The organism is Pseudomonas sp. SMN5 (assembly GCF_052041925.1).
Lineage (GTDB): Bacteria > Pseudomonadota > Gammaproteobacteria > Pseudomonadales > Pseudomonadaceae > Aquipseudomonas.
In genome coordinates this window covers 346,030-429,655 of sequence record NZ_JBKGGX010000001.1, presented here as the reverse complement: position 1 = coordinate 429,655, position 83,626 = coordinate 346,030, and the positions used below count along the sequence as shown (strand labels likewise).

Genomic DNA, 83,626 nt, shown 5'->3' with positions numbered 1-83,626 from the left:
CTCAAGATCAAAAGCCAAAGCAAAGCAAAGCAAAACAAAGCGAGGCGGCCTAACGGCCGACCTGACTTTTCCGGCTGTACCTGAATCCTGTGGGAGCGGGCTTGCTCGCGAAGACGGCCTGTCAGCCGAGCAATCCTCCGTGGTTGCAACCCGATCCATTGTGGGAGCGACGGCCTGACTGCCGACCAATCCTTTGCGGTTGTAACCCGATCCATCGTGGGAACGAGCCTGCTCGTGAAACGTTGAGCGTGTGACGCCCGGCACGTATGCAAATGCCCCGATTGGCTGGGTCAGGCCGACCGACGCGCTTGCTTAACTGAAAGCGCTAAAGATCGATGTCTTTATACCTTTAAGCGACGCCGATGGACCTATTCGCCAGAAAATTGATCCCACTACTTGAGGATTGTCCCGAACGGTACCTGGTCGTACCGTCCCGCGGGATTTCAAGAGAGCGTGAATACCATTGCCCCAGTCGGGCAAAAATTGCGCATTATAGGCGCCGTCCGCTCAAGGGAGATTTACATGCGTGCCATTTCATCCGTCATGCGTCTTGCCGTGCTGTCGCTGGGGCTGGTGTTCGCCGCCAATGCCAGCGCCACCGAAGAGACGCAACTGGTCGAGTCCATCAACCTTTACCGCAGCCAATCCCAAAGCTGCGCCGGCCAGGCTTCGCTGGAGCTGCCACCGCTGGCAATGGATACCCGGTTGATTCTCTCGGCCACGGGGATCGGCGACCTGCAACAGGCCTTGGCGCGGGCGGCTTACCCGATGGTCAACGTTCAGGCCATCAGCCTGTCGGGGCCGCGAGACGCGCAGGGGGCGATGAAAGCCATCCAGGAAAGTTTCTGCCAGGTGGTGCTGGACCCGCAGTTCGTCGACATCGGCGTAAGTCGCCTGGACCGCGAATGGCGCATTGTGGTGGCGCGGCCATTGCTGTCGGCTCGCCTGGGTGACTGGCAAGCCGAAGGGCAGAAACTGCTGAAACTCATCAACAGTGCCCGCGCCCAGCCCCGTCGCTGCGGCACTGAAGCCTTCGCGGCCACCACCCCGCTGACCTGGAATGCGACACTGGCACTCGCGGCGGTCAACCACACCCGAGCCATGGCCAACAATAACTTTTTCGACCATAAAGACCGCGACAACCGCATGCCGGGCGACCGTGCCGAACTGGCCGGCTACCTGGGCCAGTTGATCGGTGAAAACATCGCCGCCGGCCAGGACACCGCACTCAAGGTCGTGGACGGCTGGCTCGCCAGCCCAGGCCACTGCGCGAACCTGATGAACCCGCAGTTCCGCGAACTGGGTGCCGGTTACGCGACAGACCCGAAAAGCGATGCGGGGATCTATTGGACGGCGATGTTCGGCACGCAGTGACCCCAAGCTTGCGGCGAGGGGATTGATCCGCTGGGCAGCCTGTCGGCCCTGCACTCATTGCTTCGTGAAAATCAACGATCGATGCACACCCGACGCTGCACGCACCCCGTCACCGACGGCCAACGCCACCGAGCCGAACGGCATGGCCGCATCGCCGCAGGCAAACACCCCGGGCACACTGGTCTCACGGGTCATCGTCTCGGTCTGGATGAACGCTCCGAGTGGCCCGTCTTCAAAGGCACAGCCCAAGGACATCGCCAGTGAACCCGACACCCGGGTGCGCGGTAGGACAAACAGGCCATCAATACCCATCACGCGTCCATCGGCCAGCACTACATCGGCTCGCTCGCCTTCGATGCGCACGACCCGCTCCGGCACCAGCGTCACACCGCGTTGCGCCAGGCTCAGCCGTTGCTCAGCGTCGGGCTCGAACACGCCCTGGGTGAAAAACGTGGTCGGACCCCAATCTGGAAGCATCAGGGCGTGGTGCAGCGACATTTCCGAGGTCGCCAGCACACCAATCGGCCCTTGCGCCAGTTCATAACCGTGGCAGTAAGGACAGTGAAAAACGCTTTTACCCCAACGCTCAGCCAGCCCTTCTACCGCCGGCAAATCATCGATCACGCCGGTTGCCAACAGCAGGCGCCGAGCGCTGTGCCGCTCGCCGCCGGCGACTTCAACGCTGAAACCACCCGCCTCATGGACGGCCTCGAGTGCGCTGTCCGATAGCCAATGGACGGTCGGATAAGCCATGAGCTGGCGGCGAGCATCCTCTGCAATGTCATCAGGCGCACGGCCGTCTTGCCCGAGAAAACCGTGGGAGGTGGCCGCGAAACGGTTGCGCCGCTGGCCCGCATCGATCACCAGCACTTTGCGCCGGGCCCGAGCCAGTTGCAGGGCTGCGGACATGCCGGCATAGCTGCCGCCCGCGATGATAACGTCGTAGTGCATGGTCGAACTCCCTGGGTGGATGAAAGTCTCGACACATCGTAAGTTTCTTGAAAAGTCGGTGTCAACGGTCTCGTAACTTTTGCGATTACAGGCGATACTTTTTCGGTCCTAACCACCGAATCTTGCGCCAATCATGAGAACCGACACCCGCCTGTCTCGCATGCTTCATGTGCTGATCCACATGGATCGCCATCAACAATCCGCGACCTCCGATACCATCGCCCAGATGCTGGGCACCAACCCGGTGGTCGTCCGGCGGACCATGGCATTGCTCAAGGAACACGGTTACGTCACGTCTGAGAAAGGCCATCGAGGCGGCTGGGCCCTGACCAAGCCCCTGTCAGACATGACCTTGCTGGACATTCACCAAGCGTTGGGCAGCACGTCGATCTTCTCCATCGGCCTGTCCACCGACCACCCGCAATGCCTTGTAGAACAAGCGGTGAACGCGGTGCTGACGGAGGCGTTCGATGAAGCCCAAGCGCTGCTGCTCAAGCGGTTGGGCAGCATTACCCTGGCGCAATTGGCGGAGGATTTTGACCAGCGGTTCCGGGAGCTTCCCACGACGGGAACTCACCACTGACTTGGTTGACAAGAAATCAGTGATCCGCAGCCACTGTGGAGCGAGCCTGCTCGCAAAAGCGCTGGCTCAGCTTGCACAGAGGCTCCCATACGGGTCGATTGTTTGCAGGTCTTGGATGCAATCAAAAAAAAAACGCCGCTCAATGAGCGGCGTTCTTGTACCTCGCCAGACAACGTCCGGCTTTTAAAGCGCCATGTCAGCCGCCGGGTTGCCTTCACGGGCCGCTTCCGGCTTGGCCGGTGCCGCGGGGGTACCTGGCTTGCCGATCGCCGGTGGCGGGTCCAGTTGCAGGACCTGGCTGGTGTAAGCCCACTCCTGAGCCACGCGCTCAGGGCTGTCGTTGAGCTTGGTGCCATAGCTCGGCACGATCTGGTGCAGTTTTTCCTGCCAGGCCGGGCTGGCGACTTTGTCCTTGAAGACCTTCTCAAGCACGGTCAGCATGATTGGCGCGGCGGTCGAGGCGCCTGGCGAAGCACCCAGCAGACCAGCAATGCTGCCGTCCTGGGAAGCGACCACTTCGGTGCCGAGTTTCAGCACGCCGCCCTTCTCTTCGTCACGCTTGATGATCTGCACACGCTGGCCGGCCTGCCACAGACGCCAGTCTTCCTGCTTCGCCTCAGGGAAGTATTCCTTCAGGGCGTTGAAGCGGTCTTCGTCCGACAGCATCAGCTGGCCGGCCAGGTATTCCACCAACGGATACTGTTCGATACCGACCTTGGTCATCGGCCACACGTTATGAGTGGTGGTGCTGGTCAGCAGATCGAAGTACGAGCCGTTCTTCAGGAACTTGGTCGAGAAGGTGGCGAACGGGCCGAACAGGATCACACGCTTGCCATCGAGCACGCGGGTGTCCAGGTGCGGAACCGACATCGGCGGTGCGCCAACCGATGCCTTGCCATAGGCCTTGGCCAAGTGCAGCTGGGCAACGGTCGGGTTCTCGGTGACGAGGAACGAGCCGCCAACCGGGAAACCTGCGTATTCCCGGGCTTCCGGAATGTCGGACTTCTGCAGCAGGTGCAAGGCACCGCCGCCGGCGCCGATGAAGACGAACTTGGCGTCGGTCTCGGTTTCGGTACCGTCTTTCAGGTTCTTGTACGAAACGCGCCAGGTGCCGTCTTCGTTGCGGGTGATGTCTTCCACTTCGCTGGACAGTTTCAGCGAGAAGTTCGGCTTGGTTTGCAGGTAAGCGGCAAACTGGCGGGTGATTTCGCCGAAGTTGACGTCGGTACCCAGTGGACTCCAGGTGGCTGCGACCTTCTGGCTCGGATCACGCCCTTGCATCATCAGCGGAACCCACTTGCTGATTTGCGCAGGATCTTCGGAATACTGCATGCCGGCGAACAGCGGGCTGGCCTGGAGGGCTTCGTAGCGCTTCTTCAGGAACGCGATGTTCTCGTCGCCCCACAGAAAACTCATGTGCGGCGTGGAATTGATGAACGAACGTGGATTCTTCAGCACGCCGTTCTTGACCTGCCAGGACCAGAACTGACGGGAGATCTGGAAGGCTTCGTTGATTTCGATGGCCTTGGAGATATCGACCTTGCCGTTCTTGTCTTCCGGCGTGTAGTTCAGCTCGGCCAGCGCAGAGTGACCGGTACCGGCGTTATTCCAGCCGTTGGAGCTTTCTTCGGCAACACCGTCCAGGCGCTCGACCATTTCCATGGTCCAGCCCGGCTCCAGCTCATTGAGCCAGACGCCGAGTGTCGAGCTCATGATGCCCCCACCGATGAGCAGGACGTCGACTTTTTTAGCCTCGGCGGCGTGCGTGGTCGCAAGACCCATCGCCATCGCCAGGCCCAATAGCGCCGTGTGTGTTTTCTTCAACATGTGTGTATCCCTAGGATGGAACGCCATTCCGTCCACCGGTCCTGTTCAATCGTAGACCACGCCCATGGCTGGCAGTGCCCGCATGGTGGGATCGAAAGGATGGGTGGAAGGACCTACAGGACCGAGCAAAAGGTCGGCCTCAGATTTATGTCTCTCCGGCGCTGACTTCTTGTAGGTCTTGGCTTCAGCTGAGTGAGGGACACTGCAAAACGGTTGTGCTCGGGTCTGGTTTGACCGTGCCCGATTGTCGCAGCGGGGGGAGTTTACATAATGAAATAAGCAGACCGAAGCATCTTTTTACATTACGGACGAAAAACGCCGGCCAGATGACGGCGTTTTATTGGCTCTGATCAGAAATACTTGAGCAGCGCGATGTCCCGTCGCCGTTGCTTCAGACCGGCGAACCAGCGGGTCGGGAAGAACAGGGCCACGCCCAACAGCACGCTCCATACCCACACCAGGGGCAAATGGTCGAAACCGAAATACGCCCCCTGGTTGGTGCCCCAGAGAGCAACCGCTACCAGGTACAGGGCCTTGAGCACGTAGAGATGCAACAGGTAGAAAAACATCGGAGCGCCGCCGTAGACCGCCAGCAAGGCGATGGTGCTCCGAGCCTGGGCCTTCTCGAACAGTGCCAACAGGATCAGGCCAACTCCAAGCGTCGGCAGCAGGAACATCAATGATGGCGGGTACTTCGTCGCACTCAGGAAACTCATGGCGGTGCGCAGCGCATCGCCGGTCTGCACCCAGGGCTTGTCGCCATAGACGTTCAGGTAGCGGATGACGACGAACGCCACCAGCAAGCCGATGCCCACCTGCAACAACCGCCGCACTCGCACGGCGGGGTCCACCTGCCGGGCAAACCATGGTCCGATGGCCCAGCCCAGCAGGATCACGCCGATCCAGGGCAGCACCGGGTAAGTGGTGCGGGCGCGGGTGAATTCGGTGAGATCGATGAATGCCCGCTGGTGCAGGATCGACCAGGGCACGAAGAACGGCGAGTCAGGTGCCAGCACGATGCCGTCCAGCAGGTTGTGGCCGGCGACAATCGCAATGCCGATGACGACCAGCCAACTGCGCTTGAGATGCAACAGCATGGCCAGGGCGATCATGCAAATGCCGATGCACCAGATCACCTGCAGCCACAAGGTTTTGGGGGGGAACTCGGCGGTCCAGGCGAAACACACGAACGTGAGTTCCAGCACCACCAGGAACAGCCCGCGCTTGAACAGGAACATCGAAGTTTCAGCAGCGGTGTGCTTCTGGCTGTAGAGCCAAGCCGACAACCCGGTGAGGAAGATGAACACCGGTGCACAGAGCGTGCTGAGCAGCCGGGTGAAGAACAGATCCGGGGTGACACTCAGTGCATCGATCGGGTCGCTGACCTGCCGGTGCAGCAAGAACGTTTCGCGAACATGGTCGACCAGCATCAGCAACATCACGAACCCTCGCAGGGCATCGATGGCCAGCATGCGCACATGGGTTTTGGCGAGGCTCGTGGCAAGGGTGGGCGCGGCGACGCCGGACAGGCTCGTCACAGGGGAAGAGAGGCTCATGGCAATACTCGTCGGGGATCCGTATAAGACAAGGAATGAGAATCCCTATCAAAAGAAAGCGGATAACATAACACAAAACACCACGACGAATAGACCCTTCACGGTGGGCATAGGCCTGCTTGCGAAGACGACGGTTCACTCAGGCTCGTGCCGGCTGACCTTCCGCTTTCGCGAGCCGCTCCCACCGACTCTTCGGCGGGTCTGGATGGTGTGCCCGACGCATATTCATTGTGGGAGCGGGCTTGCCCGCGAAGATGGCTGCACATCCGACATCTCGGCTGACTGACCCTCCGCTTTCGCGAGCAAGCTCGCTCCTACAGGGGAGCCATCGCAGGGAATGAGTACACCGCGCGCTAGCCGAGCAACTGGCTCAACACCGCTCGCAACTTGCCGGGCTTGACCGGCTTGTTGAGCAACGGCGCATTCAGCTTGCGCAAGGCGCGGCGACACTGGTCGCTGCGGTCGGCGGTGATGATCACGGCCGGAATCGGCTGCTGGAAATGCTCGCGCAGATGCCTCACCACTTCACAGCCGACCACACCATGGTCGAGGTGGAAGTCCGCCAGGATCAGCTCCGGCGCCTGGCCTTGCAGCGCATCGAAGGCGCCCGCCTCGTCAGTGGCCGTCAACACCTCGCAGCCCCATTGCCCCAACAGCGCGGCCATGCTTTGCAGAATGCTCAGCTCATTGTCGATCACCAGCAACCGGCGGCCCGGCAACGGGTTGCCGGCCACCGCCTGTACCGGCGTGTGTGAGACCGGCAAGGGGCGTTCGGCGGACAACGGCACCTCGATGCTGAACACCGAGCCGCGTCCGGGCCGGGAACGGACCTGGACCCGGTAGCCGAGGATGTGAGCGATGCGCTCGACAATCGCCAGGCCCAGGCCCACACCTTTGCGATCAGCCGCCCGGCCGACGTCCAATTGGTTGAATTCGAGGAATATCGACTCCAGGCAATCGGCGGCGATACCGCGCCCGGTGTCCCAGACTTCCAGGCTGACCCGCCCTCCCCGGCGCCGTGCGGCCAGCAGGATGCCGCCCTGGTCGGTGTAGCGGCAGGCGTTGCTGAGCAGGTTGCGCAGGATACGGGTCAACAGGCGCAAGTCGGTCGCGACCGCTGCATCGACGAAACGCACCCGCAACTCCAATCCTGCGGCGCCCGCCACCGTTTGAAACTCCGAGACCAACGGCGCGAGCAGTTCATCGAGTCGATACGGGGCCACGTCGGGCCTGACGGCGGCCTGGTCGAGCCGGGAAATGTCCAGCAAATCGGTGAGCAGGTCTTCGGCCCCCTCCAAGGCCTGGTGGGTGCGCTCCACCAGCACGTGCTCGGCGGCAGGGAGTTGGCGCTCGCGCAGCGTGGCAATCAGCAAGCGTGCGGCGTTGAGCGGTTGCAGCAGGTCATGGCTGGCGGCGGCCAGGTACTTGTCCTTGCTGCGATTGGCGGCCTGGGCGGCGTCCCGGGCGTCGCGCAACTGTTGCTCGATCAATTCACGCCGGGCGATCTGTTGTTGCAGGTTGTGGTTGGCCTCCAGCAGCGCATCGGTGCGCTCGGCCACGCGCTGCTCCAACTGGTCGTTGAGCTGCTGCAAGCGTTGCCGGGCCTGTTCCAGTTCCGCCAGGCGCGCCGCCAGCTCCGGGTAATGGCTCTTGCGTGTCGAGTGATTGCCCAGCCCCAGCAAACCGGCCAAGGCTGTTTGCTGTTCGTCAGAGGGCTTCGCCATAGACGACCTCGACATCGCGCTGGCTCGATTCACGAGGGTTGGTGAGGATGCACGGGTCATGCATCGCATGTTGCGACAGGAAGGGAATATCCGAGGTGCTCACCCCATGCAGGCCCAGGGTTTCATGGAAGCCGATGGTGTGTTTGAGAGCAATCAGGTGCTCCACCAGCCGCGTGCGGATCTGCGGATGATTGAGCCCCCGGCAGTCGATGCCCAGCGTCTCGGCAATCACCTTGAAGCGCTCCGGCGCCGAGGTGTAGTTGAACGCCACCACATGCTCCACCAGCACCGCGTTGCACAGGCCATGGGGCAAGTCCAGGAAGCCGCCCAGGCTGTGGGACATCGCATGCACTGCGCCAAGGATCGCATTGGAAAACGCCAGCCCGGCCTGCATGCTGCCGAGCATGATCTTCTCGCGCAGGGCCACATCACCGGGATTGGCGATCATCTGCACCAGGTTATTGTTGATCAGGCGCATCGCCTCCAGTGCATGGGGATCCGTCAACGGGCCGTGCCCGGTGGAGACGAAGGCCTCGATGGCATGCACCAACGCATCGATGCCAGTACAGGCGGACAGGAACGGGTCCATGCTCAAGGTGGTTTCCGGGTCGATCAGCGACACATCCGGCACCGCAGCCTTGCTGACGATGGAAAACTTCATGCGCTCCTGCTGATTGGAAATGATCACGAACTGCGAGACGTCGGCTGAAGTACCGGCCGTGGTGGGAATCAGGATCAGCGGCGGACTGGGCACATGCAGCGTGTCGACGCCTTCGAACTCGAGGATGCTGCGACCATGGGCAACCACGATACCGATGCCTTTGCCGCAATCCATCGGGCTGCCGCCACCGACCGCGACGATCACATCGCAATGATTTTCCCGGTACAGCTCGGCACCGAGCATCACTTCCTCGACCCGAGGGTTGGGCGAGACGGCGCTGTAGATGCAGTAGTCGATGGCCTGGGCCTGGAGACTGGCTTCGACATCGCCCACCCAACCGGCCGCGATGACCCCGGGGTCGGTGACGATCAGCACCTTGCGTGCGCCGAAAGTCTTGGCGTAATTGCCGACGTTGTGCCGGCAACCGGCACCGAACATGATTTCAGGGGAAACGAACTTGCGCAGCGGGCTCATCGGTAAGCCTGTTCTTATTGTGAAATACCCTGAGCCTAAAGCATCCCGCCGTTAATGCAATCAGACCAATGGGTAGCCCGGCCCAGACGCACCGGACCGGGCTGCCGCTCATCGGTTGGCGAAGTACATCGTCACTTCAAAGCCGATACGCAGGTCGGTGTACGCGGGTTTAGTCCACATGGGTCTTTCCTCTTCTTGTACCGGGCGATTCCGGCAGGGTCATTAATGCACGGGGAGCGCAAGGCTCGAATGCTACTTTCGAAGCGGTGGGTGGGGTGCGTTGGTAGGGGGCTACACATGACCCATGTGGGAGCGAGCCTGCTCGCGATTGCGGTGGATCAGATAACTCAATGTTGAATGATCTGGCCTCATCGCGAGCAGGCTCGCTCCCACAGGGTTATGCGGTGGCTTTGGATTAGAAGAACCCCAACGGATTCACGTCATAGCTCACCAGCAGGTTCTTGGTCTGCTGGTAATGGTCGAGCATCATCTTGTGGGTTTCACGACCGACGCCGGACTTCTTGTAGCCACCAAACGCGGCGTGGGCCGGGTACAGGTGGTAGCAGTTGGTCCACACGCGGCCGGCCTTGATCGCCCGGCCCATGCGGTAGGCGCGGTTGATGTCGCGGGTCCACAGACCGGCGCCGAGGCCGAACTCGGTGTCGTTGGCGATCGCCAGGGCTTCGGCTTCGTCCTTGAAGGTGGTAACACCCACCACCGGACCGAAGATTTCTTCCTGGAACACCCGCATCTTGTTATGCCCCTTGAGCAAGGTCGGCTGGATGTAGTAGCCGCTGGACAAGTCCCCTTCCAGGCGCTCGGCCGCGCCGCCGGTCAGCAGTTCGGCGCCTTCCTGGCGGGCAATCTCCAGGTAGGAAAGAATCTTGTCGTATTGCTGCTCGGACGCCTGGGCGCCGACCATGGTGTCGGTGTCCAGCGGGTCGCCACGTTTGATCTGCTCGATCTTCTTCATCACCACTTGCATGAATTCATCATAAATCGATTCCTGCACCAGGGCGCGGGACGGGCAGGTGCAGACTTCGCCCTGGTTGAAGAACGCCAGGACCAGGCCCTCGGCGGCCTTTTCGATGAACGCCGGTTCGGCCTGCATGATGTCTTCGAAGAAGATGTTCGGCGACTTGCCGCCCAGCTCCACGGTGGACGGAATGATGTTCTCCGCCGCGCACTTCATGATATGCGAACCGACTGGGGTGGAACCGGTGAAAGCGATCTTGGCGATGCGCTTGCTGGTGGCCAGTGCCTCACCGGCTTCGCGACCGAAACCGTGGACGATGTTCAGGACCCCGGCCGGCAGCAGGTCGGCGATCAGCTCGGCGAAAATAGTGATCGATAGCGGAGTCTGTTCCGCCGGCTTGAGCACGATGCAGTTACCGGCGGCCAGCGCTGGCGCGAGTTTCCAGGCGGCCATCAGCAGCGGGAAGTTCCATGGGATGATCTGCCCGACCACCCCCAGCGGCTCGTGGAAATGATAGGCGGTGGTCAGCTCGTTAATCTCGGCGGCGCCGCCTTCCTGGGCGCGGATGCAGCCAGCGAAATAGCGGAAATGGTCAGCCGACAGCGGCACGTCCGCATTGAGGGTTTCGCGTACAGCCTTGCCGTTGTCCCAGGTCTCGCTGACGGCCAGCAGTTCGAGGTTCTGTTCGATGCGATCGGCGATTTTCAACAGCACCAGGGCCCGTTCCTGCACCGAGGTCTTGCCCCAGGCATCGGCGGCCGCATGGGCAGCGTCCAGTGCCTTGTCAATGTCGGCGGCGTTGGAGCGTGGGAATTGAGCGATCACCTCGCCGTTGACTGGGGAAGTGTTGGTGAAGTACTCGCCATTGACCGGTGCGACGAACTCGCCGCCGATGAAATTGCCATAGCGCGGTTTGAAGGAAACGACGGCGCCTGGGGTTCCGGGTTGTGCGTAGATCATGATGGGCCTCTGCCTGGTCGATGCCTGTCGCGGGACAGGCGATAGGCCGATGGTAGAGAGCCCCGCTTGCCTGACGAATGCGTCGTTGGCAGGAGGGGCTCTCGTTATTTGGTCGTAGGTTTCGAGTCAGCAATGCCGGCTCGAATAGGTATATTTGTGGCGAGGGAGCTTGCTCCCGCTCGGCTGCGAAGCAGTCACCCGTCCGGCAAACCAGGGTTTACTCAGAACCGAGGCACCGTTTCCGGGAGGGCTTCGCCCTCCAGCGGGAGCAAGCTCCCTCGCCACGGGTAAACGCAGGTTTCAACGTTTGGCGACAAGTTCTTTCGGCAGCTTGAACGTCCACAGCATCCCGCCCTGGTTGAAGTCCTTCACGCGCTTGGCCACCTCGCCACCCCACAGCGGCACCGCGCCGCCCCAGCCGGAGACGACCGACACGTACTGCTCGCCGTCCATTTCCCAGGTGATGGGCGAGCCGAGCACGCCGGAACCGGTCTGGAATTCCCAGACCTTTTCCCCGGTCTTGGCGTTGAAAGCCTGCAGGAAGCCTTCAGGCGTGCCGGTGAACACCAGGTTGCCCTTGGTGGTCAGCACCCCGCCCCACAGCGGCGCGAAGTTCTTGTGGCGCCAGACTTCCTTGCCGGTCTTGGGGTCAATGGCCCGCAGCACGCCGATGTAATCTTCGTTCAGCGGCTTGATGGTGAACCCGGCACCGAGGAACGCCGCGCCTTTCTTGTAGGCGATGCCTTCGTTCCAGATGTCCATGCCCCACTCGTTGGACGGCACATAGAACAACCCGGTGTCCTGGTTGTAGGCCATCGGCATCCAGTTCTTCGCACCGAGGAACGCCGGTGCGACGAACACCGAACTGCCCTTCGCCTCGCCGCCCGGCGCCCCTGGACGGCTCGCCTCGTTGTAGATCGGCCGCCCGTCCTTGTCCAGGCCCGTGGCCCAGGTGATCTTGTCGACAAACGGGAAGCCACGGATGAACTTGCCGTTGGTGCGGTCGAGCACATAGAAGAAGCCGTTACGGTCGGCGGTAGCCGCCGCCTTGATGTCCTTGCCACCGTCCTTGTAGTTGAACGAGATCAGTTCGTTGACGCCGTCATAGTCCCAGCCGTCGTGGGGCGTGCTCTGGAAGTGCCATTTGATGCTGCCGTCGTCCGGGTTCAGGGCCAGGCGTGACGATGAATAGAGGTTGTCGCCAGGGCGCAGGTGGGAGTTCCACGGCGCCGGGTTACCGGTGCCGAACAGCAGCAGGTTGGTTTCCGGGTCGTAGTAGCCGCCCAGCCAAGGCGCGGCACCGCCGGTTTTCCAGAGATCGCCGGGCCAGGTCTTGCCGGCCTCCCCACCGGAAATACCGTTCTCGATCGCCTTACCGTTCTTGTAGACGTAGCCCATGTGCCCTTCGACGGTCGGGCGGGTCCAGAGCAGTTCGCCGTTCTTCGGATCAAAGGCGCTGATCTGCCCGACCACGCCGAACTCGCCACCGGCCACCCCGGTGATCAGCTTGCCGTTAACGATCAGCGGCGCGGCGCTGATGGAATAGCCTTCCTTGTGGTCGGCGACTTTCTTGCTCCACACCACCTTGCCGGTGTCCTTGTTCAAAGCCACCAGCTTGGCGTCGAGGGTGCCGAAGAACACCAGGTCGCCATACAGCGCCACGCCACGGTTGATCACGTCGCAGCAAGGGCGGATGTCATCGGGCAGGCGCGCATCGTACTGCCAGAGTTTCTTGCCGGTGCGCGCATCCACGGCAAACACCCGTGAATAGGACCCGGTGAGGTACATCACCCCGTCCTTGATCATGGGCTGGGCTTGCTGGCCGCGTTGTTTCTCGCCGCCGAAGGAAAATGCCCAGACCGGACGCAGATCCTTGACGTTATCGACGTTGAGCGCGTCGAGCGGGCTGTAGCGCTGGCCCTGGACGCCAAGGCCGTTGGTCACAACCTGTTGCGGGTTCTTGGGGTCCTGGAGGATTTCCTGATCGGTCACGGCGGCCAGGGCCGAACCGGACAGCAGCATGGCACTGAGCAGCAGGCTCACGGCGAAGGGCTGGCGACGTGCGGGATGAGTCATGACGGCTACCTCTGCGATTATTGTTATACCCGGGAAATTTTCCCGGTCTGGCGCAGATTCTTGGCCTCGGGGCCATCGTCAACAATTGCCCGCTGTGTTGAGTTTTCTAGTTCCTTGGTACACATGAAGTTCGCCGCCCCCCTGTGGCGAGGGAGCTTGCTCCCGCTGGGCTGCGAAGCAGCCCCAAGGCCAGGCGCCTCGGTGAATCAGGCAGGGCGCGTTGAGTCTGGATGGGGGCGCTTCGCACCCCAGCGGGAGCAAGCTCCCTCGCCACAGGGGCGTCATACAACCTGGGCTATTGAGGTTGGGCATCCACCCGCCTCATCCCCGCCCGCTCATAGCGCGGATACAAATGGCTGACACTGCGAATCAACTCATACCGGCTCAGGCTGATTCCGGCAAAGCGCTCGGGGATGGGACGGCGGATCATTTCGGCCATGTCGTCGCCCCGGGCAGCGCCGTCGCGCATCAACTGGTCGAGCCAGCCCAGGTAATCACGCATTTGCACAAGGGGCCGGTTGTCGCTCGCCACCGGGCCGTGGCCGGGCACGATCAGCTTCCAGGGCAAGCCTTGCAAGGTATCGAGGTCCTTGAGCCAGATGTCTAGCCCCGGAGTGTTGGGGGTGGTCAGGGCCCGCTCGTAGAACACCAGGTCGCCGGCAAACAGCACGCCGGTGGTTTCGTCAAAAATCGCCAGGTCGGCCCCGGTGTGCCCGGCCAGTTGCAGCAATCGCAGGGAATGCCCGCCTACCTTCAGCGGCCCTGGTTCAAGGACCTGGGTCGGCAACACCACCTCGGTGCCGCGCATCCAGTCACCCACCAGCCGGTACATGTTTTCCGCCAGGGCGTCGCCCTGTTGCCGTAGCAGTTCCGTGGTGCCGCCGAGCGCGCCGATAGGCACGTCACTGAAGGCTTGATTGCCAAACACGTGATCAGGGTGGTGATGAGTCAACAGCACCTGGATCACCGGTTTGTCGGTCGTCGCGGCGATGGCCTGGCGCAGGGCCTCGCCGTAGCGTTTCGACGGCCCGGTGTCGATCACCACCACACCGGCGTCTGTGACGATGAAACCGGTGTTGACGATATTGCCGCCGTTGGCCTTGGCAAAGTTCTCGGTACTGCCTTCCAGCAGCCAGGTGCCTTCGGCGATCTGCCGGGGCTTGAGCGAGTAATCCGCATCCGCCCATGCCGGCAGGCACAGGCAGGCAAAAATCAGCAATAACCCGCGCATGGCGCGCTCCTTGTGATCAGGGGATCGCCGCCTCGAAGGCGTTGCCGCTGTTGTCGCGCAGCAACAGGCGCACCGGCCTGGTGCCTCGAATGTCGAAACCCAGGTTGGGGTTTTCACTGACCGCTGGAAACAGCTCCAGGCGGGCCAGCACTTGATCCTCAGCGTCCAGCAGTCGGGCCTGATTGAGGAAGAATTCGGGGATCCCGCTGACCAGGCCGTTATCCATCGGATGCGCCACCTGCAAACGCAGCCGGCTGGTTTCGCCTCGGGGGTAGCGGCCGCCCAGGACCTCTCCCAGATGCTCTTCCCAACCCGGCTGGGTGCGCACCACGCTGGGGGCGGTGCAGCCGCCGCCGGCCGCGTCGATCAACGCCGAGCCCACATGCCACAGCCCATCGCGGGTCTGCACGGCGGCGCGCAGCGGCGTGGCCTGTTCGATACGGATACGAATCGACAGCCAGGGCAGTACGCCCTCGGTCGGCTGGAAGTCGACGATTTTCGGCAATGGATTGAGTTCGGCCCAGGCCAACACCCGCACCACATCGTCGCCAAAGGACCGGGCATCGATCTCCAGCGGCACCTGGCGCGCGTCTTCAGCAAAGGGTGGCGCCAGGACCCGCACCCGCTCGTCGAACACGAACGCCGCCTCTCCCAGCAATTGCTTGTGATAAAACGCCCACATTACCGAGGGCACCGGGTCCTTTCCGGGCTCCACCGTTGCCGTTGCCACCGCCGGCAAGCTGCACGCCAGCAACCAACACGCGAGCCATTTCATCCCTGCGCTCCTATTGATACATCTCAGGCACTTCATAGCGCAGGCCGTAACGGGCATAGACCGCCTTGAGACTGCCGTCGCGGATCAGGCCTTCGAGCGCTTCCTCCACCGCATAGGCCAATTGCCGGTTGCTCTCATGCACCGCCATGCCGATCTCCCAGCGCTGCTTGCCCATGTTCGGGTAGGCATTGTGCGCCAACGCCAACTGCGGATCGGCCGCCTCATGCAGCTGCCAGTCGATCTCCCCGCGCATCGCCATGACCGCGTCGACGTCCCCGGCCTGCATGGCCTTGAACGCCTGGCTCACGCCAGGGAAATGATGGGTCTTGGCGCGAAGCATGCCGTTGAACACCGAGGTCAGGTAGAACGACGGCACGCTGTCGACTTCGACGCCGATGGGGTGCTGCTGGAACACCGCGACGCTGCCCACCGAATCCAGGCGACGTCGGTCATACGCCACTTGCCAGCTCTCCTGCTGATACGGCCCGAACATCACCACCTGGGCGTTTTCCAGTTCGCCAATGTCATTGCGCTTCTGCACGTAGTCATGATCGTACGGAACCCGCATCATCAGGTCCGCCAGTTGCCGGTCATGCAAGGGGCTGCTGCGCCAGATATAGTCCCGCAGGTCGTCATCGAGCTTTTCGCCCGGTGGTGCCCAGATCAGCCGCAGATGCACACCCAAGGCGTTGGCCAGCGCCTGGGCCAGTTCTACGTCCACGCCCCTGGCCTGGCCCTGGTCTTCGAAACTGTAAGGGGCGAAATCCTTGTAGACCGCCACCTTCAACTCACCGGAGGCAATCATCTGGTCATAGCTGCGTACTTGCGCCTGCACCGCCTGGCCACACAGCAGCACGCCGCACATCACCCACGCGAACAGGCGCATGGCCCTCACTCCTCGACGTGCACGCTGTCGAGATAAGTGCGCACCGCCCACAAGGCTTCCTGGCTCAGGTAGTCAGCCATCTTCGGCATGTAGACCCGGCCGTCGCGCACGGCGCCGTGGCGCACGCGCTCGACGAACCATTCGTCCCCGGCTTCGGCGGCGTCCAGCATGCGCAGGTCCGGGGCGATCCCGCCGGACTTGGCTTCCAGGCCATGGCACGCGGCGCAGTTCTGGTTATAGGCCGAGGCGCCGATCTGCACGGCCTTGTCGCGCTCGGGGGAATTGCGATACGGATTCTGCGAAGCCCAGCCATCGGCATCCAATGGCAGGTTGGTGTCCTTGACCGGAGTCAGGCCTTTGGTTTCCACTGCCTGGGGCACTACGTTGCCATGGGCCCACGCGGAGCCTGCGCCGATCAGCCCCGCCAGCAATGCGGTTGCGATGATGGCGTTACGTTTTGTTGTCATTGTTATGCCCTCTCAGATTGCACGCAAACCTCTTTGCAGAGGCTGTGCCGTCATCTTAGAAAGCGCTCTGGCCCCGCCGAATGCTGCTTTGGTGGCCGGGGTCTAGTTCCTTGGTAGCAGGCCGTCCGACGCAGGTCGCAAAGACAGGCGGTTCGGGAAGTCTTCCCGGCAAAGGCGGGACTTTTTCCGTATCCGCCGGACTGCGGCGCGACCCACCCTAGTCAGGCCAAAACCTCACTGGGAATGCCCACCATGACAATAAAAAATCCATCCGCCCTCTGCGCCCTGAGCGCGGCCTTGCTGCTGGCCGGCGGCCTGTCGCTCAGCTCCCTGGCCAGTGCCGCCGTGACCTGGGACGACATCGCCAACGACCACCTGACCACCCGGGACGTGTTGCAATATGGCATGGGCACCAATGCCCAGCGCTGGAGCCCGCTGGCCCAGGTCAACGACAAGAACGTGTTCAAGCTGACACCCGCCTGGTCCTACTCGTTCGGCGACGAGAAGCAACGCGGCCAGGAATCCCAGGCCATCGTCAGTGACGGCGTGGTCTACGTCACCGGCTCGTACTCGCGGGTCTTCGCCCTCGATGCCAAGACCGGCAAGCGGCTGTGGACCTACAACCACCGGCTGCCGGACAACATTCGTCCGTGCTGCGACGTGGTCAATCGCGGTGCGGCCATCTATGGCGACAAGATTTATTTCGGCACGCTGGACGCCCGGGTGGTCGCCCTGGACAAGAACACCGGCAAAGTGGTCTGGAACAAGAAGTTCGGCGACCACGCCGGCGGCTACACCATGACCGGCGCCCCGGTGCTGATCAAGGACAAGACTACCGGTAAGGTGCTGTTGATCCATGGCAGCTCCGGCGACGAGTTCGGTGTGGTCGGCCAGTTGTTCGCCCGCGACCCGGAGACCGGCGAAGAGGTCTGGATGCGCCCGTTCGTCGAAGGCCACATGGGCCGCCTCAACGGCAAGGACAGCACGCCCACCGGCGACGTCAAGGCACCGTCCTGGCCCGACGACAAGACCACCGAGACCGGCAAGGTCGAGGCGTGGAGCCACGGCGGTGGCGCACCCTGGCAGAGTGCGAGCTTCGACCCCGAGACCAACACCATCATCGTCGGCGCGGGTAACCCCGGCCCGTGGAACACCTGGGCGCGTACCGCCAAGGACGGCAACCCTCACGACTACGACAGCCTCTACACCTCAGGCCAGGTGGGCGTTGACCCAAGCACCGGCGAAGTGAAGTGGTTCTACCAGCACACGCCTAACGATGCCTGGGACTTCTCAGGCAACAACGAGCTGGTGCTGTTCGACTACAAGGACAAGGACGGCAAAGTGACCAAGGCCACCGCCCACGCCGACCGCAACGGTTTCTTCTACGTGGTGGATCGCAACAACGGCAAGCTGCAGAACGCCTTCCCCTTCGTGGACAACATCACCTGGGCCAGCCACATCGACCTCAAGACCGGCCGTCCGGTGGAGAACCCCGGCCAGCGACCAGCCAAGCCGCTGCCCGGTGAAACCAAGGGCAAGCCGGTGGAAGTCTCGCCGCCGTTCCTCGGCGGCAAGAACTGGAACCCCATGGCCTACAGCCAGGACACCGGGCTGTTCTACGTGCCCGGCAACCAATGGAAAGAGGAATACTGGACCGAAGAAGTGAATTACAAGAAAGGCTCGGCGTACCTGGGCATGGGGTTTCGCATCAAGCGCATGTACGACGACCACGTCGGCACCCTGCGAGCAATGAACCCCACCACCGGCAAGGTCGTCTGGGAACACAAGGAGCACTTGCCGCTGTGGGCCGGCGTGCTGGCCACCAAAGGCAACCTGGTGTTCACCGGCACCGGTGACGGCTTCTTCAAGGCCTTCGACGCCAAGACCGGCAAGGAGCTATGGAAATTCCAAACCGGCAGCGGGATCGTCTCCCCGCCCATCACCTGGGAGCAGGATGGCGAGCAGTACATCGGCGTGACCGTCGGCTACGGTGGTGCCGTGCCACTGTGGGGCGGCGACATGGCCGAACTGACCAAGCCCGTGGCCCAGGGCGGGTCGTTCTGGGTGTTCAAGATTCCGAGTTGGGACAAGGCAACTGCGCAGAAATAACTCCTGACCTGAACGCCATCCCTGTGGGAGCGGGCTTGCTCGCGAAAGCGGTGGTTCGGTTGATATGGATTTTGACTGTGCCGACGTCTTCGTCGGATCGCCGCCCGGAGCAAGCCCGCTCCCACACTTACCTGAGTTGATGCCATGAAACTCTTGCCATTGCTGCTTCTGCTCGTCGGCACCGTTGCCCATGCCGACGACTCTGACACCGCTCTGACGATCAACGGCTGCCTCATCGCCGAAGCCAGCCAATGCCCCGGCGCCAACCTGCGGGGCGCCAGGCTGGCAAACCAGGACTTGCGCAAGATGAACCTCAGCGGTGCCGACCTTCGCGATGCCGACCTGCGGCACACGCGTCTGGACCTGGCCAATCTGGAAAAAGCCCAACTACAGGGCGCCAACCTGACCCGCGCCAGCCTGCAACAGAGCAACCTGCGCCTGGCCGACTTCACCGACGCGACGCTCAAGGCCATTCAGGGCTGGGGGCTGTTTGCCCAGGGCGCGCAGTTCCAGCGGGCCGACCTGACGGCGGCCTATCTGCAATTTTCCCGCTTGTCTGGCGCCCGATTCCACGATGCCAACCTGCAAGCCGCCGACCTGGAAATGGCCTGGCTGAGCAAGGCCGACCTCAAGGGCGCCGACCTGCGCGACGCCAACCTGCAGGAAGCCAAGCTCGGCGAAAGCAACCTGGAACAGGCCGACCTCAGTGGCTCGCGCCAGCATTACGGGAATTTCCAGGATGCCAACATGCAAGGCTGCAAGGGCTGCCCGGCATCCTGGGATCAGTGAACCTGTCATGCTCCCTCTGTGGCGAGGGAGCTTGCTCCCGCTGGGTTGCGAAGCAGCCCCAATAGGGACAACTCAATGAACCTGGCACACCGAAGTACCGGGTTTTGGGGGCGCTTCGCACCCCAGCGGGAGCAAGCTCCCTCGACACGATTTCAGATCAGATGTTCACCCCGCCACCCGCACCACCCCCAGGTCAATCCCAAGATGCACCAGCTCGGCATGAGAGCTGACCTGCAGCTTGCTCTTGAGCAGCGTCAGGTGGTTGGACACGGTCTTGGCGCTGATGCACAACTGCTCGGCAATGGTGCGCGCCGGGGTGCCCTTGGCGAGCATGACGAAAATCTCCAGCTCGCGCTGGGTCATGCATTGCAGGCGCGGATCGATCGCTTGCCGGGAGCTGGCACAAGCCAGCTGCGTCGCCAGGGACTGTTCGATATAGGCATGCCCGGCCAGTACCCGGCGCACCGCTTCCACCAGCACCTGGGGCGCCGAGTTCTTGGTCAGATAGCCCGCCGCGCCGGCGTCCAGCGCTTGGCGAACCAACGGCAATTCATCGTGCATGCTGAAGAACAACACCCGCAGTTGCGGCAGACGCTGGCGCAGGCGCCGGGTGGTTTCCAACCCGCTGATACCCGGCAGGCCGAAGTCCATGATCACCAGATGAGGCAGTTGCTCCTGTACCAGGTTCAGCGCCTCCTCCCCGGTGGCCGCCTCTCGCACTTGCAAGTCGGGCATCAGCGCCCGCAGCAGGCTGGCATAACCCTGCCGGACCACTGCATGATCGTCCACCAGCAAAATGTTCATCAGCCCTCCAAAGGCATGTTCAAGGCCAGCGCCCAACCGTCGCCGGGCTGGCTGATAATGCGCAGCTCGCCGCCGAGGCTGCGGGCCCGCTCCATCATCGAATGCAGGCCCACGCCGGCGCGTGGCGGCTGCGGCGCACCGCGGCCGTTGTCACGCACCAGCAGGCGCAGACGCCCGGCCCGGTGTTGCAGGCGGATCCGTACCCGCGTGGCGTCTGCGTGCCGGGCCACGTTGGTCAAGGCTTCCTGCAACAATCGATACAGGTGAGTCTTGTCCGCTCCCGGCAACACCGGCAGCGCGTCATCGATGCGCACCTGACAAGCAATACCCTGATGCTTCTGCCATTGCCCGGCGAGCAAGTCGACCGCTTCGCGCAACGACAAGTGCTGCAACACCACCGGGTACAGGTCATGCACCAACGCTCGGAAACCTTGCTGCAAATGCTCGCAGTGTTCCTCCAACTGATCGACCGTCTGCTCCAGCGCCGCTGGCTGGTCCAGCACCAGGCGCAGCAGGCAGGCCCTGGCACGAATGCCCGCCACATACTGGCCCAGGTCATCGTGCAGGGTCTGGGCCAATCGGGTGCGCTCCTGCTCTTGCACGGCCAACAGCGCCTGGGTAAGCCGTGCATTATCCGCCTGGGCCTGGGCCAAGGCGGCGGCCATCCGGTTGAAATGCCCGGCCAGCTGCTGGGTTTCAGGTACCCCTTCAGCCGTCAGTCGCACGTGCAGGTTCCCAGCGGACACCTGGCGCAGCGCATCGAGCAGTTCATCCAGCAGGTGCATACCCCGACGCACCGCCCAGCGAATCACCAGCAAACTGACCAACAACGCCAGCGCGCACACACCCAGCAATTGCACCAGCGAGTCGAGGATTTCATCGATCTCATCGCGAGGATCGACCGCAATCCAGGCGCGGCGGCCGTCACGCAGATCCACCACCTGGGGCGCGGGCCCGTCCTTCAGCAGCCGCTGGCCGAGCCAGGCCTTGAACCCGGCATCGGCATCGGTTGCAGACCGTTCACCCGGCGCCAGCCAGCGCACGCGTACGTGGCGCAGGCTGCCGGTGAGGCGCGGTTGCAGGCTGGCCGGGTCGCGTTCTGCGGTTTCACGCAGGTAGTGCACCACCGACCCGGCCGATTGCAATTCGCGCTGCACATCGGCGACGGCCTGGTGCAACAACAGTGTGGCGCAGGCCAGGGTGACCAGGGCAAAGAACGCCGTGACCCAGAGATTGATTCGCCAGAGGGCTGACATGGTTAGTGGCCTGTTGTCGGAACTAACGCACAACCTTCATGCACGCCACAGTTCCTTTGTGGGAGCGGGCTTGCTCGCGAAAGCGATGGGTCAGCTTGCATCGGCATCGACAGGACTGCCGCCTTCGCGAGCAAGCCCGCTCCCACAGGGGATTGCGGGTGTTTGAATGTTTTGTGCCTGGCAGAAAACCGATCCATTCCAACCAGGCTCAGGATCAGCAACAGCGGCAAAAGCAGCGCTTTGAACATTCGCACAATCTGTGCGCTCCCTGGTGAATGCCCCATGCCTGCATCCTAAAACCCCCTGCTCGGCGGTGGTTTACTACCTTGGTACTGCCTCGGCGGTACTTTCTGCATATTTCCCGTCGGGTACCGGGTTCCTATGCTGGCGCTACCTGCAATGGAGGTGGTATGCGCCGGCTCGTCTGTTACGCCTTGATTCCCCTGCTGGCCGTCGCCACCGGTTGGCTGCCGGGCGCCTCACAGGCAGGTGAGGACGCCGGATTGCAAGTGCGCATCGGCTACCTGGGCTATCGCCCCGACCCGGGCCCGCTGCTTTCCAACGTCATTGCCGAACCCGTCGATGCCGGCTTGCGCGGTGCTGAACTGGCAATCATCGACAGCAACAGCACCGGGCGTTTTCTCAAGCACGATTACCGCCTGCAAAGCGCCAATGTCGACAGCCCGCAAGCCCTGCTCCAGGCCGCCCATGAACAACATGACCAAGGCCTGCGCCTGTTCGTGGTCAACGCCCCGGCGGCGAGCCTGCGCCAGCTCAGCGCGGCGCTGCCCGACAGCCTGCTGTTCAACGCCGGCAGCGCCGATGACAGCCTGCGCACCACCGATTGCCTGGGCAACGTGCTCCACAGCCTGCCCGACCGGGCCATGCTCGCCGATGCGCTGGTGCAGTTCGCTGTCGTGCGCAAGTGGCAGCGAGCATTGTTGATCGTCGGCCAGACACCCGACGACCAGGCCTACGCCAACGCCCTGCTCAGGGCCATGAAACGCTTCGGCATGAAGACCGTCGCGCAAAAGGCCTGGCAGTTCGACAACGACCAGCGCCGCAGCGCCCAGGCCGACATGCCGTTGTTCACCCAGACTGCCGAGTACGACGTGGTGCTGGTGGCCGACGAGCGCGGCGACTTCGGCGAATACCTGCCCTACCAGACCTGGTTCCCGCGCCCGGTGGCCGGCACCCAGGGCCTGACGCCCACCGGCTGGCACAAGACCGTGGAAACCTACGGCGCGGCACAGTTGCAGAAGCGCTTCGAAACCCTGGCCGGGCGCTGGATGAACGACCGTGATTTCGCCGCTTGGATCGCTGTGCGCAGCATCGCCAGCGCAGTCAGCAAGCTGCGCCAGGCCGACCCGTTCGCCATTCGCCAACTGGCCCTCAGCGACCAGTTGCCACTGGACGGTTTCAAAGGCCGCAAGCTCAGTTATCGGCCCTGGAACGGCCAGTTGCGCCAACCGATCCCGTTGGTCCAGCCCCGCGCGCTGGTCAGCACCTCGCCCCAGGATGGCTTCCTGCACCCCACCAACGAAATGGACAGCCTGGGCTACGACCAGCCTGAAGTGAGCTGCCGTTACCCCTGAACCATTACAACAATAAGGAAAACCGCCATGCGCCGCCTGCTCCAACCGGCCCTGCTCTGCCAAGCCATCGCCCTGGGCGCTACGTTGCTCGCCACGGGCCCCGCGGCGGCCAGCATCGCCTGGGTCTCCAACGAAAAAGACAACAGCCTGAGCCTGATCGACATGCAGAGCCTGGAGGTCGTCGAGACGCTGCCGGTGGGCCAGCGTCCCCGCGGCCTGTTGCTGTCCCATGACAATCGCCTGCTGTACATCTGCGCCAGCGACTCGGACCGGGTCCAGGTGATGGACGTGGCGACCCGCAAGATCATCAAGGAGCTGCCCTCGGGCAAAGACCCGGAGCAATTCGCCCTGCACCCCAACGACCGCTGGCTGTATGTTTCCAACGAAGACGATGCCCTGGTGACGGTGATCGACACCCAGACCTCCGAGGTGCTGGGGCAGATCGGGGTCGGCGTCGAGCCCGAAGGCATGGCCGTCAGCCCGGACGGCAAATGGGCGGTCAATACCAGCGAAACCACCAACATGCTGCACTGGATCGACACCAGCACCCAGACCCTGGCCGATAACACGCTGGTGGACCAGCGGCCACGCTTCGTCGAGTTCAACCGCGACGGCACCCAGCTCTGGGCCTCGGCGGAGATTGGCGGCACCCTGACGATCCTCGATGTCGCCACGCGCAAGATCCTCAAGACCCTGACCTTCCAGATCAAGGGCGTGCATCCGGACAAGGTGCAACCGGTGGGCATCAAGCTCAGCGCCGACGGCCAGTTCGCCTACGTCGCCCTGGGCCCGGCCAACCATGTCGCGGTGATCGACGCCACGACCTTCGAGGTGCTGGACTATCTGCTGGTGGGGCGCAGGGTCTGGCAACTGGCGTTCACCCCGGACCAGCGCCAGTTGCTGGCAACCAACGGCGTCAGCGGCGACGTCTCGGTGATAGACGTGCAAAGCCGTAAGGTTTTGAAATCGGTGAAGGTCGGACGCTACCCCTGGGGCGTGGTGGTGACGCCATGAACGCCCTTGAGGTCAGCGACCTGAGTTTCGCCTATGGCGCCCGCGAAGCCCTCAAGCAAGTCAATTTCAGCCTGCCCGCCGGGCAGTTCGCCGCGCTGTTGGGCCCCAACGGCGCCGGCAAGTCGACCCTGATCGCCCTGCTTACGCGCCTGTACGACGTGCAGCGCGGCGAGATCCGCATCACTGGTCACTCGCTGCGAAAATCCCCCCGCCCGGCCCTGCGCCAGTTGGGCGTGGTGTTCCAACAGAGCACCCTGGACCTGGACCTGAGTATCGAGCAGAACCTGCGTTATCACTTGGCACTGCATGGGATATCCCGACGCCAGGGCGCCGCGCGGATCGACGCCGAGCTGGCCCGCCAGCAGTTGACAGAGCGCCGTCACGAACGGGTGCGCGACCTCAACGGCGGCCATCGGCGCCGGGTGGAAATCGCCCGTGCGCTGCTTCATGCACCGCGCCTGTTGCTGCTGGACGAGCCCAGCGTCGGCCTCGATCCGGCCAGCCGCCTGGCACTCGGGCAGCACGTGCGGCAACTGTGTCGCGAGCAAGGCCTCAGCGTGCTCTGGACCACACACCTGCTGGACGAAGTACACCCGAGCGACGAATTGTTGATCGTGCATCAGGGACGCCTGGTCGCCAGCGGTCGCGCCGATGCGGTGAGCCTGGAGCACGGCGGCAGCCTCGGCTCGGCCTTCAACCGCCTGACAGTGCCGGGAGCCTGCTCATGAACGCCTATTGGCAATGTTTCAGCGGCATCGTGATGCGCGAATGGCTGCGTTTCGTGCTGCAACGCACACGCCTGCTCAGTGCCCTGGTGCGGCCCCTGTTGTGGTTACTGGTATTCGCCGCCGGGTTTCGGGCGGCGCTGGGTATCGCGATCATCGCGCCCTACGACACCTACATTCCCTACGAGGTGTACATCGTCCCCGGGCTGGCCTGCATGATCCTGCTGTTCAACGGCATGCAGGGTTCGTTGTCGATGGTCTACGACCGCGAGATGGGTAGCATGCGCGTGCTGCTCACCAGCCCGCTGCCGCGGGCGTTCTTGCTGGCGAGCAAGCTGCTGGCAACATCGTTGATCTCGTTGTTGCAGGTCTACGCCTTTCTCGCCATCGCCTGGCTCTACGGCATCCAGCCGCCGGCCATGGGCCTGGTGCTGGCGCTGCCGGCATTGTTGCTGGTAGCGCTGATGCTCAGCGCCCTGGGCTTGCTGCTGTCCAATGCCATCCGGCAACTGGAGAACTTCGCCGGAGTGATGAATTTCGTCATCTTCCCGATGTTCTTCCTGTCCTCGGCGCTGTATCCGCTGTGGAAAATGCTCGAAGCCAGCTCCTGGCTGTATTGGCTGTGCGCGGTCAACCCGTTCACCCACGGTGTGGAGCTGGTGCGATTTGCGCTGTATGAGCGGTTCAACCTGTTGGCGATGACGGTGTGCCTGGGATTGACCCTGGTGTTTGCGCTGCTGGCGGTGTGGACGTTCAATCCGCAGCATGCGGCGTTGCGTAAGGCGGGTTGATCCTGCCCTACACAAATCCCCCTGTGGTGGATTCCCTGTGGGACAGGGGCTTGGTGATGGCTTCCGGATCAGTCCCTGAGCCCGAAATTACGACTTTAGTACTGCTTTCCCTGTCTATGGTCGCATTCACAAGGCCTCGACCCTGACATGTAATGGGCGCATAACAAAAAGGATCAATCCTATGCCCCGTTTGCTGGCGATCGTCTTGCTGGGCCTGGCGCTGAATGGTGCGCAGGCCGACACGCTGCTGTTTTCCGCGCAGGGCTATCGCATCACCCAGTACCGCAGCCCGACGCCCGCCAGCGTCGAAGGCGCCCGGACCGTCGATACACAGGCCCTGCAACAGTTGCTCGGGCAAGCATCACCACCGGTGTTGATCGACGTCTATCGGCGGCCCTGGCTCCAGGGACGGTTCATCGACAACGAACCCCACGCCAACCTCCCCGGCAGCCTGTGGCTGGCCAATACCGGCGACGGTGAACTCGACCCGCTCTGGCAGGATTACTTCACTTATCATCTGCGCAAGGCCACCGCCGGGCGGGCGGAGCAACCGCTGGTCTTTTATTGCCGCTCCGATTGCTGGTTGAGCTGGAACGCGGTAAAACGCGCCGCGGCCATGGGCTATAAGCATCTGTATTGGTATCGCGATGGCCTCGATGCCTGGGAGGCGGCCCGGCTGCCCCTGCAAGCGGCTCGGCCCGAACCTTTTCCCTGATCCATCTGTTTGAGCAAAAGCGTGCGTGCAATTGCCCCACCAATACGACAATAACGAGGTGAATGGCCATGTATAAAATCCTGATAGCCGATGATCACCCACTGTTTCGCGAAGCCATCCACAACGTCATCAGCGACGGTTTTCCTGGCAGCGAGGTCATGGAAACCGCCGATCTGGACAGCGCCCTGGCGCTGACCACCGAGCACGACGACCTGGACCTGATCCTGCTGGACCTGAACATGCCCGGCATGCACGGGCTCAATGGCCTGATCAACCTGCGCAACGAGGCGCCGACCATCCCGGTGGTCATCGTTTCCGCCGAGCAGGACAAACAGGTGGTGCTGCAGGCCATCACCTACGGGGCGGTGGGATTCATCACCAAATCCTCGCCACGCTCGCAGATGACCGACGCCATCGAGCAGATCCTCAACGGCAACGTGTACCTGCCGCCAGACATCATCCGCACCCAGAAAAGCCCCACGGGCCGACGCCTGAACGAAACCCCGGCATTTCCGCCCGAGCTGCTCCAGGCCCTGACTCGCAAGCAGTTGCTGGTGCTTGAACGCATGACCAAGGGCGAGTCGAACAAGCAGATCGCCTACACCCTCGACATCGCCGAGACCACGGTCAAGGCCCACGTCTCGGCGATCCTGCGCAAGCTCAACGTGCACAATCGGGTGCAGGCGATTCTCAGTGCGGGGGATATCGATTTCGGGGCGTACCTGCGGCGCTGATCAGCACTGGGATAGGGTGGACACCCCTGTGGCGAGGGAGCTTGCTCCCGCTGGGGTGCGAAGCGCCCCCATGCAAACTGAACGCGCCCTGCCTGATTCACCGAGGCGCCTGGCCTTGGGGCTGCGTCGCAGCCCAGCGGGAGCAAGCTCCCTCGCCACAATAAGCCATTGAGCCCAGCAGTGGCTCAGTGGTGCCCGCCCAACAAATGACTCATCGCAATCTTCAATTTCATCGGCCGCACCGGCTTGTGCATCAGGGTATGGCCGCGTTCGCGGATCTGCTGCTTGAGTTCGTTGCTGTAATTGGCGGTGATCATCATGGCCGGGATCGGCGCGACCCGCCGGGCATTGATCCGGGCCACGGCGTCCACGCCGTTCTGGTCGTGGTCCAGGTGATAGTCGGCGATCAGCAGGTCGGCCTCGGCGCGGTAGTCGTCCACCTGGCGCGCCAGATCCTGTTCCGACAGCGCCGTCACGACCCGGCAGCCCCACCCTTCCAGCAACGTGCGCATGCCGGCGCAGATCGCCGCGTCGTTATCCAGCACCCAGACCCGAGCTCCACGCAGGCGCTCCAGCATCGGCTCGCTCATGTCCAGGCATACCGACGGCTTGGGCGCGGTGGCGCTCAGGGGCACGTCGACGGCGAACATCGAGCCCTTGCCCGGCCAGGAGCGCACCTGGATGCGATGCCCGAGGATTCCGGCGATCTTCTCGACAATCGCCAGCCCCAGGCCCAGCCCGCGATCCTGGTCCGGACGCTGCACATCGCCGCGCTTGAACTCCTGGAAGATTTCCTCCAGGCGTTCTTCGGCGATGCCGATGCCGCTGTCCCAGACCTGGATCGACACCTGCTGGCGATGGCGCCGACAACCCAGTACCACCCGGCCACTGGGGGTGTAGCGAATCGCATTGCTCAGCAGGTTGCGCAGGATCCGCGCCAGCAACTGCATGTCGCTGCGCACCAGCACCGAACAACCGACAAAGCGTAGCTCCAGCCCTTCGCTGCGGGCGACCTGGACATACTCGGCCGCCAGGTTGTCGAGCAGCTCGCTGAGCGCGAATGGCGCGACATCGGCCTTGATCACCCCGGCATCTAGCTTGGAAATGTCCACCAGCGTGCCCAGCAGGTTCTCGACGTCCTGCAGCGAATTGCTGACGTTGCGCACCAGCTGCGCGTTCGCCACCGGCTCGCGGCGTTCCAGCAGCGCACTGGTGAACAAGCGTGCGGCATTGAGCGGTTGCAGCAGGTCATGGCTGACCGCGGCGAGGAACTTGGTTTTCGACAGGTTAGCCCGCTCCGCCTCTCGCTTGGCCTCGCGCAGGCGCAATTCAGCCCGACTGCGCTCATCGATTTCGCGTAGCAACTGATCGTTGAGGGTGGTCAATTCGGCGGTGCGTTCCTGGACGCGCTGTTCCAGGTTCTGATAGGCCTGATGCAGCGCTTCGGCGGTACGGCGGCGCTCGGTAATGTCGCGGATCAACACGAAGATCCCCACCACCTCACCATTGGCCAGGCGGTTAGGCACGTAGGAGCGCAACATGTAGCGCTCCTGGTTGTTGATGTTGGTCTCGGCGAATTCGAACGTCACGCTCTCCCCGGCCAGCGCCCGGGCCACGTAGGCCTCAAGCCGTTGATAGTGCTGCTCGCTGTGGGCCTCGCGCAGGCTCTGGCCGAGCATCACCCCACGCGGCCAGCAATACCATTGCTCATAGACCTTATTGGTGAACTCATACACCAGGTCGGCATTGAGATAGGCGATCAGGGCCGGCACATGGTCGGTGATCAGGCGGATCCAGCGCTCGCTTTCGCTCAAGGCCTCGGCGTGCTGGTAACGCTCGGTGATGTCGGTGAAGGTGTTGACGTAGCCGCCGGTGGGCAGCGGATGCGTACGGATTTCCAGAACCCGGCCATCGGACAGGCGTTGTTCGCATTCGTGGATCAACCGACCGTTGCTGTCCCGACTGGCGGGCGTCAGCAGTTGCAGCTCGCTGTCACCGATCACCTCGTTGAACGGCCGATGGGCAGCCACCGGTGCCAGCCCGCTGAGTTCGAGGAAGCGGCGGTTCCACAACTCCAGCACACCCTGGGCGCTGACCATCGCCACGCCTTGGGAAAGGTTGTCCACCGCCCGTTGCAGCAGGTGTGACTTCTGCGCGATGGCCTGCTCGCGACGCACGGTTTCGCTGAGTTTGACGTCGGTGATGTCGGTGAACAGGATCACCCGGCCACCTTCCTGGGTTGGCCGTTCGCTGACTTGCAGCCAGCGACCGTTCTGCAAGCGATACAGCACATGCTCGTCGGCCTGCCCCCTGGGTTCTTCGTTGAACAGGCCATTGGCGGTCATCAGGCGCTTGACCTCGGAAAGCCGCATCCCGGCGATGATCCGCACTCGGCTGTGGGCCCAGAACGCCTTGAAGCGGCTGTTGAACAGGACGATGCGTTGCTGCGCGTCGAACAGCACGAACGCATCGGAAATGCTCTCGATGGCGTCGATCAAATGCCGGTGGGCGGTTTCGGCCCGCAGCCGCGCCTCGCCCAGCAGATGGTTGCCGGCCTTGAGCTCGGCCATGGCCTGGTTCAGGGCATCGGTGCGCTCACGTACCTGTTCGGCCAACACCACCGAATGCTGGAACGCTGCATACGGATCGTTGCCCCGGGTCACGCCGGATTCCACCCGCTCGATCAACGCCGCATTAATGCGACGCAACTTGCGGTTTTCGTCTTGCAGGCTGGCGATCTGTGCTTGCAGCTCAGCGATGGCCGGGGACGCGATGGCGGGCAATGGCAACTCCGGTGAAGGTCTGGTTGATGTGCATGCCATTGAACTGTTCTCCATAGGTGTTGAACCCCATCACCCGATGTTCACGCAAGACCTGGCCGATCTGCTCCAGGCCGCCACGGCCTTCCAGCTCCAGGCGCCTGAGGAAGCAGTCGCAGCCGATGGTCAGCAGCAGGTCACCGAGGCGGGCTTGCAAGCCGTCGAAGAGAGCCTGCAGGTTCTGCAGCAAGGGGCCGGGGGTCATCGCCGTGAGGACGATGCCGTTCTCCACTGCGCAGTAGAAACTCAGGCTCAGGTCCGGGTGCACCTGCTGGATGGCCCGCACGTAGTACTGGTCATTGATCCGCACGGCCAACGGATGGGCGGCGAACACCCGGTAATCCAGCGCACTCACCGGCACACCGATGTGCCGGGCATATTCTTCGGCGGCGGGCTCGGCGTTGAGTTCATAGACCCGCCGCAAGGCAGCGTCGGCGCCGGTCACCACCAGTTTTTCCTGTCGCGGCAGAATGTGGTGGGCGGTAAACACTTCGAAGGCCAGCCAGGTGTTGATCAGCACCACCACCGCCGCGCCGCTGTGGAACTGCCCTTCGAAGTACACATGGGTGTGGGTCAGACGATTGTCGTCGCCGGCCGATCCGCCAAAATGCGGGATGTCGCCGAGCGCTGCGCTCAGGGCCGCCAGGACCATTTCTTCACGACTGGACAGGCCGTCGAGCAGGGTCAGCGCAAAGCTGTGGCCCTTGATGGGTGCCAGGGCATTGCTGCGACAGCCGCTGGCCAGCCGCTCGACCATTTGCTGGGCGTCGATCAGGCTGAAGTGTTCCATTTCGCCGATCAGCTCGGCGGCGATAGAAAAGTGTCGATGGTCGAAGCCCACCGCCGTCACACAGTTGCGGCCATAACCCTGAGCGGTGATTTCACCGGCACTGGTGCAGCCCACCAGGCGAATCCCGCCGAAGCCCTGGGACAGCGCCAGGCCGAGGGCCGGCAAGTCGTATTCGGCGGAACAGAAAAACAGCACGAAGCCCAGGTACGGGTGCAACAACTGCCGCGCCAGTTCCTGGGCCACCTGCTGGACATCCGTCGCCTGGGACATGGCGCTCACCACACCTTCGCTCTGGGCCTGCTGCATCCTCGCCTCCGGCGTATGCGTGATCGGAGCCTTGAGTGTACGAAGCCGCACCGGGCACACGAATGCTACTTGGGTAGTGGGTGGACGCTTCCATGGGAGGAGAAAGGGGCAGTCAACATTAATGTCGCCCCGGCCGCCCCTGTGGCGAGGGAGCTTGCTCCCGCTGGGACGGTCCGACGTCTCGGGCGCAGCGCCCCCATGCAGACTCAACGCGTTCTATCTGATCCACCGAGGCGCCTGGCCTTGGGGCTGCTGCGCAGCCCAGCGGGAGCAAGCTCCCTCGCCACAGGGGCAATGCGGTTGTGAATCAATGGTTCATCGTCGCCTGCCCCAGCAGCTTCTGGTCGATATCTTCCAAGCGCAGCACGCGACCGCCCGTGTCATTGGCGAGCTTCTGCGCGGCCTGGGCGTCGGCGAACGAGGCCAGGACGACACCCATGGCGCCCTTGAGGCCGGAGCCGACGACGAACCAGGCCGTCCGGGCATCGATCAGGTGAGCATCGTCGGGGGTATTCCAATGGCTGCGGCCCATGTCGTGGACGTACAGCTTGACGTCAGCCCGATGATTCTCCGGTTGCAACCACCAGCCGAGCATTTCCGCTGGCGAGCAAAACTTCTTCACGCCTCCCGCCCCGACCGCCGCGCCCTTGGGTCCGGGAAAGTCGGTGATGACCATGCCGCAGACGTGGCACTCATCACTGGAATGGAATGCCGGCGCCGCCTCGCTGGCCGACGGCGGTTCAGCCTTGCCGCACGCCACCAGCGTCAGGCAGATCAACAGCCGGGCCGCCCAAAACAACCTGCTCATCATCGCTTGCTCCTTATCAAGATCAGAAACTCATGGGCACCGGCGACTGAACAGCCGATAGGCCAACCACAACGGGACGGCCAGCCACACGCCCAGGCATAGCCAGAGCCAACGCCCGGACACCGGCAGGTCGCTGCCCAGTGTCAACACCGCAGCGCCGCTGGAGGCGGAATCGAAACCCGACAGATTGATCAACCGGTACACGTCGGTCGGGTTCAACAGCAGCAGCCAGGGCAACAGGTCAGGCTTGAACCGGCCCTCGCTGAGCACCAGCAGCGCCAGCAGCACCAGGTCGAACACCAGCACGAAGAAAAACCAGACGCCCAATGCCAGCCCGGCCGCGGTGGATTTCTCCGCCGCAAGGCTGCTCAGCACATAGGCCAATCCGAGGAAAACCCAGCCCAGCAGAGTGCTGGACAACATGAAGCGGCCAAAGGCCCAGAGCAGCAGGCTCAGCTCAACATCGTCCACCAGCAAGGCGATGGCGAGCATCGCGCAGCCAAAGCCTATGACCGTCGCCAGGGTCAGGATCAGGCCGTGACCGACAAACTTGCCCAGCAGCAGTTGGCCGCGTCCCAGCGGATAGGTCAGCAACAGCAGCAAGGTGCCGCTCTCGTCCTCGCCGACAATGGCGTCATAGGCCAGGAGCAAGGCAATCAGTGGCATCAGGAAAGTCGCCAGGCTCGACAGACTGGCCACCGTTGCCGGCACCGAGGTAAAGCCCAGCTGACCGGAAGCCGCCGCGCCAAGCCAGGCAATGCCGATGGCCAGGGCCGCGAACAGCAGACTGATCGCCAACAGCCAACGATTGCGCAGGCCATCGCTCAATTCCTTGCGCGCCATGTTCCAGATCGGGCTCATCGCACACCCTCCTCCGCTTCTGCGCGGACCATGTAATGGCGATACAGATCTTCCAGAGACGGCGGCTTGATCTCGACATCCGTCGGGTCGTCCTGGGCCAGCAACTGGCGCAGCAAGGCCAGTTTGCTGCCGTCCGGCGCAGACACCTGCAAACCCGCGCGCCCCCAGCCCTGGATCACATGCCCTTCGCTGCGCCAGTGCTGTTGCAGGTGATCGGCGCGGGACAGCCCCGAAGCGCGAATCAGCGTCGGCAGGCCGGCCTCCTGACGCAAGCGGGCCAGGCTGCCCAGGGCCAATAGGCGCCCGCGGGTCAGGATCGCGGCGCGGTTGATGTGCGCCTCGACGCCCGGCAACACATGGGAGCAGAGAATGATGCTGGTGCCCTGCCAACGCAGGCGATCAAGCAACTGGTACAGATCCTGGGTGGCGGTGGGGTCCAGGCCCACGGTGGGCTCATCCAGCAGCAACAGTCGCGGCTGGCCGAGCAGCGCCTGGGCCAGGCCCAGGCGTTGGCGCATGCCCTTGGAGTAGGTGCGCACGCGGCGCCGGGCCGCGTCCGTCAGCCCCACTTCTTCCAGCAGCCGCTCGACCTGTTCCGGCGCTGCGCCCTTGAGCCGGGCGAAATGACGCAGGGTCTCGAGCCCGCTCAATTGCGGGTAGAACATCACGTTCTCCGGCAGATAGCCGAGCAATTGCCGCACATCCGGGTCGCCGGGATCGCGACCGAAGACCCGCACCTGCCCCGCGCTGGCGCGCAGCAGGCCGAGGATCAGTTTCATGGTAGTGGTCTTGCCGGCCCCGTTGTGCCCGAACAGGCCGAGCACTTCGCCCTGGGCCAGGTTCAGGTTCAGGTCACGCAGCACGGCGACGTCGCCATAGAGCTGGCTGACGCCTTCGATCTCGACGACGTTCAAGACGCGTCCTCCTGGGCAGTGTTGCTTTGCGGGGTACGCAGCGGTGTTTCCATCAGCGGATGGCTGTCCATCACCCCGGGCGACTTGATCACCGGGAACGCCCGCTGCACCCAGCGCAGCAGTTCGATCCCCGGGCTGTTCATCAGCAGCCGCACCTGTGGATAGAGCCAGAGCAGCCGGTCTACGTTGTCATTGGGTTCATAGGCCACGTCGCCGAGCCCGTCGCCGTTGCGATCCCATCCCAGGTAATCGCTCCAGTAATTGCCACGCCCCTCGGCGGACCATTCCTGGAGCCGCGTGGCGACGTATTTGACCTGGCGCTGGTTATGGACGAAGGCATTGCCGGCGATGCGGTTGTCCTCCGAGCCGGCGGTCAGGTGAATGCCCACGGCGCTGCGCTCGAAATGATTGCCTTCGATGCGGTTGAACAGCGAGTTGTAGATGAACAGCGCCTTGCCTTCGGCACCGGTGATCATGGTGTCGCCGGTCGTCCCGTCGCGTACATCGCTGACGAAGTTGCCCTGCAAGGTCGAGTAAGTGATGTAGTTCATCAGGATCCCGTAGTTCTGGTCCTGTTCGGAGCGATTGCCGATCACCGTCAGCTGGCGGCTTTGCATCAACGCGTAGCCGGTGCGGGTGCGCCGGGTGACGTTGTCCAGCAGCCGGTTATCGTTGGCGAACATGTAATGCACGCCGTAGCGCAGGTCCTCCAGGGTGTTGCCCTGAAGCAAGTTGCCGTTGGAAGTGTCGATGTAGATACCGTCGCGGGTGTCGCGTACCTGATTGCCAATGACTCGGGCGCCATGCACCGCATACAAGTGGATGCCGTTGCCGCGGTCCTGGGAGCGCAGGCTCGGGTCGCCCTGGATGCGGTTGTCGACCAGGCTCACGTCTCGCGTACCATCGACCCAGATGCCGAAGCCCTGGCCTTGCATCCGGTTCGAGCGAACTACGGCGCCCTGGGCGCCCGGCTGGATGAACACCGCGGCATTCATGGCCGTCAGGTCATGGCCCCAATCCAGGAAGGTACAGCCCTGGACCTGGACATCCGGTGCACGGATAGTCAGGCCATTACCCTCGCCCTGCCCCCGCAATACCGCGCCCGGTTCACAGGTGAGGGTCATGGTTTGATCGATGCTGAACGCGCCCTGGTACTGACCGGCAGGCAAGCGCCAGTGCCGCTCCCCGTCGGCCTGCAAAGGCAGATCGGTGATCGACTGTGGCGCGCTGAACACGCCGCCCGAGAGCAGCCAGAGCACCAGCGCAATGACCGGTTGCCGAGCGTCGCTTGCAAGTCGTCGCATGTCTCCGGTCATTGCAGTCTCCCAGATCCGCCGGCTCAGGCTTTTTCAACCAGCATGCGCCCGACCATTTCCATGTGAAGGGCGTGGCAGAACCAGCTGCAGTAGTACCAGTGCAGGCCGGGCTTGTCGGCGATGAAGGTGATGGACGAAGTCTGTTGCGGGCTGATTTCCATGCTCACGCCATGGTTGGTCATGACGAAACCGTGAGACACGTCCTCGATCTGGTCGATGTTGGTGATGGTGACCGTCACCTCGTTGCCCTGCTTGACGGTGAACTCGGTCAGGCCATAGGCCGGCGCCATGGAGGTCATGTACACCCGCACCTTGTTACCGTCGCGGATGACCTTGTTGTCGGTCTCAAGATTGATGCCGTCCTTCTTGGCTCGCTCCACGGTTGGGGCGAAGAACGGGTCGTTGCGGTTCCAGATTTTCTGGGTCTTGATCTGGTCCCGTCGGGCGAGGATGCAATCGTGGGGTTCGGCAAACGCCGGGCCGTCGTGCACCAGTTTCATCTCTTCACCGGAGATGTCGATCAGTTGGTCGTTCTCCGGGTGCAGCGGCCCGGTGGGCAGGAAGCGGTCCTTGGAGAATTTGCACAGCACCACCAGCCACTTGCCATCGGCCTCGCTGGTCTCGGTCAAGGACGCATGGTTATGCCCGGGCTGATACTGCACATCGAGCTTCTGCTTGATGTAGTTGACCTTCTCACCTTTGTAGGCGCGGATGGCTTCGTCCATGTTCCACTTCACCACCTGGCTGTCGATGAACAGCGTGGTGTAGGCATTGCCGCGTCCGTCGAAGGTGGTGTGCAGCGGGCCCAGGCCCAGCTCCGGCTCAGCGACGATCACCTCGCGCGGGTCCTTGTAGCGCCCGGCGAACAGGTCATCCAGTCGGTCGATGGCGATCATCGAAACGGTGGGCGACAGCTTGCCATTGGCGATGAAATATTTGCCGTCGGAGGAGGTATTGCACCCGTGGGGGTTCTTCGGCACGGGAATGTAGCGAGTGAATTCAGAGTCCTTGCCATCGGTCTTACGACCATCGACCACCGGCACCTTGGAGCCTTCGAGAGTGATGAACTTGCCGGCCTTGATCGCCGCTTCGATCCGCGGGATGTTGAACACCACGACCCAGTCGCGCTCGTTGCGCATCATGCCGCCCAGGTCGTAGGCTTTCTCCGAGTTGTAGCAGGTGCTCGCAGCGTATTTGCCGGTGTAGTCGGCGTCGGAGTTGTCCAGGTTACCGTCGACAATCACCTGGAACGCCATCTCCATTTTCTCGGCGTCGATGGCGTTGAACATCGTATAGCTGTTCTTGTCTTGCAGGTCGAAGGTACGGCCGTCGTTGGGGTGCGGGATCACGAACTCGGCGTTGGCGAACACATACTTGGTGTACGGCACCTTTTGCAGGCGCAGGCCGTGGATCGCCTGCACGTTAGGCACGGTGAGGATCTTGTCGCACTTCATGATGTCCAGGCGAATGCGCGCGACCCGGGAATTGGCCTTGTCATTGATGAACAGGTACTTGCCGTCGTATTTGCCATCGGTCATGGAAATATGCGGGTGGTGGCAGTCGCCGTTCTGGTATTTGGCGCTGTCCCCCAGAATCAGCTTGCTTTCGTTGGTCAGCCCCCAGCCGGTGGCCGAGTCGACGTTGAACACCGGAATGCGCATCAGCTCGCGCATCGACGGCACCCCCAGCACCCTCACCTCACCCTGATGGCCGCCACTCCAGAAACCGTAGTATTCATCCAGCTCGCCGGGCGCGACATGGATCTTGGACTTGGCTTCCTTGGCCGCCGCGGCCCAGGATTCGCGGGTGAACGTCCCGGCGCCCAGTGCCGTGGCGCCGGCCAGTACCGCGCCAGTCACCGCGCCCGTGCCGAGGAAGCTGCGTCGGCTTACGCCCCTGGGTTCTGGCGCCATGTCGGTGGTGTCGTTGTTCTTGTCGTTCATGCTAATGCTCCATCAAGAATGAATCGGTCAGGGGGACAGGCCTGAGGGCGCCTCAAGGCGTCGGCGGCACCTGCACCACGGGAATCAATGACCCATCGGTCGTACTCGCCTTGCCGCGCTTCTTGCGCTTGTTGATCAGCGGCGGGCATTTGTTCTCGTTGTGCCAGGTCATCTGGCAATCGAGGCAGTAATGGCATTCGTTGGCGTTGATCCGGCCATCAGGATGAATCGCCTGGATCTCGCATTCCTTGGCGCACAACTGGCAGGGGTTGCCGCACTCCTTGCGACGCTTGAGCCAGTCGAACAGGCGCAGGCGCGTCGGCATCGCCAGGGCGGCGCCCAGCGGGCAGACATAGCGGCAATAGACTTTGCGGGTGAACAGATTGATCAGCAGCAGGCCGGCGGCATACGCCACGAACCACCACTGGCGGTCGAACCTCAAGGTGATAGCGGTCTTGAATGGCTCGACTTCGGCCAGCCGCTCGGCGGTGGCCATGGACTCCAGGGACACGCCGAACAACGCCAGCAGGATGATGTACTTGATGGCCCACAAGCGCTCGTGAACCGCAAACGGCAGCTCGTACTGTGGCACCTTGAACTTGCGCGCCAGTTCGTTGATCAGCTCTTGCAGCGCGCCGAACGGACACAGCCAGCCGCAGAACACACCACGCCCCCACAGCAGGATGCTGGCGGCGGTGAATACCCAAAGGATGAATATCAGCGGATCGGTGAGGAACAGTTCCCAGCGAAAACCTTCGAACAACGCGTGGACGAACGTCAAGACGTTAATCACCGACAGCTGGGCCAAACCATAGCCGCCAAGAAATACCACCGTGAACACCAGGTAACCCCGGCGCACCCAGTGCAGGAGCCTGGGCCGGCGGGCCAGCGCGTCCTGGAAAAAAAGGATGCCCGTAAGGACCAACAGGGCCACGCCGAGCACGCTGATCTCGACATTCTTCTGATACCACAGCGTCAACCACAGCGGCCGGCTGGCCTCTTCGGCCGCTGCCCGTTGCGCGGCGCTGGGCAATGGCCGTTCGAGGTAGGCCTCGGGCAGTTGATAGGCCAGTTCGAAACTGCTGAAGGTGCCGCTCACCGGCCCGGTCTGACGCCGCACCAGCAGTTCCAGGCTCCAGGGCGAACCGGGATCGAAACGATGGGAAGCGCGGATGATGAAGATCGCCATTTCATCGAAGGCCGGCATGTCATCGAGGGCCACGTCATCCAGGCGCTGGAAATCCAGGTCGCGGAAGCTGATGGTGTCGCCGAACTGGCGCAACACCACCCGGTCGAAAATCCCACCGCGCACATACCCCGAGCCCTTGAAGGAATAGCGCCCGCTGCCCATCACCGCGATGGCCTGCTCGCCGGGCTTGAGCGCGGCCATCAGCGTGCGATATTGCGCCTCCCCCAACAGGTTGCGGCCAACGGTGGGCGGGTTGAGCTGGGTGAGGTACAGGTCGATGAAGGTATCGTCCCTCTGCCCGGCGCTGGCGACTTCGATCTGCTCGGCCTCGGTGCCTTTGAAGGAATCGTCCACCTGGCCACGCGTCAGATGCAGGCGCCGCACCGAACCATCGCCGACCAGCGTATTCCAGTCGGCAGCCTGATAGACCTCTTCGCGAATCCGGGCCGGCGCCACTGCCACCGCTGAATCACTCTTGACCAGGCCCAGGGACACCGCGACGTCATGGGCCGCGCGCATGATCACTTCGTTGACCACCATCGCCGTCACGGTGGCACCGGCAATCGCATCCACCGTCACCGCATTCGGGTCGCTGGAATGTCCCACGACGACCCTTTGATTGACCTGGATGCCGCTGTAGCGCGCACTGAAGGCGTGGAGTTTCTCTTCGGCGATGCCGATCAGCAGGATCGGCTCATGGTGTTCCAGCACGTAGGCATCGAGAATCACCCCGGCCGGATCGAGAATCACCTGGACGTTGATCGGCTTTCCCGAGTAAGCGGGAATGTCCACCACGTCCAGGCTCTGGAACACATACCCAAGGACTTTGCCCTCCGCCGACAAGGTGCGCACCTTGAAGCGCCCATCGGGCTCGGAAATCGTCTCGGTCCGGTTCAGGACATGATGAATGCGTTGCTGCTGGATGTCGCCGTAGTCCCTGGCCTGGGCGAGGCTGGTGAATGTCAGCAGGAGTGCGAACAGGCCATGGAGCCAGGAGCGGGAGGGATGCAGCATTGCAAAGGAAAGGGTCATGGACGCCAAGGCTTGTAGGCAGGAACTTGGCGCTCATGGTAGGAGCCTGCCCTTCAGCGGCCCTTGATTGAAATCAACTTGCAAAAAACTGAGTTCCCCACATCAGCCCCAGCAACTCAGGCGCCGTGGCGAGGGAGCTTGCTCCCGCTGGGGTGCGAAGCGCTCCCCATGCAGACTCAACGCGTTCTATCCGATTCACCGAGGCGCCTGGCCTTGGGGCTGCTGTGCAGCCCAGCGGGAGCAAGCTCCCTCGCCACAGAGGATTGGGTCAGTCCCGACCTCCAAGCTCGGCGATCGTCAGCGCAACCCATAGGAGTAAAGCCCTCCATCATTGTTGTCGTACCAATTGCCGTTGCCCCAGAACACCCGATCCTGGTCCGGCTGGAACCCGATGATGCCCAGGTAGCCATCAATGTCCAGGCGTGTCCACGATTGGCCCCAGTCCCTGGAGTAGAACACCCCGTCAGCCGAGATGTTCACGTCCGCCCACCAGTAGAGCCAGCGCGGCGGCTGGTGGGCGCTGGTGGTGTTGACCAGCAGGCTGTTCTGCCCGACCCAGAAGTTTGTCCCGCGCACCTGGCTTGCCGATGGCAGGGGCGAAAACACGCTGGGCAGGTCACCCAGGGTGCGCCAGGCCAGCGCAGTGGTATCCAGTTCGGCGACGACGTCGCGGCCCTGGTTGCCCTGGTCGATAAGGCCGATGACCTTCCCGGCATCGTTCTGGATCAGCCTGGAGACGTACAGGTTGTCGTCACGCTGGATCTCGACGACTCGCCATGGCCCCTCCTCGCGTTGCAGTCGGGCGCGAGTGGTCAGGTTGAACGCAAGATGGTTGCCGACGCCGTCAGGGTTGCTGGCCCAAAAACGCTGGGACACCCAGATGAATGCTTGCCGGGCGTCCAGTTGCAGGACATTGGTCTGCACCTCCCCGTGCTCGCCTCGGTCGGTGTGCCATTGAGTGATGTCCGGATGTTTTTCATGCACTGACGCAGCGGGCACCAGTAACGACTCGGATGCCATGATCGCAGTACTGTTCATGCCACGATCGGCTGAGTAAAAGACCCCGGTGGACACGGCGCCTGGAGTCGCTTCGCCGCTGTCATCCTGCGCAGCGTCCGGTCGTCCCCAGGCCCAGACTTCATCCGCGTTGTGGAAATACGGTTTCAGGCTCCAGGCCACATAATCGGCTTCGGCGAACCAGCCCTTGGTCAACCAGGTCCAGTGTTTGCCTTGGTCGTCGCTGCGAAGCACCACGGTCTGGTTGATGCCTTCGGCGCTTGCCGTTTCAGGCCGGTCGAGCCCGGTCAGCAGGAACAGGCTGGCGCCGTCCGGGCTGGCGACCAGGCAAGCCGCGCCGCTGACGTGGGCCACCAATTGGAACTGGCCTTGAGCATCCAGGCGTGAAATGAAGGAGGTTTCCTCCTCCTCGGGTACGAATAAATGGGCGTAAATCCCGGATGATTGCGGCGCCTTCGGCTTGCCATAGACCACGGTATCGAGGTTCACCACCTCGGCCGCGGGGTTCAACTGGCTCGCATCACCATTCAGGCGCCCGACCAGCCAGGTACCTTGCCCGGTCACGACCACGCCCGTGCAATATTGGGTCATTGCCCGCATCCGGGTATCCTGCACCGTGCCCAGTTGTTGCTGGTCGGGACTGGCACCGCCCCACTCCAGCTTGGCGCTGGTCAGGATCCACATGTACCACAGCGCGGCGCCGCCCAGCAGCGCGACAAACAGAGTAGTGAACAGCTTTGATCGAGGCATGGGGAAGTCCGTATCCAGGGAGAAAACCGGGAAAGCTTTTCTCATCTCTTGCCCCTGGAGTAAATTTTTTTTGCACGAGAACGGATGAAGCCGGTCGCATACTTGTCAACGCTGTGACCCAGGTTCCATTTTCAATTGGCGCCATTGCACCGCCGAACTCAACGCGCCAAAGCAGATGCCCACAAGGAACGCGCCATGCCCTCACGCTCAGGCCCCGCTGCCACTCCTCAACAGCCTGAAGGCACCGGCTTCGTCCGGGTGCGCGGCGCCCGCGAACATAACCTCAAGAACGTCGACGTCGATATTCCTCGCGACGCCCTGGTGGTGTTTACCGGCGTGTCAGGGTCCGGAAAGTCGTCGCTGGCGTTTTCTACCCTCTACGCCGAAGCCCAGCGTCGCTACTTCGAATCGGTGGCGCCCTATGCACGGCGCCTGATCGACCAGGTGGGCGTGCCGGACGTGGACAGCATCGAAGGCCTGCCGCCGGCGGTGGCCCTGCAACAACAACGCGGCTCGCCCAGCGCACGTTCTTCGGTGGGCAGCGTCACCACCCTGTCGAGCCTGATCCGCATGCTCTACTCCCGCGCCGGCAGTTACCCGGCCGACCAACCGATGCTCTACGCCGAAGACTTCTCGCCCAACACGCCACAAGGCGCTTGCCCCGAGTGTCATGGATTGGGGCGGGTCTATGCAGTGACCGAAGCGTCCATGGTCCCGGACCCGTCACTGACCATTCGTGAGCGCGCCGTGGCGGCCTGGCCCATGGCGTGGCAAGGACAGAACCTGCGGGACATCCTGGTGACCCTCGGTTATGACGTCGACATTCCCTGGCGCGACCTGCCGAAGGAACAGCGCGACTGGATTCTGTTCACCGAAGAAACGCCCACCGTCCCGGTGTACGCCGGGCTGACCCCGGCGCAGACCCGAGCGGCGCTCAAGCGCAAGCTCGAGCCCAGCTACCAGGGCACGTTCAGCGGTGCCCGGCGCTATCTGCTGCACACGTTCATGCATTCGCAAAGTGCCCAGATGCGCAAGCGCGTGGCGCAATACATGCGCGCCAGTCCATGCCCTGCTTGCGAGGGCAAGCGCCTCAAGCGCCAGGCATTGACCGTGACCTTCGCCGGCCTGGACATCGCTGAACTGTCCCAACTGCCGTTGCTGGACCTGGCCGAGGTGCTCAAGGGGGTGCTGGCGCCGGCCTACCTCGAACAGGCCGAAGAACCGGGCGAAGTCCTTACGCACCAGCAGACCCGCGAGGCCCGTGAGCAACGCGCGGCCCGGGGCGAGAACCCGCATGCGGGCGGACCGGACGCCCGCCACACGCCGAACCTGTCACTGGAAAAACGCCTGGCCGCGCAACGCATCGCCGCCGAGCTGCTGGAACGGATCGTCACCCTGATCGATCTCGGCCTCGGCTACCTGGCCCTGGAGCGCAGCACGCCTACGCTGTCTTCCGGCGAGCTGCAACGCCTACGGCTGGCAACCCAGCTCAACTCCCAGTTGTTCGGCGTGATCTACGTGCTCGACGAGCCCTCCGCGGGCCTGCATCCGGCGGACAGCGAAGCGCTGTTCGAAGCGCTGCAACGCTTGAAAGCGGCGGGCAATTCGGTGTTCGTGGTCGAGCACGACCTGGACACCATGCGCCGCGCCGACTGGCTCATCGACGTCGGCCCTGATGCGGGTGAACAAGGCGGGACAATTCTCTACAGCGGTCCACCAACAGGCCTGGTTGACGTAGCGCAATCACGGACCCGCGCCTTTCTCTTTGCCGAGCAGTCGGCTGCCGGGCGCCGCCCCCGCGAACCCAAGGACTGGCTGCGCCTGGAAGGCATCACCCGCAACAACCTCGACAACCTCAGCGCGGCCTTTCCCCTGGGCTGCTTCACGGCGGTCACCGGCATCTCGGGCTCCGGCAAGTCCAGCCTGGTCAGCCAGGCGCTGCTGGACCTGGTCGGTGCCCATCTGGGCCAGGCCAGCGCCAACGCCGAGCCCGAGGAGCAGAGCCTGGAAGACGAACCCGTGCAAACCAGCGGCGGCGTCGTCACCGCCGGGCTGGACGTCATCAAGCGCTTGGTCCAGGTCGACCAGAAGCCTATCGGACGTACTCCACGCTCCAATCTCGCCACCTACACCGGGCTGTTCGATCACGTGCGCAAGTTGTTCGCCGCAACCGAGCAGGCCCGGGCCCTGGGCTTCGATGCCGGGCGGTTTTCCTTCAACGTCGCCAAGGGCCGCTGCGAGACCTGCGAAGGCGAGGGTTTCGTCAGCGTCGAATTGCTGTTCATGCCCAGCGTGTACGCGCCCTGCCCGACCTGCCACGGTGCGCGCTACAACCCGCAGACCCTGGCGGTGACCTGGCAAGGCCTGGATATTTCCCAAGTGCTGCAACTGACGGTGAACCAGGCGCTGGAAGTGTTCGCCGAGCAGGCTGCGGCCCGGCGCACCTTGCAGGTCTTGCAAGACATTGGCCTGGGCTATCTGCGCCTCGGTCAACCCGCCACCGAACTGTCCGGCGGTGAAGCGCAGCGCATCAAGCTGGCCACGGAGCTACAGCGCAAGGCCCGTGGCGCGACCTTGTATGTGTTGGATGAACCCACCAACGGATTGCATCCCCAGGACGTGGATCGCTTGCTGGTGCAGCTCAATCGCCTGGTGGATGAAGGTCATACGGTGGTTGTGGTGGAGCATGACATGCGGGTGGTGGCGCAGAGCGACTGGGTCATCGACATCGGCCCAGGCGCCGGCGCCCAGGGCGGGAAAGTCGTGGCGTGCGGCGCTCCAGAGGTGGTGGCGAGATCAGCTGAGAGCCGCACGGCCGCTTTTCTGCAACGAGCCCTACAAACCCCAAGCTGAAAATCGGCCCCTGTGGCGAGGGAGCTTGCTCCCGCTGGGCTGCAAAGCAGCCCCACAAGCCAGCCACTGCGGTGCACCGAGTCGAACAGTTCTACCCGGCAGAGGGGGCCGCTGCGCGGCCCAGCGGGAGCAAGCTCCCTCGCCACAAGAGCGGTTTCGCCACAGGTGGGTCATATTATCCATTTCAAACAGTCCGCGAATACTGGACTGTCTGATCCCCCACCAGATAAGCATCGAACGCCATCGCCACACTGCGCATCATCAACTGCCCCTGGGGCCGCAACACCAGCGCATCGGTGTGGATATCCAGCAACCCATCACCCACCTGCTCCTGAAGCCGCTCCAGCGCATCGGCAAAGTATTCGTTGAAACGGATACCGTGTACGGCTTCGATCCGGGCAAAGTCAATTCGCCCATGGCACATCAGCTCGCTGATGACTTCGCGCCTTACACGATCATCGGCGCTTAGACGATAGCCGCGCTGCACCGCCAGCAGGTCCTGGTCCAGGCGGGCGTAATACTGGGAAAGCTCCTTGACGTTCTGGCTGTAGCTGTCGCCTACCTTGCCGATCGACGACACACCCAGGCCAATCAGTTCGCAGTCGGCATGGGTGGAGTACCCCTGGAAGTTTCGTTGCAGGGTGCCCTGGGCCCGGGCGACCACCAGCTCATCCTCCGGCAGGGCGAAATGGTCCATGCCGATGTAGGCATATCCGGCAGCGGTCAACCGGTCGATGGTCAGTTCCAGCAGCTCCAGCTTGCGCTCCGGCGGCGGCATGTCTTCGGGTCGGATCATCCGCTGTGCCCGCACCCGCTGAGGCAGGTGCGCATAGCTGTAGGCCGCGATCCGGTCCGGACGCAGGGCGATGATCTTGCTCAGGGTGACGTCGAAGCTGGCAACGGTTTGCAGCGGCAGGCCGTAGATCAGATCGACGCTGATCGACTTGAAGCGCGCCTCACGGGCCGCCGCGATCAATTCGGCCACTTGTTCGACGCTTTGCAGCCGATTGACCGCAGCCTGTACCTGCGCATCGAAATCCTGGACCCCGAAGCTCAGGCGATTGAAGCCCAACCGCCGCAGGCCACGGACCTGTTCGGCGTCAATGGTGCGTGGATCGACTTCGATGGAAAACTCATGCTCGTCGCTGTCATCCATGTCGAAATGCTGGTGCAGGCAATCCATCAGCTCGGCCAATTGCGCGTGGGTCAGGTAGGTCGGCGTGCCCCCGCCCAGGTGCAGTTGCGTCAGCTTGCGCGAGCGATCGAACAGCGCCGCCTGCAGGACAATCTCGCGCTTGAGATAGCTCAAGTATTCGGCGGCGCGATGAGTCTTGCGGGTGATGATCTTGTTGCACGCGCAGTAATAACAGAGGCTTTGGCAGAACGGGATATGGATGTACACCGCCAGCGGCTTGGGCACTGACGCCTGGTTGCTGCGCTGGGCCGCCTGTCGGTATTCATCCATGGCGAACGCCTGGTGAAACTGCGGAGCTGTCGGATACGAGGTATAGCGCGGACCGGGGCGGTCGTATTTTTCCACCAGGGCTCGGTCGAATGTAGAAACAGCGTTCATGCAGGATTCAACTTTTCAAAAGGGTGTGGAGTGGCGTCCAGCAGATCCGGGTCGAACAGGCTGCAGATCGCATCCACGCTCAAACGCCCCGCCGGCAGGATGCCGATGAAACGGCTCGACATTTCGATCAGTCCCTTGTCATGCAGCGCTTCGAGCACCGGCCAGATGGGCGCGAAGTGCTCGCGCAACACCAGGCCGTATCGCGCCTCGATGGCCGGGATGTCCAGCTCCAGGTCACAGGACAATTGTTCGGTCACGGTGGCCCTGACCTGGTCCTGAGCCTCACAGCGCCAGCCCCGACGCACCGGCAATTGCCCGGCGTCCAGTTGCTGGCAGTACTGGTGCAGGTCGTCGGTGTTCTGCACGTACAAATGCTCGATCTGGGTGATCGCCGACAGGCCCAGACCGACGTGATCGCAGCAACCGTGGCGGGTAAAACCCTGGCAGTTGCGGTGCAGGCGCCCGTGCTCCTGGGCGACCGCCAGGTCATCGTCGGCCCTGACGAACTGCCCCAGGCCGATGTAGTGATAACCGGCGCCGATCAGCTGCTCACAGCAGATGCGGCGCATCGCATCCTTGTCCGCCTGACTGCAGAACGACGCCGCAGCCCCGGCGTCTTTCGAACGATAGCGATACGGTGCGCAGGCATAGTCGAACACCCGCAGCCGATCCGGTTCCAGTTCGATCAAGGTCGAGAGCTTCAGGGCAAAACTGGCGGGCGTCTGCCAGGCATGGCCGTAGCCCAGATCGACATTGATCGAGCGAAAACCAAAGGTGCGCGCTGCATCGATCAATGAATGGATCGGCGCGGGGTTCTGATAGCAGTCGACGGACAGATCGCTGTCCAGGCCAATGTCCGGCACGCCGATGCTGACATGGGTAAAACCCTGGTCGCGGATCAGGCCCATGGTCGACCAGTCGGTGTGATGCAGGTCCACTTCGATGCTGTGATCGCCGCTGTCGTATTCGCAGAAATCGAAACGCTTGCGCAGGTCGCCCATCAACCGCTGCAAGTGCGCAATCACCGGAGTGCCGCCGGTCAGGCAGAATTGTTCGACGCGCCTGCCCGATCCCAGATGACAGCCCACCAGCCCCAGCTCATAAGTCAGGCGTTGCAGATAGCCGTCGATTTCGCCGCAACGGCAATCGCTGGCCAGGGTCGAGCACGACGCCAATCTCAGGCGGGACGGCAGATGGACTGCCAGGGACAGCGGCCGGCGCTTCTGCCGACTGTTGCGCAAGCCTCTGAGCAGGTCCAGCGAGCCGATGCCACTGTGGAATCGACGCGTCCCCACCGGGCAATCGACATCAGCCACCACAGGGGCGCACCCCGAGGGTCGTTCGCCGAGGGTGTGAAAAAGATCGAACATGGCAATCTCCGAATGGCTGCGCGGCGACAGTGTCCGTCGTAACCCGCCCGGGCACCTTGACCTGCATCAAGCGCCATGAAACCAGGGGCCGCCCGCTACCAGGCGATGTAGAACATGCCCTTGGCAAGGAGCACGATCGCCACCATGTGCAGGAACACGCTGGTGTGAATGATGTGCACATGCCGGGCGCTCATCCGTCCGCGCCTGAACAGCCACATGGCCCAGAGAAAATGCCCCAGCACACTGACCGCCAAGCCGATCTTGAGCACCAGCAGCAAACCCAAGGATGACTGCCAAGGCGCCAGCAGTAACGGCCAGTACCGCAGCCAGACCATGCCTACCCCCGCGCCGAACAACACCATCAGCACCCATGGCATCAATTGCCGTGCACGTCGGCTGATGGCCTGCTCCAGCAGCACCATGATCCTGGCAGGCAATTGCTTGCGCAGGCTTTCCAGAAACAGCACTTCGAAAAAGACCGTGCCGATGAATACCAGCGCGGCGAACAGATGCAGGGTCAGGAACAGGGGATAGCTCATGGGGTTCTCGGATGCGCTCGGTGCTTTCGCATCAGCCTAATGCGCTGGCCCTTGATGGCGGTTGATGCCAATCAAGGAAGCCCACTCTTTCACTGGGAGGAAACCCCTACGGCAATGCCACCGCCCGGCCCCTCTGTGATAGCGAGCCTGCCCGCGATGGCGTCCGACTGTCACTACACAATTGTCTGGCCTACCGCAATCGCTAGCAGGCTCGCTCCCACAGGGGGGCGATGGTGAAATTCAAAAAGCGTCAAGAGAACGTTACAGCTTCGCTTTGCAGTTCCCTACCGTTGATCCGGTAATGCGGTTTTTTGACGCTTTGCCGATATGCGGTCACAACTTTTGCGTTCCGTTGGGTCTTAACACGGTGGTCGCCGATGGAATATTGGCATCTACCGAGGTTTTTAGCCTGATACGGAGATAAGCTCATGATTTTCAATGTACAAAATTTTGGCGCCAAAGGAGATGGCGTTACTGACGACACGGCGGCCATTCAGAAAGCAATCGATGCGGCAGCGGCCGCCGGCGGTGGACAGGTGTATATGCCGGCAGGCACCTACATCGTGTCCGGCGGCGAGGAACCTTCAGACGGCTGCGTGATGCTCAAGAGCAATGTCTATCTGTACGGCGATGGCATGGGCCAGACCACGGTCAAGGTGGCCGACGGCTCCGACACCAAGATCACCGGGGTCATTCGCTCGGCCTATGGCGAGGAAACCCACGACTTCGGCATCAGCAACCTCACCATCGACGGCAACCGCGACCACACCACCGGCAAGATCGACGGCTGGTTCAATGGCTATATTCCTGGCGAGGAAGGCTACGATTCCAACGTCACCATCGACAGCGTCGAGATCAAGGACTGCTCCGGGTACGGCTTCGACCCCCACGAACAGACCGTCAACATGGTCATCAAGAACAGCGTGTCCCACGGCAATGGCCTGGATGGCTTCGTGGCCGACTTCCTCAGCGACAGCACCTTCGAAAACAACGTTGCCTACGACAACGACCGGCACGGCTTCAACGTGGTGACCAGTACCCACGACTTCACCCTTACCAATAATGTCGCCTACAACAACGGCGGCAACGGCATCGTGGTCCAGCGCGGCAGCGAGAACATCCCCTCGCCCAGCAACATCACCATCACCGGCGGCGAGGTCTATGGCAACGGCGCCGAGGGCGTGCTGATCAAGATGTCCAGCGAGGTCGACGTCAGCGGCGTGGATATCCATGACAACGCCAGCGCCGGGATCCGCATCTACGGCAGCAACCACGTCGAGATCATCGACAACACGCTCAACAACAACTCCCTGGCCAACCCCGTACCGGAAATCATCATCCAGTCCTACGACGACACGCAGGGCGTCTCCGGCAAATACTTCAACGGCAGCGACAACACCATCCAGGGCAACACCATCAGTGGCAGCACCTTGTCGACCTACGGCGTGGCCGAGCGCAACGAGGACGGCACCGACCGCAACGCGATCATTGCCAATACCATCAGCCACACCAGCAAAGGCGCCACGCTGATCTATGGCGATGGCAGCTACGTCAGCGCCACGGTGCCGATGACCACCGTGCAAGGGACAGCGGGCAACGATACCCTGCTGGGCAGCGTCGCCAGCGAGATTTTCTACGGCGGCGCCGGTAACGACACCATCAATGGTGCCGCCGGCAGCGACATTCTGGTGGGCGGTGCGGGCGTCGATAAACTCACCGGCGGCACCGGCGCCGATACCTTCCGCTTCGTCGCCCAGTCCGACAGTTACCGCAACGCAACCTCCAGTTTCGACGACATCATCACCGACTTCGACGTCACCCAGGACAAGATCGACCTCGCCGGCCTGGGCTTCACCGGCCTGGGCAACGGCCGTGGCGGCACCTTGCAGGTCAGCTACAGCGCCAGCAACAACCGCACCTACATCAAGGATTACGATGCCGACGCCAGCGGCAATCGCTTCGAACTGATCCTCACCGGCAACCTCGCCAGCACCCTGACCGCCAGCAACTTCATCTTCAACCGGGTCATCACCGGCACCAGCGCCAGCGATTCATTGCTGGGCAGTGATTCAGCCGACACCCTGCTGGGCCTGGCGGGTAACGACAGCCTCAGCGGCGGCGGCGGCGACGACAAGCTCGACGGTGGTGCCGGCATGGACACCCTCACCGGCGGTGCCGGGGCCGACACCTTTGTGTTCTCCGACCGCTTGGACAGTTACCGCAACTACAACACCGGCGGCGCCAACCTGGGCGACCTGATCACCGACTTCGATATCAGTGCCGACAAGATCGACCTCTCGGCCCTGGGCTTCACCGGGCTGGGCGATGGCAAGAACAACACCGTTTACCTGGTGCTCAACAGCGCAGGGACCAAGACCTACATCAAGTCCCTGGAGGCCGATGCCAACGGCAACCGCTTCGAAGTGGCGCTGGACGGCAACTTCCTCGACAAGTTGACCAGCGCCAATTTCGTCTTCGCCACCACCTCACCAACCAATCACGCGCCCGTGGTGGCGACGCCGCTGCTGGATCAGACCGCCACCGAGAACACGCCGTTCAGCTACGTCGTGCCGGCCACCAGTTTCAGCGATCCGGATAACGACAGACTTAGCTACAGCGCCAGGTTGGCCGACGGCAGCGCCCTGCCCGACTGGTTGAAGTTCGATGCCGCCACTCGCACGTTCAGTGGCACGCCCAGCGACACGGCGTCCGGCACCTATTCCATCCAGGTCACCGCCACCGACGGCAGCAATGCCACGGTCAGCGACGCATTCACCCTGGCGGTAAAGGACGTGCCTGCCTCGCCGACGGTGATCAACGGCACGCCGAACAACGACACACTGACCGGCACCGCCGCCAACGAGCAACTGTTCGGTGGCGCCGGCAACGACACACTTGACGGCGGCGCCGGCAATGACATCCTGGTCGGCGGCACCGGGGTGGACAAGCTCACCGGCGGCACAGGCGCGGATGTGTTCCGCTACACCTCCAAGCTCGACAGCTACCGAACTGGTTCCACCAGCGTCAGCGACCAGATCCTCGACTTCGACGTGGCGGCCGACAAGATCGACGTCTCGGCCCTCGGCTACATCGGCCTGGGCAACGGGCTCAACGGCACACTGCAGGTGACCTACAGCGCGACAACCAACCGGACCTACCTCAAGGACCTCACCGTCGACGCCAACGGTAATCGCTTCGAGGTGTCCATGGCGGGCAACCTGCTGAACAGCCTGACGGCCAGCCATTTCGTGTTCGCCGACCAGAACACGCCGAGCAACATAGCGCCGGTAGTCGTCATCCCCTTGCTCGACCAGAGTGCCACAGAACGCACGCCGTTCAGCTACACGGTGACCCACGACAGCTTCACCGACGCCAACCAGGATGTCCTGACCTACACCGCCACCCTGGCCGACGGCAGCGCTCTGCCGGCCTGGCTAAGTTTCAACGCGAGCAACCTGACGTTCTCCGGCACGCCGACCAGCACTGCGGCGGGTAACTACAACGTATTGGTCAAGGCCACCGACCCATCCGGAGCGTCGGTCAGCGACAGCTTCGCCCTGACAGTGGCCGATGCGCCCGCCAACACCATCACCGGCACCAACAACGCCGAAACCCTCAACGGCACCACCGGCGCGGACCTGATTCTCGGCCTCGGCGGCAACGACACGATCAAGGCCGGCACCGGAGCCGACACGGTCGACGGTGGCGCCGGGCGCGACTCGCTGTACGGCGGAGACGGTGCCGACACCTTCCGCTACAGCAACTTGCAGGACAGCTTCCGTGACTACGACACCGGCGGCGTCACCGCCACCGACACGATCTATGACTTCACCGTGGGCGTGGACAAGATCGATGTATCGGCCCTGGGCTTCATCGGCCTGGGCGACGGCAACAACGGCACGCTGTACATGACGCTGAACGAGGCCGGCGACAAGACCTACGTCAAGTCCGCCGAAGCCGACGCCGATGGCAATCGCTTTGAAATCGCCCTCAACGGCAACTACCTCAACACCCTCACCGCCAGCGACTTCGTATTCGGCGAGCGCGCCCAGCAGGACATTCTCTACCTGCCCACCCTGGGCCAGTCCAATGCGCGCCTGCTGCGCATGACCGAGGATGACAATCAGTCCGGCACCTCGATGCTGGTCAACGACCTGGACCGCTACACCCCCTATGACGTACGCAGCCAGTTCACCGATGCCGATGGCAATGGCATCGACATTGCGGTCGGCGGCAGTACGGTCAACGGTCTGTCGACCCTGGGCGCCGAGGAACTGAAGTTGTGCTGGTGGCTGAGCGATACCAACCAGCCGGGGCCGGCGCTGTTGCGGGCCGAGGCGCTGCTGCGCGATCAGCTCACTGAGCTCAAGGCCATCGACAATGTCACCATGGGCATCATCTGGGGCCAGGGCGAGGAAGCCGCCCAGGAGATCGCCCGTTCCACCGACAAGGCCGCGGCCGCAGCGGCCTACAAGGCGGCGACTCTGAAGGTGTTCGACTACCTTCACGCCCAGTTCGGCAATTTCAATGTGTACTTGATGGAGACCGGTCACTACGAACAGGATGCGGCCCTGGCCCGAGGTTATTCGCAGGAAAAGATTGCCGCGATTGTGGAAGGTGTCGGTTATGTCCGCGCCGCCCAGGAAGCCATCGCCGCCGAACGCGCCGACGTCAAACTGGCGGTGGATTACACCGATCTGCCCCTGCGGTACGAAGTCGATCCGCTGGTGTATCCGGATGACGTCTGGCACCTGCACGAAGAGTCGGCGGAAATCGTCGGCCAGCGCCTGGCGGATTACATCGCCGATGACCTGGGCTTCCAGGGCAATCCCAACGACAACAACAGCGTGCAGGACATTTTCGACGACGCCCATAACGAAGGCGGGATGATCGTCGGCACCGACCAGGCGGACACCCTGGTGGGCAGTTCGGGCAACGACACCATTAATGGCGACCTGGGTGCCGACACCATGACCGGCGGCGATGGCAACGATATCTATGTGGTCGACAACGCCTTCGATAGCGTGGTGGAAAGCAACACCTCGGCCTCGCAGATCGATACGGTGCAAGCCTCGGTCAGCTGGACCCTGGGCGCCAACCTGGAAAACCTGGTGCTCACCGGTGTGTCGGAAATCGACGGCACCGGTAATGAGCGGCGCAACTTCATCACCGGCAATGCCGCCCACAACGTGCTCGATGGCGCCGCCGGGGCCGACAGCATGAGCGGCGGCGATGGCAACGACACCTACTACGTCGACAACGTCGATGACACGGTGATCGAGACCAACGCCAATGCGCTGCCGGGCGGGATCGACAGCGTCCACAGCAGCCTGGCGGCCTATACCCTGGGCAGCAATGTCGAGAACCTGTATATCGACAGCGCCGATGCGGCCAACGGCACGGGCAACGCGCTGGATAACATCCTGTTCGCCGGTGCCGGCAACAACGTGCTGGACGGGCGCGACGGCAACGATACCGTGTCCTTCGAGCGGGCGCTGTCTGGTGTCACTGCCAATCTGTCGACATCCGCACAACAGAACACCGTGGGTTCCGGGCTCGACACCTTGAAGTTCATCGAGAACCTGACCGGCAGTGCCTATGCCGATACGTTGTTGGGCAACAGCGCGGCGAACATTCTGAACGGTGGCGCGGGCAACGATACGCTGGTAGGCGGTTCGGGGGACGATCGATTGATCGGCGGCGCAGGCACCGACAATCTCACCGGCGGCACGGGCGCAGACACCTATGTGTTCAATTCGTTGTCGGAGATGGGTGTCGGGGCCCTGCGCGACGTGATCAACGGCTTCAAGACCACCGAAGGCGACCACCTGGACCTCACCGGCCTGGATGCCAACCCACTGACCGCCACGATCGAGGCCTTCACCTTCATCGGCAGCAACGCCTTCGACCCCACCAACGCCACCGGCCAACTGCGCTTCGCCGACGGCATCCTCTACGGCAGCACCAACGCCGACGCCACCCCCGAGTTCGAATTCGAACTGGTCGGCGTCAAGGAGCTGCACGCCAGCGACTTCACCGCCTGATATACGGGAACGGGCTTGCCCACGATAGCGCCAGCACATCCAACCACGATGCCCGCTGATCCACCGCTATCGCGAGCAAGCTCGCTCCCACCGGGTTTCTGTGGTGGAAACAAGATTGGTGGCACAACACAGATCCACTGTGGGAGCGAGCCTGCTCGCGATGACGGCGGCACATCCAACCACGATGACCGCTGACCCACCGCTATCGCGAGCAAGCTCGCTCCCACAGGGGTTCGGTGGTGGAAACGAGATCGGTGGAACAACACAGATCCACTGTGGCGAGGGAGCTTGCTCCCGCTCGGCTGCGCAGCAGCCGTGAAGTGATGAACCTGGTCTGTCTGGGGTTTGGGTCCGCTTCGCGGCCCGGCGGGAGCAAGCTCCCTCGCCACGGGGATGGGCGTTATCCAAAGATGATTTGCTGCATCCGCTCTCAAAACAAACGCTGCACCTGCTCCAGCACCGCGCGGTTCATCTGGCCGGTGTGGGTGTGCAGGCTCACATAACTCTGGAGCATGTCGAGCTTGGTGTTGAGCAGGTCTCGACGGGCCTGGAATACCCGCTGTTGGGCATCCAGGATATCCACCGTCGAACGCACGCCACCCTGGAAGCCCTTCTCGGTCGACGTCAGCGCGCGCTGGTTGGACTCCACCGCCCGTTGCATCGCCTTGCTCTTGGCAAACCCGGCGACGACCCCCAGGTAATCGGCTTCGATGTCCTCGGCCAACTGTTGCCGCTGCACGTCGTAGTCAGACTGAGCGCCGGCCAGTTGCGCTTCGGCCTTTGCCACCGAGGCCCGTACCGCACCGCCGCGATACAGCGGGATGTCCAACTGCACGCCGACGTAATAGGTATCCTGACGCGGATCGAGCTCCTGGTACTGACGGGTTTCCCGGCGGGTCAGCTGGGTGGTCAGCGACAGGGTCGGATAATGCCCGGCGCGCTGGCTGTCGGCCTGGGCCTCGGCGACTTTCACCGCTGCCAACCGCGCCGCCAGTTCGGGGCTGGCGTCACGGGCAATCGCTGTCCAGTACGGCAAGTCCTGCTCCGGCGGGATCGGGCTGCCGGCGGCCAGTTCCTCACGCATCGGCAGGATGTCGTCGATCGGTACGCTGGCCCGTCCTGACAACGCTCGCAGCGCCGCCACGCGACGAGCCTGGGCTTCGGCTTCCTGGGCCTCCACCAGATCGAGGCGCGCCTGGGCCTCATCGATATCGGTGATCGCGCCCTGGCCGCCCTGATAGAGTTTCTTACTCTGGATGACCAGCCCATTGATCGCGGCTTTTTGCTGGGCAATGAGCTTGATCTCGTTCTCGGCCCGGGCCACCTCGAAGTAGCCTTTGGCGACCCGGTCGTACAACGTCTGCCCCGCCACGTCGAACACCTGGATGCCCAGTTGTCCCCGTGCCTTGCCCTCCTGATACGCCGCCCAGCGCCCCTTGTCATACAGCGGTTGCTGCGCCGCCAGTGTGACGCTGTTGGCCTGGTAATCATTGCTGTTGACGTAGCTCTGGTCGTCGCCGCCATCGGTACGCCCGCCATAACCGTAGCGGGACGTCAGCGACACCTGAGGATAAAGTCCACCCCGGCCTATGGCCTCTTCCTGCTTCGACGCATCAAACGCATGGGCAGCGGTTTGCACGGTCGGGTCGTTGAGACGCGAGGCGTCGTACGCCTCGGTCAGGCTCAAACCGCCGTCCCCGGCCCACACTGGGCTGATCGCCACCCAACCGGTGTACAAGCCCAGCAGCATTCGCCCACGGTAACGATTACGGTCAGTCATGCTCACTCCTCCTTGAAGGCCGCCAGCAAGCGTTCGCGCAAGGGTTTCATCAGGTAATTCATCAAGGTCCGCTCACCCGTCACCACTGTCACGTCCGCGAGCATGCCTGGACGTACCCACAGCCCGGCGCTCTGCAACGAAGCAACGGTCTCGACAGGAATCTCGACCTTGGCCGAGAAGTACGGCTGGTGGGTCTGCTCGTTGATCAGTTGGTCCGCCGAGACCGTGGTCACGGTTCCTGTGACCGTCGGCGTATCCACCCGTTGCAGGGCGGTGAAATGCACGTGGACCGGCAGTCCCGGGCGCAATTTGTTTGCCATCAACGGCTCGAAACGCGCGGTGATCGCCATTGGTGCATCCAGCGGCACCACCTGCATCAGGGTCTGGCCGGCCTGTACCACACCGCCGACGGTGTGAATGCTGACATCCATGACCTGCCCGGACGCTGGAGCGCGGATGGCGCCATTGTCCACCTCGAACTGCAAGGCGCGAATCTGATCGGCGTAGCCTGCCGCCTCGGCGGAGACTTCGCTGAGTTGGGTCTCGGCATCGCGGCGAAACTCCTGCTGCGCCTGCAACGCCTTGAGCCGACTTTCGTTGATGGCCTGGCGGGTCCGGCCGACATCGCCGACACCCGAAGCGATCTGCCCCGCCAGTTGCGCCGCGTTGCGTTCGGCCTCGAACAGTTTGTTGCGCGGAACATAACCTTCGCGAGCCAGGTCCCGCAGGCCCTCGAGCTCCTGCTGCTGGAAACGCATCTGCGCATCGTAGTTGCGCTTGACGCCTTCATAGCCTTGCAACTGCTGCTGCAACGCTGCGACCTCATGCTCGATGATCTGCAAACGACTGCCCAATTCCGCCCGGCGCGATAGAAACAACTGGCTTTGCAAGGCCATGGCCGCCTTCACCCGCGGCTCGTCGGCACGCTCCAGCAATTCAGCGGGCCATTGAATTTCGTCACTGCCCAGGCGCTCGGCGATCAATCGCGCTTCAATGGCGCGATCATTGAGCAGTTTACCCAGGGTCACATCCAGTTGTGACTGCGCCTGCACGGTATTGAGCTGCACCAGCAACTGGCCCTGGGTGACCCGGTCGCCATCGCTGACCAACAGTTGTTCAACTACCCCGCCGACCAGCGATTGCACCGCCTTGCGCTCACCCGCCACCACCACCGTGCCGCTGCCGACGACGCCCTGGTCGAGCGGCGCAAGGCAGGCCCAAAGCAGGAAGCCGCCCAAGGCGAGCACCAGAAAACCCACGCCATAACGGGCCGCCCCACTGGCGTCGGTACTGGCGCCGGGCAGCATCGTGGTATTGCGTACACTCAACCCTTGCTCGGTGAAGGCCTGGGTTCCGGGCGTCAGATCACGCATCTTTGCCGGCCTCCCTGACCGCCGTCGGTCTTGGCCCCGGCATCAAGGCCTTGAGCACTCGGTCGCGAGGACCAAAGGCTTGCTGCGCTCCGTCCTTGAGCACCAGGATGTGATCGACCACCGCCAGCACACTGGGCCGATGGGTGATCAGCACTACGGTGCTGCCAGCGGCCTTGAGCGCGTTGATCGCCTGGACCAGCGCCAGCTCGCCCGCTTCATCGAGGTTGGAGTTGGGCTCATCGAGCACGACCAGCGACGGGCATCCGTAAAGTGCGCGGGCCAGGCCGAGGCGCTGCTTCTGTCCGCCGGACAGCCCCAGCCCGCCAGGGCCCAGCGGCGTGTCGTAGCCTTTGGGAAAACGCAGGATCATTTCGTGGATGCCGGCCTGGCGCCCGGCGGCGATGATCTTGTCGGCGTCCTGTTCCCCGAATCGGGCGATATTGTCGGCGACGCTACCGTCGAACAGTTCGATGTCCTGCGGTAGGTAGCCCAGGTGCGGCCCCAATGCATCGTGGGACCATTGGCTGATCTCGGCGTCATCCAGACGCACCGACCCGCCCATGGCCGGCCATATACCGACCAGCGCACGGGCTAATGTCGACTTGCCGCTGGCGCTGGGGCCGACCACCGCCAGTACATCGCCTTTGATGAGGCTGAAGTTGATTGCGCGCAGAATCGGTTGTGTGGCGCCGGGCGGGCCGACGTACAGCTGTTCCAGACGCACCGCGCCGGTAGGCGGCGGCAACGGCATGCGCAGCCGGTCACGTGGGTGCTGGGCAAGCAACTGGCTCAAGCGTTGATAGCTCTGGCGGCCGGAATTGAATTGCTTCCATGAGCCGATAGCAATTTCCACCGGCGCCAGGGCCCGTCCCAGCAGCAGCGACATCGCGATCATCATGCCCGCCGACAACTGGCCCTCCAGCACCAGCAACGCCCCCAGGCCCAGGGACAACGATTGGCCGGAGATGCGCACGAACCGGGTAGCCGACGAGATTCGCGCACCGCGATCGCTGGCGTGCGCCTGGGCGGCGATGATGCGCTGCTGCAACAGGCTCCAGCGCTGGCGCAACGGCCCCAGCATGCCCAGGGCCTGGATCACTTCAGCGTTTTGCAAGGTGCTGTTGACATAGGTTGCCGACTGCACGCCCAGCCGATTGGCTTCCCCCAGGCGCGTGCGCGTCGCCAGCTCGCCCCACAGCGCCAGGCCGACCAGCACCAGGGCCAGGACCAGCGTCAGCACGCCGAACCACGGGTGAAAGATGAACGCCACCAACAGGAAGATCGGCAGCCACGGTGCGTCGAGCAAGGCAATCAGACCCTGGCCGGTGATCAACTGTCGCAGCGTCGCCAGGTCGGTAAGAACCTGTGCCGGGTTGGCGTTGTGCTCGCGCAGGCTGCGGGCAAATGCAGCGTCGAAAATCCGCTCGCCCAGGGCCTCGTCCAGCCCGGCGCTCATGCGGATCATCACCTCGCCACGCACCCACTCGATCAGTGCGCTGAACATGAACAGTCCCAGGGCGATCAAAGTGAGCATGAACAAGGTGGTTTCGTTGCGACTGGTCAGCACGCGGTCGTACACCTGCATCATGTACAACGACGGCACCAGTACCAGCAAATTGATCACACCGCTGAACAGCGCCAGCGACCAGAACACCCGGCGATAACTCAATAAAGCGGCATCGATATCGTGACGCGGATCAAGTAGCAAACCCATGAAATGTCGCCCGCAAAAATAGGAATAGTCGGTCCAAGACGCAATCCATCGCGAGCTTTTTGCCTTGAGGCATCGGAGGTAACTTTGAACGTAGCCTGACGTGCCGCTATCAGAGACGATCCTCGTCGCTACAGGCGCCCATTAAGACCACGCGACTGCGCGATAGTGCCGGTTCGACGGGTTGGGTTTGCGGATGGGTGACAAGTGGAAGCGCCGCGCTCGAAGCGCGGCGCTTTTTCGGCCTGGAATGGGCCTGTCCGTTGAGTTGTTGGCGCCAGCAAGGTGACGCCAACCCGTTGAGAATGGCGATGACTATCCGAGGGAAACCGCACTCTTGGCCTGCGGCGGATGACGCGACGTCACCAGGCCGATGAACGAAATCGCCAGGGCCAGGCCAAGGGTCGAACTGACTTCGCTGCGGTGTTCGGGCGTGACCATCATCACCGCCAGCGCCGCGGATATGAACACGATCACCAGCCAGGTGAGCCAGGGGAACAACCACATGCGAAAGGTCAGTTCGATGTTCTGGCGCTTCAGCATCCGGCGCATGCGCAGTTGGGAGATCGCAATCACCAGGTACACCAACAGCGCGATGGCGCCGGAGCTGGCAAGCAGGAACTGGAACAACCCCGCCGGCATGAAGTAACTGAACAAGGTGATGCCGGCACCCAGCACGGTGCTGGCGACGACTGCGGCCCTTGGCACGCCCACCGCCGAAGTCGCTTTCAATGCTTTCGGCGCATCGCCACGGCGGCCTAACGAATAGAGCATGCGCGAAGCGATGTAGATCGAAGAGTTCATGCAACTGGCGACGGCGATCAGCACCACCACATCCACCATGAACTTGGCGTGGGGAATGTTCATCAGCTCCAGCGCGCGCTGGTAGGAGCCCACCGAGGCCAGGAGCGGATCGTTCCAGGGCACCACCGAGATGACGACAAAGATCGACAGCAGGTAGAACACGCCGATTCGCCAGATCACCGAGCGCGTCGCCTTGGCGATGTTCTGCGCAGGATTATCCGACTCGGCCGCCGCGATCGTCACCGCCTCGGTGCCAATGAAACTGAACATGATAGTGATGAAGGCACCGACGACTGCCGACAGGCCATTGGGCGCGAACCCGCCGTATTGCTCCATCAGCCGGCTCAGACCGCTGGCTTCGCGTTCGGGAATCCAGCCCATCAATACGGCGAAGCCCAGGCCGATGAAACCGATGATCGCCACGACCTTGGCCATCGCGAACCAGAACTCGAACTCACCGTATTTGGAGACGCTGAACAGGTTGGTCACGGCCAGCAGAACGATGGAAGCCGAGGCAAATATCCAGGCATCGACCGAGGGAAACCACTGGTTCAATACATGGCCGGCGGCCAGGGCCTCGATGGGGATGACCAGCACCCAGAACCACCAGTAGAGCCAGCCGATGGTGAAGCCTGCCCAGCGTCCGATGGCCTGGTCGGCGTAAGTGGAAAAGGAGCCGGTGTCCGGGTTGGCGACGGCCATTTCCCCGAGCATCCGCATGACCAGGACCACCAGCAGGCCTGAGAACAGGTAGGCCAGCAAGACCGCAGGGCCGGCGGCCGCAATGGCATGTCCGGAGCCGACGAACAGACCGGCGCCGATGATCCCGGCGATGGACAGCATGGTCACATGACGAGGCTTGAAGCCCTGTGCCAGATGGCCGTTCGAATCCTTGAAGGTCGGGCTTGTCATTGTTCTTATTCTCTTGTGGTGACAGTAAGGCACGCCGAGGGACAGTGGCTGCTGTGTCAATGCCCCGCTTCTCCTGAAAGCGGTCTTTGGCGGTGGTTCGATTCCCTCGGGAACACGCGTACGGCGGAAAAAGTTGCGTCACGTTACCTGCCTTCGCGGCAAAAGCAGTTACCTGAAAACGCCACCTCGATGCCTGATCTCGCCGATTGGGCTATGGGATGGGTTTGATGGAACAACAACGATCGGCTGAGGAAGCGAGCCTGCTCGCGATGGCGTCAGGCCAGCTAGCGTCGAAGGTGACTGACCCACCGTGATCGCGAGCAAGCTCGCTCCCACAGGGATCTGGGGTGGGTGTGAGAGGGATGGGTGGCTGGCTTAAAGCCCCTGCACCGCTCCTAGCGCCTGCGCCATTCGCACCAGGTCGGCGAAGGATCTGGCCTGCATTTTCTTCATGGCATGGGCACGATGGATCTTCACAGTGATTTCGCTCAGGTTCATCTGCCCGGCAATCTGTTTGTTCATCAGGCCTGCCGCGGCCAAGGCCATCACCTCTTTTTCCCGGACCGTCAGGGCCTGGTAACGGGCGTGCAGGTCGGAAGATCGCTGCGCGACCTCCCGGCGCCTGACATCGGCCTGGAGCGCCGCCGTCACGGCGTCGAGCAGGTCCTGTTCGCGGAATGGCTTGGCCAGGAAATCCACGGCCCCGGCTTTCATCGCCTTGACCGACATCTCGATGTCGCCATGCCCGGTGATGAAAATGATCGGAATGTTGGAATCGGACTCCGCCAGCTGGCTCTGAAAGTCCAGGCCGCTGACGCCTTGAAGCCTTACATCGAGGACCAGACAACTGGCGCAATCGCTCTTCGGTTGCCGGAGAAACTCCGTGGTGGACCCGAACGTCTCGACGCGGATCCCGACCGAGCGCAGCAGATTACTCAACGCATCGCGCATGGACGCATCGTCATCCACCACAAACACCACAGGCCCCTTGCTGCCCGGCTCATGGGAGGAGGAATTGCTGTTCATGCACGGTCCTTATTCGGCAAATCATGGAAGGAAAAAAGTGTAACACAGCGCTTCGTTTTGCCAGCCGACAGCGCTACCCGTGTCTGCATACGACAACTGCGCAATCAGCCAAGGCTCCAGCCGTTGCCATAGGCAATGCAGGCAAAACCCGGAAGCTGTAGCTCAGGCAGTAACGCTGGCGGCTGGCCCGGCTCTAGCGCGAGCAGGCTCGCCCCCACAGGTCCGGCGGTGGGCCTATGGAATGGCACGCGCCACAGTTCAATCCCCAACAACAGGCAAGGTGAACTGCACCGTCGCGCCACGCGGTTGGTTGGGGGCAGCCCGCAGAATTCCGCCGTGGGCCTCGATGATCGAGCGGCAGATCGACAGGCCCAGCCCCAGGCCGGTGGGTTTGGTGGTATAGAACGAAGTAAACACCAGGTCGGTGCTTTGCGAGGCGAAGCCCGGGCCTGAATCACTCACACTCACCATCACGCAACCTGTGGGATCGAGCGCCGCGCAGACCAGTAATTGCCGTTCACCTTCGCTGACTGCGGTCATGGCCTCCAGTGCGTTCATGATCAGATTGAGCAGCACCTGTTGCAGCTCCACCCGGTCGCCGACGACGAAGGGCAAGCCGTGGGCGAGCCGGGTCTGTATCGCGGCGCCGCTCTTGATGATCTGGCCACGGGTGAACTCAATCATTTCGTCAATGGCGGCGTTGATGTCCACCGGCCCCTTCTGCGGCGGCGCCTTGCGAATGTGCCCCCGGATCCGCCCGAGCACATCCGCCGCACGGTTGGCATCGACGATAAGCCGCCCCAGCACTTGCCGTACCTCATCGATCTCGGGCGGTTGCGCATTCAACCAGCGCAGCGCGGCATTGGCGTTGAGGATGGACGCGGCAATCGGCTGGTTGACTTCATGGGCAATCGAAGCCACCAGCTGGCCCATGGTCGCGACCCGATTGGCATGGGCCAGTTCGGCCTGTACCTCGCGGTAACGCTGTTCGCTTTCGCGGATTTTTTCTTCAGCCTGCCTACGCTCGGTCAGGTCCAGCACGAAAGCCACCCCTTCCGGGGCACCGGCTTCGAACGTCGCCAAGCCCACGATCACCGGCAAGCGACTGCCATCTTTCTTGAAATACTCCTTCTCGTATGGACGCGCCCGACCGGTCAACAGCGCCTGGCCCAGTGAGCGCTCGCTGAGCTCCAGATACGCCGGTACGGTCAGGTCCCGCCAGCGCAGGCCGCCGCGAGCGAGATCAGCGCGTTCGTAGCCCAGCATCCGCAAAAACGCATCGTTGGCCTCGATGATCTGACCGTCGGCATTCCACACCATGATCCCGATGATGTTGGCATCCACGAGACGGCGAATCTTCGCTTCACGCTCCGCCACCTCCCGGTATAAACGGGCATTTTCCAGGGAAATGGCGGCTTGCGAGGCCACCAGCTTCAACACCGAGATCCGACCGGGACTGAACACATGGGCCGCGAGATTGTTCTCCAGGTACAGCGCACCAACCCACTTGGCCTGGTTCATCAGCGGCAGGCACAAAATCGACCGGGCGCGCTGGCGATGGATGTAAGGGTCGGTGGCGAACGGCGTCTCGGCCAGCGCATCATCGAGCACCACGCTCTCACGGGTCCGCAGCACGTGATAAAGCACCGACTCGGGCAACAGCGCCGAGCTCACCGGCGCATCGCGCAGTTGCGCAGCGTTACCCGCGGTGGTCACCTGCGCCGCGATCCGCAGTTCAGTGCCTTGGGCCAGGATCAGCAATCCACGCTCGGCGCCGGCTTGCTCGATCGCCGTGCCCATGACCATGTCGATCAGCTTATCCAGCACGATCTCCCCGGATACCGCTTGGGAAACCTTGAGCACCGTCGCCAGATCGAGATGCTCGACCGCTGTGGCCATGGTGGTCGTCGCGTCGGGCGTCGGTTCTTCGGGCCGCAACAGCGGATGTTGGCTTTCCAGTTGCGCCACCTTGCCGTCCGCGCCCCAGCGTTGATAACCGTAGCGTGCGTCCTGCAAATAGACGCGGGCGATTTTCTTGAACCCGCGCGCCGCGTAGAAACGTGCAGCGAGTTCATTGGCGAGCGCCTCGATATGGATGAAGCCGCTTTGCTGCGCGGCGTCGATGGCTTGCTCATACAGCGTCTCGGCCTCCATGAGGCGGCCTTCGACCCGGGCGATCTCGGCACCGACCAGGGCGGCGCGGCTGGCGAAATTTTCCGGGCACTGTAGTGCCCAGGTCTGTAGCCACTGGTGATCGACGCTCATCGCGATCAGATACTCTGCTCGCTCGTCCATCGAAACGCTTTCGCAACAAGCGGCCCGGGCCAATGCGCCGTAGAAGTGGAACTCGGCCTCCTCGAAAAATGCCTGGGCCACCCAGAGCAGGTCCCGTGCCTTCGCGGCGGCCTCCAGGGCCGCTTCAGGATCGTTGGCCAGGTAACGTGCTTGCAACTTACGAACCCAATACCAACACTCAGCCAGCGCCAATGACGGATTGCTGGATAAGTGACGTTCGACGGCCAGTTCATTGTCCGCCCCGTCATTCAGGTATCCAAATGAGGATGTCAATCCGCGTAGCATTCGGATCAACATCATCTGCGTGGCAATGAAATCCACCACCAGGCCGAAACGCACCTTCTTGGCATACACCCATCCCTGTTCAGTATCGTCCTGCACCTGGGACAACGGCGCGCCGGCGAACAGTGAATCGGACGTCAGGCTGTTTCCGGCATAGGCGCCGTACGGTAGATCGCCAATTCGGTTGGCCGCGGCAAACGAACGACGCAGCAGTTCAGCGCACTGCTCGACGGGTCTCATCCAGCGCACCACGAAACACGAGAAGCACAGGTAGGTACTGGCCTCAAACCGGGTCAGACCGCGATGCTCGACCAGATCACAGCCGAGCTGGCCGAACCGGAACCCCATCTGGTAGTCACCGAACCTGCGTCCGGCGACCCTGAAGAAGTTGGCATAGAGCACACAGGACGCGTCGCAGTTACCCTGCTCCAGGCTCAGGCTGACTGCCTTGCAGATCAACAGATCCGCCAGGTTCGCGTCACTCTGCAACGCTGGAGCGAACAGTTTGCCCAAGGCATTGAGAGTCACCAGCGCCGTGGGATCCTTCATGAGGGGCAGATCGATCAGGTCTTCGATCGCCCGGTCCCCGAGCAGCATGCCGATGCGGTCGTACTCCTCACGCACCTGGTCGTCGCTCGGATGGGCCGACCACTCGATCCCGACGTGCCGCAGGTAATCCAGGCAAACCGCGACCGCGCCATCGCTGCGGTCCAGCAGCAGGTAGACATCCATCAGCAGGCACGCCACGCTGGCCCGCTCCTCCACGGTCACGGCGCGGCTCGACAGCGCCGTCAGGCATTCGGCGGCGGTGCTCAGTCGTCCGGTCAGCAACTCGCACTCGGCCCGGTTCAAGGCCAACGCAAACATCAGCCCATGCCGTCGCGTCCAGTAGTCGTCATCCAGCAACTGCATGCCGGTGATGAGGTAGCTGAGGGCCGACGCATAAGCAGTGGAGGCTTTCGCCCGCCGGCCGGCGATCAGGTTCAACTGCGCCAGTTGCTCGCGCTCGACCGGATCGGTCATCAAGGTTGTACCGCGATTGAGCTGGCCTACGATTTCAAAGATCGCTTCCTCGCGCTCGCGCGCAGACGACTGCGCTGAAAGCAACCGTCCGATACGCAAATGCGCCTCGGCACGCGCCTCCAGAGGGATCAGCGAATAAGCGGCTTCATGGATCCGGTCATGGACAAACCGATACGCGCCGTCCAGGCGCTCGACCAGTTCCTGGCGGATCGCCTCCCACAGCACCGCTCGAACCTGCGACTTGGGAATACCCAGCACCGTAGAAAGCGCCTTGAACCCGGCGACGTTACCCAGGCATGCCAGCTGTTGTAGCGCCTGCTGCGTCTCCATCGGCAGGCGCTCCAGTTTGCCGACCATGAGGTCCACGATGTTGTCGGTGTAGCCCTTGGCATGGATGCGATCCGGATCCCACCACCACTGGCGCGCCTCATGTTCGAAGGCCAGCAGTTGCTCTTCGGCGAGAGCCTGGAGGAACTGGATGACGAAGAACGGGTTGCCGGCGGTCTTCTCCAGTACCAGCTGTGCCAGAGGTTCGATACGTGACAGATCGTCGTGAAGCGCCTCGCTGATCAACTGCTCGATATGGACCTTGGCAAGCGGATTGAGGGTAATTTCGCTGACCTTCCCACCGGCGTTGCGGATCGCCCGGAGCTTGCCCGTCAGCGGGTGCGACTCATCCACCTCATTGCTGCGGTAGGCACCGACCAGCATGAGGTGGCGCACGTCGGCGCTCGTCAACAGGTCCTCGAGCAGGTCGAGGGTGGCGGCGTCCAGCCATTGCAAGTCGTCGAGAAACAGCGCAAGCGGATGTTCCTCCCGGGCGAACACGCCGATAAAGCGTCGGAACACCAGCAGGAATCGACGCTGCTCCTGCTGCGGATCGAGCGTCGGGACCGCCGGCGGCTCGCCAATGATCAGCTTGAGTTCCGGGATCAGATCGGTCATGAGCCGTGCATTGGCGCCCAGCTCCTCCTGCAACGCCTCCCGCCAGCGACCCAGTTCCGCGTCGTTCTTGCCCAGCAGCGTACGGACCAGGCTCTGGAAAGCCTGGACCAGTGTCGAATAAGGAACGTCTCGCCGGTACTGCTCGAACTTGCCGCTGGCAAACAATCCTCGTGACGGCACCAGTGCCTTGTGCAGTTCGTTGACCACCGAGGATTTGCCGATGCCCGAGTATCCAGTGACCAGCACCAGCTCCGGCGCGCTACTGGCGACCATGCGCGAGAACGCCGCGATCAGGGCGGCCACTTCCGCCTCGCGGCCATACAGTTTCTCGGGGATCAGCAGGCGGTCCGACACTCCGTATTCCCCGGGCGGAAAGGGATCGATCCGACGTGCCGCGTGCCACGCCTCCTGGCAGCGCCGCAGGTCATGCTCGACACTGGCGGCGCTCTGGTAGCGCTCCTCGGCGGTCTTGGCGAGCAACTTCATGACTATCTGCGAAAGCATCACAGGAACGGTGCCGATCCGCTCGGTGGGCGACAGGGTGGTCCGGGCGATATGGCAGTGGACCCACTCGATGGGGTCGGACGCCGTGAATGGCAGCGTACCGGTCAACATCTGGTAGAGCGTGACGCCGAACGAATAGAGGTCGCTGCGCGAATCGATCGAGCGGTTCATCCGGCCGGTCTGTTCCGGAGCCATATAGGCCAGCGTACCCTCCAAAGTCTCGGGCGCCTGCCGCTCCCGTGGCAGGCGCGAGGCCAGGCCAAAACCGGTGAGCCGTGCCTGTCCATCGGGGCAGTTCACCAGGATATGGCTGGGCTTGATGTCTTTATGAACGAGGCCGCGCTGATGAAACTTGCCCAATGCCACGGCAACACTGATGGCGAGGCGCAAGAATGTCGCGGTGTCCATGGGCGCGATCAGCAACTGCACCAGCGGCACGCCGCCGGGGTCTTCCAGCATCAGTTGCACCTGGGCGCCATCGCGCAGCATCTCGATCGGTCGCACGGACCAGGCGCTGTCCAGCTCATCTTTCAGGCTGAACTCGTGGGCGAGGCGGCCCAGGCAGCCGGGGCGAGGTTGTTCGCCGGCGGGCCGGGCCATGAGAACGGCGATATCCCCACCGGCACCCGGACGCAGGTGCCGGGAAAAGATACGCTCACCGTCGTCCCATAATATTTGCATGTCGTTTCCGCCGTTATTTCATTCCGCGACGCTAGCGCAACCCTTTAGGCTGAGCACGCTATACATACGTATACTTTTGCACCCTACCGGACCGCGTATGGTGGAGTCACGACAGGCGCTGCCACGAGCGACCCCTATGCCAGACACCCAGATACGCAAGACCAGAACCATTGCTGTTGTCGATGACGATGAATCGGTCCGGGCCGCGCTCAGGAGCTTGCTCCGGTCCAGCGGTTATCAGGTCCGCACCTACTGTGGCGCCCTGGAATTCCTCCAGAGCGAGGCCCTTGCCGTCACCCACTGCCTGATTTCGGATATCCAGATGCCGGGCATGACCGGCATCGAGCTGCACGAGCAACTCGGTGCGATGGGCCTTTGCATCCCGACCATCTTCATCACTGCTTACCCCGACCTGGGCACCCACACGCCCAGACTCGTTGCCTGCCTGCCCAAGCCCTGCGACGCCGACCGGTTGCTCGGTTGCATCGAAGTCGCCTTGTGCCAGTAACAACGCTGTTATTGAACAACCACCGAACCCGTGGCGCAGGGGTCTTGCTTGCGCTGGATCGCGCTCCAATGATGGGGAGTGGGAACGCTCAGGCCTCTTTGCTTGCTCACGATGGCGCCTGAGCACCAGCGTCGTCGCCGACTGACCCACGCAATCGCGAGCAGGCTCGCTCCCACAGAGTCCCGCGGGTGCCAACAAATCCTGCATGCGCCTTGCCCGTTGGGATCTGGCGGTGTTGTTTGCGCTGTTTTCCTCAAGCACACTCTGCCAGTGCTATCCATCAACCCGGCATTCCAGGCCCCGGCAGCATACAAACGAGTCACCATGAACGAATGCCAGAGCATCATCAAAGCCAGAATCGAAGCGGCCGTGGCGACGACCCATTGCGACACCATCGACTATCAATCGGAATGGCTGGGCTACATTCCATTCGGGGTCTATCACTGGGTTGAATGCCAGGGCGAAGACATCTCCACGGACTTTCCCTTCGGCTGGTCCCTCGAAGACCTGACTGCCCTTGAGCAGGCCGGATATCTGCATGTACTGGAAAGCTACGAGAACCCCGAAGACCACTTCGACCGCCATATCCGCTATCGCGTCAGTCGCACAGCCCTCTTCACCGCCTGACCCGAGGCGAGGTAACGGTTATGCGGTGACTTGCGCCAAAGGCTGCTCGCCGAGTTGGGGGTAATGCATGGTCAGCACCGCCCACCTCAACCCGTCGACGCCAGGCACGACCCCGGACGCCTTGGATGACTGTTCGACGTAGCCGGCGTATTCCTCAACCCGTTGCAGGTGTTCTTCCCAGCGCGTCTCTTCGAAGTTCACGCCCAGGATGATTACGCTGCCGGTCGCGACCTTTTCCGCCTGGGCCTTGAGCCGGGTCATGTACCAATAGTCCCTGGCCGCGCTTTCGAACAGCTTGCCCTGGTTGCCATTGGCAAAAGGTGCCTTGAGTTCGATGAAGTGAAAGCGTTGCTCATCCTGGTCGCGAATCCACAGATCGCATTGCTTGGTGACGATGTCCATCTGCGACCAGCGCTGGTCCAGCGCCACCTTGTATTCGACGCCGACATCGCCCATCCAACCATCGTGGGGGCCGCGCAGACCGCGGGCGCGGATCAGCCAGAAGTAAAACTCGAACTTCAACCATCCCTCGAAGCCATTGCCCAGCGCACTGATGGATGACGGCAGGTAGTGACGCTCCTGCTGCCACGATTGCATGAACTCGCCGAACGCGGCTGCGACATCCTGGATACCGGCCATGATAAACATCCTTGTATTGACCCATGAGGTATTGGCAGTGTGCCATCATCCTGTCGTGCACCACAACGCCAAGGATCAGATCAGCCGGACGCTGACGAGACGTTCGCGTCTTGGTACGCTGCATGCTCCATGGACCTGGACCACCCGGCAATGAAAACTCATGCAGCGCTCGCCCTGACGCTCACCCTACTGTGCTCCCCCGTATACGCCGCGAGCTGGCAGATCTGCCGGTTGGACGTACAGATCGCCGAGGTCTTGAAACAACCGTACCCGCAGTTACAGGGGCGAATCCTCAAAGTCACCCCGAAATCCCCTGCCACGCAATGTCCGCAGCAAGGCTCGACGATCACTTTCACCCCGGAAACCAGCGACTACCAGAACACCCTCCCGCGTCGACAATGGCCTCGAAAAGGCCAGTCGGTGCGGATCGACTACCGGTATCTGGATGGGATTTGCAAGGGTGATGGACACGAGCATCCGTGTCGTATCGAGCACTACCCGATAGCGGGACGTTGACGTTGGCGCTATTTCAATAACTCGGTGATCCATCGCATCTGCCGGGCGACTTCCTGGACCTTCTGTTCGGCAACCCCCTGCCGCGCCCGAGTGAAACCGGCCAGGGTCTTTTGCTTCTGGCTCAGCAGGCGTTGCCATTTGGCCAGGAACGTCGGGCTGCGTGTCTGCATTTGCGACGGGCCGAAGTACAGCTCCCGATCGCTGTACGTCACCGGCCCGGTACGTTCGGCGACGATGATCTCGTAGTAGAAGCGGTTTTCCCGCAGCACCTCTTCGCCGAGGATGCGGTAGCCGTTGTCCATCAGCCATTGGCGCAACGGCTGCTCGCCACCGTTGGGTTGCAGGATCAGGCGCTCGGCGCCGCTCAGGCGCGCCTTGCCGCTGTCGAGGATGTCACGGATCGTCTCGCCGCCCATGCCACAAAGGCTGATAGCGGTGATCCGGTCACCCGGTTCTATCGCCTCCAAGCCATTGGCCAGGCGCACATCGATCCGTTGGTTCAGGCCGCTTTCGCGCACGGTACGCTCGGCGGCCTGGAATGGCGTCAAGGCCACCTCAACGGCCACCGCCGAAGCGATGGCGCCACGGCGCAGCAGTGCCACCGGCAGATAGGCGTGATCCGAACCGATATCAGCCAGTCGCGCGCCCGCCGGCATGTGCGCCGCCACGCGCTCCAGGCGCATGGACAATGTCTCATCGTTCAATAGCGGTTCCTATGACTCAATCGTAAAACGGCTCGACCAGCGCCCGGCTGCCGACAAAGAAACTGTCCGCGACCAACCGCAACGGTTGCAGGTCCAGGTCGCTGGCCTTGTCGGAAATCAGTTGCTGGAAGTGGCGGTATACAGCGGCATATTCGCCCTCCTGGGAAACCGCCTGGCGCTCGCCGTCGATGCTCAACAGTGCGCCACCGTTGTCCAGGCGCAAGGTGCCTTCGGTGCAGCGAATCTCGATGCTCCACAGTTCATCATGACCGTGGTCGAAATCGAACTCCGCGCGCACATCCAGGTGATGGGCGTCGGACATCTTGATGCTGGCGGCAATCGGCGACTGGCAGTTGCTGGGGACGCGCAATTCAGCGGCCTCGACAAACAGCGGCAGCGCCAACAAATGAGTGGCGATCGACAACGCATTGATGCCGGGATCGAACACCCCCAGGCCGCCGGGTTGCCAGATCCACGCCTGGCCGGGATGCCACTTGCGCACATCTTCTTTCCATTCGATCTTCACGCTCTGCAAAGTGCGGCCAGACAGCCAGTCGCGGGCGGCTTCAATGCCTGGGGCGTAACGCGAATGCCAGGCGAACAGGCCACTGACGCCCTGTTCGCGCACCTGATCGACGAGGGCCTGCGCTTCGCCCAGGGTGGCGCACGGTGGTTTTTCCACCAACACGTGTTTGCCGGCGGCCAGTGCCTGCTGCACCAATGCGTATCGGCCCTGGGGTGGCGTGCAAAAGGCAATCGCATCGACCTGCGGGCCGTTTTCCAGCAGCTCGCCCAGGGACTTGAAGTTCTCGACCCCGGCGCAAGGCTGGCCTTGCGTGGCGACGGCCACCAGTTGGAACGCGGGGTTGGCCTGGATCGCGGGAACATGTTGATCCTGGGCGATCTTGCCGTAGCCCACCAGACCGAGACGAATCGGTTGCATCGCTGACTCCTGATTGCTTTTGTACTTATGTGGGGCAGCAAACTAGACGGAAATCGCCTGGCGGACAATGGGGTTGTCTGACATCTGCCGGATTATTCTCAGCGCAGCCCCTGCCTTTCAAGCCGGTTGCGACGCGGTGACGACGCTGGCAATCCGGCCCAGGAAAGGTTCCAGCCGTTCCCGTGGCGCATCGTGTTCCACCACCAGGGCGGTGACGTCCTCACACGAAGCGACCTGGTAGTGAGCCACGCTGGAGAGCTTTTCGTTGGTCACCGCTGTTACCACTTGCCCACTGGCCGCGACCACCGCGCGCTTGAACTCGGCGTCTTCCAGGCCGAAGGCGGTAACCCCATTGTCTGGGTCGATGGCACAGGTGCCCAGGTAGCACAGATCGACATTGAACTGGCGCAGCTGCTGGACGGCCGTCAGCCCGATCACCCCGCCGGAGGTCGCGTTCAAGCGTCCGCCCAGCAAAATCACCTCGGCAGCGGGCAGCTTCATCAACTCCACCGCAATCAACGGCGCGTTGGTGATGAGGGTCAGTTTCAGTTGCGGATCAATGGCGCGGGCGATCGCCAAATTGGTCGAGCCGGCATCGATGAACACCCGTTGGCCCGCTCGCAGCAATGAAGCGGCCACTTGCCCGAGGCTGCTCTTGCGAACCGGGTCCTGGCGTACCCGAACGTCTATCGGCCTCTCGGCCGCCGGCAACAGGATCGCGCCGCCGTAGACACGCTTGCACACCCCCGCCGCCGCCAAAGCGCCGAGGTCGCGCCGGATCGAGTGCTCAGACACCTTGAACTCGCTGGCAAGGTCAGCGGCAATCACCCGGCCATACCGGGCGAGACGCTCGCTGATCAGTTGCTGGCGTTCACCGGGAAACGCTTCGTGGACTGAAGTCATACACTATAAACCTGCATAAACGAGCATCAATGATCACAATCGAGCAAATATGCCGTTTCGACCATTCAGCGTCAAATCCCCTTGGCAAAAAAAAGCCCCGCGACCGGATACGGTGCGGGGCAAGGGAATTGGTTGGTTGCGGCCAACCAAAGGAGCACGGGCAAAACGGTTACGAGCCGGTCAGATACAGTCCTGTGCGGCGCGCTCGAAACTCGACGGCAGCAGGTTCGAAGCCAGCAGGTGGCGCTCGTAGACGAACACCTTGCCGCCATTGCCAGCCTTGTAGGCTTCCAGCACGTTGTCGGCTGAGACCTTGCTGGGCACCACGATCCGATAGCTGCGCTGGGTCTGGGAAACGGTCGGTTTCAAGGCGCTGCCCTGCAGTTTCGGCACTACGCACTCGGCGTATTCGGCGGGCGTCTTGCTGGTTTGCAGCGTCAGGGTCGGGTCGTTCGGGGCTGACGCGCAGCCGGCAAGCAGCAACGAAGCAGAGGCCATGAACAGTGAAAATAAAGCGCGCATCGGTGTAATCCTGAAAATAAAGGGGTCGGCTCATCCGTCAACGGACTGGAGCGGCCTGTTCGATGGAGGCGATTGTCCCTTCAATCGCGACAAAGCAGAACTTGCCTTTCGTGATGGTGACTATTACTTCTAGCAATAGTTGAACGCCGCCGAGGCGAATACCCATAAGGACAAGAGGCTTGCCATGAGAACGTTTGACCTGATCCGCGATGCAGTCCTGCCCGATTTCCGGGAGCGGGTGGCCGATTACCTGCTCCAGTACGAGGCCGTGCTTCTGGCAAAAGAGGCGATTGACCCGGAGCTCAAGCGCGCCACTGCCCATCAGTTGCGCGGTTATTTGCGCGGGTTGAACACTACGCGGGTGTTAGGCATGGCGGAGTGGGAGGAGTTGGATCGGCGGGTGCTGAATACTTGGCTCGGTGAATAGGGTTGCTTCGCAGCCATCGCGAGCAGGCTCGCTCCCACAGGGGCTTTGTGGCGAGCACGGGATATGGGAACGCCGCGATCAAAACTGTGGGAGCGAGCCTGCTCGCGAGTCGGCCTGGGCTCTTTGCACCAGTCTTTCTACCCACTCGGCATCCCCTTCATTGATCAGCGCATAACGGTCCGGCGGAAAAAACATCCAGTGATGGGCAACCTTTGCCAACTGTCTGAGCTCTTCGGGGGACAGCCAATACGCCGTATCCTGCACGGGAATCGGTGCTCCATCGAACCGGCGCCCCAGCGAAAGGTTTGTGCCAGGGGCAAAGGCAATCGCCAGTTGTTCGCGAGGCTGGAACTGTCTGTCCAGCGCCGGCATCTGCCCCTCCCGAGCATAGGTAAAGCTGCCTGGAAATTGCTCCTTGAGCACCAGCCACTGCCCCGCCGCTGTCCTGGCCAGGACCCATTGCGCTACGCCACTGTCTTGCAGGCGCTCAAGCTTACCGTCGGCCCAGTGCATCAGGGTATTGCAATCCGGGTCGTAGTCGTTGGACCACACGCTGAAACCCGAGACCAGAGTATGGCGTTCAAGCTCGACGAGCCCTTGCTCCGGCATCGATTGCCAATAGCGCTTGGTGGGGTCGCGTTTGTCCCGCAGGAAGTTACGCAGCGCCCAAGCCGTGGTGAACAGCAACATTGCAACCACAAGCCAGCCAAGGGCATCACCGACGAGGCGGTCCACGTCCAGGCTGGGAGCGAACAGCGCCCGATAGAGCAACAGCCCCACCAGCCATGCGATGGGCGGCAGCATGGGACCGAAGCACAACGGCGGGACCAACACCTGCAGCCAGTTGAAGCGGTGCATCGCCGCATGCTCCCGGGCCCAGGCCTGTTCCTGAGGGAGCATGGGCGCCTGTTCACGCGCACCGATGGCTGGATCGGGGGTCTGGAACCGCATGTACATTGCGTAGGCGTCGTTGCTCATGGATCGAAACAGGCTCTTGAATGGACGATCGAGGCGCTCTCTGCGCCATAACCGGCGTATTATCCGGATAACCAGGCGTCCTGTAGAGCCACGTTATGCCAACTTCTCAAATTCGCCCGACACCCGCACCGTTGCTCAGGCCAGGCGAGACCGTCGTACTGTTCGACGGCGTCTGCAAGCTGTGCAACGGCTGGGCGCGGTTCCTGATTCGCCATGACCATGACCAAAGCATACGACTGGCCGCCGTACAGTCACCCGAGGGACAGGCGCTATTGGCCTGGGCAGGTTTGCCACAGGATCATTTCGACACGATGGCGGTGATTCGCGACCACCACTTCTGGGTGCGTTCGGATGCAGTTTTCGAAGTTGTTGTCCTGCTGCCCCGCCGCTGGCGCCCGGTAAGGCTGCTGCGCTACGTGCCTCGCAGGCTGCGAGACTGGGCTTACGATCGCATAGCGCTAAATCGTTATTGGCTCTTTGGCAAATACGAAATCTGCCTGCTGCCCCATCCTGATCACGAACGCCGCTTCCTTAAGTCACCGATGTGAATAACAAACGGGCTGATCGCTACTAGCCCAGCACCAGATCGGCCCACTGCCACGGGGTCATTTTCGTCACCATGATCATTACGATCACGAACATCCCCGAGAACCCGCAAATGCCCATCCAGAACCATCTGCGGTAAACCGCCAGATAGCGTTCATCGAGCTCCGTCTCCGCCTCGGCCGCCATTGAGGCCAGTCTATGCAGATGTTTCTGCAACACCAGGACCGGGAGCCAGAGCAAACCCACACAAAAGAAAATGATCAGCGCCGTCATGACCCAGGCCGTGGTCAGGGCGAGCCCGCTCAGTTGCAGCAACAGGTAGCCCGTTATGATCTGGATGAAGCCGGCCGGTGTGGTGATCCAGGTGTCATAACGGACCACCATCCGCGCCACGTGCGCAATCACCTGAGGATTGCGTGTGCGGCTGGCGGCGATCAGGTACAGGTACGAGCCCATGCCGAAGCCGAACAGGAAGATGGCGGCGATGACGTGCAAGTACTTCAGGCCAAGATAAAGCATGCTCAGCCCTGCTCGTCGCAGAAGCGCACGGACAGGCTCAGGTTCTGCGGATCATTGATGGCAGCCAGGTATTCGTCGACGCTGATTTCGCCCACGCACGCCCGGGCACCGGGTTCGGGCTGGTAGCCTCGGGCCATTTTCGCGGCTAGCGCCACAGCGGCGCAGCTGGGGATCTCCGGGCCCTTGTCGTTCAGCGCTGTGAGCTGCGCACACATGGACAATGGTCTGGCGTCGGTGCCGATGCCGTGGACATCGATGTACATCGCGCTCTTGCCATCGCCGAATCGTTCGAACCAGAGGCCCCAGCGATGGAGCCTGGCGGCCCACGGCAGATGATCAGTGATCATGCCCATGCGCATGGCCTGGGCCAGCAGATAGTTGGCAACGCCGCCCAGCTTCAGCCCGGCGCCGGCCTGGAAGCGTAATGTATGGGCACCGTAACGGCCGGCGAAGATATCCAGGTCCGGTACGTCGACATTGGCTAGCACGCGGGTGCCGAGGCCTGGCATTTTGCGCAGCGTCAGGTCCTGCCAACCCAGCACCTCATGCACCCGGCCATCCTTGAGTTGCTTGATCGGCTTGCCGGCGTAGGCCAGGACGCCTTCGACGGTGGACAGCCCCGGCATCTTCGCCGACGAGGTAATGCCATGTTCGATCGAGTCGATGCGCTGGAAGCGATGCCGCTGCTGATCGATGATTGCCGCCGACAGCGTCGGCACCGAACTGCAACCGCTGAGGATCGCCACGCCTGCCTGTCTGGCCTGGGCATCGAGGACGCCGATGCCGGTGACGAAGGCCCTGCTGTCCGACAGATCGCAGTAGTGCACGCCGGCAGCGATGCAGCTCTCGGCCACGGTATAGGACTGGCCCTGGAACGGGCCGCCGGTGTGGACGACCAGTTGGATGTTCATCGCCCCCAGGATCGATTCGAACCCCGGCCCCATGGCATCGCCGCACCAACCTTCGCAGGTCGCGCCGGATTGGCTTTTCAACTCTTCGACCTTGCGTTGCAACTTGGCGGGATCGCGGCCTGAGATCACCAGTTCTACGTCTGGCATCATCGCCAGATGACGGCTGACGATGCTGCCGAAATTGCCGTAGCCGCCTATTACCAACACCCTGAAAGCCATTCAACTCTTCCCTAAAGCACCTGAATTAACGCGGCTCGCGCAAGGCTTGCCTTAATCACCGTGGCGAGGGAGCTTGCTCCCGCTGAGGTGCGCAGCAGCCCTTGTTGTGGGCGCTTCGCACCCAAGCGGGAGCAAGCTCCCTCGCCACAAGAGCGGTGGATCAGTGGGCTGTTGTGTTTGCCCCCTGCTGATACTCCCTGGGCGTACACCCAAACTCGCGGCGAAACACCGTGTGCAGGTACTGCGCCGATTTGAAGCCGCAATTCTGGGCGATGTCGGCAATCGGTGCAGCGGTATTTTCCAGGCCGCTGGCGGCAGCGGCGAGTTTGAAGCGCAGGATTTCGTCGTGGACACTGCAACCGCGTTCCTTGCGAAAGTGCGACTCCAACGAGGATCGCGACACCCCGACATACGCCGCGACCTGGGCGGTCTTGATCCCCTGGCACGCGTATTGGCGAATGAACAGCAGCGCCTGCATCACGTAGGGGTTGCCCAACGGTTGATGCAGGCTGGAGACCTGCACATTGATCGCATCCGGCGGCACCAGAATCTGCGTGCCGGTGGACGGCATGCCATGGAGCATCTGATGGAGCAGCCGTGCCGCAGTGCGGCCCATAGTCTCGGTGCCCTGGATCACCGAACTCAGCGGCACTCGGGTCAGGCTGCGGGTCAGTGGATCGTTATCGATGCCGATCAGCGCCACCTCTTCCGGCACGGCGATTCCGGCGGTCAGGCAGGCTTGCAGCAGTTGCCGGGCACGAGCGTCGCTGACGGCGATGATGCCGATGGGCTTGGGCAGGCTCTGCAACCAGGCAATTTGTTGTTCGACAGCGCTGTCCCACAGCGGCGCGCTGGTGCCCATGCCCCGATAGATCTCGGCGGGCAGACCATCGCGTTGCACCAATCGGCGGAAGGCTTTCTCCCGCTCTTGCGCCCAGCGATTGGCTTGCGCTTCAGGCAGGCTGAAGCAGGCAAAACGGGTCAATCCGGCCTCGATCAGATGCTCGTAGGCCAGCCGTATCAATGCGTCATTATCGGTGGCGACATAGGGAATGCCCTTGGGGTAGGCGCGCGGATCCTGATACGAGCCGCCCACCGCCACCACCGGCATTTTGATCCCCGCCAGCGCCTCGCCAATCAATGGGTCGTCGAAATCAGCGATGATCCCGTCCCCCTGCCAGCGCTCGATGCCTTTCAAGCGACAGAGAAAATCCTCCTCAAGGAATAAATCCCAGGACGCCCGCGTGCTGCTCAGGTAGTTGCCGATGCCGCTGATGATGCCGCGGTCGTAGATCTTGCTGCCATTGAACAACAGCGCGATGCGGTGGACAGGAGGTACGGTTTTCATGATGTTGACCCTGGGCCGATGGACACAGACTAGGCGCCCACGCGCCGAAGCTCAATACAAAATCGAACGCCCGGTTGGTGATTTTCATAATCAGCAGCCCTGGGACCGGCGCTAGTATCGAGGCACCGCCAAGAATAAAAAGGAAACCGCCCATGCCGTACTTTCCCGGTGTCGACAAGATTCGCTACGAAGGCCCCACCAGCCAATCACCCCTCGCCTTCCGCCACTACGATGCCGATAAGTTGGTGCTCGGTAAACCGATGCGCGAGCACCTGCGCATGGCGGTCTGTTACTGGCACACCTTCGTCTGGCCGGGCTCCGATGTGTTCGGCGCCGGCACCTTCAAGCGCCCGTGGCAACGCGTCGCAGACCCGATGGAACTGGCCATCGGCAAGGCTGAAGCGGCGTTCGAATTTTTCTCCAAACTGGGCATCGACTACTACTGCTTCCACGACACCGACGTCGCCCCGGAAGGCAGTTCGCTGAAGGAGTACCGCAACCATTTCGCGCAGATGGTCGACTACCTGGAACGTTATCAGGAGCAGACCGGGATCAAGCTGCTGTGGGGCACCGCCAACTGCTTCAGCAACCCGCGCTTTGCCGCCGGTGCTGCCAGCAATCCCGACCCGGAGGTTTTTGCCTGCGCGGCCGCCCAGGTGTTCAGCGCCATGAACGCCACGCAGCGCCTCAAAGGCAGCAACTACGTGCTGTGGGGCGGCCGCGAGGGTTACGAAACCCTGCTCAACACCGACCTCAAGCACGAGCGCCAACAACTGGGCCGCTTCATGCAGATGGTGGTCGAGCACAAGCACAAGATCGGCTTCAAGGGCGACCTGCTGATCGAGCCCAAACCCCAGGAGCCGACCAAGCACCAATACGATTACGACAGTGCCACGGTGTTCGGCTTCCTGCAGCAGTTCGGCCTGGAAAACGAAATCAAGGTCAACATCGAGGCGAACCACGCGACCCTGGCCGGGCACAGTTTCCATCATGAGATCGCCACCGCCGTGTCCCTCGGGATCTTCGGCAGCATCGACGCCAACCGGGGCGATCCGCAGAACGGCTGGGACACCGACCAGTTCCCCAACAGTGTCGAAGAGATGACCCTGGCCACTTACGAAATCCTCAAGGCCGGGGGCTTCGGCAATGGGGGTTTCAACTTCGATTCCAAGGTCCGCCGCCAGAGCGTGGACGAGCTCGATCTGTTCCACGGCCATGTCGCGGCCATGGATGTGCTGGCGCTGTCACTGGAACGCGCCGCCGCGATGGTGCAGAACGACCAGCTCCAGCAGTTCAAGGACCAACGCTACGCCGGCTGGCAGAAACCGTTCGGCCAGGCCGTGCTGGCCGGCGAGTTCAGCCTCGCGTCACTGGCCGAACACGCCTTTGCCAACGAGCTGAATCCGCAGGCCGTCAGCGGTCGCCAGGAGATGCTCGAAAACGTGGTCAACCGATTTATCTACACCTGACAACCTGTGGCGAGGGAGCTCGCTCCCGCTGGGCTGCGAAGCAGCCCCCGGAACAGGATGCTTGCCGAAGGCTTGTGACATTCGCGCGACAAATCTCTGCCCACGGCGCCACTCAGCACTCTACAGTTCTACCGGCACCACGCTCATCGTCAGGAAGTGTCTTTCAAACAACAATAAAAGGACGCACCACATGAAAAAGTTCCAACGCACGTTAATCGCCGGCGCCCTGGCCCTGCTCTCGCTCCCGGTCATGGCCGACGCCGCTCACCCGAAAATCGGTTTTTCCATCGATGACCTGCGGCTGGAACGCTGGTCGCGGGACCGTGACTACTTCGTCGCGGCGGCGGAAAAACTTGATGCCAAGGTCTTCGTCCAGTCCGCCGACGCCAACGAGCAGAAACAGATCTCGCAGATCGAAAACCTCATCTCCCGTGGCGTCGACGTGATTGTCATCGTGCCATTCAACGCCACCGTGCTGACCAACGCCGTCGCCGAAGCCAAGAAGGCCGGGATCAAGGTCGTGTCCTATGACCGGCTGATCCTCAACGCCGACATCGACGCCTACATTTCCTTCGATAACGAAAAAGTCGGCGAGATGCAGGCCAGCGGCGTGCTCAAGGCCGCGCCCAAGGGCAACTACTTCCTGCTCGGCGGCGCGCCGACGGACAACAACGCCAAGGTGCTGCGCGAAGGCCAGATGAAAGTGCTGCAACCGGCCATCGACAAGGGCGACATCAAGATTGTCGGCCAGCAATGGGTCAAGGAATGGAACCCCACCGAAGCCCTGAGCATCGTCGAGAACGCGCTGACCCGGAACAACAACAAGATCGACGGCATCGTCGCCTCCAACGACGCCACGGCCGGCGGCGCCATCCAGGCCCTGGCCGCGCAGCAACTGGCCGGCAAGGTGCCGATCTCGGGCCAGGACGCCGACCTTGCGGCGGTCAAGCGCGTGATCGATGGCACCCAGACCATGACCGTCTACAAGCCGCTGAAACTGATCGCCTCCGAAGCGGCCAAGCTCTCGGTGCAACTGGCGCGCAACGAGAAGCCTGCCTTCAGCTCGCAGTACGACAATGGCAGCAAGAAAGTCGACACCATCCTGCTCACGCCGACCCCGCTGACCAAAGACAACATCGACCTGTTGGAAAAGGATGGGTTCTATACCAAGGCGCAAATTGCCGGGCAGTGATCTGCGCAGCACTGGTCAGTCAAACACAGTCCCTGTGGGAGCGAGCCTGCTCGCGATAGCGGCAGCACATCCAGCATTGATACAAGCTGGACCGCCGCCATCGCGAGCAGGCTCGCTCCCACAGGGGATTGATCGGCAAGCTGATGTGTAAGTCCTTCTCCAAGAGTCCTTGCCATGTCCGATTACCTATTGCAAATGAACGGCATCGTCAAAACCTTCGACGGTGTCAAAGCCCTGAACGGCATCGACATCAAGGTCAGGCCGGGCGAATGCGTCGGCCTGTGCGGCGAGAACGGCGCCGGTAAATCCACGCTGATGAAAGTCTTGTCGGCGGTCTATCCCCACGGCACCTGGGACGGTGAAATCCTCTGGGACGGCCAGCCGCTCAAGGCGCAATCCATCAGCGAAACAGAAGCCGCCGGGATCGTCATCATTCACCAGGAACTGACCCTGGTCCCCGACCTGTCGGTGGCTGAGAACATCTTCATGGGCCACGAGCTGACGTTGCCCGGCGGGCGCATGAACTACCCGGCGATGATCCACCGCGCCGAAGCGCTGATGCGCGAACTCAAGGTGCCGGACATGAACGTGTCGCTGCCGGTGTCCCAGTACGGCGGTGGCTACCAGCAACTGGTGGAAATCGCCAAGGCCTTGAACAAACAGGCGCGCCTGCTGATCCTCGACGAGCCTTCTTCCGCCCTGACCCGCTCGGAAATCGAAGTGCTGCTGGACATCATCCGCGATCTCAAGGCCAAGGGCGTGGCCTGCGTGTACATCTCCCACAAGCTTGATGAGGTGGCTGCGGTGTGCGACACCATTTCGGTGATCCGCGACGGCAAGCACATCGCGACCACCGCCATGGCCGACATGGACATCCCCAAGATCATCACGCAGATGGTCGGCCGGGAAATGAGCAATCTCTACCCCACCGAACCCCATGAGATCGGCGAGGTGATATTCGAGGCGCGCCACGTCACTTGCTACGACGTCGACAATCCCCGGCGCAAACGGGTCGACGATATTTCATTCGTGCTCAAGCGCGGGGAAATCCTCGGCATCGCCGGGCTGGTCGGCGCTGGCCGCACCGAACTGGTGTCGGCACTGTTCGGCGCCTATCCCGGGCGCTACGAGGGCGAAGTCTGGATGGACGGCCAACTGGTCGACACGCGCACGCCACTCAAATCGATCCGCGCCGGACTGTGCATGGTCCCCGAGGACCGCAAGCGCCAGGGCATCATTCCCGACCTGGGGGTGGGCCAGAACATCACCCTGGCGGTATTGGAAAACTACTCGAAAATGACCCGCATCGATGCCGAGGCCGAACTGGGCAGTATCGACAGGGAAATCTCGCGCATGCATCTCAAGACCGCGAGCCCGTTCCTGCCCATCACCAGCCTTTCCGGCGGCAACCAGCAAAAAGCCGTGCTGGCGAAAATGCTGCTGACCCGACCGAAAGTGCTGATCCTCGATGAGCCGACCCGTGGCGTGGATGTCGGCGCCAAGTACGAGATCTACAAGTTGATGGGCGCGCTGGCGGCCGAAGGTGTGTCGATCATCATGGTCTCTTCGGAACTGGCCGAAGTGCTGGGGGTTTCCGACCGCGTCCTGGTGATCGGTGAAGGCCAGTTGCGCGGCGATTTCATCAACCAGGGCCTGACCCAGGAACAGGTACTCGCTGCGGCGCTCAGCCAGCCCGATGGCCATAACAATAATGATCGGAAGTCCGCGTAGATGAATCAGGTCAAACAACTCTTTTCCCGCTACAAAATGCTCGCCCTGGTGATCGCCGTGGCGGTCATCTGGCTGTTCTTCAGTTGGCAGACCGACGGCGGGTTCCTGACCCCGCGCAATCTCTCCAACCTGCTGCGGCAGATGTCCATCACCGGGATCCTGGCCTGCGGCATGGTGCTGGTGATCATCAGCGGTGAGATCGACCTGTCGGTGGGCTCGTTGCTTGGATTGTTGGGGGGGCTGGCGGCGATCCTCGACGTGGTCTATCACATCCCGCTGCTGGCGAACCTGAGCCTGGTTGCGTTGTGCGGCCTGGTGATCGGCCTGGGCAATGGCTACATGACCGCGTACCTGCGCATCCCTTCGTTCATCGTCGGCCTGGGCGGCATGCTGGCGTTTCGCGGGATCCTGCTGGGTGTGACCGGCGGCACCACCATCGCCCCGGTGTCGCCGGAACTGGTCTACGTCGGCCAGGGTTATTTGCCTCACGCGGTAGGGACCGGGCTGGGCGTGGTGCTATTTGTCCTGACCCTGTTCCTGACCTGGAAGCAGCGGCGCAATCGTGCTTTGCATGGCCTTGCGGCGCACTCGTTGGTACGCGATGTGCTGCGGGTGGTGCTGATCGGCGCGGTGCTGGCCGGGTTCGTCTACACCCTCAACAGCTACGACGGGATCCCGGTGCCGGTGCTGCTTCTTCTGGTATTGCTCGGGGTGTTCAGCTACGTCACCAGCCAGACCGTGTTCGGACGGCGGGTCTATTCGGTGGGCAGCAACATGGAAGCCACACGCCTGTCAGGCATCAATGTGCAGGCCGTGAAGTTGTGGATCTTCGGCATCATGGGCGTGATGTGCGCCCTCGCCGGGATGGTCAACACCGCACGACTGGCCGCAGGCTCGCCCTCGGCCGGCAACATGGGCGAACTCGACGCCATCGCCGCCTGCTTCATCGGCGGCACCTCCATGCGCGGCGGCTCGGGCACTGTCTACGGCGCCCTGCTCGGCGCGCTGGTCATCACCAGCCTGGACAACGGCATGTCGATGCTCGATGTCGACAGCTACTGGCAGATGATCGTCAAAGGCAGCATTCTGGTGCTGGCGGTGTGGGTGGATGTAAGTACGCGGACTGGGCTGCGGTGAACGGAGTGAAAACACCCATGCACATCGAACCGTTCTCCATCGATATCCCCGAAAGCGCGCTGGAGGACCTGCGGCGTCGCCTGTTGAACGCACGACTGCTTGAGCCTTTGGCCGGGCAAGGCTGGAGCGAAGGCATCGACATGGATGTGCTACGCGACCTGCTCGCCTATTGGTCGACAGCATTCGACTGGCGCGCCCAGGAAGCGGCGCTCAATCGCCTGCCGCAGTTTGTCGCCGATGTCGGCGGCCAACGGGTTCACTTCATTCATCAACGCGGTGTCGGCCCGGCACCAATGCCGTTGATCCTGACTCACGGCTGGCCCGGTTCCTTCATCGAGATGCAGCACATCATCCCGCTGCTGACCGACCCGGCCAGTCACGGCGGTGATCCGGCGGATGCCTTCGATGTGGTAGTGCCGTCCCTGCCCGGCTACACCTTTTCTGCGCCATTCCAGCAGCCCGGCAACGGACCTTATGAAGTGGCCGGCTTATGGGGCGAGTTGATGAGCGGCTTGGGTTATGAGCGATTCGGCGCGCAGGGCGGGGACATCGGCGCGGGGGTTTCGACCTGGCTCGGCGTGCGGTTTCCCGAGCGGGTGACAGGCATCCATCTCAATTACATACCAGGCTCCTATCGCCCTCCCCTTGGCGAAACCGAACCACCGCAGACCGCAGCCGAAACCGCCTTCCTGCAACACGCCGCTGCGTTTGCCGACGCCGAAGGCGCCTATGGACACATCCAACGCACCAAGCCGCAGAGCCTAGCAGTGGGCCTGAATGACTCGCCGGCCGGTTTGCTGGCCTGGATGGGCGAGAAGATCCTGTCCTGGTGCGACACCCGCCCGGCCATTGACCGCGACTGGCTGCTGACCAACGTCACGCTGTACTGGCTGACGAACTGCATCGGCTCGTCGTTCCGGCAGTACGTGGAAGGCAGTAAGCGACCGCTCGTGTTCAGCCATGGGGAACGGGTGAAGCCTGCGGTCGGCGTGGCGGTGTTTCCCAAGGAATTGCCCATGCCGCCGCGCAGTTGGGTGGAGCGTTGCTGCGATGTAAAACGCTGGAGCGTGATGCCCAAGGGTGGGCATTTTGCGGCATTGGAACAGCCGCAGTTATTGGCGGAGGAAATCAGGGCGTTTTTTCGGGATTTGCGGTAGTGCAGATTGGACGATGGCATATCCTGCCGCCCTAGAACTCAAGCCCTAGCACAACCCGTGGCGAGGGAGCTTGCTCCCGCTGGGGTGCGCAGCAACCCCAAAACCAGACGCCGCGAT

At 62.5% G+C, this 83,626-nt stretch carries 64 protein-coding genes; 23 read left to right on the top strand and 41 right to left on the bottom strand.

Going from position 1 to position 83,626, the window contains the following annotated elements; all coding sequences use genetic code 11:
• The first annotated feature begins 522 nt into the window (after positions 1 to 522).
• Positions 523 to 1,374, top strand: a complete 852-nt coding sequence (locus ACLEJR_RS01740; RefSeq protein ID WP_440792529.1) for a CAP domain-containing protein — start codon at positions 523 to 525, stop codon at positions 1,372 to 1,374.
• Positions 1,375 to 1,428: 54 nt separating this feature from the next.
• Here ACLEJR_RS01740 and ACLEJR_RS01735 read toward each other — a convergent pair whose 3' ends face one another.
• Positions 1,429 to 2,325 (bottom strand): NAD(P)/FAD-dependent oxidoreductase, encoded by an 897-nt coding sequence (locus ACLEJR_RS01735; protein ID WP_440792527.1) that lies wholly within the window; start codon positions 2,323 to 2,325, stop codon positions 1,429 to 1,431.
• A gap of 133 nt (positions 2,326 to 2,458) precedes the next feature.
• Between ACLEJR_RS01735 and ACLEJR_RS01730 the strand changes: the two genes are divergently transcribed.
• Positions 2,459 to 2,908 (top strand): Rrf2 family transcriptional regulator, encoded by a 450-nt coding sequence (locus ACLEJR_RS01730; protein WP_440792525.1) that lies wholly within the window; start codon positions 2,459 to 2,461, stop codon positions 2,906 to 2,908.
• A gap of 183 nt (positions 2,909 to 3,091) precedes the next feature.
• On the opposite strand, the gene mqo is transcribed toward ACLEJR_RS01730, so the two are convergent.
• The 11 genes from mqo to pedF form a co-directional block, all read right to left on the bottom strand.
• A complete protein-coding gene (gene mqo, locus ACLEJR_RS01725) occupies positions 3,092 to 4,735 on the bottom strand; it encodes a malate dehydrogenase (quinone) (RefSeq protein ID WP_440811780.1) in 1,644 nt (547 codons plus the stop codon).
• A gap of 350 nt (positions 4,736 to 5,085) precedes the next feature.
• Positions 5,086 to 6,291, bottom strand: coding sequence for a DUF1624 domain-containing protein (locus ACLEJR_RS01720; protein ID WP_440811778.1), 1,206 nt, complete (start codon positions 6,289 to 6,291; stop codon positions 5,086 to 5,088).
• Positions 6,292 to 6,644: 353 nt separating this feature from the next.
• On the bottom strand, positions 6,645 to 8,015 hold the full coding sequence (locus ACLEJR_RS01715; protein ID WP_440811775.1) for an ATP-binding response regulator: 1,371 nt from the start codon (positions 8,013 to 8,015) through the stop codon (positions 6,645 to 6,647).
• On the bottom strand, positions 7,999 to 9,150 hold the full coding sequence (ercA, locus tag ACLEJR_RS01710; protein ID WP_440792518.1) for an alcohol dehydrogenase-like regulatory protein ErcA: 1,152 nt from the start codon (positions 9,148 to 9,150) through the stop codon (positions 7,999 to 8,001). Before ercA ends, ACLEJR_RS01715 begins: the two co-directional genes overlap by 17 nt.
• Positions 9,151 to 9,258: 108 nt before the next feature.
• Positions 9,259 to 9,330 (bottom strand): pyrroloquinoline quinone precursor peptide PqqA, encoded by a 72-nt coding sequence (gene pqqA / locus ACLEJR_RS01705; protein ID WP_003243383.1) that lies wholly within the window; start codon positions 9,328 to 9,330, stop codon positions 9,259 to 9,261.
• 235 nt (positions 9,331 to 9,565) lie between these two features.
• Positions 9,566 to 11,086, bottom strand: a complete 1,521-nt coding sequence (gene exaC / locus ACLEJR_RS01700) for an acetaldehyde dehydrogenase ExaC (RefSeq protein WP_440811773.1) — start codon at positions 11,084 to 11,086, stop codon at positions 9,566 to 9,568.
• Positions 11,087 to 11,386: 300 nt separating this feature from the next.
• On the bottom strand, positions 11,387 to 13,162 hold the full coding sequence (locus ACLEJR_RS01695; RefSeq protein ID WP_440792514.1) for a PQQ-dependent methanol/ethanol family dehydrogenase: 1,776 nt from the start codon (positions 13,160 to 13,162) through the stop codon (positions 11,387 to 11,389).
• Between the two features lie 295 nt (positions 13,163 to 13,457).
• On the bottom strand, positions 13,458 to 14,393 hold the full coding sequence (locus ACLEJR_RS01690; RefSeq protein ID WP_440811771.1) for a quinoprotein relay system zinc metallohydrolase 1: 936 nt from the start codon (positions 14,391 to 14,393) through the stop codon (positions 13,458 to 13,460).
• Positions 14,394 to 14,409: 16 nt separating this feature from the next.
• On the bottom strand, positions 14,410 to 15,168 hold the full coding sequence (locus tag ACLEJR_RS01685) for a quinoprotein dehydrogenase-associated SoxYZ-like carrier (RefSeq protein ID WP_440811768.1): 759 nt from the start codon (positions 15,166 to 15,168) through the stop codon (positions 14,410 to 14,412).
• Between the two features lie 10 nt (positions 15,169 to 15,178).
• Positions 15,179 to 16,054: a substrate-binding periplasmic protein gene (locus tag ACLEJR_RS01680; RefSeq protein WP_440811766.1), complete on the bottom strand. Its 876-nt coding sequence runs from the start codon at positions 16,052 to 16,054 to the stop codon at positions 15,179 to 15,181.
• A 5-nt stretch (positions 16,055 to 16,059) separates the two neighbouring features.
• A complete protein-coding gene (gene pedF / locus ACLEJR_RS01675) occupies positions 16,060 to 16,521 on the bottom strand; it encodes a cytochrome c-550 PedF (protein ID WP_440792506.1) in 462 nt (153 codons plus the stop codon).
• Between the two features lie 243 nt (positions 16,522 to 16,764).
• Here pedF and exaA point away from each other — a divergent pair, with 243 nt between their 5' ends.
• Positions 16,765 to 18,630 (top strand): quinoprotein ethanol dehydrogenase, encoded by a 1,866-nt coding sequence (gene exaA, locus ACLEJR_RS01670; RefSeq protein ID WP_440811764.1) that lies wholly within the window; start codon positions 16,765 to 16,767, stop codon positions 18,628 to 18,630.
• 144 nt (positions 18,631 to 18,774) lie between these two features.
• Positions 18,775 to 19,419, top strand: a complete 645-nt coding sequence (locus ACLEJR_RS01665; protein ID WP_440811762.1) for a pentapeptide repeat-containing protein — start codon at positions 18,775 to 18,777, stop codon at positions 19,417 to 19,419.
• A 165-nt stretch (positions 19,420 to 19,584) separates the two neighbouring features.
• Here the strand turns inward: ACLEJR_RS01665 and ACLEJR_RS01660 are convergent, their stop codons facing one another.
• Together ACLEJR_RS01660 and ACLEJR_RS01655 are read right to left on the bottom strand one after the other, a co-directional pair.
• Entirely contained in the window at positions 19,585 to 20,223 is a 639-nt protein-coding gene (locus ACLEJR_RS01660; RefSeq protein ID WP_440792500.1) for a response regulator, read from the bottom strand.
• A complete protein-coding gene (locus tag ACLEJR_RS01655) occupies positions 20,223 to 21,479 on the bottom strand; it encodes a histidine kinase (protein ID WP_440811759.1) in 1,257 nt (418 codons plus the stop codon). The genes ACLEJR_RS01660 and ACLEJR_RS01655 overlap by 1 nt, the downstream gene beginning before the upstream one ends.
• Positions 21,480 to 21,889: 410 nt before the next feature.
• On the opposite strand from ACLEJR_RS01655, the gene ACLEJR_RS01650 reads away from it, so the two are divergent.
• The 6 genes from ACLEJR_RS01650 to ACLEJR_RS01625 all read left to right on the top strand — a co-directional run bounded on the left by ACLEJR_RS01650 (position 21,890) and on the right by ACLEJR_RS01625 (position 27,053).
• On the top strand, positions 21,890 to 23,074 hold the full coding sequence (locus ACLEJR_RS01650) for an ABC transporter substrate-binding protein (RefSeq protein WP_440811758.1): 1,185 nt from the start codon (positions 21,890 to 21,892) through the stop codon (positions 23,072 to 23,074).
• A gap of 27 nt (positions 23,075 to 23,101) precedes the next feature.
• Positions 23,102 to 24,088, top strand: a complete 987-nt coding sequence (locus tag ACLEJR_RS01645) for a YVTN family beta-propeller repeat protein (RefSeq protein ID WP_440811756.1) — start codon at positions 23,102 to 23,104, stop codon at positions 24,086 to 24,088.
• Positions 24,085 to 24,816: an ABC transporter ATP-binding protein gene (locus ACLEJR_RS01640; protein WP_440811753.1), complete on the top strand. Its 732-nt coding sequence runs from the start codon at positions 24,085 to 24,087 to the stop codon at positions 24,814 to 24,816. The genes ACLEJR_RS01645 and ACLEJR_RS01640 overlap by 4 nt, the downstream gene beginning before the upstream one ends.
• Entirely contained in the window at positions 24,813 to 25,604 is a 792-nt protein-coding gene (locus tag ACLEJR_RS01635; protein ID WP_440792490.1) for an ABC transporter permease, read from the top strand. Before ACLEJR_RS01640 ends, ACLEJR_RS01635 begins: the two co-directional genes overlap by 4 nt.
• Before the next feature lie 181 nt (positions 25,605 to 25,785).
• Positions 25,786 to 26,319, top strand: coding sequence for a PQQ-dependent catabolism-associated CXXCW motif protein (locus ACLEJR_RS01630; protein WP_440792488.1), 534 nt, complete (start codon positions 25,786 to 25,788; stop codon positions 26,317 to 26,319).
• 68 nt (positions 26,320 to 26,387) lie between these two features.
• On the top strand, positions 26,388 to 27,053 hold the full coding sequence (locus ACLEJR_RS01625) for a response regulator (protein ID WP_440792487.1): 666 nt from the start codon (positions 26,388 to 26,390) through the stop codon (positions 27,051 to 27,053).
• A gap of 185 nt (positions 27,054 to 27,238) precedes the next feature.
• Here the strand turns inward: ACLEJR_RS01625 and nahK are convergent, their stop codons facing one another.
• The 9 genes from nahK to ACLEJR_RS01580 all read right to left on the bottom strand — a co-directional run bounded on the left by nahK (position 27,239) and on the right by ACLEJR_RS01580 (position 40,798).
• A complete protein-coding gene (nahK, locus tag ACLEJR_RS01620; protein ID WP_440811751.1) occupies positions 27,239 to 29,875 on the bottom strand; it encodes a hybrid sensor histidine kinase/response regulator NahK/ErcS' in 2,637 nt (878 codons plus the stop codon).
• Positions 29,805 to 30,968: a nitric oxide-sensing protein NosP gene (gene nosP / locus ACLEJR_RS01615; protein WP_440792484.1), complete on the bottom strand. Its 1,164-nt coding sequence runs from the start codon at positions 30,966 to 30,968 to the stop codon at positions 29,805 to 29,807. Before nosP ends, nahK begins: the two co-directional genes overlap by 71 nt.
• Positions 30,969 to 31,275: 307 nt before the next feature.
• Positions 31,276 to 31,776 (bottom strand): nitrous oxide reductase accessory protein NosL, encoded by a 501-nt coding sequence (locus ACLEJR_RS01610; RefSeq protein ID WP_440792482.1) that lies wholly within the window; start codon positions 31,774 to 31,776, stop codon positions 31,276 to 31,278.
• A 30-nt stretch (positions 31,777 to 31,806) separates the two neighbouring features.
• Positions 31,807 to 32,637 carry an ABC transporter permease gene (locus tag ACLEJR_RS01605; RefSeq protein ID WP_440811749.1) on the bottom strand — a complete coding sequence of 277 codons (831 nt, stop codon included), beginning with the start codon at positions 32,635 to 32,637 and terminating at the stop codon, positions 31,807 to 31,809.
• Positions 32,634 to 33,551 (bottom strand): ABC transporter ATP-binding protein, encoded by a 918-nt coding sequence (locus ACLEJR_RS01600; RefSeq protein WP_440811747.1) that lies wholly within the window; start codon positions 33,549 to 33,551, stop codon positions 32,634 to 32,636. The genes ACLEJR_RS01605 and ACLEJR_RS01600 overlap by 4 nt, the downstream gene beginning before the upstream one ends.
• Positions 33,548 to 34,855 (bottom strand): nitrous oxide reductase family maturation protein NosD, encoded by a 1,308-nt coding sequence (locus ACLEJR_RS01595; protein ID WP_440811745.1) that lies wholly within the window; start codon positions 34,853 to 34,855, stop codon positions 33,548 to 33,550. The genes ACLEJR_RS01600 and ACLEJR_RS01595 overlap by 4 nt, the downstream gene beginning before the upstream one ends.
• 35 nt (positions 34,856 to 34,890) lie before the next feature.
• Positions 34,891 to 36,780 carry a TAT-dependent nitrous-oxide reductase gene (gene nosZ / locus ACLEJR_RS01590; protein WP_440811797.1) on the bottom strand — a complete coding sequence of 630 codons (1,890 nt, stop codon included), beginning with the start codon at positions 36,778 to 36,780 and terminating at the stop codon, positions 34,891 to 34,893.
• Between the two features lie 82 nt (positions 36,781 to 36,862).
• Positions 36,863 to 39,031 (bottom strand): transcriptional regulator NosR, encoded by a 2,169-nt coding sequence (nosR, locus tag ACLEJR_RS01585; protein WP_440811742.1) that lies wholly within the window; start codon positions 39,029 to 39,031, stop codon positions 36,863 to 36,865.
• Between the two features lie 297 nt (positions 39,032 to 39,328).
• Positions 39,329 to 40,798: a hypothetical protein gene (locus tag ACLEJR_RS01580; RefSeq protein ID WP_440811740.1), complete on the bottom strand. Its 1,470-nt coding sequence runs from the start codon at positions 40,796 to 40,798 to the stop codon at positions 39,329 to 39,331.
• A 195-nt stretch (positions 40,799 to 40,993) separates the two neighbouring features.
• Between ACLEJR_RS01580 and ACLEJR_RS01575 the strand changes: the two genes are divergently transcribed.
• Positions 40,994 to 43,651 carry an excinuclease ABC subunit A gene (locus ACLEJR_RS01575; RefSeq protein ID WP_440811737.1) on the top strand — a complete coding sequence of 886 codons (2,658 nt, stop codon included), beginning with the start codon at positions 40,994 to 40,996 and terminating at the stop codon, positions 43,649 to 43,651.
• Between the two features lie 184 nt (positions 43,652 to 43,835).
• On the opposite strand, the gene hemN is transcribed toward ACLEJR_RS01575, so the two are convergent.
• The 3 genes from hemN to ACLEJR_RS01560 form a co-directional block, all read right to left on the bottom strand.
• Complete coding sequence (hemN, locus tag ACLEJR_RS01570; protein ID WP_440811734.1) at positions 43,836 to 45,224, bottom strand: oxygen-independent coproporphyrinogen III oxidase; 1,389 nt, start codon at positions 45,222 to 45,224, stop codon at positions 43,836 to 43,838.
• Complete coding sequence (locus ACLEJR_RS01565; protein ID WP_440811732.1) at positions 45,221 to 46,594, bottom strand: coproporphyrinogen III oxidase; 1,374 nt, start codon at positions 46,592 to 46,594, stop codon at positions 45,221 to 45,223. Before ACLEJR_RS01565 ends, hemN begins: the two co-directional genes overlap by 4 nt.
• Before the next feature lie 95 nt (positions 46,595 to 46,689).
• Positions 46,690 to 47,133 carry a CopD family copper resistance protein gene (locus tag ACLEJR_RS01560; RefSeq protein WP_440792464.1) on the bottom strand — a complete coding sequence of 148 codons (444 nt, stop codon included), beginning with the start codon at positions 47,131 to 47,133 and terminating at the stop codon, positions 46,690 to 46,692.
• A gap of 428 nt (positions 47,134 to 47,561) precedes the next feature.
• On the opposite strand from ACLEJR_RS01560, the gene ACLEJR_RS01555 reads away from it, so the two are divergent.
• A complete protein-coding gene (locus ACLEJR_RS01555; RefSeq protein WP_440811729.1) occupies positions 47,562 to 53,177 on the top strand; it encodes a putative Ig domain-containing protein in 5,616 nt (1,871 codons plus the stop codon).
• A 430-nt stretch (positions 53,178 to 53,607) separates the two neighbouring features.
• On the opposite strand, the gene ACLEJR_RS01550 is transcribed toward ACLEJR_RS01555, so the two are convergent.
• The 6 genes from ACLEJR_RS01550 to ACLEJR_RS01525 all read right to left on the bottom strand — a co-directional run bounded on the left by ACLEJR_RS01550 (position 53,608) and on the right by ACLEJR_RS01525 (position 66,513).
• On the bottom strand, positions 53,608 to 54,957 hold the full coding sequence (locus ACLEJR_RS01550) for a TolC family outer membrane protein (RefSeq protein WP_440811728.1): 1,350 nt from the start codon (positions 54,955 to 54,957) through the stop codon (positions 53,608 to 53,610).
• 2 nt (positions 54,958 to 54,959) lie between these two features.
• The gene (locus tag ACLEJR_RS01545; protein ID WP_440811726.1) at positions 54,960 to 56,330 is read right to left on the bottom strand and encodes an HlyD family type I secretion periplasmic adaptor subunit; all 1,371 of its coding nucleotides are present in this window, start codon (positions 56,328 to 56,330) and stop codon (positions 54,960 to 54,962) included.
• Positions 56,323 to 58,044 carry a type I secretion system permease/ATPase gene (locus tag ACLEJR_RS01540; RefSeq protein WP_440811723.1) on the bottom strand — a complete coding sequence of 574 codons (1,722 nt, stop codon included), beginning with the start codon at positions 58,042 to 58,044 and terminating at the stop codon, positions 56,323 to 56,325. The genes ACLEJR_RS01545 and ACLEJR_RS01540 overlap by 8 nt, the downstream gene beginning before the upstream one ends.
• 312 nt (positions 58,045 to 58,356) lie before the next feature.
• Entirely contained in the window at positions 58,357 to 59,757 is a 1,401-nt protein-coding gene (locus ACLEJR_RS01535; protein WP_440792454.1) for an amino acid permease, read from the bottom strand.
• A gap of 375 nt (positions 59,758 to 60,132) precedes the next feature.
• Positions 60,133 to 60,783, bottom strand: a complete 651-nt coding sequence (locus ACLEJR_RS01530; protein WP_440792452.1) for a response regulator transcription factor — start codon at positions 60,781 to 60,783, stop codon at positions 60,133 to 60,135.
• Between the two features lie 258 nt (positions 60,784 to 61,041).
• A complete protein-coding gene (locus tag ACLEJR_RS01525; protein WP_440811720.1) occupies positions 61,042 to 66,513 on the bottom strand; it encodes a trifunctional serine/threonine-protein kinase/ATP-binding protein/sensor histidine kinase in 5,472 nt (1,823 codons plus the stop codon).
• Between the two features lie 136 nt (positions 66,514 to 66,649).
• On the opposite strand from ACLEJR_RS01525, the gene ACLEJR_RS01520 reads away from it, so the two are divergent.
• Together ACLEJR_RS01520 and ACLEJR_RS01515 are read left to right on the top strand one after the other, a co-directional pair.
• Positions 66,650 to 67,021, top strand: a complete 372-nt coding sequence (locus tag ACLEJR_RS01520) for a response regulator transcription factor (protein ID WP_440792449.1) — start codon at positions 66,650 to 66,652, stop codon at positions 67,019 to 67,021.
• A 324-nt stretch (positions 67,022 to 67,345) separates the two neighbouring features.
• On the top strand, positions 67,346 to 67,648 hold the full coding sequence (locus ACLEJR_RS01515; RefSeq protein ID WP_440792448.1) for a hypothetical protein: 303 nt from the start codon (positions 67,346 to 67,348) through the stop codon (positions 67,646 to 67,648).
• Positions 67,649 to 67,666: 18 nt separating this feature from the next.
• On the opposite strand, the gene ACLEJR_RS01510 is transcribed toward ACLEJR_RS01515, so the two are convergent.
• Positions 67,667 to 68,287 carry a hypothetical protein gene (locus ACLEJR_RS01510; protein ID WP_440811718.1) on the bottom strand — a complete coding sequence of 207 codons (621 nt, stop codon included), beginning with the start codon at positions 68,285 to 68,287 and terminating at the stop codon, positions 67,667 to 67,669.
• Between ACLEJR_RS01510 and ACLEJR_RS01505 the strand changes: the two genes are divergently transcribed.
• Positions 68,286 to 68,441: a hypothetical protein gene (locus tag ACLEJR_RS01505; protein WP_440811717.1), complete on the top strand. Its 156-nt coding sequence runs from the start codon at positions 68,286 to 68,288 to the stop codon at positions 68,439 to 68,441. The genes ACLEJR_RS01510 and ACLEJR_RS01505 overlap by 2 nt on opposite strands.
• Complete coding sequence (locus tag ACLEJR_RS01500; protein ID WP_440811714.1) at positions 68,438 to 68,803, top strand: hypothetical protein; 366 nt, start codon at positions 68,438 to 68,440, stop codon at positions 68,801 to 68,803. Before ACLEJR_RS01505 ends, ACLEJR_RS01500 begins: the two co-directional genes overlap by 4 nt.
• A gap of 8 nt (positions 68,804 to 68,811) precedes the next feature.
• Here ACLEJR_RS01500 and ACLEJR_RS01495 read toward each other — a convergent pair whose 3' ends face one another.
• The 4 genes from ACLEJR_RS01495 to ACLEJR_RS01480 all read right to left on the bottom strand — a co-directional run bounded on the left by ACLEJR_RS01495 (position 68,812) and on the right by ACLEJR_RS01480 (position 71,875).
• Complete coding sequence (locus ACLEJR_RS01495; RefSeq protein WP_440811712.1) at positions 68,812 to 69,507, bottom strand: tRNA (adenine(22)-N(1))-methyltransferase; 696 nt, start codon at positions 69,505 to 69,507, stop codon at positions 68,812 to 68,814.
• Between the two features lie 16 nt (positions 69,508 to 69,523).
• Entirely contained in the window at positions 69,524 to 70,450 is a 927-nt protein-coding gene (locus ACLEJR_RS01490; protein WP_440792438.1) for a Gfo/Idh/MocA family protein, read from the bottom strand.
• A gap of 117 nt (positions 70,451 to 70,567) precedes the next feature.
• Positions 70,568 to 71,353, bottom strand: a complete 786-nt coding sequence (locus ACLEJR_RS01485) for a DeoR/GlpR family DNA-binding transcription regulator (RefSeq protein ID WP_440792436.1) — start codon at positions 71,351 to 71,353, stop codon at positions 70,568 to 70,570.
• Between the two features lie 180 nt (positions 71,354 to 71,533).
• Positions 71,534 to 71,875 (bottom strand): hypothetical protein, encoded by a 342-nt coding sequence (locus ACLEJR_RS01480; RefSeq protein WP_440811711.1) that lies wholly within the window; start codon positions 71,873 to 71,875, stop codon positions 71,534 to 71,536.
• A 184-nt stretch (positions 71,876 to 72,059) separates the two neighbouring features.
• Here ACLEJR_RS01480 and ACLEJR_RS01475 point away from each other — a divergent pair, with 184 nt between their 5' ends.
• The gene (locus ACLEJR_RS01475; protein WP_440811709.1) at positions 72,060 to 72,302 is read left to right on the top strand and encodes a hypothetical protein; all 243 of its coding nucleotides are present in this window, start codon (positions 72,060 to 72,062) and stop codon (positions 72,300 to 72,302) included.
• A 78-nt stretch (positions 72,303 to 72,380) separates the two neighbouring features.
• On the opposite strand, the gene ACLEJR_RS01470 is transcribed toward ACLEJR_RS01475, so the two are convergent.
• Entirely contained in the window at positions 72,381 to 73,280 is a 900-nt protein-coding gene (locus ACLEJR_RS01470; RefSeq protein WP_440811706.1) for a hypothetical protein, read from the bottom strand.
• A gap of 95 nt (positions 73,281 to 73,375) precedes the next feature.
• Here ACLEJR_RS01470 and ACLEJR_RS01465 point away from each other — a divergent pair, with 95 nt between their 5' ends.
• A complete protein-coding gene (locus tag ACLEJR_RS01465; RefSeq protein ID WP_440811704.1) occupies positions 73,376 to 73,828 on the top strand; it encodes a thiol-disulfide oxidoreductase DCC family protein in 453 nt (150 codons plus the stop codon).
• A gap of 22 nt (positions 73,829 to 73,850) precedes the next feature.
• On the opposite strand, the gene ACLEJR_RS01460 is transcribed toward ACLEJR_RS01465, so the two are convergent.
• The 3 genes from ACLEJR_RS01460 to ACLEJR_RS01450 all read right to left on the bottom strand — a co-directional run bounded on the left by ACLEJR_RS01460 (position 73,851) and on the right by ACLEJR_RS01450 (position 76,823).
• Positions 73,851 to 74,345: a DUF2269 family protein gene (locus ACLEJR_RS01460; protein ID WP_440811701.1), complete on the bottom strand. Its 495-nt coding sequence runs from the start codon at positions 74,343 to 74,345 to the stop codon at positions 73,851 to 73,853.
• Positions 74,346 to 74,347: 2 nt separating this feature from the next.
• Positions 74,348 to 75,475 (bottom strand): saccharopine dehydrogenase family protein, encoded by a 1,128-nt coding sequence (locus ACLEJR_RS01455; protein WP_440811699.1) that lies wholly within the window; start codon positions 75,473 to 75,475, stop codon positions 74,348 to 74,350.
• Positions 75,476 to 75,635: 160 nt separating this feature from the next.
• Complete coding sequence (locus tag ACLEJR_RS01450; protein ID WP_440811696.1) at positions 75,636 to 76,823, bottom strand: XylR family transcriptional regulator; 1,188 nt, start codon at positions 76,821 to 76,823, stop codon at positions 75,636 to 75,638.
• 152 nt (positions 76,824 to 76,975) lie between these two features.
• Between ACLEJR_RS01450 and xylA the strand changes: the two genes are divergently transcribed.
• The 5 genes from xylA to ACLEJR_RS01425 all read left to right on the top strand — a co-directional run bounded on the left by xylA (position 76,976) and on the right by ACLEJR_RS01425 (position 83,509).
• Positions 76,976 to 78,292, top strand: a complete 1,317-nt coding sequence (gene xylA, locus ACLEJR_RS01445; RefSeq protein WP_440811693.1) for a xylose isomerase — start codon at positions 76,976 to 76,978, stop codon at positions 78,290 to 78,292.
• A gap of 190 nt (positions 78,293 to 78,482) precedes the next feature.
• Positions 78,483 to 79,484, top strand: a complete 1,002-nt coding sequence (gene xylF, locus ACLEJR_RS01440) for a D-xylose ABC transporter substrate-binding protein (protein WP_440792419.1) — start codon at positions 78,483 to 78,485, stop codon at positions 79,482 to 79,484.
• Positions 79,485 to 79,658: 174 nt separating this feature from the next.
• On the top strand, positions 79,659 to 81,215 hold the full coding sequence (gene xylG, locus ACLEJR_RS01435) for a D-xylose ABC transporter ATP-binding protein (protein WP_440811690.1): 1,557 nt from the start codon (positions 79,659 to 79,661) through the stop codon (positions 81,213 to 81,215).
• Positions 81,216 to 82,352: a sugar ABC transporter permease gene (locus ACLEJR_RS01430; protein WP_440811687.1), complete on the top strand. Its 1,137-nt coding sequence runs from the start codon at positions 81,216 to 81,218 to the stop codon at positions 82,350 to 82,352.
• 17 nt (positions 82,353 to 82,369) lie between these two features.
• Positions 82,370 to 83,509, top strand: a complete 1,140-nt coding sequence (locus tag ACLEJR_RS01425; protein ID WP_440811684.1) for an epoxide hydrolase family protein — start codon at positions 82,370 to 82,372, stop codon at positions 83,507 to 83,509.
• Positions 83,510 to 83,626: the final 117 nt, after the last annotated feature.

Bases quoted from the DNA above. Each gene is read 5' to 3' on its own strand.
- ACLEJR_RS01465 (WP_440811704.1), top strand. From the start codon at position 73,376: ATGCCAACTTCTCAAATTCGCCCGACACCCGCACCGTTGCTCAGGCCA.
- ACLEJR_RS01425 (WP_440811684.1), top strand. From the start codon at position 82,370: ATGCACATCGAACCGTTCTCCATCGATATCCCCGAAAGCGCGCTGGAG.
- ACLEJR_RS01540 (WP_440811723.1), bottom strand. From the start codon at position 58,044: ATGGGTTTGCTACTTGATCCGCGTCACGATATCGATGCCGCTTTATTG.
- ACLEJR_RS01655 (WP_440811759.1), bottom strand. From the start codon at position 21,479: ATGTCAGCCCTCTGGCGAATCAATCTCTGGGTCACGGCGTTCTTTGCC.
- ACLEJR_RS01665 (WP_440811762.1), top strand. From the start codon at position 18,775: ATGAAACTCTTGCCATTGCTGCTTCTGCTCGTCGGCACCGTTGCCCAT.
- ACLEJR_RS01680 (WP_440811766.1), bottom strand. From the start codon at position 16,054: ATGCGCCTGTTCGCGTGGGTGATGTGCGGCGTGCTGCTGTGTGGCCAG.
- exaC (WP_440811773.1), bottom strand. From the start codon at position 11,086: ATGATCTACGCACAACCCGGAACCCCAGGCGCCGTCGTTTCCTTCAAA.
- ACLEJR_RS01695 (WP_440792514.1), bottom strand. From the start codon at position 13,162: ATGACTCATCCCGCACGTCGCCAGCCCTTCGCCGTGAGCCTGCTGCTC.
- hemN (WP_440811734.1), bottom strand. From the start codon at position 45,224: ATGAACGCTGTTTCTACATTCGACCGAGCCCTGGTGGAAAAATACGAC.
- ACLEJR_RS01545 (WP_440811726.1), bottom strand. From the start codon at position 56,330: ATGCGTGATCTGACGCCCGGAACCCAGGCCTTCACCGAGCAAGGGTTG.
- ACLEJR_RS01565 (WP_440811732.1), bottom strand. From the start codon at position 46,594: ATGTTCGATCTTTTTCACACCCTCGGCGAACGACCCTCGGGGTGCGCC.
- mqo (WP_440811780.1), bottom strand. From the start codon at position 4,735: ATGTTGAAGAAAACACACACGGCGCTATTGGGCCTGGCGATGGCGATG.
- exaA (WP_440811764.1), top strand. From the start codon at position 16,765: ATGCCCACCATGACAATAAAAAATCCATCCGCCCTCTGCGCCCTGAGC.
- pedF (WP_440792506.1), bottom strand. From the start codon at position 16,521: ATGACAACAAAACGTAACGCCATCATCGCAACCGCATTGCTGGCGGGG.
- xylA (WP_440811693.1), top strand. From the start codon at position 76,976: ATGCCGTACTTTCCCGGTGTCGACAAGATTCGCTACGAAGGCCCCACC.
- ACLEJR_RS01485 (WP_440792436.1), bottom strand. From the start codon at position 71,353: ATGACTTCAGTCCACGAAGCGTTTCCCGGTGAACGCCAGCAACTGATC.
- ACLEJR_RS01505 (WP_440811717.1), top strand. From the start codon at position 68,286: ATGATAAACATCCTTGTATTGACCCATGAGGTATTGGCAGTGTGCCAT.
- ACLEJR_RS01595 (WP_440811745.1), bottom strand. From the start codon at position 34,855: ATGCGACGACTTGCAAGCGACGCTCGGCAACCGGTCATTGCGCTGGTG.
- nahK (WP_440811751.1), bottom strand. From the start codon at position 29,875: ATGGCATGCACATCAACCAGACCTTCACCGGAGTTGCCATTGCCCGCC.
- ACLEJR_RS01460 (WP_440811701.1), bottom strand. From the start codon at position 74,345: ATGCTTTATCTTGGCCTGAAGTACTTGCACGTCATCGCCGCCATCTTC.
- ACLEJR_RS01605 (WP_440811749.1), bottom strand. From the start codon at position 32,637: ATGAGCCCGATCTGGAACATGGCGCGCAAGGAATTGAGCGATGGCCTG.
- ACLEJR_RS01645 (WP_440811756.1), top strand. From the start codon at position 23,102: ATGCGCCGCCTGCTCCAACCGGCCCTGCTCTGCCAAGCCATCGCCCTG.
- ercA (WP_440792518.1), bottom strand. From the start codon at position 9,150: ATGAGCCCGCTGCGCAAGTTCGTTTCCCCTGAAATCATGTTCGGTGCC.
- nosR (WP_440811742.1), bottom strand. From the start codon at position 39,031: ATGACCCTTTCCTTTGCAATGCTGCATCCCTCCCGCTCCTGGCTCCAT.
- ACLEJR_RS01635 (WP_440792490.1), top strand. From the start codon at position 24,813: ATGAACGCCTATTGGCAATGTTTCAGCGGCATCGTGATGCGCGAATGG.
- ACLEJR_RS01685 (WP_440811768.1), bottom strand. From the start codon at position 15,168: ATGAAATGGCTCGCGTGTTGGTTGCTGGCGTGCAGCTTGCCGGCGGTG.
- ACLEJR_RS01525 (WP_440811720.1), bottom strand. From the start codon at position 66,513: ATGCAAATATTATGGGACGACGGTGAGCGTATCTTTTCCCGGCACCTG.
- ACLEJR_RS01740 (WP_440792529.1), top strand. From the start codon at position 523: ATGCGTGCCATTTCATCCGTCATGCGTCTTGCCGTGCTGTCGCTGGGG.
- ACLEJR_RS01455 (WP_440811699.1), bottom strand. From the start codon at position 75,475: ATGGCTTTCAGGGTGTTGGTAATAGGCGGCTACGGCAATTTCGGCAGC.
- ACLEJR_RS01660 (WP_440792500.1), bottom strand. From the start codon at position 20,223: ATGAACATTTTGCTGGTGGACGATCATGCAGTGGTCCGGCAGGGTTAT.
- ACLEJR_RS01560 (WP_440792464.1), bottom strand. From the start codon at position 47,133: ATGAGCTATCCCCTGTTCCTGACCCTGCATCTGTTCGCCGCGCTGGTA.
- ACLEJR_RS01430 (WP_440811687.1), top strand. From the start codon at position 81,216: ATGAATCAGGTCAAACAACTCTTTTCCCGCTACAAAATGCTCGCCCTG.
- ACLEJR_RS01480 (WP_440811711.1), bottom strand. From the start codon at position 71,875: ATGCGCGCTTTATTTTCACTGTTCATGGCCTCTGCTTCGTTGCTGCTT.
- ACLEJR_RS01535 (WP_440792454.1), bottom strand. From the start codon at position 59,757: ATGACAAGCCCGACCTTCAAGGATTCGAACGGCCATCTGGCACAGGGC.
- ACLEJR_RS01610 (WP_440792482.1), bottom strand. From the start codon at position 31,776: ATGAGCAGGTTGTTTTGGGCGGCCCGGCTGTTGATCTGCCTGACGCTG.
- ACLEJR_RS01475 (WP_440811709.1), top strand. From the start codon at position 72,060: ATGAGAACGTTTGACCTGATCCGCGATGCAGTCCTGCCCGATTTCCGG.
- ACLEJR_RS01530 (WP_440792452.1), bottom strand. From the start codon at position 60,783: ATGAACAGCAATTCCTCCTCCCATGAGCCGGGCAGCAAGGGGCCTGTG.
- ACLEJR_RS01500 (WP_440811714.1), top strand. From the start codon at position 68,438: ATGAAAACTCATGCAGCGCTCGCCCTGACGCTCACCCTACTGTGCTCC.
- ACLEJR_RS01650 (WP_440811758.1), top strand. From the start codon at position 21,890: ATGCGCCGGCTCGTCTGTTACGCCTTGATTCCCCTGCTGGCCGTCGCC.
- ACLEJR_RS01720 (WP_440811778.1), bottom strand. From the start codon at position 6,291: ATGAGCCTCTCTTCCCCTGTGACGAGCCTGTCCGGCGTCGCCGCGCCC.
- ACLEJR_RS01640 (WP_440811753.1), top strand. From the start codon at position 24,085: ATGAACGCCCTTGAGGTCAGCGACCTGAGTTTCGCCTATGGCGCCCGC.
- ACLEJR_RS01630 (WP_440792488.1), top strand. From the start codon at position 25,786: ATGCCCCGTTTGCTGGCGATCGTCTTGCTGGGCCTGGCGCTGAATGGT.
- ACLEJR_RS01575 (WP_440811737.1), top strand. From the start codon at position 40,994: ATGCCCTCACGCTCAGGCCCCGCTGCCACTCCTCAACAGCCTGAAGGC.
- ACLEJR_RS01625 (WP_440792487.1), top strand. From the start codon at position 26,388: ATGTATAAAATCCTGATAGCCGATGATCACCCACTGTTTCGCGAAGCC.
- ACLEJR_RS01555 (WP_440811729.1), top strand. From the start codon at position 47,562: ATGATTTTCAATGTACAAAATTTTGGCGCCAAAGGAGATGGCGTTACT.
- ACLEJR_RS01580 (WP_440811740.1), bottom strand. From the start codon at position 40,798: ATGCCTCGATCAAAGCTGTTCACTACTCTGTTTGTCGCGCTGCTGGGC.
- xylG (WP_440811690.1), top strand. From the start codon at position 79,659: ATGTCCGATTACCTATTGCAAATGAACGGCATCGTCAAAACCTTCGAC.
- nosP (WP_440792484.1), bottom strand. From the start codon at position 30,968: ATGCAGCAGGCCCAGAGCGAAGGTGTGGTGAGCGCCATGTCCCAGGCG.
- ACLEJR_RS01715 (WP_440811775.1), bottom strand. From the start codon at position 8,015: ATGGCGAAGCCCTCTGACGAACAGCAAACAGCCTTGGCCGGTTTGCTG.
- ACLEJR_RS01450 (WP_440811696.1), bottom strand. From the start codon at position 76,823: ATGAAAACCGTACCTCCTGTCCACCGCATCGCGCTGTTGTTCAATGGC.
- ACLEJR_RS01690 (WP_440811771.1), bottom strand. From the start codon at position 14,393: ATGCGCGGGTTATTGCTGATTTTTGCCTGCCTGTGCCTGCCGGCATGG.
- ACLEJR_RS01515 (WP_440792448.1), top strand. From the start codon at position 67,346: ATGAACGAATGCCAGAGCATCATCAAAGCCAGAATCGAAGCGGCCGTG.
- ACLEJR_RS01510 (WP_440811718.1), bottom strand. From the start codon at position 68,287: ATGGCCGGTATCCAGGATGTCGCAGCCGCGTTCGGCGAGTTCATGCAA.
- ACLEJR_RS01520 (WP_440792449.1), top strand. From the start codon at position 66,650: ATGCCAGACACCCAGATACGCAAGACCAGAACCATTGCTGTTGTCGAT.
- nosZ (WP_440811797.1), bottom strand. From the start codon at position 36,780: ATGGCGCCAGAACCCAGGGGCGTAAGCCGACGCAGCTTCCTCGGCACG.
- xylF (WP_440792419.1), top strand. From the start codon at position 78,483: ATGAAAAAGTTCCAACGCACGTTAATCGCCGGCGCCCTGGCCCTGCTC.
- ACLEJR_RS01490 (WP_440792438.1), bottom strand. From the start codon at position 70,450: ATGCAACCGATTCGTCTCGGTCTGGTGGGCTACGGCAAGATCGCCCAG.
- ACLEJR_RS01735 (WP_440792527.1), bottom strand. From the start codon at position 2,325: ATGCACTACGACGTTATCATCGCGGGCGGCAGCTATGCCGGCATGTCC.
- ACLEJR_RS01730 (WP_440792525.1), top strand. From the start codon at position 2,459: ATGAGAACCGACACCCGCCTGTCTCGCATGCTTCATGTGCTGATCCAC.
- ACLEJR_RS01470 (WP_440811706.1), bottom strand. From the start codon at position 73,280: ATGAGCAACGACGCCTACGCAATGTACATGCGGTTCCAGACCCCCGAT.
- ACLEJR_RS01550 (WP_440811728.1), bottom strand. From the start codon at position 54,957: ATGACTGACCGTAATCGTTACCGTGGGCGAATGCTGCTGGGCTTGTAC.